99 protein-coding genes, 1 tRNA gene and 1 pseudogene are annotated in these 113,836 nt (G+C 66.6%); 77 read left to right on the plus strand and 24 right to left on the minus strand.

Features of this window, described 5'->3' with window-relative positions; translation table 11 throughout:
- Window positions 1-144: 144 nt before the first annotated feature.
- From AC1Q6V_RS29370 to AC1Q6V_RS29415, 10 genes and pseudogenes are all read left to right on the plus strand, one after another.
- Window positions 145-936: pseudogene (locus tag AC1Q6V_RS29370) on the plus strand (DNA polymerase III subunit gamma/tau); the annotation flags it as partial.
- Between the two features lie 70 nt (window positions 937-1,006).
- On the plus strand, window positions 1,007-1,339 hold the full coding sequence (locus AC1Q6V_RS29375) for a YbaB/EbfC family nucleoid-associated protein (protein ID WP_010814258.1): 333 nt from the start codon (window positions 1,007-1,009) through the stop codon (window positions 1,337-1,339).
- A gap of 8 nt (window positions 1,340-1,347) precedes the next feature.
- Window positions 1,348-1,962 (plus strand): recombination mediator RecR, encoded by a 615-nt coding sequence (gene recR / locus AC1Q6V_RS29380; RefSeq protein WP_010814257.1) that lies wholly within the window; start codon window positions 1,348-1,350, stop codon window positions 1,960-1,962.
- 76 nt (window positions 1,963-2,038) lie between these two features.
- Window positions 2,039-2,944, plus strand: coding sequence for a LysR family transcriptional regulator (locus tag AC1Q6V_RS29385; protein WP_010814256.1), 906 nt, complete (start codon window positions 2,039-2,041; stop codon window positions 2,942-2,944).
- 178 nt (window positions 2,945-3,122) lie between these two features.
- The gene (locus tag AC1Q6V_RS29390) at window positions 3,123-4,319 is read left to right on the plus strand and encodes a CaiB/BaiF CoA transferase family protein (RefSeq protein ID WP_010814255.1); all 1,197 of its coding nucleotides are present in this window, start codon (window positions 3,123-3,125) and stop codon (window positions 4,317-4,319) included.
- A complete protein-coding gene (locus AC1Q6V_RS29395; RefSeq protein WP_010814254.1) occupies window positions 4,316-5,284 on the plus strand; it encodes a hydroxymethylglutaryl-CoA lyase in 969 nt (322 codons plus the stop codon). Before AC1Q6V_RS29390 ends, AC1Q6V_RS29395 begins: the two co-directional genes overlap by 4 nt.
- A 48-nt stretch (window positions 5,285-5,332) precedes the next feature.
- Window positions 5,333-6,349 (plus strand): Bug family tripartite tricarboxylate transporter substrate binding protein, encoded by a 1,017-nt coding sequence (locus AC1Q6V_RS29400; RefSeq protein ID WP_011615631.1) that lies wholly within the window; start codon window positions 5,333-5,335, stop codon window positions 6,347-6,349.
- A 180-nt stretch (window positions 6,350-6,529) separates the two neighbouring features.
- Window positions 6,530-7,573 (plus strand): ABC transporter substrate-binding protein, encoded by a 1,044-nt coding sequence (locus AC1Q6V_RS29405; RefSeq protein WP_010814252.1) that lies wholly within the window; start codon window positions 6,530-6,532, stop codon window positions 7,571-7,573.
- 133 nt (window positions 7,574-7,706) lie between these two features.
- A complete protein-coding gene (locus tag AC1Q6V_RS29410) occupies window positions 7,707-8,519 on the plus strand; it encodes an ABC transporter ATP-binding protein (RefSeq protein WP_010814251.1) in 813 nt (270 codons plus the stop codon).
- A gap of 30 nt (window positions 8,520-8,549) precedes the next feature.
- Complete coding sequence (locus AC1Q6V_RS29415; protein WP_010814250.1) at window positions 8,550-9,341, plus strand: ABC transporter permease; 792 nt, start codon at window positions 8,550-8,552, stop codon at window positions 9,339-9,341.
- Between the two features lie 78 nt (window positions 9,342-9,419).
- Here the strand turns inward: AC1Q6V_RS29415 and AC1Q6V_RS29420 are convergent, their stop codons facing one another.
- Entirely contained in the window at window positions 9,420-10,838 is a 1,419-nt protein-coding gene (locus tag AC1Q6V_RS29420) for a sensor histidine kinase (protein WP_010814249.1), read from the minus strand.
- On the minus strand, window positions 10,835-11,509 hold the full coding sequence (locus AC1Q6V_RS29425) for a response regulator (RefSeq protein WP_010814248.1): 675 nt from the start codon (window positions 11,507-11,509) through the stop codon (window positions 10,835-10,837). Before AC1Q6V_RS29425 ends, AC1Q6V_RS29420 begins: the two co-directional genes overlap by 4 nt.
- 220 nt (window positions 11,510-11,729) lie before the next feature.
- On the opposite strand from AC1Q6V_RS29425, the gene AC1Q6V_RS29430 reads away from it, so the two are divergent.
- The gene (locus AC1Q6V_RS29430; RefSeq protein WP_037024946.1) at window positions 11,730-12,788 is read left to right on the plus strand and encodes a porin; all 1,059 of its coding nucleotides are present in this window, start codon (window positions 11,730-11,732) and stop codon (window positions 12,786-12,788) included.
- Window positions 12,789-12,993: 205 nt separating this feature from the next.
- Here the strand turns inward: AC1Q6V_RS29430 and AC1Q6V_RS29435 are convergent, their stop codons facing one another.
- Window positions 12,994-13,968: an NADPH:quinone oxidoreductase family protein gene (locus AC1Q6V_RS29435; protein WP_010814246.1), complete on the minus strand. Its 975-nt coding sequence runs from the start codon at window positions 13,966-13,968 to the stop codon at window positions 12,994-12,996.
- A gap of 207 nt (window positions 13,969-14,175) precedes the next feature.
- Here AC1Q6V_RS29435 and surE point away from each other — a divergent pair, with 207 nt between their 5' ends.
- Genes surE through AC1Q6V_RS29460 form a run of 5 tightly spaced genes read left to right on the plus strand, consistent with a single transcriptional unit; the run spans window position 14,176 to window position 18,764 of the window.
- The gene (gene surE, locus AC1Q6V_RS29440; RefSeq protein WP_010814245.1) at window positions 14,176-14,928 is read left to right on the plus strand and encodes a 5'/3'-nucleotidase SurE; all 753 of its coding nucleotides are present in this window, start codon (window positions 14,176-14,178) and stop codon (window positions 14,926-14,928) included.
- A gap of 28 nt (window positions 14,929-14,956) precedes the next feature.
- A complete protein-coding gene (locus AC1Q6V_RS29445) occupies window positions 14,957-15,877 on the plus strand; it encodes a protein-L-isoaspartate(D-aspartate) O-methyltransferase (RefSeq protein WP_058697190.1) in 921 nt (306 codons plus the stop codon).
- A gap of 8 nt (window positions 15,878-15,885) precedes the next feature.
- Window positions 15,886-16,746, plus strand: coding sequence for a peptidoglycan DD-metalloendopeptidase family protein (locus tag AC1Q6V_RS29450; RefSeq protein WP_058697189.1), 861 nt, complete (start codon window positions 15,886-15,888; stop codon window positions 16,744-16,746).
- 6 nt (window positions 16,747-16,752) lie between these two features.
- Window positions 16,753-17,931: an RNA polymerase sigma factor RpoS gene (gene rpoS / locus AC1Q6V_RS29455; protein ID WP_011615628.1), complete on the plus strand. Its 1,179-nt coding sequence runs from the start codon at window positions 16,753-16,755 to the stop codon at window positions 17,929-17,931.
- Entirely contained in the window at window positions 17,928-18,764 is an 837-nt protein-coding gene (locus AC1Q6V_RS29460) for a 3'-5' exonuclease (protein WP_058697188.1), read from the plus strand. Before rpoS ends, AC1Q6V_RS29460 begins: the two co-directional genes overlap by 4 nt.
- A 30-nt stretch (window positions 18,765-18,794) precedes the next feature.
- Here AC1Q6V_RS29460 and AC1Q6V_RS29465 read toward each other — a convergent pair whose 3' ends face one another.
- Window positions 18,795-19,649, minus strand: coding sequence for an endonuclease/exonuclease/phosphatase family protein (locus AC1Q6V_RS29465; RefSeq protein ID WP_058697187.1), 855 nt, complete (start codon window positions 19,647-19,649; stop codon window positions 18,795-18,797).
- 227 nt (window positions 19,650-19,876) lie between these two features.
- On the opposite strand from AC1Q6V_RS29465, the gene rlmD reads away from it, so the two are divergent.
- Entirely contained in the window at window positions 19,877-21,205 is a 1,329-nt protein-coding gene (rlmD, locus tag AC1Q6V_RS29470; protein ID WP_041687438.1) for a 23S rRNA (uracil(1939)-C(5))-methyltransferase RlmD, read from the plus strand.
- Between the two features lie 69 nt (window positions 21,206-21,274).
- On the opposite strand, the gene AC1Q6V_RS29475 is transcribed toward rlmD, so the two are convergent.
- Window positions 21,275-21,979, minus strand: a complete 705-nt coding sequence (locus tag AC1Q6V_RS29475; protein WP_010809421.1) for a Bax inhibitor-1/YccA family protein — start codon at window positions 21,977-21,979, stop codon at window positions 21,275-21,277.
- A 372-nt stretch (window positions 21,980-22,351) separates the two neighbouring features.
- On the opposite strand from AC1Q6V_RS29475, the gene ndk reads away from it, so the two are divergent.
- From ndk to AC1Q6V_RS29555, 16 genes are all read left to right on the plus strand, one after another.
- Window positions 22,352-22,777: a nucleoside-diphosphate kinase gene (gene ndk / locus AC1Q6V_RS29480; RefSeq protein ID WP_010809422.1), complete on the plus strand. Its 426-nt coding sequence runs from the start codon at window positions 22,352-22,354 to the stop codon at window positions 22,775-22,777.
- A 53-nt stretch (window positions 22,778-22,830) separates the two neighbouring features.
- Window positions 22,831-23,985 carry a dual-specificity RNA methyltransferase RlmN gene (rlmN, locus tag AC1Q6V_RS29485; RefSeq protein WP_010809423.1) on the plus strand — a complete coding sequence of 385 codons (1,155 nt, stop codon included), beginning with the start codon at window positions 22,831-22,833 and terminating at the stop codon, window positions 23,983-23,985.
- Window positions 23,982-24,761 carry a type IV pilus biogenesis/stability protein PilW gene (pilW, locus tag AC1Q6V_RS29490; RefSeq protein WP_010809424.1) on the plus strand — a complete coding sequence of 260 codons (780 nt, stop codon included), beginning with the start codon at window positions 23,982-23,984 and terminating at the stop codon, window positions 24,759-24,761. The genes rlmN and pilW overlap by 4 nt, the downstream gene beginning before the upstream one ends.
- Window positions 24,754-25,719, plus strand: a complete 966-nt coding sequence (locus AC1Q6V_RS29495) for a RodZ domain-containing protein (RefSeq protein ID WP_010809425.1) — start codon at window positions 24,754-24,756, stop codon at window positions 25,717-25,719. Before pilW ends, AC1Q6V_RS29495 begins: the two co-directional genes overlap by 8 nt.
- A 38-nt stretch (window positions 25,720-25,757) precedes the next feature.
- A complete protein-coding gene (gene ispG / locus AC1Q6V_RS29500) occupies window positions 25,758-27,050 on the plus strand; it encodes a flavodoxin-dependent (E)-4-hydroxy-3-methylbut-2-enyl-diphosphate synthase (protein ID WP_010809426.1) in 1,293 nt (430 codons plus the stop codon).
- Between the two features lie 39 nt (window positions 27,051-27,089).
- Window positions 27,090-28,460 carry a histidine--tRNA ligase gene (hisS, locus tag AC1Q6V_RS29505; RefSeq protein WP_010809427.1) on the plus strand — a complete coding sequence of 457 codons (1,371 nt, stop codon included), beginning with the start codon at window positions 27,090-27,092 and terminating at the stop codon, window positions 28,458-28,460.
- 68 nt (window positions 28,461-28,528) lie between these two features.
- Window positions 28,529-29,161, plus strand: coding sequence for a tetratricopeptide repeat protein (locus AC1Q6V_RS29510; protein ID WP_010809428.1), 633 nt, complete (start codon window positions 28,529-28,531; stop codon window positions 29,159-29,161).
- A gap of 68 nt (window positions 29,162-29,229) precedes the next feature.
- Window positions 29,230-30,405, plus strand: coding sequence for an outer membrane protein assembly factor BamB (bamB, locus tag AC1Q6V_RS29515; protein WP_011615625.1), 1,176 nt, complete (start codon window positions 29,230-29,232; stop codon window positions 30,403-30,405).
- A 220-nt stretch (window positions 30,406-30,625) separates the two neighbouring features.
- A complete protein-coding gene (der, locus tag AC1Q6V_RS29520) occupies window positions 30,626-31,969 on the plus strand; it encodes a ribosome biogenesis GTPase Der (RefSeq protein WP_010809430.1) in 1,344 nt (447 codons plus the stop codon).
- A 211-nt stretch (window positions 31,970-32,180) separates the two neighbouring features.
- Window positions 32,181-32,420 carry an RNA chaperone Hfq gene (hfq, locus tag AC1Q6V_RS29525; protein WP_010809431.1) on the plus strand — a complete coding sequence of 80 codons (240 nt, stop codon included), beginning with the start codon at window positions 32,181-32,183 and terminating at the stop codon, window positions 32,418-32,420.
- Between the two features lie 225 nt (window positions 32,421-32,645).
- A complete protein-coding gene (hflX, locus tag AC1Q6V_RS29530) occupies window positions 32,646-33,908 on the plus strand; it encodes a GTPase HflX (RefSeq protein WP_010809432.1) in 1,263 nt (420 codons plus the stop codon).
- Window positions 33,909-34,060: 152 nt separating this feature from the next.
- On the plus strand, window positions 34,061-35,422 hold the full coding sequence (gene hflK, locus AC1Q6V_RS29535; protein WP_010809433.1) for an FtsH protease activity modulator HflK: 1,362 nt from the start codon (window positions 34,061-34,063) through the stop codon (window positions 35,420-35,422).
- 10 nt (window positions 35,423-35,432) lie between these two features.
- Window positions 35,433-36,341 (plus strand): protease modulator HflC, encoded by a 909-nt coding sequence (gene hflC / locus AC1Q6V_RS29540; protein ID WP_010809434.1) that lies wholly within the window; start codon window positions 35,433-35,435, stop codon window positions 36,339-36,341.
- 200 nt (window positions 36,342-36,541) lie between these two features.
- On the plus strand, window positions 36,542-37,693 hold the full coding sequence (locus tag AC1Q6V_RS29545) for an ATP phosphoribosyltransferase regulatory subunit (protein WP_010809435.1): 1,152 nt from the start codon (window positions 36,542-36,544) through the stop codon (window positions 37,691-37,693).
- Between the two features lie 85 nt (window positions 37,694-37,778).
- On the plus strand, window positions 37,779-39,119 hold the full coding sequence (locus tag AC1Q6V_RS29550) for an adenylosuccinate synthase (RefSeq protein ID WP_010809436.1): 1,341 nt from the start codon (window positions 37,779-37,781) through the stop codon (window positions 39,117-39,119).
- Between the two features lie 125 nt (window positions 39,120-39,244).
- A complete protein-coding gene (locus AC1Q6V_RS29555) occupies window positions 39,245-39,811 on the plus strand; it encodes a phosphoribosyltransferase (RefSeq protein WP_010809437.1) in 567 nt (188 codons plus the stop codon).
- Between the two features lie 48 nt (window positions 39,812-39,859).
- Here the strand turns inward: AC1Q6V_RS29555 and AC1Q6V_RS29560 are convergent, their stop codons facing one another.
- From AC1Q6V_RS29560 to AC1Q6V_RS29570, 3 genes are all read right to left on the minus strand, one after another.
- Entirely contained in the window at window positions 39,860-40,471 is a 612-nt protein-coding gene (locus AC1Q6V_RS29560) for an NAD(P)-dependent oxidoreductase (protein ID WP_010809438.1), read from the minus strand.
- A gap of 65 nt (window positions 40,472-40,536) precedes the next feature.
- Entirely contained in the window at window positions 40,537-40,971 is a 435-nt protein-coding gene (locus tag AC1Q6V_RS29565) for an Rrf2 family transcriptional regulator (RefSeq protein ID WP_010809439.1), read from the minus strand.
- A gap of 388 nt (window positions 40,972-41,359) precedes the next feature.
- Window positions 41,360-41,446: transfer RNA gene (locus AC1Q6V_RS29570), tRNA-Leu, on the minus strand.
- A 70-nt stretch (window positions 41,447-41,516) separates the two neighbouring features.
- On the opposite strand from AC1Q6V_RS29570, the gene rnr reads away from it, so the two are divergent.
- The 3 genes from rnr to AC1Q6V_RS29585 all read left to right on the plus strand — a co-directional run bounded on the left by rnr (window position 41,517) and on the right by AC1Q6V_RS29585 (window position 45,717).
- The gene (rnr, locus tag AC1Q6V_RS29575) at window positions 41,517-44,120 is read left to right on the plus strand and encodes a ribonuclease R (protein ID WP_010809440.1); all 2,604 of its coding nucleotides are present in this window, start codon (window positions 41,517-41,519) and stop codon (window positions 44,118-44,120) included.
- 78 nt (window positions 44,121-44,198) lie between these two features.
- Window positions 44,199-44,942 (plus strand): 23S rRNA (guanosine(2251)-2'-O)-methyltransferase RlmB, encoded by a 744-nt coding sequence (gene rlmB / locus AC1Q6V_RS29580; protein ID WP_010809441.1) that lies wholly within the window; start codon window positions 44,199-44,201, stop codon window positions 44,940-44,942.
- Between the two features lie 4 nt (window positions 44,943-44,946).
- Window positions 44,947-45,717, plus strand: coding sequence for an SIR2 family NAD-dependent protein deacylase (locus AC1Q6V_RS29585; RefSeq protein ID WP_051398485.1), 771 nt, complete (start codon window positions 44,947-44,949; stop codon window positions 45,715-45,717).
- 33 nt (window positions 45,718-45,750) lie between these two features.
- Here the strand turns inward: AC1Q6V_RS29585 and tal are convergent, their stop codons facing one another.
- Window positions 45,751-46,707, minus strand: a complete 957-nt coding sequence (tal, locus tag AC1Q6V_RS29590) for a transaldolase (RefSeq protein ID WP_010809443.1) — start codon at window positions 46,705-46,707, stop codon at window positions 45,751-45,753.
- Window positions 46,708-46,865: 158 nt separating this feature from the next.
- Between tal and rpiA the strand changes: the two genes are divergently transcribed.
- Window positions 46,866-47,552, plus strand: a complete 687-nt coding sequence (gene rpiA, locus AC1Q6V_RS29595) for a ribose-5-phosphate isomerase RpiA (protein ID WP_011615619.1) — start codon at window positions 46,866-46,868, stop codon at window positions 47,550-47,552.
- Window positions 47,553-47,620: 68 nt separating this feature from the next.
- Here rpiA and AC1Q6V_RS29600 read toward each other — a convergent pair whose 3' ends face one another.
- Together AC1Q6V_RS29600 and argA are read right to left on the minus strand one after the other, a co-directional pair.
- A complete protein-coding gene (locus tag AC1Q6V_RS29600; RefSeq protein WP_010809445.1) occupies window positions 47,621-47,893 on the minus strand; it encodes an oxidative damage protection protein in 273 nt (90 codons plus the stop codon).
- Window positions 47,894-47,991: 98 nt separating this feature from the next.
- Entirely contained in the window at window positions 47,992-49,458 is a 1,467-nt protein-coding gene (gene argA / locus AC1Q6V_RS29605; protein ID WP_454749760.1) for an amino-acid N-acetyltransferase, read from the minus strand.
- A gap of 23 nt (window positions 49,459-49,481) precedes the next feature.
- Between argA and hrpA the strand changes: the two genes are divergently transcribed.
- The 6 genes from hrpA to AC1Q6V_RS29635 all read left to right on the plus strand — a co-directional run bounded on the left by hrpA (window position 49,482) and on the right by AC1Q6V_RS29635 (window position 58,405).
- Entirely contained in the window at window positions 49,482-53,510 is a 4,029-nt protein-coding gene (gene hrpA, locus AC1Q6V_RS29610) for an ATP-dependent RNA helicase HrpA (protein WP_454749759.1), read from the plus strand.
- A 153-nt stretch (window positions 53,511-53,663) separates the two neighbouring features.
- Window positions 53,664-54,662: a YVTN family beta-propeller repeat protein gene (locus AC1Q6V_RS29615; RefSeq protein ID WP_010809448.1), complete on the plus strand. Its 999-nt coding sequence runs from the start codon at window positions 53,664-53,666 to the stop codon at window positions 54,660-54,662.
- An 18-nt stretch (window positions 54,663-54,680) separates the two neighbouring features.
- Window positions 54,681-55,541, plus strand: coding sequence for a polysaccharide deacetylase family protein (locus tag AC1Q6V_RS29620; protein ID WP_011615616.1), 861 nt, complete (start codon window positions 54,681-54,683; stop codon window positions 55,539-55,541).
- Window positions 55,541-56,515: a sterol desaturase family protein gene (locus AC1Q6V_RS29625; RefSeq protein WP_439668036.1), complete on the plus strand. Its 975-nt coding sequence runs from the start codon at window positions 55,541-55,543 to the stop codon at window positions 56,513-56,515. The genes AC1Q6V_RS29620 and AC1Q6V_RS29625 overlap by 1 nt, the downstream gene beginning before the upstream one ends.
- Window positions 56,516-56,668: 153 nt before the next feature.
- Window positions 56,669-57,568, plus strand: a complete 900-nt coding sequence (locus AC1Q6V_RS29630; RefSeq protein ID WP_439668035.1) for an EI24 domain-containing protein — start codon at window positions 56,669-56,671, stop codon at window positions 57,566-57,568.
- A gap of 12 nt (window positions 57,569-57,580) precedes the next feature.
- Complete coding sequence (locus AC1Q6V_RS29635; RefSeq protein ID WP_011615614.1) at window positions 57,581-58,405, plus strand: competence/damage-inducible protein A; 825 nt, start codon at window positions 57,581-57,583, stop codon at window positions 58,403-58,405.
- 68 nt (window positions 58,406-58,473) lie between these two features.
- Here AC1Q6V_RS29635 and AC1Q6V_RS29640 read toward each other — a convergent pair whose 3' ends face one another.
- Window positions 58,474-58,938: a rhodanese-like domain-containing protein gene (locus tag AC1Q6V_RS29640; protein ID WP_454749758.1), complete on the minus strand. Its 465-nt coding sequence runs from the start codon at window positions 58,936-58,938 to the stop codon at window positions 58,474-58,476.
- Between the two features lie 452 nt (window positions 58,939-59,390).
- Here AC1Q6V_RS29640 and AC1Q6V_RS29645 point away from each other — a divergent pair, with 452 nt between their 5' ends.
- The 4 genes from AC1Q6V_RS29645 to ntrC all read left to right on the plus strand — a co-directional run bounded on the left by AC1Q6V_RS29645 (window position 59,391) and on the right by ntrC (window position 64,340).
- Window positions 59,391-60,806 carry a 3-hydroxylaminophenol mutase gene (locus AC1Q6V_RS29645; protein WP_010809454.1) on the plus strand — a complete coding sequence of 472 codons (1,416 nt, stop codon included), beginning with the start codon at window positions 59,391-59,393 and terminating at the stop codon, window positions 60,804-60,806.
- Between the two features lie 140 nt (window positions 60,807-60,946).
- Window positions 60,947-61,522: a hypothetical protein gene (locus AC1Q6V_RS29650; protein ID WP_037024141.1), complete on the plus strand. Its 576-nt coding sequence runs from the start codon at window positions 60,947-60,949 to the stop codon at window positions 61,520-61,522.
- Window positions 61,523-61,526: 4 nt separating this feature from the next.
- Window positions 61,527-62,705, plus strand: coding sequence for a nitrogen regulation protein NR(II) (glnL, locus tag AC1Q6V_RS29655; protein WP_010809456.1), 1,179 nt, complete (start codon window positions 61,527-61,529; stop codon window positions 62,703-62,705).
- An 87-nt stretch (window positions 62,706-62,792) separates the two neighbouring features.
- Window positions 62,793-64,340, plus strand: a complete 1,548-nt coding sequence (ntrC, locus tag AC1Q6V_RS29660) for a nitrogen regulation protein NR(I) (protein ID WP_010809457.1) — start codon at window positions 62,793-62,795, stop codon at window positions 64,338-64,340.
- A gap of 75 nt (window positions 64,341-64,415) precedes the next feature.
- On the opposite strand, the gene AC1Q6V_RS29665 is transcribed toward ntrC, so the two are convergent.
- A complete protein-coding gene (locus tag AC1Q6V_RS29665) occupies window positions 64,416-65,207 on the minus strand; it encodes an HAD-IIB family hydrolase (protein WP_011615611.1) in 792 nt (263 codons plus the stop codon).
- A 195-nt stretch (window positions 65,208-65,402) separates the two neighbouring features.
- On the opposite strand from AC1Q6V_RS29665, the gene ugpB reads away from it, so the two are divergent.
- The 18 genes from ugpB (at window position 65,403) to AC1Q6V_RS29755 (ending at window position 85,936) form a co-directional block, all read left to right on the plus strand.
- Window positions 65,403-66,719, plus strand: a complete 1,317-nt coding sequence (gene ugpB / locus AC1Q6V_RS29670; RefSeq protein WP_010809459.1) for a sn-glycerol-3-phosphate ABC transporter substrate-binding protein UgpB — start codon at window positions 65,403-65,405, stop codon at window positions 66,717-66,719.
- 153 nt (window positions 66,720-66,872) lie between these two features.
- Window positions 66,873-67,754, plus strand: a complete 882-nt coding sequence (gene ugpA / locus AC1Q6V_RS29675; protein ID WP_010809460.1) for a sn-glycerol-3-phosphate ABC transporter permease UgpA — start codon at window positions 66,873-66,875, stop codon at window positions 67,752-67,754.
- 12 nt (window positions 67,755-67,766) lie between these two features.
- Complete coding sequence (gene ugpE / locus AC1Q6V_RS29680) at window positions 67,767-68,615, plus strand: sn-glycerol-3-phosphate ABC transporter permease UgpE (RefSeq protein WP_010809461.1); 849 nt, start codon at window positions 67,767-67,769, stop codon at window positions 68,613-68,615.
- Window positions 68,616-68,652: 37 nt separating this feature from the next.
- Window positions 68,653-69,753 (plus strand): sn-glycerol-3-phosphate import ATP-binding protein UgpC, encoded by a 1,101-nt coding sequence (locus tag AC1Q6V_RS29685; RefSeq protein ID WP_010809462.1) that lies wholly within the window; start codon window positions 68,653-68,655, stop codon window positions 69,751-69,753.
- Between the two features lies 1 nt (window position 69,754).
- Entirely contained in the window at window positions 69,755-70,501 is a 747-nt protein-coding gene (gene ugpQ / locus AC1Q6V_RS29690) for a glycerophosphodiester phosphodiesterase (protein ID WP_010809463.1), read from the plus strand.
- Window positions 70,502-70,830: 329 nt separating this feature from the next.
- Window positions 70,831-73,683: a 2-oxoglutarate dehydrogenase E1 component gene (locus AC1Q6V_RS29695; protein ID WP_010809464.1), complete on the plus strand. Its 2,853-nt coding sequence runs from the start codon at window positions 70,831-70,833 to the stop codon at window positions 73,681-73,683.
- 89 nt (window positions 73,684-73,772) lie between these two features.
- The gene (gene odhB, locus AC1Q6V_RS29700; protein ID WP_010809465.1) at window positions 73,773-75,023 is read left to right on the plus strand and encodes a 2-oxoglutarate dehydrogenase complex dihydrolipoyllysine-residue succinyltransferase; all 1,251 of its coding nucleotides are present in this window, start codon (window positions 73,773-73,775) and stop codon (window positions 75,021-75,023) included.
- A 102-nt stretch (window positions 75,024-75,125) separates the two neighbouring features.
- Complete coding sequence (gene lpdA, locus AC1Q6V_RS29705; RefSeq protein WP_010809466.1) at window positions 75,126-76,550, plus strand: dihydrolipoyl dehydrogenase; 1,425 nt, start codon at window positions 75,126-75,128, stop codon at window positions 76,548-76,550.
- A gap of 89 nt (window positions 76,551-76,639) precedes the next feature.
- On the plus strand, window positions 76,640-77,737 hold the full coding sequence (gene zapE / locus AC1Q6V_RS29710) for a cell division protein ZapE (protein WP_011615610.1): 1,098 nt from the start codon (window positions 76,640-76,642) through the stop codon (window positions 77,735-77,737).
- Between the two features lie 105 nt (window positions 77,738-77,842).
- The gene (locus AC1Q6V_RS29715) at window positions 77,843-80,410 is read left to right on the plus strand and encodes a heavy metal translocating P-type ATPase (protein ID WP_037024106.1); all 2,568 of its coding nucleotides are present in this window, start codon (window positions 77,843-77,845) and stop codon (window positions 80,408-80,410) included.
- 3 nt (window positions 80,411-80,413) lie between these two features.
- On the plus strand, window positions 80,414-80,560 hold the full coding sequence (gene ccoS, locus AC1Q6V_RS29720) for a cbb3-type cytochrome oxidase assembly protein CcoS (protein ID WP_010809469.1): 147 nt from the start codon (window positions 80,414-80,416) through the stop codon (window positions 80,558-80,560).
- Between the two features lie 155 nt (window positions 80,561-80,715).
- Window positions 80,716-82,164 carry a cytochrome-c oxidase, cbb3-type subunit I gene (gene ccoN, locus AC1Q6V_RS29725; RefSeq protein WP_010809470.1) on the plus strand — a complete coding sequence of 483 codons (1,449 nt, stop codon included), beginning with the start codon at window positions 80,716-80,718 and terminating at the stop codon, window positions 82,162-82,164.
- An 18-nt stretch (window positions 82,165-82,182) separates the two neighbouring features.
- Entirely contained in the window at window positions 82,183-82,845 is a 663-nt protein-coding gene (ccoO, locus tag AC1Q6V_RS29730) for a cytochrome-c oxidase, cbb3-type subunit II (protein ID WP_010809471.1), read from the plus strand.
- Between the two features lie 3 nt (window positions 82,846-82,848).
- On the plus strand, window positions 82,849-83,013 hold the full coding sequence (locus tag AC1Q6V_RS29735; RefSeq protein WP_010809472.1) for a cbb3-type cytochrome oxidase subunit 3: 165 nt from the start codon (window positions 82,849-82,851) through the stop codon (window positions 83,011-83,013).
- A 2-nt stretch (window positions 83,014-83,015) separates the two neighbouring features.
- Window positions 83,016-83,933, plus strand: a complete 918-nt coding sequence (ccoP, locus tag AC1Q6V_RS29740; protein WP_010809473.1) for a cytochrome-c oxidase, cbb3-type subunit III — start codon at window positions 83,016-83,018, stop codon at window positions 83,931-83,933.
- A 49-nt stretch (window positions 83,934-83,982) separates the two neighbouring features.
- Entirely contained in the window at window positions 83,983-85,455 is a 1,473-nt protein-coding gene (gene ccoG, locus AC1Q6V_RS29745) for a cytochrome c oxidase accessory protein CcoG (RefSeq protein ID WP_010809474.1), read from the plus strand.
- Between the two features lie 29 nt (window positions 85,456-85,484).
- On the plus strand, window positions 85,485-85,694 hold the full coding sequence (locus tag AC1Q6V_RS29750; RefSeq protein WP_011615606.1) for a membrane protein: 210 nt from the start codon (window positions 85,485-85,487) through the stop codon (window positions 85,692-85,694).
- Window positions 85,691-85,936, plus strand: a complete 246-nt coding sequence (locus AC1Q6V_RS29755; protein ID WP_010809476.1) for a hypothetical protein — start codon at window positions 85,691-85,693, stop codon at window positions 85,934-85,936. The genes AC1Q6V_RS29750 and AC1Q6V_RS29755 overlap by 4 nt, the downstream gene beginning before the upstream one ends.
- A gap of 63 nt (window positions 85,937-85,999) precedes the next feature.
- On the opposite strand, the gene fnr is transcribed toward AC1Q6V_RS29755, so the two are convergent.
- On the minus strand, window positions 86,000-86,725 hold the full coding sequence (gene fnr, locus AC1Q6V_RS29760; RefSeq protein ID WP_010809477.1) for a fumarate/nitrate reduction transcriptional regulator Fnr: 726 nt from the start codon (window positions 86,723-86,725) through the stop codon (window positions 86,000-86,002).
- A gap of 78 nt (window positions 86,726-86,803) precedes the next feature.
- Here fnr and AC1Q6V_RS29765 point away from each other — a divergent pair, with 78 nt between their 5' ends.
- The 8 genes from AC1Q6V_RS29765 to truB all read left to right on the plus strand — a co-directional run bounded on the left by AC1Q6V_RS29765 (window position 86,804) and on the right by truB (window position 97,597).
- Window positions 86,804-87,562 carry a sulfite exporter TauE/SafE family protein gene (locus AC1Q6V_RS29765; protein ID WP_011615605.1) on the plus strand — a complete coding sequence of 253 codons (759 nt, stop codon included), beginning with the start codon at window positions 86,804-86,806 and terminating at the stop codon, window positions 87,560-87,562.
- 568 nt (window positions 87,563-88,130) lie between these two features.
- On the plus strand, window positions 88,131-88,985 hold the full coding sequence (gene scpB, locus AC1Q6V_RS29770; RefSeq protein ID WP_010809479.1) for an SMC-Scp complex subunit ScpB: 855 nt from the start codon (window positions 88,131-88,133) through the stop codon (window positions 88,983-88,985).
- Between the two features lie 5 nt (window positions 88,986-88,990).
- Window positions 88,991-90,880 carry a 23S rRNA pseudouridine(2605) synthase RluB gene (gene rluB / locus AC1Q6V_RS29775; protein ID WP_439670728.1) on the plus strand — a complete coding sequence of 630 codons (1,890 nt, stop codon included), beginning with the start codon at window positions 88,991-88,993 and terminating at the stop codon, window positions 90,878-90,880.
- 301 nt (window positions 90,881-91,181) lie between these two features.
- A complete protein-coding gene (gene rimP, locus AC1Q6V_RS29780) occupies window positions 91,182-91,670 on the plus strand; it encodes a ribosome maturation factor RimP (RefSeq protein ID WP_439670727.1) in 489 nt (162 codons plus the stop codon).
- Window positions 91,667-93,142, plus strand: coding sequence for a transcription termination factor NusA (gene nusA / locus AC1Q6V_RS29785; protein WP_010809482.1), 1,476 nt, complete (start codon window positions 91,667-91,669; stop codon window positions 93,140-93,142). The genes rimP and nusA overlap by 4 nt, the downstream gene beginning before the upstream one ends.
- A gap of 91 nt (window positions 93,143-93,233) precedes the next feature.
- Window positions 93,234-96,122 (plus strand): translation initiation factor IF-2, encoded by a 2,889-nt coding sequence (infB, locus tag AC1Q6V_RS29790; RefSeq protein ID WP_010809483.1) that lies wholly within the window; start codon window positions 93,234-93,236, stop codon window positions 96,120-96,122.
- Between the two features lie 60 nt (window positions 96,123-96,182).
- Window positions 96,183-96,551 (plus strand): 30S ribosome-binding factor RbfA, encoded by a 369-nt coding sequence (gene rbfA, locus AC1Q6V_RS29795; protein ID WP_010809484.1) that lies wholly within the window; start codon window positions 96,183-96,185, stop codon window positions 96,549-96,551.
- 98 nt (window positions 96,552-96,649) lie between these two features.
- Entirely contained in the window at window positions 96,650-97,597 is a 948-nt protein-coding gene (gene truB, locus AC1Q6V_RS29800; protein WP_439670726.1) for a tRNA pseudouridine(55) synthase TruB, read from the plus strand.
- Between the two features lie 37 nt (window positions 97,598-97,634).
- Here the strand turns inward: truB and AC1Q6V_RS29805 are convergent, their stop codons facing one another.
- The 9 genes from AC1Q6V_RS29805 to AC1Q6V_RS29845 form a co-directional block, all read right to left on the minus strand.
- Window positions 97,635-98,627, minus strand: coding sequence for a Bug family tripartite tricarboxylate transporter substrate binding protein (locus AC1Q6V_RS29805; protein ID WP_439668031.1), 993 nt, complete (start codon window positions 98,625-98,627; stop codon window positions 97,635-97,637).
- An 84-nt stretch (window positions 98,628-98,711) separates the two neighbouring features.
- Window positions 98,712-99,410, minus strand: a complete 699-nt coding sequence (locus tag AC1Q6V_RS29810) for an AroM family protein (protein WP_010809487.1) — start codon at window positions 99,408-99,410, stop codon at window positions 98,712-98,714.
- Window positions 99,407-100,330 carry a DUF1177 domain-containing protein gene (locus AC1Q6V_RS29815; RefSeq protein ID WP_058697172.1) on the minus strand — a complete coding sequence of 308 codons (924 nt, stop codon included), beginning with the start codon at window positions 100,328-100,330 and terminating at the stop codon, window positions 99,407-99,409. Before AC1Q6V_RS29815 ends, AC1Q6V_RS29810 begins: the two co-directional genes overlap by 4 nt.
- A 60-nt stretch (window positions 100,331-100,390) precedes the next feature.
- Window positions 100,391-101,095, minus strand: coding sequence for a dipeptidase PepE (pepE, locus tag AC1Q6V_RS29820; protein WP_010809489.1), 705 nt, complete (start codon window positions 101,093-101,095; stop codon window positions 100,391-100,393).
- A gap of 18 nt (window positions 101,096-101,113) precedes the next feature.
- The gene (locus tag AC1Q6V_RS29825) at window positions 101,114-101,896 is read right to left on the minus strand and encodes an IclR family transcriptional regulator (protein ID WP_011615600.1); all 783 of its coding nucleotides are present in this window, start codon (window positions 101,894-101,896) and stop codon (window positions 101,114-101,116) included.
- A gap of 196 nt (window positions 101,897-102,092) precedes the next feature.
- A complete protein-coding gene (locus AC1Q6V_RS29830) occupies window positions 102,093-103,706 on the minus strand; it encodes a DHA2 family efflux MFS transporter permease subunit (protein WP_011615599.1) in 1,614 nt (537 codons plus the stop codon).
- 2 nt (window positions 103,707-103,708) lie between these two features.
- Window positions 103,709-104,965 (minus strand): HlyD family secretion protein, encoded by a 1,257-nt coding sequence (locus AC1Q6V_RS29835; RefSeq protein ID WP_011615598.1) that lies wholly within the window; start codon window positions 104,963-104,965, stop codon window positions 103,709-103,711.
- A 44-nt stretch (window positions 104,966-105,009) separates the two neighbouring features.
- Window positions 105,010-106,554 (minus strand): AdeC/AdeK/OprM family multidrug efflux complex outer membrane factor, encoded by a 1,545-nt coding sequence (locus tag AC1Q6V_RS29840; protein ID WP_011615597.1) that lies wholly within the window; start codon window positions 106,552-106,554, stop codon window positions 105,010-105,012.
- Window positions 106,555-106,657: 103 nt separating this feature from the next.
- Window positions 106,658-107,146 carry a MarR family winged helix-turn-helix transcriptional regulator gene (locus tag AC1Q6V_RS29845; RefSeq protein WP_010809494.1) on the minus strand — a complete coding sequence of 163 codons (489 nt, stop codon included), beginning with the start codon at window positions 107,144-107,146 and terminating at the stop codon, window positions 106,658-106,660.
- A gap of 188 nt (window positions 107,147-107,334) precedes the next feature.
- Here AC1Q6V_RS29845 and typA point away from each other — a divergent pair, with 188 nt between their 5' ends.
- Window positions 107,335-109,155, plus strand: a complete 1,821-nt coding sequence (gene typA, locus AC1Q6V_RS29850; protein ID WP_010809495.1) for a translational GTPase TypA — start codon at window positions 107,335-107,337, stop codon at window positions 109,153-109,155.
- A 47-nt stretch (window positions 109,156-109,202) separates the two neighbouring features.
- Here the strand turns inward: typA and AC1Q6V_RS29855 are convergent, their stop codons facing one another.
- Window positions 109,203-110,066, minus strand: a complete 864-nt coding sequence (locus tag AC1Q6V_RS29855) for a sterol desaturase family protein (protein WP_454750829.1) — start codon at window positions 110,064-110,066, stop codon at window positions 109,203-109,205.
- Between the two features lie 237 nt (window positions 110,067-110,303).
- Between AC1Q6V_RS29855 and AC1Q6V_RS29860 the strand changes: the two genes are divergently transcribed.
- From AC1Q6V_RS29860 to AC1Q6V_RS29870, 3 genes are all read left to right on the plus strand, one after another.
- A complete protein-coding gene (locus tag AC1Q6V_RS29860; RefSeq protein ID WP_058697169.1) occupies window positions 110,304-111,869 on the plus strand; it encodes a methyl-accepting chemotaxis protein in 1,566 nt (521 codons plus the stop codon).
- A 110-nt stretch (window positions 111,870-111,979) separates the two neighbouring features.
- Window positions 111,980-113,068: an enoyl-CoA hydratase/isomerase family protein gene (locus tag AC1Q6V_RS29865; RefSeq protein ID WP_010809498.1), complete on the plus strand. Its 1,089-nt coding sequence runs from the start codon at window positions 111,980-111,982 to the stop codon at window positions 113,066-113,068.
- 129 nt (window positions 113,069-113,197) lie between these two features.
- On the plus strand, window positions 113,198-113,758 hold the full coding sequence (locus AC1Q6V_RS29870; RefSeq protein WP_010809499.1) for an NADPH-dependent FMN reductase: 561 nt from the start codon (window positions 113,198-113,200) through the stop codon (window positions 113,756-113,758).
- Window positions 113,759-113,836: the final 78 nt, after the last annotated feature.

The following is a 113,836-nucleotide window of genomic DNA, read 5'->3' on the forward strand; positions in this document are numbered from 1 at the left end:
CCCCCCCCCCCCCCCCCCCCCCCCCCCCCCCCCCCCCCCCCCCCCCCCCCCCCCCCCCCCCCCCCCCCCCCCCCCTTTTTAATGATACGGCGACCACCGAGATCTACACCGCACTAATGTCGTCGGCAGCGTCAGATGTGGATAAGAGACAGGGCCCAACCCTTGCGCGCGCCCGGCGCGGCAGCCGTGAGCCGGCCGCCGGCACCGGTTGCGAAGGCGCCCATGCAGTCGCCGGCAGCGCCGGCACGGCCCGCCGCGCGCCAGGCGGAGCCGGAATCCGTGCCGCCCTGGGAGCTGGCGGGTGGCAGCGACGTGCCGCCGTGGGAAGAGCTGCCGCCTGACCTGCCGGTCATCGGCCCCTATGACAGCGATCCTGGCTACCGCGACAACGGTTTCAACGAACCGGCAGCGCGTGCCGCCGGGCCGCGCCGGGCGCCCGCGCGCGAGGCCGAGCCGGCGCGCGAGACCGCTCCGGTGCAGCCAGCCGCGGCGCCGGCAGAGTCCGCCAAGTTCGTCGCCCCGCGCCCGCCAGCAGCGGGCGAGGATGGCACCCCGCCGGCCTTCACCGGCGAATGGCCGGTGCTGGCCGCCGGCCTGCCCTTGAAGGGCCTGGCGCAGCAGCTGGCCTACCAGAGCGAACTGACCCAGGTGGTCGGACGTACCTTCCACCTGCGCATCCCGGTCGCGGCCCTGGGCGAGAATGGCGTGTCCGAGCGGCTGCAGCAGGCGCTGTGCGACCACTTCGGCGAGCCGGTGCGCGTGGTCTGCGAAGTCGGCGGGGTTTCCATCACAGCCGCGGCCGCCGATGCCGAGGCGCGCGCCGAGCGCCAGCGCCAAGCCGAGGCCGTGATCGAGGCCGATCCCTTTGTCCAGGGCCTGCTGCGCGATTTTGGCGGCCAGATCGTGCCGGGCTCGATCCAGCCGCGCGCCGCCTGATCCGCGGCCTGCGTTTGCTTTACCGAACTTACTTCACCGAATTTCTTACCGAATCCAGGAGCATTCCATCATGATGAAAGGTCAACTCGCCGGGCTGATGAAGCAAGCCCAGCAGATGCAGGAAAACATGAAGAAGATGCAGGAGCAGCTGGCCCAGATCGAGGTCGAGGGCCAGTCCGGCGCCGGTCTCGTCAAGGTGGTCATGACCTGCAAGAACGACGTCAAGCGCGTCACCATCGACCCCAGCCTGCTGGCCGAGGGCGAAGACAAGGACCTGCTGGAAGACCTGGTCGCCGCCGCCTTCAATGACGCCGTGCGCAAGGCCGAAGCCACCTCCCAGGAAAAGATGGGCTCGATGACCTCGGGCCTGCCGCTGCCCCCGGGCTTCAAGCTGCCGTTCTGAACGCCACTGTGAAGGCATCGTCCCCGACCTCGCTGCAGGCACTGGTCGAAGCGCTGCGGGTGCTGCCCGGCGTCGGGCCCAAGTCCGCCCAGCGCATGGCCTACCACCTGCTGCAGCACGACCGCGAGGGCGCGCGCAAGCTGGGCGATGCGCTGCGCGGCGCGGCGGACCATATCCGCCATTGCCAGCGCTGCAATACCTTCACCGAGCAGGAGATCTGCGAGACCTGCCTGGACGACCGCCGCGACGCCTCGGTGCTGTGCGTGGTGGAAACCCCGGCCGACCAGGTCATGATCGAGCAGACCCTGACCTACCGCGGCAAGTACTTCGTGCTGATGGGCCGGCTCTCGCCGCTGGACGGCATCGGCCCGCGCGAGATCCATCTTGACCGGCTGCTCGCGCGCGCCACCGAGCCCGAGCTGGGCGGCCCGGTCGGCGAAGTCATCGTCGCCACCAACTTCACCAGCGAAGGCGAGGCCACCGCGCACTACATCGGCGAAATGCTCAAGGCGCGCGGCCTCAAGGTGTCGCGCCTGGCGCGCGGCGTGCCGGTGGGCGGCGAGCTGGAGTACGTCGATGCCGGCACCATCGCGCGTGCGGTGATGGACCGCCGCAACCTCTGAGCACGATCGCGCGGGGCCGATTGCCCGCGCGCCGGTCACCGCGTTCTTCCGCCTTCTTCAGTCGCCTGCCTCTCCCATGAACCTGGCCCGCTTCGATCTCGTCACGCTTGGCTTGTTCGTCGCCGTGGCCCGGCAGGGCAGCATCTCGGCCGGCGCGCGCCAGTCGCACCTGGCCGTGGCCGCCGCCAGCAAGCGCATCTCCGACCTGGAAACCGCGGTCGGCGCGCCGCTGTTCTTCCGCCATGCCGCCGGCGTGCAGCTGACCGAGGCCGGCCAGGCCTGCTTCCACCATGCGCTGACCATCCTGCAGGACGTCGAACGCATGGCCGGCGTGATGTCGGACTACGCCTCGGGCGTGCGCGGGCAGGTGCGGGTGTGCGCCAACACCTCGGCGATCACGCAGTTCCTGCCCGACGACCTGGCGTCGTTCATGCAGCGTCATCCCACCATCCGCATCGAGCTGGAAGAGCAGAACAGCCGCGATATCGTCGCCGCGCTGGTCGAGAACCGTGCCGACGTGGGCATCTTTGCCGACCGCACCCCCGCGGCCGGGCTGATGACGATCGAGTACCGGCAGGACGAGCTGGTCATCATCACGCCGCCCAACCATCCGCTGGCCGCGCGCGGCCCGGTGCACTATGCCGATACGCTGGAATTCGACTTCGTCAGCCTGCCGCAGGAAACCTCGCTGGCCGCACGCCTGCTCGAGGAGAGCAGCCGGCTCGACCGGCCGTTCCGGCTGCGCATCCAGGTGCGCAGCTTCGATGCCATGTGCCGCATGGTGATGGCCGGCCTGGGCGTGGGCGTGCTGCCGCGCATCGCTGCCGAGCCGCACGTCAAGTCGATGGGGCTGTCGCTGGTGTCGCTGCAAGACGCCTGGGCGCGCCGCTCGCTGCTGATCGGGCTGCGCGACCCGGCCGGGCTGACAGTCTCGGCCCGTCTGCTGATCACCCACCTGTGCGGGGACCGGGCGCCGTTCTGACGCGCCCGCGCTGAGGCGGCTCCGCAGCCTTTCGCGTTCCGAGAAAGCCCGCTTCTCCGATTGCCGATTCCTGGCAGGCCCCCTGCTGGGGCACACTCCGTTCGAACGCAATGTATGACAAGCCAGTCATTGGGCTTGCCGCACTGCAACAAGACACCGCATCGCACGGAGACACCCCATGGCGCAACAGATCCTCGAGGGCATTCGCGTCCTCGAACTCGGACAACTCATCGCCGGCCCCTTTGCCGCCAAGACCCTGGCCGACTTTGGCGCCCACATCATCAAGGTGGAGCCGCCGGGGCAGGGCGACCCGCTGCGCAAATGGCGCATGCTGCATGAAGGCACCTCGGTCTGGTGGGAGGCGCAGTCGCGCAACAAGGAGTCGATCTGCATCGACCTGCGCCAGCCGGAAGGCCAGGCACTGGTGCGCAAGCTGGCCGCCGAGGCCGACGTGCTGATCGAGAACTTCCGCCCCGGCACCATGGAGAAGTGGGGCCTGGGCTGGGACGTGCTGCATGCCGACAACCCGCGCCTGATCATGCTGCGCGTGTCGGGCTATGGCCAGACCGGGCCGAAGAAGGATGAGCCCGGCTTTGCCGCGGTGGCCGAAGCCATGGCCGGCCTGCGCCACCTGACCGGCGAGCCCGGCCGCGCGCCGGTGCGCGCCGGCCTGTCGCTGGGCGACACCATCGCCGGCCTGCACGGCGCCATGGGCGTGCTGCTGGCGCTGTACCAGCGCGACGCGCGCGGCGGCGAAGGCCAGGTCATCGACGTGGCGCTGTACGAGTCGCTGTTCAACCTGAGCGAAAGTCTGCTGCCGGAATACTCGGCCTTTGGCGCGGTGCGCCAGCCCGCCGGCGGCGCGCTGCCGGGGATCGCGCCGTCCAACGCGTACCCCTGTGCCAGCGGCGAATACGTGCTGGTGGCGGCCAATGGCGACGCCATCTTCAAGCGCATGATGCTGGCCATCGGCCGGCCCGACCTGGCCGACGATCCGTCGCTGGCGCAGAACGATGGCCGCGTGAAGCGCGTCGACGAGATCGATGCCGCCATCGCCGACTGGACCCGCACGCAGACGGTGGACTCGGCGCTGGCGCTGCTGCGCGACGCGCAGGTGCCGTCGGGCCGCATCTATACCGTCAAGGACATTGCCGAAGACCCGCACTACCGCGCCCGCGGCGTGATCGAGTCGGTGACCTCGGCCGGCGGGCTCACGGTGGAAGTGCCGGGCGTGGTGCCCAAGCTGTCGGCCAGCCCCGGCGAGATCCATGACCGCGCGCCGACGCTCGGCGAGCATACCGATACGGTGCTGAAGCAGGCAGGCTTCGACGACGCCGCCATCGCCGACCTGCGTGCGCGCAAGGTGATCGCATGAGCGCCGCCACCAAACTGAGCGGTCCCGCCCGCGTCGAGATCAACGAAGTCGCGCCGCGCGACGGCCTGCAGATCGAGCCGGTGGTGGTGCCGACCGATGCCAAGGTCGCCTTTCTCGACGCGCTGTCGGCCTGCGGCTTTGCCCGCATCGAAGCCACCTCGTTCACCTCGGCCCGCGCCATCCCGGCGCTGGCCGACGCCGAGGCACTGATGCACCGCATGCGGCGCCACCCGGGCGTTCGCTACACCGCGCTGGTGCCCAATCTGCGCGGGCTGGAGCGTGCGCTGTCGTGCCGGCCGGACGAGGTCAACCTGGTGATGTCGGCCAGCGAGACCCACAACCGCGCCAACCTGCGCATGACGCGCGAGCAGTCGCAAGCGCAATTGCTGGCGATGATCGAGGCGGCGCGCGGCGCCGGAGTGCCGGTCAATATTTCGCTGTCGACCGTGTTCGGCTGTCCCTTCGAGGGCGAGGTCGACAGCGCCGCGGTGATGGCACTGGCCACCCGCTTCGCCGAGGCCGGCGCGGACGGCATCACGCTGTGCGACACCACCGGCATGGCCTACCCGGACCAGGTCGCGGCGCTGTGCGAGGCCTTCCAGGCCGCGCTGCCCGATACCGGCCTGACCATCCACCTGCACAACACCCGCGGCATGGGCCTGGCCAATGCCCTGGCTGCCTGGCAGACCGGCGTGACGCGCTTCGACGCGGCCGCCGGCGGCCTGGGTGGCTGCCCTTACGCCCCCGGTGCCAGTGGCAACGTCAGCACCGAAGACCTGGTCCACATGTTCGACTGCATGGGCGTCAAGACCGGCGTCGACCTGGGCGCGCTGCTCGAGGTGGTGGCCGGCATGCCGGCGCTGGTCGGGCGCGACCTCCACAGCCAGCTGCTGAGCGCCGGCCCGCGCCTGCGCACGCACCAGCCGCCGGCCTGGATGGCGGAGCATTTCGCCGGGCAGGCATAGCCGGCACCCAGACAAGAACAACACATCCAACAGATAACGGAGACCCTCATGAAGCAAGCCCTTCAACGCAAGTCCGCCATGCCCGCACGGCGCAAGGCCGTAGCCGCCACGCTGGCGGCACTCGGTGCGGCATGGTTCGCGCCCGTCGCCCTGGCGCAGGACGGTACCTATCCCGCCCGTCCGGTGACGCTGGTGGTATCGGCCGCGGCCGGTGGCACCACCGACATCGCGGCGCGCATGATTGCGGAACCGCTGTCCAAGGCGCTCGGCCAGCCGGTGGTGGTGGACAACCGTCCCGGCGGCAACGGCAGCATCGCCGCGCAACTGGTGGCGCGGGCCAAGCCGGACGGCTACACGCTGATGCTGCAGTACTCGGGCTTCCACGTGATCACGCCGCTGCTGGTCAAGAACCTGTCGTGGGACCCGGTCAAGGACTTTGCGCCGGTGGCCAACATCCTGTCGGCGCCGCAGGTGCTGGTGGTGCGCCCGAGCCTGCCGGTCAAGTCGCTGAAGGAACTGGTGGCCTACGCCAAGGCCAATCCGGACAAGCTCAACTACGCCTCGTCGGGCAACGGCTCGCTGCAGCACGTCTCGACCGAGCTGCTGAACCAGATGGCCGGCACGAAAATCACGCACGTGCCCTACAAGGGTACCGGTCCGGCCATGACCGACCTGCTGGGCGGCTCGGTGGACCTGACCATCACCACGCCGCCGCCGCTGATGGCCCATATCGCCGCCGGCAAGCTGCGTCCGCTGGTGGTGACCAGCAAGACCCGCCTGCCCAGCCTGAAGGACGTGCCGTCGGCGCCCGAGGCCGGCTACCCCGACCTGGACGTGTCGTCGTGGTTCGCGATGTACGCACCGGCAGGCACGCCCAAGCCGGTGATCGACAAGCTGACTGGCGAAATCGACAAGATCATGCGCACCGAAGCCTTCCGCAAGAAGGCCGAGGACCTGGGCGCCGAGGCCAAGTACATGAACCCGCAGCAGCTGGGTCAGTACCAGAAGGCGGAACTCGCGCGCTGGGGCAAGGTGATCAAGTCCGCCGACATCCACGCGGAATGATGGCGCGGGCTGCGGCAAGGTGATCGAAAGGTAAGGGCGTTATGCTGGCGGGTTTGCTAGGTGTTGATACCGATGCGGTGCATCGCACCGTCCGGTAGCATCGCAATTTGCCGCACCGCGGCGCGCCCCCTTCGAGCGCATGTCGCCGCAGCGCCAGTCCACACGGGTAGGAGATCTCGCATGTATAACAAGAAATTCTGGAAGCAATTCCTGATCGCGCTGGCGCTGTTCCTGGCCGGCTGGTTCACCTTCGGCCAGGCGCAGGCACAGGGCAAGCCCGAGAAGACCAAGGTCACCATCGCGGTGGGCGGCAAGAACCTGTTCTATTACCTGCCGCTGACCATTGCCGAGCGCCTCGGCTACTTCAAGGAAGAAGGGCTGGACGTCGAGATCGTCGACTTCGCCGGCGGTGCCAAGGCGCTGCAGGCCGTGGTGGGCGGCAGCGCCGACGTGGTCTCGGGCGCCTACGAGCACACCATCAACCTGCAGGCCAAGGGCCAGCGCTACCAGGAATTCGTGCTGCAGGGCCGCGCCCCGCAGATCGTGCTGGTGGTGTCGAACAAGACCATGCCCAACTTCAAGTCGATCGCCGACCTGAAGGGCAAGAAGATCGGCGTGACCGCGCCGGGTTCGTCGACCAACATGATGGCCAACTTCGTGCTGGCCAAGTCCGGGCTGAAGCCTTCGGACGTGTCGTTCATCGGCGTGGGCGCCAGCGCCGGTGCGGTGGCAGCGATGCGCTCGGGCCAGATCGATGCGATGGCCAACCTGGACCCGGTGATCTCGATGCTGACGCAGAAGAACGAAGTGCGCATCGCCTCGGACACCCGCACGCTCAAGGACACCCAGGCCGTGTTCGGCGGCAACATGCCGTCGGGCTGCCTGTATGCGTCGCAGGCGTTTATCCAGCAGAACCCCAACACCACGCAGGCGCTGACCAATGCCATGGTGCGCGCGCTCAAGTGGCTGCAGAAGGCGGGCCCGTCGGACATCGTCAAGACTGTGCCGGAAAGCTACCTGCTGGGTGACCGCGCGCTGTACCTGGCCGCGTGGGAAAAGGTCAAGGAAGCGATCTCGCCGGACGGCACCATGCCGGCCGACGGCCCGCGCACCGCGTTCAACGCGCTGAGCCAGTTCGACGCCGAGCTCAAGGGCAAGCCGGTCAAGCTGGAAGAGACCTACACCAACGCCTTCGTGCAGAAGGCCAACGCCAAGTACAAGTAAGACCCTCGCCGTCGATGCCATCGGCCCGCTGTCCGCAGCGGGCCTTTGCTTTGAATCCTTGACGGCCAATCCATCATCACCCGCCCGCGCCGCGCCCCCCGGCGCCGCCACGGCGGGACCGAGACGGTTCACCATGAGCACTCCCGCACTTTCCCTCGACAAGGTCACCTGCACTTTTGTCTCGCGCGATGACCGCAGCCAGCGCTATACCGCGGTCCAGGACGTCACGCTGTCGATCCAGCCCGGCGAATTCGTCTCCGTGGTCGGCCCCACCGGCTGCGGCAAATCCACGCTGCTCAACGTCGGCGCCGGCCTGCTGGAACCCTCCAGCGGCGAGATTCGCGTGTTCGGCGAGCCCCTGCGCGGCATCAACCGCCGCGCCGGCTATATGTTCCAGACCGAGGCGCTGATGCCCTGGCGCAGCGCGCTGGACAACGTCGTCGCCGGCCTGGAGTTCCGCGGCGTGGCGCGCGCCGAGGCCGTGCAGCAGGGCGAGGAATGGCTGCGCCGCGTGGGCCTGGGCGGCTTTGGCGACCGCTATCCGCACCAGCTCTCGGGCGGCATGCGCAAGCGTGTTGCGCTGGCGCAGACGCTGGTGCTGGACCCGGACATCATCCTGATGGACGAACCGTTCTCGGCGCTGGATATCCAGACCCGCCAGCTGATGGAGAACGAGGTGCTGGAGCTGTGGGCCGCCAAGCGCAAGGCCGTGCTCTTCATCACCCACGACCTGGACGAGGCCATTGCCATGAGCGACCGTGTGGTGGTGCTGTCGGCCGGCCCCGGCACACACCCGATCGGCGAGTTCGAGATCGACCTGCCGCGCCCGCGCGACGTGGCCGAGATCCGCAACCATCCGCGTTTTGTCGAGCTGCACGCCGCGATCTGGGACGTGCTGCGCGAGGAAGTGCTCAAGGGCTACGCCCAGCAGCGCAAGGTGGCGTGAGCCCTCCAACCTAACAAGACCTGAATCCCGATGGCATTCCGTACTGATTCCAAGGGCATGTTGCGCGTCTGGCAGCTGCTCGTCCTGGTGGTGATCCTCGGCGTGTGGCATATGGCCACGCGCTCGCAGCAGGTTGCCTTTTTCTTCGGCGAACCGCTGATGGTGGCGCAGCGCATCTGGAGCTGGTTTATCGTCGAGCGCGATATCTACCTGCACCTGGGCGTGACGCTGATCGAAACCGTGCTGGCCTTCGGCATCGGCACGGTGGCGGGGCTGGGCGTGGGCCTGTGGCTGGCGCTGAGCCCGATGACCTCGGCCATCCTCGACCCCTACGTCAAGGCCATGAACTCGATGCCGCGCGTGATCCTGGCACCGATCTTCGCGGTCTGGTTCGGCCTGGGCATCTGGTCGAAGGTGGCGCTGGCGGTGACGCTGGTGTTCTTCATCGTCTTCTTCAACGTCTACCAGGGCGTCAAGGAAGTGAGCCCGGTGGTGCTGGCCAACGCGCGCATGCTGGGCGCCAACCAGAAGCAGCTGCTGCGCCATGTCTACCTGCCCAGCGCCACCAGCTGGGTGTTCTCGTCGCTGCATACCTCGGTGGGCCTGGCCTTCGTGGGCGCGGTGGTGGGCGAATACCTGGGCTCGGCGCGCGGCGTGGGCTACCTGATCCTGCAGGCCGAAGGCACCTTCGACATCAATACCGTGTTTGCCGGCATCGTGGTGCTGACGGCGTTTGCGCTGGTGCTGGACTGGATGGTCGGCATGGGTGAGAAGCGGCTGATGAAGTGGCAGCCGAAGAGCGGGGAGACGGAGAAGCTTTGATGCAGGACTTGCCGGTAAGCGTTGCTGGCCGGCGGTTTGCCCCCTCTCCCGCTTGCGGGAGAGGGGGCGCCCAAGCGGTCAAGAGCAAGTCTCGGGTTTGTGGCCGGCAGCGCTGAAGTTTACAGACACCGTTAGCCCGCCTCCGGGCGTATCCGCAAGCTCCACCGCTGCACCATGCAGCCGCGCGATCTCGCGCACGATCGACAGCCCCAGCCCGGTCCCTTCCACGGACTGTCCGCTCTCGCCGCGATAGAAGCGCCGGAACACCGCATCGCGCTCTGCCGGAGCAATGCCGGGGCCGTTGTCGATCACCTGCAGCCGCGGCACGCCGCCGTGCAGCGCCACGCGCACCGTGACCACCGCACCGCGCCCCGCATAGCGGATCGCGTTGTCGATCAGATTGCCCGTCAGCTCCTGCAGCAGCTCCGCCTGCCCGGCGACCTCCACCGACCCTTCCTGCTCGAAGCCCAGGTCGACCTCGCTGCCACGCGCCACCGGCGCCCAGTCCAGTGCCACGCCTTGCGCCAGCGCATCGAGCCGCAGCGGCCCGAGCGTGGGCATATAGCCCGCATCAGGCTCCAGCCGCGACAGCGACAGCAGCTGCTGTACCCCCTTGGAGGCATGGCGCACGGTGCCGTGCAGCAGCCGCATATGCTCGCGCACGCGTTCAGCGTCGCGCTCGCGCAGCGCCAGCTCGGACTGCGCCTGGATGATCGCCAGCGGCGTCTTGAGCTGGTGCGCAGCATCGGCAAAGAAGCGCTTGCGCGCCTGCACCATGCCGTGGAGCCGGTCCATGTACTGGTTCAGCGCCTGCACCAGCGGCTTCATCTCGGCGGGCAGGTCCTTCTGCTCGATCGGGTCGAGCTGCGTGCCGCGTCGCGCCACCGTGTCGGAGAGCCGGTTCAGCGGCCGCAGCCCGCGCCGCACGCCGAGCCAGACGATGCCCAGCGCCAGCGTCACCAGCATCAGCTCCTGCAGCAGCGAGCCGATCAGGATGTCGCGCGCCAGCAGCTGGCGCGGCTCGATGGTTTCGCCCACCAGCACCCACACCAGGCGCGTGCGTGCCGAGCCCACGTCGTGCACCGGCAGCGCCTGGGCCGCCATGCGCAGCGGGTGCTCGCGGAAGACAGTGTCGTAGAACTCGGTGCGGTACAGCCGCAGCGGCGCCTCGGCCGGCATCGGCAGGTCGTCGTAGCCGGTCACGGTTGCGCCGTCCTCGTCGCGGATGCGGTAGAAGATGCGCGGGCCGGCTTGGTCGTCGAAGAGTTCCAGCGCGAGGTTTGGCACGTCGACCTGGAGCCGCCCCTCGCGCAGGCGGATGCCTTCGCGCATTGCGCGCAGCGACGCCTCCAGCGTGCGGTCGAAGGCGATATGCGCGGCAGACATGGCGCGCTCATAGGTCAGCCACGCATCGAAGGCGAGCAGGGCCATCAGCGGCAGCAGCAGCCATAGCGACAGCTGCAGGCGCAGGCTGGGCGCCTGTCGTGGAAGCCTCATGCCGCCGGCCGCGCTTCGAGCAGATAGCCCAGCCCGCGCAGCGTGACGATGGCCACGCCGCTGCCGTCGAGCTTCTTGCGCAGCCGGTGCACGTAGATCTCGATTGCATCCGGGTTGACCGATTCGTCGATGCCGAAGATCTTCTCCGACAGCGCCGCCTTGTTCACCGCGCGCCCATCGCGCAGCAGCAGCACCTCGAGCACGGCGCGTTCGCGCCCGGTCAGCGGCAGCAGCTCGCCGTGCAGCAGGACGGCACGGCTGACGCTGTCGTAGTGCAGCGGGCCGCAGGCGATCTGCGTGCTCTCATGCCCGTGGGCACGGCGGATCAGCGCGCGGGCGCGCGCTTCCAGTTCGGACAGGTCGAAGGGCTTGGCCAGGTAGTCGTCGGCGCCCAGGTCCAGGCCGCGCACGCGGTCTTCGACCGAGCCGTGCGCGGTCAGGATCAGCACCGGCAGCGGGTTGCGGCGCTGGCGCAGGCGGCGCAGCACTTCCAGGCCGTCCAGTCCGGGCAGGCCCAGGTCCAGGATCAGCAGCGCGTAGTCCTGCGTGCTGAGCAGGTTGTCGGCGCTGCGGCCGTCGTGCATGCAGTCGACCGTGAAGCCGGCCTGGCCCAGGGCCTGGCTCAGGGAATTGGCCAGCATCACGTTGTCTTCGGCAAGCAGGATACGCATGGGGCAGGGCAGTCAGGCGGCAATACGGAAATCCGGCCGGAACGGCCGAGGCCAGACAGATACAGGGAAGTGCGCCGGCTTAGAAGCTAGGGAAACCCCCAATCCCGCAGCGGCGCCGTGCCCGCGAAAAGCCTGCATTCCGAAAGCGAACTGAAAGTGCGCGTCCCCTACCATCCGGCCGGCTAATGATTCACACAACAAGCACAAGCAAGGAGATAGCATGAAGCGTAGGGCAATGGCATTCGCAGCGATGGGTCTGGCTGCGGCCGGATCGGCATCCGCCCAATCGAGCGTGACCATGTATGGCCTGGTGGACGCCGGCATCGAATATGTCAGCCACGCGGGTCCGGACGGCTCGGCGGTCAAGCTGACCTCGGGCGGCAAGAACACCTCGCGCTGGGGCATCCGCGGCAGCGAAGACCTGGGCGGCGGCCTGAAGGCGATCTTCGCCCTGGAAAGCGGCATCGCCATCGACACCGGCAGGCTGGACACCGACAACACGCTGTTCGATCGCCGTGCCACGGTGGGCCTGGCAAGCCGCTACGGCCAGGTGGTGCTGGGCCGCACCTTTACCACGACCTACGACTTCATGCTGCCGTTCGACCCGATGGGCTACGCGCCGGCCTATTCGTGGGCTACTTCGTCGACCGCCACCGGCGGCCGCAAGGACGGCCTGTTCTCGCGCGCCTCGAACGCGGTCCGCTATGACGGCAGCTTCGGCGGCCTGAAGCTGGGCGCCACCGTGGCCATGGGCGAGGTGGCGGGGGACTTCAAGAGCTCGTCCAAGTACGCGCTGGGGGTGGGCTACAGCGCCGGCAAGTTTGCCGCGGCCGCCACCTGGGACCGCCAGAACGGCGCCGGCAGCAGCACCACGCCGGCCGACAGCACCGACTACATCCAGGGCATCCATGCCGGCGCCAGCTATGACTTCGGCGACCTGAAGCTGTTTGCCGGCTACCGCAACTACAAGCGCACCTTCACCACCGGCGCGGCGACGGACCGCAGCGACATGTACTGGGGCGGCGCCAGCTATGACTTCACGCCGGCCTTCACGCTGTACGGCGCGGTCTACAAGCAGAACATCAAGGGCGGCAACAACGCCGACCCGATCCTGTTCTCGCTGCGCGGCCAGTACGCGCTGTCCAAGCGCACGCTGGCCTACCTGTCGGTGGGCTATGCTGATGCGCGCAACGGGCAGAACGTCAGCGTCTCGCGCGACCTGGTCGGCTTCGCCAATAACCAGACCGGCGTCATGGCCGGCCTGCAGCACCGCTTCTGAGGAAGGGGCGGCCTGAATGGCCTGAATGGCCGGAATGGCCTCATCGGCCTGTTGGGAACTGCCGGCCGCCTGGCGCATGGGTGTGCGCCATCGAGGGCGGCTGGCAGCTTGAGGTGCGTTGCCTCAGCCGGGCGCAGGGCGTAGCCGCACGCCTTGCGCCCTTCTTTTACCGGCGGGCAGGGCGCGCCGCCGGCGTGCGTGCCGCTCAGGGCACGATCACGATCTTGCCGGTGACCTTGCGCGCTTCCATGTCCTTGAGCGCCTGCGGAGCCTGCTCCAGCGGATAGCGCGCCGAGATATGCGGGCGGATCTTGCCTTCCTTCATCCAGCCCAGCATCTGCGCCATATTGGCCTGGTTGGCCTTGGGCTCGCGCCGCACGAAGTCGCCCCAGAACACGCCCACCAGCGAGGCGCCCTTGAGCAGCGCCAGGTTCAGCGGCAGCTTGGGGATCTCGCCGTTGGCAAAACCCACTACCAGGTAGCGGCCGCGCCAGCCGATCGAACGGAAGGCCGGTTCGGCATAGATGCCGCCCACCGGGTCATAGATCACGTCCGGACCCTTGCCATCGGTCAGCGCCTTGATGCGTTCGCGCAGGTCCTCGGTGCTGTAGTTGATCAGCGCGTCGGCGCCGTGCTCCTTGCACACCGCCAGCTTCTCGTCGGTCGAGGCGGCGGCGATCACGCGCGCGCCGATGGCCTTGCCGATCTCGATCGCCGCCAGGCCCACGCCGCCGGCCGCGCCCAGCACCAGCATGGTCTGGCCGGCCTTCAGCTCGCCCCGGTCGATGACCGCGTGGTGTGAGGTGCCGTAGGTCAGCGTGAACGCCGCCGCGGTCTCGAAGTCGATGCCGGGCGGCATCGGCACCACCGACGCCGCAGGCGCCTTGGCCTGGCTGGCGAACGCGCCGTTGCCCAGGTAGGCGATCACCTTGTCGCCGGGCTTGACGTGGGTGACGCCTTCGCCGACCGCATTGACCACGCCGGCCAGCTCCGAGCCCGGGCTGAACGGCAGGGCAGGCTTGGCCTGGTATTTGTTCTGGATGATGAGCACATCCGGGAAGTTGACGGCGGCCGCCTTGACGTCGATGACCACTTCGCCCTTGGCCGGCACCAGGTCAGGCAGGGTTTCGATGGTCAGCGAATCGGGCGGGCCCCAGGCTTTGCACAGTACGGCTTTCATCTTGTCTCCGGTGATGTTGGTGGCATTTCACGCCAGTCAAGCTTATGCGGGCGGGCAGGGCAAGTGTAGCGTAGAAATAGCACGGTCGTTCTGTTCCATGTCCAAGCTATGGAGGTGGTTATTTGCGGGCTGCATACAGCGCCAGAAACGTGCTTTCAGGGCGGCGCACGGGCCGCTTGCGCGCGCGCGCTCAGGTACAATCGCGCCATGCATATCCTTCTCGCCAACGACGACGGTTATCTCGCGCCGGGACTGGCCGTTTTGCATGCCGCGCTCGCGCCGCTGGGCCGGATCACGGTCATCGCGCCGGAGCAGAACCATAGCGGTGCCTCCAACTCCCTGACCCTGCAGCGGCCGCTGTCGATCTACGAAGCGCGCGAAGGCGTGCAAAAAGGTTTTCGCTTCGTCAACGGAACACCGACCGACTGCGTGCATATCGCACTGACGGGCCTGCTGGAAGAGAAACCCGACCTGGTGGTGTCCGGCATCAACCAGGGACAGAACATGGGCGAAGACGTGCTGTACTCCGGCACCGTCGCCGCCGCCATCGAGGGCTACCTGCTGGGCATTCCGTCGGTCGCCTTCTCGCAGGTGGACAAGGGCTGGGAGCACCTGGACGCCGCGGCACGCGTGGCGCGCACCGTGGTGGAGCGCATCATCGGCACGCCGCCGGCCGAGCCGTTCCTGCTCAACGTCAATATCCCGAACCTGCCGTTCGAACATATCAAGGGCTACCGTGCCACGCGCCTGGGCAAGCGCCATCCGTCGCAGCCGGTGATCACGCAGGTCAATCCGCGCGGCGACACCAACTACTGGATCGGTCCGGCGGGCGATGCGCGCGATGCCAGCGAGGGTACCGATTTCCATGCAGCTGCGGCGGGCTATGTTTCGCTCACGCCGTTGCAGCTCGACCTGACGCACCGCGGGCAGCTCGACGCGCTCGACCAGTGGTTGAAGTAGGCCACCGATCCGCAGTGTCGCGCCCCCGATGAGCACCACGCCCCCTCGCAACAAGTTTCCGCTGCCGCTCGACGCGGTAGTCGAGCGCAAGCCCGCACCGGCCCGCACCGCCGGCTTGCCTGCCGTGGGCACGCCGCGGCCGGCCGCGCCCACACCGGCGCCAGCCAAGCAGGCCAAGCCGCGCCTGCCGCGCACCGCCGCACCGGCGCCCGCGCCGGTGCCTGCAAGCGCGGTCGAGCAACGCGCCTCGGCGGCCACCGCGGGCGGCGGCGGCATGGCCTCGGCGCGCGCGCGCGCGGCGCTGGCGGCGCGGCTGCGTGCCGCGGGCATCCGCGACGAGCGCGTGCTGTCGGCCATTGCCACCGTGCCGCGCCACCTGTTCGTCGAGCCGGGACTGGCATCGCAGGCGTATGAGGACGCCGCGCTGCCGATCGGCCACCAGCAGACCATTTCCAAGCCGTCGGTGGTGGCGCGCATGATCGAGCTGCTGCGCGAGGGCCTGGCCGCCGACGCGCCGCTGGAGCGCGTGCTCGAGATCGGCACCGGCTGCGGCTACCAGGCTGCGGTGCTGAGCCAGGTCGCGCGCGAGGTCTTCTCGATCGAGCGCATCCGCCCGCTGCACGAGCAGGCCAAGGCCAACCTGCGGCCGCTGCGCGTGCCCAACCTGCGCCTGCACTACGGCGACGGCATGCTGGGGCTGCCCCAGGCGGCGCCGTTTTCGGCCATCATCCTGGCCGCGGCCGGCATGGAGGTGCCCGAGGCGCTGCTGGAGCAGCTGGCCATCGGGGGGCGCCTGATCGCCCCGGTGGCGGTGATGCCGCCGGCGGGCGTGCCAGGCCAGACCGTCACGCAGCAGCTGTTGCTGATCGAGCGGCGCAACCGCCATCGATTTCACAGAACCGCGCTTGAAGCCGTTTTCTTTGTGCCCTTAAAATCGGGCACCATCTGAGTCGAACTATGCACAACATCGTGAAATCGCAATATTTCGCACGCGCCGGACAACTTTTTGCGGCCTCGGCGCTGACGGCCCTGCTGGCCGCCTGCGCCAATTCGCCGATGCCGGCACCTGTGGTTGACCGTACCTCCACTTCCGGTACCACGGCCGCGACGCTGGAACCGGCACCCCCCGGATACTATCGGGTCAAGCGAGGCGATACCCTTTACCGAATCGCGCTGGAGAACGGCCAGTCGTATCGCGATGTGGCAACGTGGAACAACCTGACCAATGTGAACCAGATCGAGGTCGGCCAGCTGCTGCGCATCGTGCCGCCGGGTGCCGACGTCAACACTGCGCCCGGCGTGGCCACCATGCCGGTGGCGCCGGGCACGGTGCAGGCGCAGCCGATCGACCAGGCCCGCCCGGCCGCCACGCCGGTGCCTCCGGCCGCGGCCGCTTCGGCGCCTGCGGCAACGCCCGCCGCGCCCGCCGCGGCCGCCGCGCCGGTCACCGATGGCTCGATGAAGCTGGCCTGGCCGGCAACCGGCCAGACGGTCGGGAAGTTCGACGACAAGGGTAATAAAGGCATCGATATTGCGGGTAAGAAGGGCGATGCGGTGCTGGCCGCGGACGATGGTCGGGTGATTCACGTTGGCCCCTTGCGCGGCTACGGGAATCTTGTCATCATCAAACACAACGAGACATTTCTTACTGCTTACGGGCACAACGACAAGGTGCTCGTGGCTGAGCAATCCGCGGTCCGAAAAGGCCAGAAGATTGCGGAGATGGGCAACAGCGATACCGACCGGGTAAAGCTTCACTTCGAAGTCCGCAAGAACGGAAAACCGGTTGATCCGATGCGGTACCTGCCGCCACAGTGAGGGTTCATGCCACGCCAGAAAACTGTCTCCTCCGGAACCGTAAGCAGGGCTCGCCGTCCCAAGCAGCCGGAAGTGAAGGCTGGTGTGGCACATCCCGACGCGCGCGCCGATGCTGAAGGCTTCGAGCCTGATCTCGCCGCCGAACTGATTCCTGTGACCGACGAGCCCATCGCCACGTCCACTTCGGTGGGCCTGCGCGAGGCCGACCTGCTTGCCGACGACAGTGAGCGCATCGTGCGCGACGACGATGAGGACGAGTCGGAAGACGAGGAAGAAGAGAGCGCGGAAAATGGCACCGACAGTGCCGCCCCCGAGCATGATGATTTCCGCACCGTGCTGCATACCGAGCTGGCCGCGGACACCGTCCAGCACTACCTGAACCGCATCAGCATCAAGCCGCTGCTGTCGGCCCCGGAAGAGCTGCATTTTTCCACGCTGGCCAAGGACGGCGACTTTGCCGCGCGCCAGGTCATGATCGAGCGCAACCTGCGGCTGGTGGTCAGTATCGCCAAGGGCTACCTCAATCGCGGCGTGCCGCTGCTCGACCTGATCGAGGAAGGCAATCTCGGCCTGATGCACGCGATTGAAAAATTCGATCCGTCGCGCGGTTTCCGCTTCTCGACGTACGCGACCTGGTGGATCCGCCAGAGCATCGAGCGCGCCATCATGAACCAGGCGCGCACGGTCCGCCTGCCGGTCCACGTGATCCGCGAACTCAACCAGGTGCTGCGCGCCAAGCGCCATCTGGAGAAGGGCGGCACCGACGGGCGCGACGCCAGCCTTGAAGACATCGCCCACCTGCTGGGCAAGACGCCGGACGAAGTGCAGGACGTCCTGGCACTCAACGAACATACCACCTCGCTCGATACGCCGTTCGATCTCGATCCCGGCTCGAGCCTCCTGGATTTCCTCTCCGACGAGCACAACGCCGCCCCCGACCAGGAGGTGGCGCACCGCGAGCTGGAAGGGCTGATGAAGCTCTGGCTGGCGCGCCTGTCGGAAAAGCATCGCTATGTGGTGGAGCGCCGCTTCGGCCTCAACCATATCGAGCCCGCCACGCTGGAAGAGCTGGCCGAGGAAATGGGCCTCACGCGCGAGCGCGTGCGCCAGATCCAGCAGGAGGCGCTGGTCAAGCTCAAGCGGCATTTCGCTTCGCAAGGTGTCAGGAAGGACGCTGTTCTATGACCCCTGTGCTGGTATTCGACATCGAGACCATTCCCGATGTTGCCGGCCTGCGCCGTTTGCATGACCATCCCGATGCGATGAGCGACGCCGAAGTCGCCGAGCATGCGTTTGCCGCCCGCCGCGAAAAGACCGGCAGCGATTTTCTCCCGCACTACCTGCAGCGCATCGCCGCGATTTCCTGCGTGCTGCGCCGCACGCACCGCGACGGCTCGGCGGTGTTCCACGTCGGCTCGCTCGGCACGCCGGAAGACGGCGAGGCCACGCTGATCCAGAAGTTCTATGAACTGATCGCGCGCTACAGCCCGCAACTGGTTTCATGGAACGGCGGCGGCTTTGACCTGCCGGTGCTGCATTATCGCGGCCTGGTCAACGGCGTCACCGCGCCGCGCTACTGGGAGATGGGCGAGGGCCGCGACGACGACAGCCGCGACTTCAAGTGGAACAACTACATCAGCCGCTACCACATGCGGCACCTGGACCTGATGGACCTGCTGGCCATGTACCAGCCCCGCGCCAGCGCGCCGCTGGATGACCTGGCCAAGCTGTGCGGCTTTCCGGGCAAGATGGGGATGGACGGCAGCAAGGTCTGGCAGGCGTTCCAGGCCGGCCAGCTCGACGAGATCCGCGCCTATTGCGAGACCGACGTCGTCAACACCTACCTGATGTACTGCCGCTTCCAGCTGATGCGCGGCGGCATGTCGCCGCGCGAGTTCGACATCGAGATGGAGTTCGTCCAGGAGTCATTGGCCGAGCTGCCCGGCGAGCAGTGGATGGAATACCTGCAGGCATTCCGGCTGCAGCGTCTCACGCCCGAAGCCGAAGACCTCGACTGAGCACGGCGGCGACGCGCCGCCGACACGAATTCACAAATCCAGCGACAGCAGGATCGGCTGGTGGTCCGAGTTGGCCGTATCGGCATCGACCTCGCAGCGCCGGATCCGCCCGGCGAGATTCTCGGTCACGAACATGAAATCGCAGGCGAACGGCGGCTCCGGCCATTGCTCCTTGTCGTACAGGGCGCAGGTCGGCGCATGCGGCTGGCCTGGGTGTGTGTGCAGCCAGGCATCGCGCCAGGGCGGCGTGGCATCGTCAAAGGGCTCGAGCACACGGCGGTAGGCGATATCGTCAGGCTTGCTATTGAAGTCGCCGCACAGGACGGCCTCGGCCGGGCGCGGCTCCGGCGTGAACGGGCCCGGCCATTTCTCGCTGCGGCCTGGGCGGCGCGCATGGTCGCAGGCTTCGGCGTGCCAGGTGCGCAAGGCTTCGGCCTGGGCGGCGCGCTGGTGTGATGAGTAATACTCCAGGTGCGTGCAGATCACGCGCAGCCGCCGGGTGCTGACTTCGACCGAGGCTTCCAGCGCCACGCGCGGCATCGAGGCCACCTGCGGGTCCGCCGGCCAGGGCAGGGCGTGGCGGAAGACTTCGCGCACCGGCAGGCGCGTGGCGATGAGGTTGCCGAACTGCTTGCGTCCTCCGGTGGCGGTGCGCCGGTCGACACCAGGCGCGTAGAGCAGGTGGTAGCCGGGCAGCAGGGCAGTCAGCTCCGTCACCTGGTCTTCCCCCGGGCTGCCACGCAGTTCACCGAAGCCGCGCGTGACCTCCTGCAGGCAGATGACGTCGGCATCGGCAATGCCGCGCAAGGTGTCGACCTGCCGGCCCAGGTCGACATGCCCGTCGGCGCCGCGACCCCATTGGATATTCCAGGAAATCAGTTCCATTTGCCGTCTCCGTCACGTCGCCGGGAAGCAGCCGCCGATGCCGGCCTGGTCTGGCATACAATCCCGCTTTCACAAAACAATACGTCAGGTTTCGTCTGGTGTCCCAAGCCGTGTCCTCCCCACAAGAAACGCCGGCAGCCCCGGCCGCTGTTGCCGATCAAGGTGCTGCTCCCGTCGCAAAAGAGTCCCGTGTCCGCGCCGACGCTGGCGCCCCCGCGGCCGATCCCGTGGTGTCGATCGACAGCCTCGACATGGAGGCCCGCGGCGTTGGCCGCCTGCTGAATGAGGACGGCACGCCCGGCAAGGTGATCTTCGTCGAAGGCGCGCTGCCCGGCGAGACCGTCAGCTACCGCAGCTTTCGCCGCAAGCCCAGCTACGAGCAGGCCCACCTGGTCGAGGTCCGGCAGGAATCGGTGATGCGCGTGAAGCCCGGCTGCCAGCATTTCGGGGTCTGCGGCGGGTGCTCGATGCAGCATCTCGATTCGCGTGCCCAGCTGGCGATCAAGCAGCGCGTGCTGGAAGACAACCTGTGGCACCTGTCCAAGGTGAAGCCCGACGTGGTGTTCCGTCCCATCGCCGGGCCGGACTGGGGCTATCGCTACCGCGCGCGGCTGACTGTGCGCCATGTGGCCAAGAAGGGTGGGGTGCTGGTCGGCTTCCATGAGCGCAAGAGCAGCTATGTGGCCGACATGACCCGTTGCGAGATCCTGCCGCCGCACGTGTCGGCCATGCTGGTGCCGCTGCGCGAGCTGGTCGGCGGCCTGTCGATCCGCGACCGCATGCCGCAGATCGAGCTGGCCGTGGGGCAGGAAGTCACCGCGCTGGTGCTGCGCATCCTGGAGCCGCTGACCGATGCCGACAAGGACCTGCTGCGCGCCTTCGCCGACCAGCACAAGGTGCAGTTCTGGCTGCAGCCCAAGGGCCCGGATACGGTCTACCCGTTCTACCCGGCCGATGCCGAGCTGGCCTATACGCTGCCGGAATTCGGCATCCGCATGCCGTTCAAGCCGACCGATTTCACCCAGGTGAATCACCAGATCAACCGCGTGCTGATCGGCCGCGCGCTGCGCTTGCTGGACGCGCAGCCGCAGGACCGCCTGCTCGACCTGTTCTGCGGCATCGGCAACTTCACGCTGCCGCTGGCCACGCAGGGCAAGTCGGTGATGGGCATCGAAGGCAGCGAGGCGCTGACCACGCGTGCGCTGGCCAACGCCGAATACAACGGGCTGGCGGCCAGGACCGAGTTTGCATGCCGCAACCTGTTCGAGGTCACGGCCGAGGACATTGCCGCGCTGGGCCGCTTTGACCGCTGGCTGGTCGATCCGCCGCGCGAAGGCGCGCTGGCCGTGTGCAAGGCGCTGGGCGAACTGGCGCAGCAGGGCAGCAACGTGCTGCCGCAGCGCATCGTCTACGTCTCGTGCAGCCCAGCCACGCTGGCGCGCGACGCCGGCCTGCTGGTGCACGGGGCGGGCTACCGGCTCGCCGGCGCGGGCGTGGTCAACATGTTCCCGCACACCTCGCACGTGGAGTCGATCGCGGTGTTCGAGCGCGGCTGATCGCGCAAGTCGCACCAAAGAAAAACCGGCCATCAGGCCGGTTTTTTCATGCTGCAGGGGAGGTTGCCGTCACTCGCGGCTGCCGCCGAAGATGCCCAGCAGCGCCAGCAGGTTGACGAAGACATTGTACACGTCCAGGTAGATTGCCAGCGTGGCGGTGATGTAGTTGGTCTCGCCGCCGTTTACCACGCGCTGCACATCGAACAGGATGTACGCCGAGAAGATACCGATGGCGATCACCGACACCGTGATCATCAGCGAGGGCAGCTGCAGCCAGATATTGGCGACGCTGGCCAGGATCAGCAGGATCACGCCGACGAACAGGAACTTGCCCAGGCCGGAGAAATCACGCTTGCTGACCGTGGCGATGGTCGCCATTGCGCCGAATACCGCCGCCGTGCCGCCAAAGGCATACATGATCAGCGCCGGCCCGTTGGAGAACTGCAGCGTCACGCCGATCAGCCGCGACAGCATTAGCCCCATGAAGAACGTGAAGGCCAGCAGCAGGACCACGCCCATGCTGCTGTTCTTGGTCTTCTCGATACCGTAGAAGAACCCGAACGCAATGCCCAGGAACAGGATCAGCGACAGGAACGGGTTGCCCGCCATGAAGCTGAAGCCGGTGGCCACGCCGATCCACGCGCCGAGCACGGTGGGGATCATCGAGAGGGCCAGCAGCCAGTAAGTGTTGCGCAAGACCCGGTTGCGAACGACGACGTCAGTGACGGTCGACGCACTGTTGCCGAAACCGTAGGTGTTCAGCTTGTTATCCATGGTGACTCCTGTCTCAAAACGGTGAGGCGCCGGGCTGCGAGGCTTCGGATGCGAAGATTCGTATGGAACCCGGACGGAACCATCGTCAATGTGGCACCTGGGGGGCTAAATTGCAAGGGCGAGGTAACCCATGAGTCACCTATTGCATGCTTTGCGCCGTTCGGTGCCGCTCACATTGGATGTTAGCCGGGGCGGCGTGTTCCTGGCATGACAAGGTTGTAATGTGCTCATTGATGCACTTTACGACCGGTTGTGCGGCAAGGGCGGCCCGACACACGCCAGAGCAGGGAAGACCCTCGAAAGGGTCATAGTCTTCGTGCTAGAATCGCATGTTTAATCCATTTGTAACCCCTTCATTTTTCGGAGTTTTTCATGGCGATCGAACGCACCCTGTCGATTATCAAGCCGGATGCCGTGGCCAAGAATGTCATTGGCCAGATCTACGCCCGTTTCGAGGCCGCCGGCCTGAAGATCGTTGCTGCCAAGATGGTGCACCTGTCGCGCGGCGAAGCCGAGCAGTTCTACGCTGTCCACAAGGAGCGTCCGTTCTTCAAGGACCTGGTGGATTTCATGGTTTCCGGCCCGGTCATGATCCAGGCCCTGGAAGGCGAGAACGCCATCGCCAAGAACCGTGACCTGATGGGCGCCACCGACCCGAAGAAGGCCGAGAAGGGCACCATCCGCGCCGATTTCGCCGACAGCATCGACGCCAACGCCGTGCACGGCTCGGACGCCGCTGAAACGGCTGCCGTGGAAGTGTCGTTCTTCTTCCCGGGCATGAACGTCTACAGCCGCTGATTGTCCGGCGCTGCTGCCAGGACTAGACTGACACCGAAGCTGAGTTTGCCGTCATGAACGCTCTCGTCAACCTGCTCGACCTCGACGCGGACGCGCTCACCGCTTATTGCGGCGAGCTCGGCGAGAAGCCGTTCCGTGCGCGGCAACTGCAACGCTGGATCCACCACTACGGTGCCAGCCGCTTCGACGCCATGTCGGATCTCGCCAAGTCGCTGCGCGAAAAGCTCGCGACGCGGGCCGAGATCCGCGCGCCTGCCGCCATTACCGACCACCTGTCGGCCGACGGCACGCGCAAGTGGCTGCTCGACGTGGGCCAGGGCAACGCGGTGGAAACGGTCTACATCCCCGAGGAAACGCGCGGCACGCTGTGCGTTTCCTCGCAGGCAGGGTGCGCCGTCAACTGCCGCTTCTGTTCCACCGGCAAGCAAGGCTTCTCGCGCAACCTCAGCACCGGTGAAATCATCGGCCAGCTGTGGATGGCGGAGTTCGCCATGCGCGAACAACTGGGCCGCGGCCCCAAGGACGACCGCGTCATCTCCAACGTGGTGATGATGGGCATGGGCGAGCCGCTGCTGAACTACGATGCTGTCGTGCCGGCCATGCGCCTGATGCTCGACGACAACGCCTACGGCCTGTCGCGCCGCCGCGTGACGCTGTCCACCTCCGGCGTGGTGCCGATGATGGACCGGCTGTCCAAGGATCTCCCGGTGGCTCTCGCCGTGTCGCTGCACGCGTCCAATGACGCCTTGCGCGACGTGCTGGTGCCGCTGAACAAGAAGTACCCGCTGGCCGAACTGATGGCGGCATGCCGCCGCTACCTGGAATTCGCGCCGCGCGATTTCATTACTTTCGAATACTGCATGCTGGACGGCGTCAACGACGGCGTCGAGCATGCGCGGGAACTGCTGAAGCTTGTGGCCGACGTGCCGTGCAAGTTCAACCTGATCCCGTTCAATCCCTTCCCCGAATCGGGCCTGAAACGCTCCAACAACGATCAGATCCGGCGCTTTGCGCAGGTGCTGATGGACGCAGGGATCGTGACCACCATCCGCAAGACCCGCGGCGACGATATCGACGCCGCCTGCGGCCAGCTTGCCGGTGAGGTGAAGGACCGCACGCGCCTGGCCGAGCGCGGCAAGTTCGGCAAGATCACGCCACTGGTGCCGGTCGCTGCTTCCGGCCAGCCTCGGGAGGTTCGCCCTGCATGATCCGTCTGATCGCTGCGGCCCTGCTGGGGCTGCTGATGTTGTCCGGCTGCCAGCTGCCGCATGCGCCGGCGCAGGATCCCCAGACCGCTTCCGACCAGACCGATGCAAGGCGCCGTGCCGGCATCCGGCTGCAGCTCGCCACCAACTATCTGGAGGCCGGCCAGAACGCGGTCGCCCTTGACGAGATCAAGCAGGCCATTGCCATCGATCCGGCGCTTGCCGATGCCTACCATGTGCGCGCGCTGATCTACATGAACATGAATGAGCGCACGCTGGCCGACGACAGCTTCCGCACGGCGGTGTCGATGCGTGCCAACGACGGCGACCTGCTCAACAACTACGGCTGGTTCCTGTGCCAGGAAGGGCGCTACGGCGAGGCCGTGCCGATGCTGCAGCGCGCGATGGCGGCGCCGTCAGCAGGCGGCCCCGCCAAGCCGCTGATCAGCCTGGGCGCGTGCGAACTGCGCCAGGGCCACAGCGCCGAAGCGGAAAAGAACCTGAAGGCCGCGCTCGGCTACGACCGCAACAACCCGGTGGCCAACACCAACCTCGCGCTGGTCTTCTACCGGCGCGGCGACTTCGCGCAGGCCCGGCAATATATCCAGCGCGTCAACAACAGCCAATATGTCAATGCGCAATCCCTCTGGCTGGGAGCGCGCATTGCCCACCGTCAGGGCGACAGCCGCACGCAGGATGCGCTTGGGGCGCAACTGCGCAGCCGCTTCCCCGACTCGCGTGAGTTGACCGCCTACGAACAAGGAGCATGGGATGAGTGAGCACGACCGCGCCGCAGGCCAGGCCGTACCGACGCAACAAGTCGGCGGGGGCGCGCACGAAGGAGAACGCGAAGCTGCCGCACGCGAGATCGGCGCAGCGCTGGCGCGCGAGCGCGAGGCGCAGCGCATGTCGGTGGAAGACGTCAGCGCGCGCCTGAAGGTGGCTGCAGGCAAGCTGCGCGCGATCGAGGCCGGCAACCTGCAGGCACTGCCCGATGTGACCTTCGCCAAGGGCGTGATGCGTGCCTATGCGCGCATGCTGCACGTCGACATCGACCCGCTGCTGGCACGCTTCCAGCCGCGCCCGGTGGCGCAGGTGGCGGAAATTGCCCGGCAGCGCGAAGGTGGCATCAATGCGGCCTTCGACGACCGCAACCGCTTCCGCTCGGGCGGCAACGGCGGCCGCTGGGTCTGGCTGGCGCTGGTGGCCGTGCTGGTGGCCGCGGGCGGCTGGTTCGGGCTTGACCATATCCGCGCATGGATCGATGCGCGCAGCAGCGCTGCCGAGACCGTAACGGCTGAAGCGCCTGCCGTGATCCAGAGCACGGAAGCCGGCACCGTGACGGCGGTGCTGCCGCCGGTCATGGCCGCCAGCGATTCGCCGGCGCCGTCTGCCGAAACCGCTCCGGCCAGTGCCGCCGCGGCCCCCGTGGCCGCGCTGGCGCCCGCAGCCGCTTCCGCGCCTGCAGCTGCCGCGGCACCGGCTGCGCCAGCAGGAGAGGGCGAACTGCAGATCCGCTTTGCCGCCGATACCTGGTATGAGATCCGGGACAATAGCGGCAAGATCGTCATGGGCGGTACCGCCAAGGCTGGCCAGACCGTGGCCGGTGGCGGCACGGCCCCGTACAAGGTGGTGATCGGCAACGTCAAGGGCGTCGAGTCGCTGACGCGCAATGGCACGCCGGTCGACCTGAAGGCAGCCAACCGCAACAACGTGGCGCGCCTGACGCTGCCCTGACGCGGGCGCGAGGTGCGTCTTTGCAAGGTGGTAACGCTATGAACCAACAGCTCTGTCTCCCGGTCCTGCCCGGTCCGCTGCCGCGCCGCCAGACGCGCCAGGCGCGCGTTGCGTGGGGCGACAATGTGGTGACCATTGGCGGCGGTGCGCCGGTGCGCGTGCAGTCGATGACCAACACGGATACGGTCGACGCCATCGGCACGGCCATCCAGGTCAAGGAACTGGCGCGTGCGGGCTCGGAGATCGTGCGCATCACGGTGAACACGCCCGAGGCCGCCGCCGCGGTGCCGTCGATCCGCGAGCAGCTCGACCGCATGGGCGTGGACGTGCCGCTGGTGGGCGACTTCCACTACAACGGCCACAAGCTGCTGCAGGACTATCCGGCCTGTGCCGAGGCGCTGTCCAAGTACCGGATCAACCCCGGCAATGTCGGCCAGGGCGCCAAGCGCGACACGCAGTTCGCGCAGATGATCGAGATGGCGTGCCGCTACCACAAGCCGGTGCGCATCGGCGTGAACTGGGGCAGCCTGGACCAGGACCTGCTGGCACGGATCATGGACGAGAACGCCGGGCGCGCCGAGCCGTGGCCGGCGCAGAGCGTGATGATCGAGGCGCTGATCACCTCGGCCATCGACTCGGCCAAGAAGGCCGAGGAAATCGGCCTGCCGGGCGACCAGATCATCCTGTCGTGCAAGGTGTCGCAGGTGCAGGAACTGGTCGCGGTGTACCGCGAGCTGGCACGCCGCTGCGACTACGCGCTGCACCTCGGGCTGACCGAGGCCGGCATGGGCAGCAAGGGCATCGTGGCGTCGACCGCGGCGCTGTCGGTGCTGCTGCAGGAAGGCATCGGCGACACCATCCGCATCTCGCTGACGCCTGAACCCGGCGCGCCGCGCGAGAAAGAGGTGTACGTGGGGCAGGAGATCCTGCAGACCATGGGCATGCGCAACTTCACCCCGATGGTGATTGCGTGCCCGGGCTGTGGCCGCACCACCAGCACCGTTTTCCAGGAGCTGGCGGCAAGCATCCAGGCCTACCTGCGCGAGCAGATGCCGCAATGGAAGACCGCCTACCCGGGCGTCGAGGAAATGGATGTGGCCGTGATGGGCTGCATCGTCAACGGCCCGGGCGAGAGCAAGCACGCCAACATCGGCATCTCGCTGCCGGGCTCGGGTGAATCGCCGGCGGCGCCGGTGTTCGTCGACGGCGTCAAGGTGAAGACGCTGCGCGGCGAGCGCATTGCAGAAGAATTCCAGGCGATCGTAGATGAATACGTTCGCACGCATTACGGCCCGGGCGCTGCGCGGGCCGACAAAGAAGTGGCAGCCTGAGCCGGACCGGCCGGGTGCCAGCAGCCTGACAAGAACAGAATGACGCAATCCGAGAACGTTGCCGCCGCAGGCGGTGCCAAGACCGAACCGAAGGTGCGCCCCGCCAAGGCCCTGCAGGGCGTGAAGGGCATGAACGACATGCTGCCGGCGGATGCGCCGCTGTGGGAGCATTTCGAGAATGCCGCACGCGCCATGCTGCGTGCCTACGGCTACCAGCAGATCCGCACGCCGATCGTCGAGCATACGCAGCTGTTCGTGCGCGGCATCGGCGAGGTCACTGACATCGTCGAGAAGGAGATGTACTCCTTCACCGATTCGCTCAACGGCGAGCAGCTGACGCTGCGCCCCGAAGGCACCGCCGCGGCCGTGCGCGCCACCATCGAGCACAATCTGCTGTACGACGGCCCCAAGCGCCTGTGGTACACCGGCCCGATGTTCCGCCACGAGCGTCCGCAGCGCGGCCGCTACCGCCAGTTCCACCAGCTCGGCGCCGAGGCGCTGGGCTTTGCCGGCCCGGACGTGGATGCCGAAATCATCCTGATGTGCCAGCGCCTGTGGGACGACCTGGGCCTGGTTGGCGTGCGCCTGGAGCTCAATTCGCTGGGGCAGGCCCATGAACGCGCCGCGCATCGCGAACAGCTGATCAAGTACCTGGAAGGCTTCCAGGACATCCTGGACGACGACAGCAAGCGCCGCCTGTACACCAACCCGCTGCGCGTGCTGGACACCAAGAACCCGGCGCTGCAGGAGATGGCGGCCAACGCGCCCAAGCTGATCGATTTCCTGGGCGAGGAGTCGCTGGCGCACTTCGAGGGCGTGCAGCGCCTGCTCAAGGCCAACAACATCCCGTTCAAGATCAACCCGCGCCTGGTGCGTGGCCTGGACTACTACAACCTGACGGTGTTCGAGTGGATCACCGACAAGCTGGGTGCGCAGGGCACCATCGCCGGCGGCGGGCGCTATGACCCGCTGATCGCGCAGATGGGCGGCAAGCCGGCGCCGGCCTGCGGCTGGGCCATGGGCATCGAGCGCATCATCGAGCTGATCCGCGAAGAGGGCGTGGTGCCCGACGCGGCGGGCTGCGACGTCTACCTGGTGCACCAGGGCGAAGCCGCCGCGCAGCAGGCGATGATCGCCGCGGAACGGCTGCGCGACGCAGGCCTGGACGTGGTGCTGCACGCCAGCCCCGACGGCAAGGGCGGCAGCTTCAAGTCGCAGATGAAGCGCGCCGACACAAGCGGTGCGGCCTATGCCGTTATCATTGGCGACGACGAAGTGGCTGCCGGCGTGGTCCAGGTCAAGGAACTTCGCCAGCGCGAGCAGGCCGAAGGCGGTGGACAACAGGCCACCGTGCCGGCCGAGGGACTGGTCGATTACCTGATCGACGCCATGGTCGGCGCCAGCGAATAAATCGCGCACCGGCCACCCGGAAAACCCAGTACACGAGTACCTAACCCAACGCAGGTGATTGCCTCGACATGGCTTACGATCTAGAAGAACAGGAACAGCTTGAGAATCTGAAGGCCTGGTGGCGCCAGTACGGCAATGCGCTGACCTGGGTGCTGATCGTCGCGCTGCTGGCGTTCGCCGGCTGGAACGGCTGGAAGTACTGGGAACGCAAGCAGGCCGGCGAGGCCGCGGTGCTGTACGAGCAGGTGCTCAAGGCCGCCGAGGCGCGCGACATCGAGCGCATCAAGCGCGCCGCGACCGACCTGGAAGACAAGTACGGCCGCACCGCCTATGGCCAGATGAGCGCGCTGGTCGCGGGCCGCGTGCTGTACGATGCGGGCGACCTCGCCGCGGCCAAGAGCCAGCTGCAATGGGCCATCGACCATGGCGACCAGGAGTATTCGCACCTGGCGCGCGTGCGCCTGGCCGGCGTGCTGCTCGACGAGAAGGCCTACGACAAGGGCCTGGCGCTGCTCAAGGATGAACCGCCGGCAGCGTTCGTGGCGCTGTATGCCGACCGCCGCGGCGACCTGCTCGCCGCGCAGGACAAGCGCGACGATGCGCGCACGGCCTATCGCAAGGCGCTGGACAAGCTGGGCCAGGAAGAGCCGGCGATGCGCCAGATCATCCAGTTCAAGCTTGATGCGCTGGGCACGGCCTGATCCGGCCGCTCCCGAACGCATGCAAACACCGCATATCCAGCGGATCGTATAAACAGGACCGTAACCCTATGACGTCAGTGCTTTCCCGTGCCGTACATCGCCAGCCTGCCCGCGCCATGACCCGTGCGCTGGTGGCGGTTGCCTGCCTGGCCACACTGGGCGGCTGCTCGCTGTTCAGCAAGGAAAACAAGCACCCGCCCGCCGAGCTCAAGCCGGTCTCGGGCACGCTGTCGGTGCGCCAGGCCTGGAAGGCCGACGTGGGCAAGAGCGGCCCCTATTCGATGCAGCCGGCCGCGGCGGGCAACAACGTCTACGTGTCGTCCAATAACGGCAACGTGATGGCGCTGGAAGGCGCCAGCGGGCGCGTGCTGTGGAAGTCCAAGGCCGACCTGGACCTGACCTCGGGTCCGGGCAGCGATGGCTCGGTGACGGCGGTCGCCGGCGAGAAGGGCGCCATCTATGCCTTTGACGCCAGCGGCAAGCAGATCTGGAAGAAGCAGGTCAACGGCGAGGTGCTGTCGGCGCCGCTGGTCGGCAATGGCCTGGTGGTGGTGCGCACCACCGACACGCGCGTATTCGGCCTGGACGCCGAGACCGGCGAGCGCCGCTGGATCTACCAGCGTTCGCAGACGCCGCTGAACCTGCGCGCGGCGATGGGGATGGTGTTTGCCGGCGACGGCATCGTGATGGGCTTCCCCGGCGGCAAGCTGGGCGTGCTGACGCCGGGCAACGGCGTGCTGCGCTGGGAGAGTGCGGTCTCGTACCCGAAGGGCGTGTCGGAGATCGAGCGCCTGAACGATGTCACCGGCCTGCCGATGGTGAGCGGGCGCCAGGTCTGCGCCACCACCTTCCAGGGCCGGGTGGCCTGCCTGGAACTGGCCAGCGGGCAGCCGCAGTGGGGCAAGGATTTCTCGTCGCCGAGCGGCCCGGCGCAGGATGACAATGCAATTTACGCCAGCGACGAGCAGTCGGTCGTGCATGCGTTCGACCGCCAGAACGGCAACGAGCGCTGGAAGAACAACGACCTGCGCAATCGCCGCCTGGGCGCGCCGCTGGCCCTGGGCCGCTCGGTGGTAATGGGCGACTTTGAAGGTTATGTACACTTCCTGTCGCGCGAAGACGGCCAGGTCATCGCACGCATGAAGACCGATGGCAGTGCCATCACCGCCGCGCCCGTGGTGGCGGGGCAGACCCTGGTAATCCAGACCCGCGACGGCGACGTCTACGGTTTCCAGCCTGGCTGACAGGAATCCAATGCGCGCTGCCGTACACCTGTCGGTACGGCCAGCGCCGAATCCGGTAGCATGATCCTTAGCGCGGCAATTGCAGCGGGTCCGTTGACCCGGCGCCGCGCCCGACAGGACAAGCGGCAGACCGCGCCCTAGGTGGCGCGGCGTGCCGTCGGATCCATTGACTCCGGAGTTACCGGGGGGCGGCGTGCCGGCCCCCGTTTCCGTTTATTGCATGAAACCAGTTATCGCACTTGTCGGCCGCCCCAATGTGGGCAAGTCGACGCTATTTAACCGCATGACCCGATCGCGCGACGCCCTTGTCGCCGACCTGCCGGGCCTGACGCGCGACCGCCATTACGGGGAAGGGCGCATCGGCGAACGTCCGTTCATCGCCATCGATACCGGCGGCTTCGAGCCGGTGGTCAAGGAAGGCATCGTCGCCGAGATGGCCAAGCAGACCAAGCAGGCCGTGGTCGAGGCTGACGTGGTGATCTTCATCGTCGACGGCCGCCTGGGCCTGGCGCCGCAGGACCGCGCCATCGCCGACTACCTGCGCAAGACCGGACGGCGCATCATGCTGGCGGTCAACAAGGCCGAGGGCATGAAGTACACCTCGGTGGCGGCCGACTTCTATGAGCTGGGCATGGGCGATCCGTACGCGATCTCCGCTGCCCACGGCGACGGCGTGAGCGAACTGGTCGACGAAGCCATCGAACTCGCGGTCCAGGAGCGCCCCGAGCTGGGCGAAGAGATTCCGGACGAAGGCAAGGGCGTCAAGATCGCCATCGTCGGGCGCCCCAATGTGGGGAAATCCACGCTGGTCAACACGCTGATCGGCGAAGAGCGCGTGATCGCGTTCGACATGCCCGGCACCACCCGGGATGCCATCTACGTGGAGTTCGAGCGCGGCGGCAAGCCCTACACGCTGATCGACACGGCAGGCTTGCGCCGGCGCGGCAAGGTGTTCGAGGCGATCGAGAAGTTCTCGGTGGTCAAGACGCTGCAGTCGATCGCCGATGCCAATGTGGTGATCCTGCTGCTCGATGCGCAACAGGATATTTCCGACCAGGACGCGCATATCGCCGGCTTTATCGTGGAATCGGGCCGCGCACTGGTGGTGGGCGTCAATAAATGGGATGGGCTGGACGGCCATACCCGCGACCGCATCAAGCATGACCTGGAACGCAAGCTGCAATTCCTTAGCTTCGCGAATTTCCATTTTGTCTCGGCACGCGAGCGTACCGGCATTGGCGCGCTGATGCGTTCGGTCGATGACGCGTTCGCCGCGGCCATGGTCAAGCTGCCGACGCCGCAGCTCACGCGTGTGCTGCAGGAAGCGGTGGAATTCCAGCAGCCCAAGCGGGTCGGCGCGTCGCGGCCCAAGCTGCGCTACGCGCACCAGGGCGGCTCGAATCCGCCCATTATCGTGATCCACGGCAATGCGCTCTCGGGCGTTGCGGAAACCTACCGGCGCTACCTGGAAAATCGTTTCCGTACGGCATTCAAGCTAAAGGGCACCCCTCTTCGCATCGAATTTCGTACGAACAAAAATCCGTACGCGGACTCGAAGGATTGAGTCCGGAATCGGATTCCTGGCGGGGCAAGTTTTCGTTTGCGTTCGTTTGGAACTGCGGCTAAATTTGCGGTAGCAGGGGGTTCCCTGTGCATTGACGCCGACTTGGTACCGTTTTTGATCTTTTTTCTGGCGCGTTTTTGCGCCGCCTGACTTGAACCGGGGATTTCCATCCCCATCATTCACCACTAAACCTATAAATTTGGAGTGTGCCATGAGCAACAAAGGGCAACTGCTACAAGACCCGTTCCTGAACGCGCTGCGCAAAGAGCACGTGCCGGTTTCCATCTACCTCGTCAATGGCATCAAGCTGCAAGGCAATATCGAATCGTTCGACCAGTATGTCGTCCTGCTGCGCAACACCGTGACGCAGATGGTCTACAAGCATGCGATTTCCACTGTCGTTCCTGCGCGCGCGGTCAATTTCCGCGTGGATGACGCCGCCGAGGCCTGATCTCCTTGCGGGCATCGTGCGGGCGCCCCGCGGCGCCGCACCGATGCCCGGCGCCGGTGCGCCATTGCGCCCGGTGCCGCGCGGCCTGGCGGTTGCCAATGCCGCCACCGCTGCCGCCACGTTCCGCATCATGCGGCGGCCTGTCCCGGCAGGGGCCGGGACAGTGTCCGACATCCGCCCGCCTTCCCCCTGAACCCGTTTTTCCCTGCGCTTTCGCGCCCGCCCTTGGACCCCAGAGCCACTTCAAATACCGCCCCTTCGCGCGCCATTCTGGTCGGCGTCGACTTCGGCAAGCATGATTTCCAGGAAAGCCTCAGCGAACTGGCGCTGCTGACCTCTACCGCTGGCTCTGTGCCGGTGCATACGTTGACGGGCCGCCGCTCGCGGCCGGATCCGGCGCTGTTCATCGGCTCGGGCAAGGCCGAGGAGCTGAAGGAGGCCGCCGACGCGCTGGATGCCGACGTGGTGGTGTTCAACCACGCCCTGAGCCCGGCACAGCAGCGCAACCTGGAGCGCTTCCTGAACCGCCACGTGATCGACCGCACCGGCCTGATCCTGGACATCTTCGGGCAGCGCGCGCAGAGCCACGTGGGCAAGGTGCAGGTGGAGCTGGCGCAGGTCCAGTACCGCGCGTCGCGGCTGGTCCGCGCGTGGAGCCACCTGGAGCGGCAGAAGGGCGGCATCGGCATGCGCGGCGGCCCCGGCGAGCGCCAGCTCGAGCTGGACCGGCGCATGCTGGACGAGCGCGCCAAGCGGCTCAAGTCCGATCTGTCGCGGCTGCAGCGCCAGCACAGCACGCAGCGGCGCGCGCGCGCGCGCAATGACACGCTCAGCATTTCGCTGGTGGGCTATACCAACGCGGGCAAGTCGACGCTGTTCAATGCGCTGACCAAGGCTGGCGCCTATGCGGCCGACCAGCTGTTCGCCACGCTCGACACCACCTCGCGCCGCCTGTTCCTGGACGGGCTGGGCAACGTGGTGCTGTCCGACACGGTCGGCTTTATCCGTGACCTGCCCACGCAACTGGTGGCGGCATTCCGCGCCACGCTGGACGAGACCGTGCATGCCGACCTGCTGCTGCATGTGGTGGATGCATCGAGCCCGGTGCGCCACGAGCAGATCGAGCAGGTCAACCGCGTGCTGGCGGAAATCAACGCGCTGGACATCCCGCAGATCGTGGTGATGAACAAGATCGATGCCGCGCCCGAGCTGCTGGAGCAGGGCCCGCGCCTGGAGCGCGACGAGGACGGCATCCCCACCCGCGTGTTCCTGAGCGCGCGCGAGGGCATGGGCCTGGATGCGCTGCGCGAGGCCGTGGTCGAGGTGGCGCAATGGCTGGCCAGCCGCCCGCCCGAGCCGCAACCCTATGACCCGCGCCTGGCCGACGTGCCCCAGTACGCCGATGCCGGCGATGATGGCAGTGCAGATGAGGGCGGCGTGGCTGACGGCAGCGACGACGCCGATGCGGGGGATTCGGACAGGCTGTAGCCTGTCAAGTTGCCGTCAGTTCGCCGCCAGTGCTCCGGCCGTTCTGCCCAATCCCGGTGCGATTGCTGCCGGGATTGCGCGAATTGGCCAAAAGTGGCTCGGATGACTGCTAGAATCCCCCTGTTACAAACTTCCCCGGACCCGTGCACTTCATGCCCCAGTTTCCCCGGAATGCTGATTCGAGCCTGACACCAGGCGGCCGCTTCGCGCTGCGCGCGGGCTGGCAGCGCCTGCGCGCCATCTTCTCGCTGAACGATCCGCGCTGGGGTCGCAACGGTCAGGACGACGACGACAAGAAGGACGGTCGCGACGACAACCGCCAGCAGAACCAGCGCCCGCAGCAGGACGGCGGCCCGCCCGACCTGGACGAACTGTGGCGCGACTTCAACCGCCGCCTGAACGGCCTGCTCGGCCGCAAGGACAACGGCGGCGGCAACAACCAGGGCTTTGGCGGTCCGCGCACGCCGGGCAAGGGCTCGGGGGTGGGCGCTGGCGTGATCGTCGCGGCCGTGGTCGGCATCTGGCTGGCCAGCGGCTTCTTCATGGTTCAGGAAGGCCAGACCGCGGTGATCCTGCAGTTCGGCAAGTTCAAGTACTCCACCGGCCCCGGCATCAACTGGCGCATGCCCTGGCCGGTCCAGTCGGCCGAGATCGTCAACCTGTCGGCGGTGCGTTCGGTCGAGGTGGGGCGCTCCACCTCGATCAAGGACAGCAACCTGAAGGACTCGTCGATGCTGACGCAGGACGAGAACATCATCGACGTGCGCTTTACCGTGCAGTACGTGATCCAGGACGCCGGCGAATTCCTGTTCTTCAACAAGACCGACCGCGGTGGCGATGAAGAGCTGGTGACGCAGGCCGCCGAGACCTCGGTGCGCGAGATCGTCGGCCGCAACAAGATGGACGCGGTGCTGTACGAGAGCCGCGAACAGATCGCGCAGCAACTGGCCAAGTCGATCCAGGCCATCCTGACGGCGTACAAGACCGGCATCCGCGTGCTGTCCGTGAACGTGCAGAGCGTGCAGCCGCCCGAGCAGGTGCAGGCCGCGTTCGACGACGTCAACAAGGCCAGCCAGGACCGCGAGCGCGCGATCAGCGAAGGCCAGGCCTATGCCAATGACATCCTCCCGCGCGCCAAGGGTACCGCGGCGCGCCTGAAGGAAGAGTCCGAAGCCTACCGCTCCCGCGTGGTGGCGCAGGCCGAGGGCGATGCCTCGCGCTTCCGTTCGGTGCAGACCGAATACGCCAAGGCGCCGCAGGTGACGCGCGACCGCATCTATCTGGAAACCATGCAGCAGATCTACACCAATTCGACCAAGGTGCTGGTGGACGCGCGCCAGGGCAACAATCTTCTCTACCTGCCGCTGGACAAGCTGATGGCACAGGCCGACGGCCGCGCTGCGCCGCAGCCGGGCCAACCGGGTGCGGCCAGCCCGCCGGCGTCCGCGCCGGATGCATCGACGGACGCCCGTTCGCGCGAAGCGCTGCGCAACCGCGACCGCGACTCGCGCTGAGGAGACCGTCATGAACCGACTGATTTCCTTCGCGATTGGCTTTTTCATCCTGCTGGCCGTGGTTTCGTCCATGCTGTTCGTGGTCGACCAGCGCCAGTACGCCGTGGTGTTCGCCTTCGGCCAGATCAAGCAGGTGGTGCGCGAGCCCGGCCTGCACTTCAAGCTGCCGCCGCCGTTCCAGAACGTGGTGTTCATGGACCGCCGCCTGCAGACCATCGACGTCGCCGCCAACGAGCGTTTCCTGACCGCCGAGAAGAAGAGCATGGTGGTGGACTGGTTCGTCAAATGGCGCATCACCGATCCGCGCAAGTTCTTCGTGGCCTTCGGCGGCAACCTGCGCGGCGCGCAGGACCGCATGACCCAGCGCATCGACTCGGTGGCGCGCGAGGAGTTCGGCAAGCGCACCGTGGCCGACGTGGTCGCCGGCGAGCGCGAGCAGGTGATGCAGGCCATCCGCAACGGCATGGCTGAATATGCCAAGTCGGTCGGCGTCGAGATCCTGGACGTGCGCCTCAAGCGCGTTGACCTGCTGCCCGCGATCAGCGAATCGGTGTACCGCCGCATGGAGGCCGAGCGCAAGCGCGTGGCCAACGAGCTGCGCTCAACCGGCGCCGCCGAGGGCGAGAAGATCCGCGCCGATGCCGACCGCCAGCGCGAAGTGGTGCTGGCCGAGGCCTACCGCGACGCCCAGGTGATCAAGGGCCAGGGCGATGCCAAGGCCTCGCAGATCTATGCCGACGCGTTTGGCCGCGATCCGCAGTTCGCGCAGTTCTGGCGCAGCATGGAGGCTTACCGCAACACCTTCCGCGACAAGCGCGACGTGCTGGTGCTTGAGCCCAACTCCGAGTTCTTCCGCTACATGCGTTCCAGCGGTGGTGCCGCCGCGGCCGCCTCGGGCGGATCCGGAGGCAAGCGCTAGCACCGTCGCTTGTCCGTGTGGCGAATTGACGAAACCCCGGCTTGCCGGGGTTTTGTCCGGCTGGAGCCATCCTCGCCGGGTGATGGCGCGGGCGCGTGGCGCCTGCGATGACGTTTCTGGTCAAGGACCGGTGCCTTGGGGCATTGCCTCGCGAGGTGGTCCGAATGACTGAGAAGAGATTGACTGAGAAGAGATTCACTATGTCCAACCATTGGCTGCTGCCAGAAAACATTGCCGACGTGCTGCCGTCGGAAGCGCGCAAGATCGAAGAACTGCGCCGCCGCATGCTGGACCTGTTCCGCACCTACGGCTATGAGCTGGTGATGCCGCCGATGCTGGAATACCTGGAGTCGCTGCTGACCGGCACCGGCCATGACCTGGACCTGCGCACGCTCAAGCTGGTGGACCAGCTGTCGGGCCGCACCATGGGCCTGCGTGCCGATATCACGCCGCAGGTGGCGCGCATCGACGCGCACCTGCTGAACCGCCCGGGCGTGACCCGCCTGTGCTACGCGGGCAACGTGCTGCATGCACGCCCGGCGGGCTTCCACGCCACGCGCGAGCCGATCCAGATCGGCGCCGAGATCTATGGCCATGCCGGCCTGGAAGCCGACATCGAGATCCAGGACCTGATGCTGGCCGCGCTGCAGGCGGCGGGGTTGTCCGATGTCCGCATCGACATGTGCCATGCCGGCATCCTGGAAGCGCTGCTGGCGGGCCTGCCGTCGATCCGCAAGATCGAGGACGCGCTCTTTGCCGCGCTGGAAACCAAGGATGTGCCGGCCCTGCGCGAACTGACCGTGGGCATGCCGCAGACCGAGCGCGATGCGCTGCTGGCGCTGCCGACGCTGTACGGCGGCGTGGACGTGATCGATCGCGCGCGCGCGACGCTGCCGGCCAGCCCGGCCATCGGCCGCGCGCTGGACGAACTGGCGGCACTGGCGGTGCAGGTGCGCGGAGCCAGCGTGAATATCGACCTGTCGGATTTGCGCGGTTACCACTATCACAGTGGCGTGATGTTCGCGGCCTATGTTGCTGGCCTGCCCAATTACGTGGCGCGCGGCGGCCGTTACGACAAGGTGGGCGAGGCCTTCGGCCGTGCGCGCCCGGCCACGGGTTTCTCGCTGGATCTGCGAGAAGTGGCGGCGCTGTCGCCCGTGGAAGTGCGCGCCCAGGCGATTTTTGCGCCCTGGGATGCGGATCCGGCACTCCGGGCCGCGATTTCCGCGCTGCGCGCGGCCGGCGAGATCGTGATCCAGTCGCTGCCCGGCCATACCCACGAGCTCGATGAATTCAACTGCGACCGGCAGCTGGTGCGCCAGGATGCCGGCTGGGCCGTGGTGCCGCGCTGACGCTTGGGCGCCGGGCGTGCCCAAAAATCGAGAATCGCCCGGCAACAAGAGTAGAATACGTTTTTAACCTATTGACCAAAGCAATATGTCCGCATCCGCAGTAGGCCAGGGACGCAATGTCGTCGTGATCGGCACCCAATGGGGTGACGAAGGCAAAGGAAAAATCGTCGATTGGCTTACCGACCAGGCACAGGGTGTGGTGCGGTTCCAGGGTGGCCACAACGCTGGCCACACGCTGATCATCGGTGGCAAGAAGACCATTCTCCGCCTGATTCCGTCCGGGATCATGCGCGACGGCACGGTCTGCTACATCGGCAACGGTGTGGTGCTGTCGCCCGAAGCTTTGTTCCGTGAAATCGAAGAGCTCGAAGGCGCAGGCCTGCAGGTGCAGAGCCGCCTGCGCATTTCCGAGGCTGCCACGCTGATCCTGCCGTACCACGTTGCCATCGACAAGGCGCGCGAAGCGCGCCGTGGCGCCGCCAAGATCGGCACCACCGGCCGTGGCATTGGCCCGGCCTATGAAGACAAGGTGGCCCGCCGCGCGCTGCGCGTGCAGGACCTGTTCGATCCGCAGCAGTTCGCCGAGCGCCTGCGCGAGAACCTGGACTACCACAACTTCATGCTGACCCAGTACCTGGGCGCCGAAGCCGTGGACTTCCAGCAGACCCTGGACGAAGCGCTGGCCTACGCGCCGCGCCTGGCGCCGATGGTGGCCGACGTGTCGGCCGAGCTGTACGCGGTCAATGCCGCCGGCGGCAACCTGATGTTCGAAGGCGCGCAAGGCACGCTGCTGGACGTGGACCACGGCACCTATCCGTTCGTGACCTCGAGCAACTGCGTGGCCGGTGCTGCCGCGGCGGGCGCCGGCGTCGGCCCGGGCCGCCTGAACTACATCCTGGGCATCACCAAGGCCTACTGCACGCGCGTGGGCGCGGGCCCGTTCCCGAGCGAGCTGTACGACAACGACAACCCGTCGCGCCAGGATCCGGTCGGCGTGCGCCTGGCCAACGTCGGCAAGGAATTCGGTTCGGTCACCGGCCGTCCGCGCCGCACCGGCTGGCTGGATGCCGCCGCGCTCAAGCGCTCGGTGCAGATCAACGGCGTGTCGGGCCTGTGCATGACCAAGCTGGACGTGCTCGATGGCCTGGAAACCATCAAGCTGTGCGTGGGCTACGAGCTCGACGGCAAGACCGTCGACATCCTGCCGCGCGGCTCTGATGCCGTGGCTCGCTGCGTGCCGGTCTACGAGGAATTCCCCGGCTGGAACGAGTCGACCTTCGGCGTGAAGACGTGGGACGCGCTGCCCGAGCAGGCCCGCGTCTACCTGAAGCGCGTGGAAGAAGTGGTCGGCATTCCGATCGACATGATCTCGACCGGCCCGGACCGCGACGAGACCATCCTGCTGCGTCATCCGTACAAGGCCTGACCCGGCAGCAGCCCACCACCAGGCTGCGGCGCCACGAGCGCTGCGGCCCGCCAGAAATAAATCGGCCCGCGCAAGCGGGCCGAGCCATATCGGTCAACCGACCCGACGATACAAAGAGTAAAACGATGAACCTGCCAACGAACGATGACGAGAACCTGTGGGTCTCCTGGGACGAATACCATCGCCTGATCGCACGCCTGTCGCTGAACGTGCATGAGTCGGGCTGGAAGTTCGACAAGATCCTGTGCCTGGCGCGCGGCGGGCTGCGCGTGGGCGACCAGATGTCGCGCATCTTCGACGTGCCGCTGGCCATCCTGGCCACCAGCAGCTACCGCGAGGCCGCGGGCACGCAGCAGGGCAACCTGGACATCGCTCAGTACATCACCATGACCCGCGGCGAACTGACGGGCAGGGTGCTGCTGGTCGACGACCTGGTGGATTCGGGCATCACGCTGGAACGTGTGGGCCGCCACCTGAAGGAACGCTATCCGGCCGTGACCGAGGTGCGTTCGGCCGTGCTGTGGTACAAGGCGTGCTCGAAGGTCGAGCCGGACTACCACGTGACCTTCCTGCCGTCGAACCCGTGGATCCACCAGCCGTTCGAAGAGTACGACACGCTGCGCCCGCACAACCTGGCCGCCTGGCTCAAGCGCGGCAAGCGCGCCAGCCAGGACGACGGCGCGCAGGCCTGATGCGCTTGTGCCGGGGCCTGCCGCTACGGGCGGCCCCCGGCGGCCGGCTTAATAGCCGACCGTGAAACGCTGGCGCGAATGCGCCGGCTTTTCGATCTCATCGAGCATCGCGATGGCATAGTCTTCCATCGAGATCCAGCTCTTGCCTGCTGCGTCGCTCAGCAGGTTTTCCTCGCCAACGCGGAACTTTCCGGTACGCTCGCCCGGCTCGAACAGTGCCGACGGCGACAGGAAGGTCCAGTCGATCTGTTGTTCGCCGCGCAGCGCGTTGAGGAAGTCGCGGCCTGCGAGGGCTTCGGGCTTGTAGGCATCGGGGAAGTTCGGGGTGTCGACCAATTGCACCCCCGGCGCGACATGGAGGCTGCCGGCGCCACCCACCACCAGCAGGCGCGGCACGCCGGCCTGGCGCACGGCCGAGGTCACCTGCTGCGCGTTCAGCTGCGCAAAGCGCGCGCTGCTGATGACCACGTCGTTGCCGGCCAGGGCGGCAGCCAGTGCGGCGCCGTCGGCGCCGTCCACGTCCGCGGTGGTCACGCCGTCGCGTGCGGGCAGTTTGCTGGCCTGGCGCGCAATGGCGGTCACCTGGTGGCCGCGGCGCAGGGCTTCGTCGGTCAGGCGCGTGCCAACACGGCCGGTGGCGCCGATGATTGCGATCTTCATGGTCACTCCTTCTTTCGGTCAGGTTGATATGAAACCATTGTGGTTACATATCGGGGCAAAAAAATTCAGCGCTTGCGGCGCTGGCTGTTGCCTTCGACATCGGCGAGCATGCTGGCGATGGTGGCGCCGGCAAGGGTATCGTCCATGGCCGCCTGCGCACGGTCCGCGACCTTGCGCAGCGCACCGGTGATCTCGCGCCCGACCGGGCAGGCCGGGTTGGGCGCGCTCTGGTGCAGCGTGATCAGCGCGGTGGTTTCCACCACGCGGAACACGTCGAGCAGCGTGATTGACGCAGCCGGGCGCGCCAGCGTGGCGCCGCCGGTGCTGCCCATGGTGGTCGCCACCAGCCCGGCTTCAGCCAGTTGACCGACCAGCCGCCGGATCAGCGCCGGGTTGGTGCCCACGCTGGCGGCGATCAGCGACGAGGGCACCGGCTCGGCCGAACTGGCGAGCAGGGTAAGGATGTGGACTGCCACGGCGAACCGGCTGCTTGTGCTCAACGCTTGTGCTCGGGATGTCAGGTGCAATGTGAAACCATGATAGTTACACATGGTCGGGCATGTCAAGCACGGACAGGAGCGCAAGGAGGGCGGAGTACCGGGAGGGAAGGAGGTAATACGCCGATGTGGCAGCCAATGGTCGGTGGAATGCCGGAATCGCCACTGAAGCTGTTACACTCCTCGACATTGCCGTACCGTTGTGGTTCGGCTGTCGCGCGGGGTACGGTGCGCGGTTTCACGGACGGGAAAAAACCCGTACGCTCGCAGGTATGACATCGCGGCATGGCCGCCAAGCAAGGAGTGCAAGTTGCCGGATCTGATGCGCGAAACAGGCGTCAAAAACAAAAAACCCGCAGGGCTCGAAAGCGCTGCGGGTTTTCCGGTAACTTGGTGCCCAGGAGAGGACTCGAACCTCCACAGTGTTGCCACCGCTAGGACCTGAACCTAGTGCGTCTACCAATTCCGCCACCTGGGCAGGTGTCGAAACAACCGAAGCGCTCATTATAGAGAGCGCGAGAATTTTGTCAATTAGTTTCCAGAAAAAATTGAATCAGAACAACTATCCGATCCCCAGCCGGGAAGAAATCCTGGGCGTGCTGAGAACGTCGGGATCCCCGCAGTCGGCCGGCGATATTGCCAAGGCCCTCTCCGTCACGCGCAAAGAGCATGACGGTTTCCAGAAGCGCCTGGCGGCCATGGAGCGCGACGGCCAGATCGAGCTGAACCGCAAGGGCCGCTATGAGCTGGCCCATCAGCCGAACTTCGTCACCGGCCGGGTGCAGGGTCACCGCGACGGCTTCGGCTTCCTGATCCGCGACGACGGCGAAGACGACATCTTCCTGCCCGAGCGCGAGCTGCAGAAGGCCATGCACAACGACCGCGCGCAGGTGCGCGTGGTGGGCTACGACCGGCGCGGGCGCCCTGAAGGGCAGATCGTCGAGATCATCGAGCGCGCCAACCGTTTTGTCATCGGCCGTCTGCTCAGTGAAGGCGGCGTGCTGGTGGTGGCGCCTGAAGACAAGCGCATCAGCCAGGACATCCTGATCCCGCCCAAGGCGCAGGGCAAGGCACGGGTGGGGCAGGTGGTCAGCGTCGAGCTGATCGAATTCCCCGACCGCTACGTGCAGCCGGTGGGCCGCGTGGTGGAGGTGCTGGGCGAAATCGACGATCCCGGCATGGAGATCGAGATCGCCGTGCGCAAGTACGGCGTGCCGCATGCGTTCTCGCCGGCCGCTGCCCAGGAAGCCTCCGCGCTGCCCGACGAGGTGCGCCAGGCCGACCTGGACCACCGCATCGACCTGCGCGACATCCCGCTGGTGACCATCGACGGCGAAGACGCACGCGACTTCGACGATGCGGTCTATTGCGAGCCGGTCAAGATCGGCCGCGCCAAGGGCTGGCGCCTGATCGTGGCGATCGCCGACGTGTCGCACTATGTGCGCCCCGGCACCCCGCTGGATGCGGATGCGCTGGACCGGGCCACTTCGGTCTACTTCCCGCGCCGCGTGATCCCGATGCTGCCGGAGAAGCTGTCCAACGGGCTGTGCTCGCTCAATCCGCACGTGGACCGGCTGTGCATGGTGTGCGATGCCGTGATCACCGCCAAGGGCGAGCTCAAGGGCTACCAGTTCTACCCGGCCGTGATGCATTCGACCGCGCGCCTGACCTACAACGAGGTCTGGTCGGTGCTGTCCAACACCAAGGGCCCCGAGGCGCACAAGCGCGGCGAGCTGGTGCCGCACCTGCAGAACCTGTATGAGTTGTTCCAGGTCCTGCTCAAGGCACGGCGCGCGCGCGGTGCGATCGACTTCGACACCACCGAGACCTATATCGTCTGCAACGCGCAGGGCAAGATCGAGCAGATCCTGCCGCGCACGCGCAACGATGCGCACCGGCTGATCGAGGAGTGCATGCTGACCGCCAACGTCTGCGCGGCCGACTTCCTCGAACGCTTCAAGCACCCGGCGCTGTACCGCATCCACGCGGGCCCCAGCGAAGAGAAGCTGAAGAACCTGCGCGACTTCCTGCGCACCGCCGGCCTGTCGCTGGGCGGCGGCGACAAGCCGCAGGCATCGGACTACGCCGAGGTGATGGACAAGATCAAGTCCCGTCCCGACGCGCCGATGCTGCAGACCATGCTGCTGCGCTCGATGCAGCAGGCGGTGTACAGCCCGGACAATATCGGCCACTTCGGCCTGTCGTACGAGGCCTACGCGCACTTCACCAGCCCGATCCGCCGCTACCCCGACCTGCTGGTGCACCGCGCGATCAAGGCGGTGCTGGCACATACCAAGTACCAGCCGGCGTTTGCGCACGGGACCGAGCTGAATACCGCGATCTCGCCCAAGGCGCGCCGGCTGCAGGCCAAGGACGCCGAGCAGAAGGCAGAACTGACCGCGGCGCGCGCCAGGCGCAACGAGGCCATCTGGGACGAGCTCGGCCTGCACTGCTCGGCCAATGAGCGCCGCGCGGACGAGGCTTCGCGCGATGTCGAGGCCTGGCTCAAGTGCTACTTCATGCGCGACAAGCTGGGCAGCGACTACGCCGGCACCGTCAGCGCCGTGACCTCGTTCGGCATCTTCGTGCAGCTCGACGAGCTGTACGTGGAAGGCCTGGTCCACGTGACCGAGCTGGGCAGCGACTACTTCCAGTACGACGAGGCCCGCAACGAACTGCGCGGCGAGCGCACCGGCATCCGCTACCGCCTGACCGACCGCGTGCGCGTGCAGGTATCGCGCGTGGACCTGGATGCGCGCAAGATCGACTTCCGCCTGGTGCAGGAGCCGTCGGCGAAAACCCTGCGCGCCCGCGCGGGGGGCACCGAGACCCAGCCGCGCGTGCCCGCCGCCCATGCGGTGCCAGCACGCAAGAAGGGCCGCCAGCTGGCGGCGCTGCTGGGCGGCTCGTCCAAGCCGGAAGAGTCGTTCGACGAGACGCTGGACCGCGTGATCGAGGAGCAGCCGGTGTTCGAGGCCGTGATCACGCCGCTCAGGCCGCACGTGAAGACCGGCGGCAAGCCGGCCAAGCGTGCGGCCAAGCCCAAGCCCGCGCACCTGGAGAAGCCGCACAAGCCGGCCTCCAAGTCGCACCAGGCCAAGCCGGCGGGCAAGACGCCGGCCAAGAGCCCGCGCACCCCGCGCAAGCGCTGAAGCTTGCGGCGGCTGCCATGCCGCCGCCTCTCGCCCCCGGCCTGCTGCCGGGGGCGAGAGGGCGAGTACAATCGCGCCATGGCTAAAAACAAACTCCTGATCGGCTTTCACGCCGTCACCGCACGCCTGCGCCAAGATGCCAAGGGCGTGACCGATGTCTATATCGAATCCGCGCGCCGCGACCGGCGCATGCAGGACTTCGTGCGCCTGGCCGAAAGCCTGGGCGTGCGCCTGCATCCGGTCGATGCCGAGCGCCTGCGCGGCATGGCCGGCACCGACCGCCACCAGGGCGTGGTGGCACGTGCCGAAGACGTGGCACTGGCGCTGAACCTGGATGAACTGCTCGACGGCATCGAAGGCACGCCGCTGCTGCTGGTGCTGGACGGCGTCACCGACCCCCACAACCTGGGTGCCTGCCTGCGCGTGGCCGACGGCGCCGGCGCGCATGCCGTGATCGCCCCCAAGGACCGCAGCGTCGGCCTCAATGCCACCGTGGCCAAGGTCGCCAGCGGCGCCGCCGAGACCGTGCCCTATATCACCGTCACCAACCTGGCCCGCACCCTGCGTGAGCTGCAGGAACGCGGCATCTGGGTCATCGGCACCGCCGACGGCACCGAAAAATCGCTGTATGACATCGACTTCAAGGGGCCGACCGCGATCGTGATGGGCGCCGAGGGCGAGGGCATGCGCCGCCTGACGCGCGAGACCTGCGACGAGCTGGTCGGCATCCCGATGGCGGGCGGTGTGGAAAGCCTGAACGTCTCGGTCGCCAGCGGCGTATGCCTGTACGAAGCCGTGCGCCAGCGGCGCCTGCCGCGATAAGTCCATGGCCGCTGATTACGGTCTCCTTGACATGCCGGGGCTTGAGGAAGCACGCCGGCTGATCGCGGCCGCCGGCAATATCTTCGTGCTGACCGGCGCCGGCATTTCCGCCGAATCCGGCGTGCCGACCTTCCGCGACGCGATGACCGGGCTGTGGCAGCAGTTCGACCCGGAAGAGCTGGCCAGCGAGGACGCCTACCGCCGCCAGCCGGCGCTGGTCTGGGAGTGGTACCTGCATCGGCGCGAGCTGGTCGCAGCCGTGCATCCCAACCCGGCGCACCATGCGCTGGTCGCGCTGGCTGCGCAGAGACCTTTCACGCTGGTCACGCAGAACGTGGACGGCCTGCACCAGCGCGCCGGCAGCGCGGGCGTGATCGAACTGCATGGCAACCTGTTCGCCAACAAATGGCTGGACGGGTGCGGACGCTGCAACGAGGCGACCGCGCTGCCCGGCATGCCGCCGCGCTGCAACCTGTGCGGCGCGCTGATGCGTCCGGGCGTCGTGTGGTTCGGCGAGGACCTGCCGCGCGTGGCGCGCTACCGCGCCGAGCATGCGGCGCAGCACTGCGACCTGTGCCTGGTGGTCGGCACCTCGGGGCTGGTCTATCCGGCGGCGGGGCTGCCGGGCCTGGCGCGCGAGCATGGCGCGCCGGTGATCGTGGTCAATCCGCAGCCGTCGGCGCTGGACCAGACCGCGGATATCGTGCTGTCCGCCGCGGCGGGGGCATGTCTGCCATTGCTGTGGCCGCCGCAGCCGGCGCCCTCGGCCGGCTGAGCCTGGATCCGGGCGTTGCCGCCCGGACCATCCTTACTTCGCAATCTCGCCGATCAGCTTCTCCAGCTTGACCGCATCCGCCGCAAACAGGCGGATGCCTTCGGCCAGCTTCTCGGTCGCCATCGCATCCTCATTCAACTGCCAGCGGAAGGCCGGCTCGTCGGCCGCGATGCGGGCGATATTGGCAGCCTGGGCCTGGTCCACCGACAGCTTGTGCGCCACCGGGCCCTGGCCGGCCGCGAGCTGCTCGAGCAGCTCGGGGCTGATGGTGAGCAGGTCGCAGCCGGCCAGCGACAGGATCTGCGTGGTGCTGCGGAAGCTGGCGCCCATCACCTCGGTCGGGTAGCCGAACTTCTTGTAGTAGTCGTAGATCTGGCGCACCGAGCGCACGCCGGGGTCGTTGTCGCCGCCATTGGCGGCCGCGTCCCATTGCTCGCCGGCCTGCTTCTTGTACCAGTCGAAGATGCGGCCGACGAAGGGCGAGATCAGCTGCGCGCCGGCCTCGGCGCACGCCACCGCCTGCACCAGCGAGAACAGCAGCGTCATGTTGCAGCGGATGCCGTCGCGCTGCAGGATCTCGGCTGCGCGGATGCCTTCCCAGGTGGAGGCAATCTTGATCAGCACGCGTTCGCGCGCAATGCCGCGCTGCTCGTACAGCTGGATCAGGTGGCGCGCCTTGGCCACGCTGGCCTCGGTGTCGAAGGACAGGCGCGCATCGACTTCGGTCGAGACGCGGCCCGGCACGATCGCCAGGATCTCGCAGCCGAAGGCGATCAGCACTTCGTCCATCACCGCATCGACGCCGCCGTTGCCGTGGTGGTCCTGTACCGCCTTCTCCAGCAGGTGCCGGTATTCGGGCTTTTGCACGGCCTTCAGGATCAGCGACGGATTGGTGGTCGCGTCCTGCGGGGTGTACTGCTTCATCAGCTGGAAGTCGCCGGTATCGGCCACTACCGTGGTGAACTGCCTGAGTTGTTCGAGCTGGTTCATGGTCGCTTGGTCGTCTGCTTGTGCGTCTGCAAAATCGTTCGCGGGCATCAGGGGTGCGCGTACGGCACCCGGTCCGGTCCATTGTACCGTCGCCCGCGTGACCTGCCGCCGCAATCCGCTACACTACGCGTTTCCCCCAACGCAATCTGGCTGTTGTCATGACTCAGGATGAACTCAAGGCGCTGGTCGCGCAAGCTGCCGCCGACTACGTGAAGCAGGAAGTGCCCGAAGGGGCAGTGCTCGGGGTGGGCACTGGCTCCACTGCCAATCTCTTCATTGACGCCGTGGCGGCATTCAAGGAGCGCTTCGCCGGTGCGGTGTCGAGCTCCGAGGCCTCCACGCGCCGCCTGCAGCAGCACGGCTTCAAGGTGCTGGACCTGAACGAAGTCGACGAGATCCCGGTGTATGTCGACGGCGCCGACGAGATCGACGCCAGCGGCGCCATGATCAAGGGCGGCGGCGGGGCGCTCACGCGCGAGAAGATCGTGGCTTCGGTCGCGAAGCGCTTTGTCTGCATCGCCGACGGCAGCAAGCTGGTCCAGACCATGGGCACCTTCCCGCTGCCGGTCGAGGTGATTCCGATGGCACGTGCAGCGGTGGCGCGCAAGCTGCAGGCCCTGGGTGGCCAGCCGCGCCTGCGCATGACCAAGGAAGGCGGCATCTACAAGACCGACAACGGCAATGTGATCCTGGACGTGGCCGGCCTGAAGATCGACGATCCGCGCGGCCTGGAACAGGCCGTCAACCAGGTGCCGGGCGTGGTCACGGTGGGCCTGTTCGCGCTGCGCGGCGCGGATGTGTTGCTGCTGGGCACCGGCGACGGCGTGCAGCGCACTGACTACTGAGCAAAGTCGTCCGCTGCCAAGCAAAAAGGGGTGCCTGAGGCACCCCTTTTTTCATTGGCCGGTCCGGTTCAGGACTGCGGCGGCACGTAGCCCTGCGCCTGGTCGGCGCCCTCGCCGAAGAAGTACTTCTCGGTCTGCTTGAGCAGGTACTGGCGCGCGCGCGCATCGGCCATGTTCAGGCGGTTTTCGTTGATCAGCATGGTCTGGTGCTTGAGCCAGCCAGCCCAGGCTTCCTTCGACACGCTTTGCCAGATCTTCTTGCCCAGTTCGCCGGGCAGCGGCGGGAAGTCGAGGCCTTCGGCTTCCTTGTTCAGCTTGATGCATTGGACCATGCGGGCCATGGGGACTCCTTGGTATGTTCGTTAGAGCTTCGGCGCTGGCGCTATTGTAGCCAAGCGGGGCACCGGGCCGCGGCGCTGCGGCGATTGCCCCTACGGCTTCAGAGCTTTTTCATCAGCACCATGGACTTGCGCTGCCAGTTGTAGAGCTTGCGCTTGTCCTCGGGCAGGTCGTCGACGTTGGCGTGGACGAAACCGCGCTTCAGGAACCAGTGTTCGGTCCGGGTGGTGAGCACGAACAGCTTCTCCAGGCCGAGCGCGCGGGCGCGGCGCTCGATGCGCTTGAGCAGGCGCTCGCCGTCGCCGGTGCCCTGGGCTTCCTGCGATACCGTCAGGCAGGCCATCTCGCCCATGTTCTCGCGCGGGTAGTCGTAGAGCGCCGCGCAGCCGAACAGCACGCCGTCGTGCTCGATCACCGAGAAGTTGGAGATGTCGCGCTCGATCAGGTGGCGTCCGCGCGGCACCAGCGTGCCATCCTGCTCCAGCGGGGCGATCAGCTGGACGATACCGCCGACGTCGTCGAGCGTGGCTTCGCGCAGGCTTTCCAGGTCGGTGTCGGACAGCATGGTGCCGACGCCGTCGTGCAGGAACAGTTCCAGCAGCACCGCACCGTCGAGCGAATAGGGGATCAGGTGCGCACGCGGCACACCGCCCTTGAGCGCCTTGACCAGGTGCTGCAGGTAGTTGGCCACGTCCGGCGGCAGATGGTTGTTTTGCAGGCGCTCCACGGCGGTGCGCAGCGACATTTCCTGCATCATCTTGCCGACCGGATCGGGCACGCCCGGCACCTCGGTGATGAAGATCAGCTTGTCGGCCTTGAGCGCCGTGGCGGTGGCGCTGGCCACGTCTTCCATCGACAGGTTGAAGGCCTGGCCGGTGGGCGAGAAGCCCAGCGGCGACAGCAGCACCACCTTGCCGTGCGACAGCGACATGCGCACGGACTCGGCGTCGATCTTGCGCACCAGGCCGGTGTGCTGGTAGTCGGTGCCGTTGACGATGCCGACCGGGCGGGCAGTCACGAAGTTGCCGGAGATCACCGACAGCTGGGCGCCGGCCATCGGCGTATTGGGCAGGCCCTGGCTGAAGGCGGCCTCGATGTCCAGGCGCAGTTCGCCGGCGGCTTCCTTGGCGCATTCGAGCGCGGCGTTGTCGGTGACGCGCACGCCATCGACGAACTGTGACTCGACATGGCGCAGCGCCAGCTGTTCTTCCACCTGCGGGCGCGAGCCGTGCACCAGCACGATCTGCATGCCCATGGCGTGCAGCAGCGCGACGTCGTTGACCAGCGCATTGAGCACGCCCGACTTGACCAGTTCTCCGGCGAAGGCGATCACAAAGGTCTTGCCGCGGAAGGCATGGATATACGGCGCCACCATGCGCAGCCAGTCGACGAACTGCTGGTGGTCGGGGCCGCTGCGCTCGGGCTCGGCCGCCGTGAGCGCCGGGGCGGCGGGCACGGGGGAGGTCGGGGCAGGCGCGGGGAATTCAGCCGCGGGCGGCTGCGCCGGCACGGGGGCGGCGGGTGAGGAGGCAGGCGCCGTCTGCGGCGCGTCGGTTCTGGCGTTCATCCCGCGGATTATAATCCCGGCCAATGTCAGAACAACGCCCCGTCAAGCCTAAACCACCCGCCGCGCCGCGCCAGCGCGCCGGTGCCGCTCAGCCAGCCTCCCCAACCCAGCCCCGGCCGGCCCCAGGCCCGGCCAGGAAGTCGGACGTCCGTGCGCAGCCAGCCGCTGCCCGGCCGGCCGGTGAAGCCGGGCAGCGCCCGCCACGCGGTCCCCGCGAGGCGCGTGCGCCAAGGCCGGTCAACCCGCTGCCGCCCATCACCTTCCCGGAGGCCCTGCCGGTCTCCGGCCGCCGCGACGAAATCGCCGCGGCGCTGCTGGCCAACCAGGTGGTGATCGTCTCGGGCGAGACCGGCTCGGGCAAGACCACCCAGCTGCCCAAGATCTGCCTGTCGATCGGGCGCGGCCCGGGGCGCGAGGGTGGGGGGCTGATCGGCCACACCCAGCCGCGGCGCATCGCCGCCACCTCGACCGCCAAACGCATTGCGCAGGAGATCGGCACGCCGCTGGGCGAGCACGTGGGCTACCAGGTGCGTTTCAACGACACCATGTCGTCGGGGGCGTCGGTCAAGCTGATGACCGACGGCATCCTGCTGGCCGAGACTCAGAACGATCCGCTGCTGCGCGCCTACGACACGCTGATCATCGATGAGGCGCACGAGCGCAGCCTGAACATCGACTTCCTGATCGGCTACCTGCGCCAGATCCTGCCGAAGCGCCCGGACCTGAAGGTGATCATCACCTCGGCCACCATCGATGCCCAGCGCTTTGCCCAGCATTTCGCCTCGGGCGACAAGCCGGCGCCGGTGATCGAGGTCAGCGGCCGCCTGTACCCGGTGGAAGTGCGCTACCGTCCGATCACCGAGGACGTGCCCGCGGGCGCGCCGCGCAGCCCGCAGGCGCGCGAGCGCGACCTGTACGACGGCATTGTCGAGGCGGTCGACGAGGTGTGCCGCGTCGGCCCGGGCGATGTGCTGGTGTTCCTGCCCGGCGAGCGCGAGATCCGCGAAGCCGCCGAGGCGCTGCGCAAGCACCACCCGCCGCATACCGAGATCCTGCCGCTGTTTGCGCGGCTGTCGGTGCAGGAGCAGGAGCGGGTGTTCAAGCCGTCCAACGCGCGGCGCATCGTGCTGGCGACCAACGTCGCCGAAACCTCGCTGACGGTGCCGGGCATCCGCTACGTGGTCGATACCGGGCTGGCGCGGGTCAAGCGCTACTCGTACCGCAACAAGGTCGAGCAACTGCAGGTCGAGTCGATCTCGCAGGCCGCTGCCAACCAGCGCGCCGGCCGTTGCGGCCGGGTTGCCAACGGCGTGTGCATCCGGCTGTATGAGGAGTCCGATTTCGCCGGCCGGCCGCGCTTTACCGACCCCGAGATCCTGCGCTCGTCGCTGGCCGCGGTGATCCTGCGCATGAAGGCGCTGCGGCTGACCGAGATCGAGTCGTTCCCGTTTATCGAGCCGCCGCTGGGCCGCGCCGTTGCCGACGGCTACCAGCTGCTGCAGGAACTGGGCGCGGTCGACGACGCCAACCAGCTTACCGGCACCGGGCGCCAGCTGGCCAAGCTGCCGCTGGACCCGCGCGTGGCGCGCATGATCCTGGCCGCGCGCGAGCATCACTGCCTGCGCGAGGTGCTGGTCATCGCCAGCGCGCTGTCGGTGCAGGACCCGCGCGACCGCCCGCAGGAGGCGCAGGAAGCCGCCGACCAGGCGCACCGCAAGTTCATGGACGAGAAGTCCGAGTTCCTGGGCTGGGTCAGGCTGTGGAAGTGGTTCGAGGACGCGGTCGCGCACAAGAAGTCCAACCGCCAGCTGCAGGACCAGTGCCGCGCCCACTTCCTGTCGCACCTGCGGCTGCGCGAGTGGCGCGACGTGCATTCGCAACTGCTGACCACGGTGACCGAGCAGGGCTGGCGCCTGAACGACAGCGAGCCCACCTATGAGCAGGTGCACAAGGCGCTGCTGACCGGCCTGCTGGGCAATGTCGGCTGCCGCATCGAGGATGGCGACGGCAAGGGCCGCGAATACCTGGGCGCGCGCGGCATCAAGTTCCACCTGTGGCCGGGCTCGCTGATCGCGCGCAAGGTCGGGCGCTGGGTCGTCGCGGCCGAGCTGGTCGAGACCAGCCGGCTGTTCGCGCGCACGCTGGCGCGCATCGAGCCGGAGTGGCTGGAACAGGTGGGCCGTCACCTGCTCAAGGTCAGCTGGAGCGATCCGCACTGGGAAAAGAAGGCGGGCCAGGTGCTGGCGCTGGAGCGCGCCACGCTGTACGGGCTGGTGGTCTACCAGCACCGGCGCGTGCACTACGGCCCGATGAACCCGCAGGAAGCGCGCGAGATCTTTATCCGCCGTGCGCTGGTCGAGGGCGAGTTCGACACGCGCCTGCCGTTCTACGCGCACAACCAGCGCCTGGTGCGCGAGATCGAGAACCTGGAGCACAAGTCGCGCCGCCAGGACGTGCTGGTCGACGACGAACTGATCTACGCCTTCTACGATCGCGCGATTCCCGCCGACATCTGCCAGCAGGCCAGCTTCGAGCAGTGGTACCAGGCAGAGAGCGGCAAGGACCGCAAGCTGCTGTACCTGAACCGCGACGAGCTGATGCGGCACGAGGCGGCCGGCATCACCACCGACCTGTTCCCCAAGGCCATGAACGTGGCCGGGGTGGACATGGGGCTGACCTACCACTTCGAGCCAGGCAGCCACCGCGACGGCGTGACCCTGACCGTGCCGCTGTACGCACTCAACCAGGTGCGCCAGGAGCGCGCCGACTGGCTGGTGCCGGGCATGATCAAGGAGAAGGTGCACCTGCTGCTCAAGTCGCTGCCGCAGAAGCTGCGCCGCCACTGCGTGCCGCTGCCGGAATATGCCGCGGCCTTTGTCGCGCGCCAGCCGCTTGGCGAGGGCGAGCTGCTGGACGTGCTGATTGCCGATATCCGCGAGCAGACCGGCACCATGGTCAAGCGCGCCGACTTCAAGCTGGAAACGCTGCCCGCGCACCATACGATGAACTTCAAGGTGGTCGACGAGCACGGCCGCCAGCTTGAGATGGGCCGCAACCTGGCCCAGCTGCGCGCCGAGCTGGGCGGGCAGGCGCAGCAGTCGTTCCAGCGGGTGGCCGCGCAAGCCGCGGCACAGGCGGCAACCCAGGCCCCGGAGCAGGCGGCGCCGCTGGCCGCGGCCGAGCCCGGCAAGTACGAGGGACTGACCGGCTGGACCTTCGGTGAGCTGCCCGAGCTGCTGGAGATCCGCAAGGGCAGCCAGACCCTGTTCGGCTACCCCGCGCTGGTCGATCGCGGCACGCACTGCGACGTGGAAGTCTTCGACGACCCGCAGGAAGCCGCCCGCGTCCACCACCTGGGGCTGCGCCGGCTGTTTGCGCTGCAGCTGCGCGAGCAGGTCAAGTTCATCGAGAAGAACATCCCGGGCCTGCAGCAGATGGCGATGCAGTACATGACGCTGGGCACGCAGGAGATGCTGCGCGAACAGGTCGTGATGCTGGCGCTGGAGCGTGCCTGCATGCAGGCGCCGCTGCCGCGCAACGAGGCCGAGTTCAATGCACGCAAGGATGAGGGCCGCACCCGGCTGTCGCTGCTGGCGCAGGAGATCGCGCGGCTGGTGGGGACCATCCTGGCCGAGTACGCCGGACTGTCGCGCAAGCTGCTGCAGGCCAAGCCGTTCGCCGGGCCCCATGCGGACATGGAAGCGCAGCTCGGGCGGCTGATGGGCAAGCGCTTTGTCGACGAGACCCCATACACGCAACTGGTCCATTTCCCGCGCTACCTGAAGGGCATCGCCATGCGGGTGGACAAGCTCAAGGGCGACCCGGCGCGCGACACCCAGCGCACGCAGGAGATGGCGCCGCTGGTGCAGCAGTGGCAGCGGGCCGAAAAGCAGCTGCGCACTCAGGGCCGCGGCGGCGAGGACGCGCGGCTGGAGGAATTCCGCTGGATGCTGGAGGAGCTGCGCATCGCGCTGTTCGCCCAGGAGCTGCGCACACCGGTGCCGATGTCGGTCAAGCGGCTGCAGAAAGTGTGGGAATCGATGCAGCGCTGAGCGCCGGCGCGGGGCGCAATGCCGGGGCGAACCGCAAATGGTCGCTCCGGCGCAACAATCTGCCAAAATCTTGATCGAGTTCGGCCGCGGCGTCAGCGGATTCTCGTGCTCAACCGTTAGAATCGCCGGTTCAGTCTTCTTCTGGCGGGTCTTATGTTTGCGCTGCGGTTCGCATTGCGTCGTGTTGTAGCTGGTGGTTTCACGGTGGGCGCCCTGGCGCTGGGCCTGCTGGCCGCACCGGCATCGGCGGAAGTGGTGGTGATCCTGAATTCAGGTGATGCAACCGTCACGCTAATCGACAAGGATACCCAGAAGGTGCTGGAGACCTTCCCGATCGGCAAGGAACCGCACCACCTGATCGCAACGCCGGACGACAAGTCGCTGATCGTTGCCAACGCGGTCGGCAACGACCTGGTGTTCCTGGACCCGGTCTCGGGCAAGGTCCAGCAGCGCGTGCCCAATGTCGACGACCCGTACCAGATCGGCTTCTCGCCGGACCAGAAGTGGTTTGTCGCCACCGGCAACCGGCTCGACCGTGTCGACCTCTACCGCTGGGACGGCAAGGCGCTGAAGCTGGCCAAGCAGTTCCCGCTGGCCAAGACCCCCAGCCATATCGCTTTTACCGCCGACAGCCGCATCGCCTTCATCACGCTGCAGGACTCCAATGAGGTCGCAGCCATCGACCTGGTCACGCAGAACGTGATGTGGCGCATGGAAACCGGCTCGGCGCCGGCGGGCATCTGGGTCACGCCGGACCAGAAATACCTGCTGGTCGGCATGACCGGGGCTGATTACGTGGCCGTGATCGACTGGCGCACGCGCACGGTGGTCAAGCAGATCCAGACCGGCAAGGGCGCGCACAACTTCCGCGCGGTCGGCGACAAGCGCCACCTGTTCCTCAGCAACCGGGTCACGAGCAGCATCAGCATCATCGACCAGCAGACGCTGGCCAAGGTCGGCGACATCACCGGCCTGCCGCCGGGCCCGGACGACATGGAGCTGACCGCCGACGGCAAGACGCTGTGGGTCACCTTCCGCTGGGCGCGCTCGGTCGGCCTGGTCGACGTGGCCAGCCGCAAGCTGGTCAAGACCGTGCGCGTCGGGCGCTCGCCGCACGGCATCTATTTCCGCACTCGCGCGCCGCTGTATTGACCGGGCAGGGCAGGGACCATGGACGATACCAGGGCATCGCGATCCGGACGGCTGGGCAGGCTGCTGGCTGCGCTGGCGCTTGCCTGCGTCCTGCCGTCGGCGCTGCAGGCGGCTGACGTGCCCAAGCCTGGCGCCAAGGCGTGCCCGGCCGGCACGCTTTACCTGACCTTCGACACCGGCAGCATGAGCCAGGCGCAGTTGATCGCCGATACGCTGCGCCGCCACCATATCCGCGCCACCTTCTTCCTGGCCAATGAGCCGACCGTGCGCCAGGACAGTTCGCTGGACCCATCCTGGGCGCCGTACTGGAAGTCACTGGTGGCCGACGGCCACGCCTTTGGCACGCATACCTTCGACCATGTCTACCTGCGCAGCGTGCACGCCGGGCATGTGACCATGAGGCCGCAGTTCGGCACGCAGGCGGGCAAGGACATGGTCATGGACGCGGCCGGATTCTGCCAGGAGCTGCGGCGCAGCGCCGACGCCTTCCACGGCATGACCGGCGCCGCCATGGTGCCGCTGTGGCGCGCCCCGGGCGGGCGCACCGCCCCGCAGACGGTGCAATGGGCCGAGCAGTGCGGCTTCCGCCACGTCGGCTGGGCGCCGGCCGGGTTCCTGGGCGACGAGCTGTCGTCCGACCGCTATCCCAACGCGGCGCTGCTGGAACGCGCGCTGGCCAACCTGCGCGACGGCGATATCACCATGGCGCACCTGGGCATCTGGTCGCGCAAGGATCCGTGGGCGCCCGGCGTGCTGGAGCCGCTGCTCGCCGGCCTTGAGCGCAAGGGATTCTGTTTCGCGACGCTGCGCGAGCACCCGGCCTACCGCGACTGGATCGCCAGGCCGCAGCCAGTCGGGCAAAAGGAGGGCAGGCGCTGATGTGGGAGACGCTGAACGGCTGGATCGGCCAGGTCGAGGGCACGCTGTTCCAGGACGTGGTGCTGCCCGTGGTCTACGACCTCGGGTTTGGCCGCTATGCCGAGGAAGCCTTCACCGGCACCGAGTGGCTGCTGGTGGGCCTGGTGCAGATCGTGGTGATGGCATTGATCCTGGGGCCGCTGGAGAAATGGCGCCCGGTCGAGCCGGTATCCGACCGCGCCGGCATCCGCACCGATATCTTCTACACGGTGATCCACCGGCTCGGGCTGTTCCGGCTGGCCATGTTCTTCCTGCTCGCGCCGCTGACCGACGCCCTGGAAGGCGACCTGCGGCTGATGGGCTGGCACCGCATCAATGTGGAAGACTGGTGGCCGGGCGTGACCTCGGTGCCGCTGGTCAGCTTCTTTGTCTACCTGCTGCTGTTCGACTTCCTCGACTACTGGTACCACCGGCTGTCGCATTCGTTCCGCTGGTGGTGGCATCTGCATGCGGTGCACCACAGCCAGCGCCAGATGACGCTGTGGAGCGACAACCGCAACCACCTGCTGGACGACATGCTGCGCGATCTGGTGTTCGCGCTGGTGGCGCTGGGCGTGGGCGTGGAGCCGTCGCAGTACGTGCTGCTGGTGGCGTTGTCGCAGTTGCTGCAGAGCCTGCAGCATGCCAACGTGCGACTGCAATTCGGCGCCATCGGCGAGCGGCTGCTGATCTCGCCGCGCTTTCATCGCACCCACCACGCCGTGGGCATCGGCCATGAGGCCGACGGCGCACCGGCCAAGCTGGGCGGCTGCAACTACGGCGTGATCTTCCCGTGGTGGGACATGCTGCTCGGCACCGCGGTCTTCACCGAGACCTACCACCCGACCGGCATCCGCGACCAGCTGCCGCCGCCGCTGGGCAAGGGCCACGACTACGGCGCGGGCTTCCTGGCGCACCAGTGGTACGGCATCAAGCGGCTGCTGCGGCTGCGCTGAAACGGCGGGTCTGGAGGTAGTCCTCCACCCGCGGCGCAACACGGCGCGCCGCGGCGGCAAGCGGCGTATGCTAGTGTTCCGGGTTGCCGCCGGTCCGGCCCAGTCGGACTTCTGCCGCGCCCGGCGCCTTTCCTCCTGTCTGCCTTCGACTGCATGAACGATATCTTCCGCTCGTTTGGCCGCGCGCTGGTCAGCCAGCTGCATCCCCGCATGCTGATGCTGACCGTGCTGCCTTTCGTCCTGGCCACGCTGCTGTGGGGCGGTCTGCTCTGGTGGGGCTGGGACCCCATCATGGGCGCCACGCGCAGCTTCCTGGAAACCTCCATCCTGACCAGCTGGATCTACAGCGCGCTCGACTGGTTCGGCCTGCAATCGATGCGCACCATCGTGGCGCCGCTGTTCGTGGCGGCACTGGCAATCCCGCTGGTGATTGCCTCGATGCTGATGTTTATCGGCGTGTTCTCGGTGCCGGCGGTGGTGCGCCACCTGGAGCGCAGCTACCCGGACCTGGCCAAGGCCCATGGCGGCAGCATCCTGGGCAGCGTGTTCCAGTCGCTGGGCAGCACGCTGGTGTTCCTGGTGCTGGTGCTGGTGACGCTGCCGCTGTGGCTGATCCCGCCGTTCTTTGCGCTGATCCCGCCGGTGCTGTGGGGCTGGCTGACCTACCGCGTGATGACGTATGACGCGCTCGCCGACCACGCCAGCGCCGAAGAGCGCAAGACGCTGTTGCGCCGCCACCGCACGCCGCTGCTGGTGATCGGGGTGGCGGTGGGGCTGCTGGGCTCGGCGCCGACGCTGCTGTGGGTGTCGTCGGCGGCGGTGATCTTCCTGTTTCCGTTCGTGCTGGCCGGCACGCTGTGGCTGTATGTGCTGATCTTTATCTTCTCGGCGCTGTGGTTCGGCCACTTCTGCCTGCGCGCGCTGGCGCAGCTGCGGGCCGAGCGCGCGGCGGTGCCGGCCCAGCCGCCGGCGCATCAGCCGGACCAGCCGGCGCTTGACGGCGACGTCATCGACCTGGCGCCGAGCGACGTGCGCCGCATCGAAAATTCCTGAAGCGAGGGCAATATGGGTTTTGGCCTGATCGTCATTGGCGACGAGATCCTGTCGGGGCGGCGTGAAGACAAGCATCTGCGCCGCACCATCGAACTGCTGGGCGCGCGCGGGCTGGCGCTGGACTGGGCCGAATACGTCGGCGATGACCGAGCCCGCATCACCGCCACGCTGCGGCGCACGCTGGCCGGCCCGGACGTGGTGTTCTGCACCGGCGGCATCGGCGCCACGCCGGACGATCACACCCGCCAGTGCGTGGCCGCCGCGCTGGGCGTGCCGCTGGTGCTGCATCCCGAGGCGCGCGAACTGATTGCGCTGCGCATTGCCGAGACCGCCGGCGGCGACCCGGTCAAGGCCGACCTGAATCAGCCGGAAAACCAGCACCGCTTCAAAATGGGCGAGTTCCCCAAGGGCGCGCGCATCATTCCCAACAGCTACAACCGCATCCCGGGCTTTTCGGTCGGTCACCATCACTTCATGCCGGGATTCCCGGTGATGGCATGGCCGATGATGGAATGGGTGCTGGACCACGACTATGCGCACCTGTTCCACCAGGTGCAGCAGCAGGAGCGGGCCTTCTACGTGTTCGAGGCGCCGGAGTCCACGCTGACGCCGCTGATGGAGAAGGTCGAAGCGGCGCATCCGGGCATCCGCGTGTTCAGCCTGCCCTCGGTCGGCGACGTGCAGCGCGGCGACCGCTTCGCGCGCCGCCATATCGACCTGGGGGTCAAGGGCCCGGCCGATCTGCTGGCACCGGCCTATGCGATGCTGCTCGCAGGCGTGCAGGCGATGGGGTTCGAGATCGTGGAGCAGCCGCCGCGCGAAGCGGCGCAGGCTTAAGGCGGCACGGGTCGCAAGAAGAAGGGGCAGCCTTGGCTGCCCCTTCTCTCATTCTGGCCCGACCGCGATCAGGCGCCGTGCCACGGCAGTCCGCGCACGCACCAGCCTTCAACAGTCTTGCGGTGGTGGTGGTCGTCGCGGTTGCCCTCGAAGCCTTCCAGCACGTCCATGGCGAAGTGGTAGCCGGCGTCGGTGGCCACGCGCGCGGCGTGCTTGGAGCGCGCCGCGCTGCGGCACAGGAACAGCACCGGCACGTCGGCCGGAACGCGTGCCCTCAGCTCTTCGACAAAGCGGGCATTCTGCGCACCGCCCGGATAGGACATCCATTCGACATGGGCGAACTGCGCATCCGGCACGTCAACGCCGCCGACCCAGTCCAGTTCGGCCTGGGTGCGCACGTCGACCAGCACGGCGGAAGGATCGTTCTGCAGCAGCGCAAAGGCTTCCTGCGGCGACAGCGCGCCAAAATACGGGAGCTGGTTCTGTTGCTGGCGCTGGCGGGCGGCCTGGAGGAGATCGTCTCGGGTGGTCATCTGCGTGACAAATTTGAGGAATGGAATTGGAGGCGGCAAAGCCGCAACGCACTATTCTATAGCGCCGGGCCGATTCGAAGCCTCATTGACTGCTGTTGGGGCGTCGGGTGACTCCTTTTGGTGCATCCGCACTGTTCAAGTGCGACGCCTTGCTGAATGCACCATTGTGGTGTTTTATTAGGGGGCGCTACGCCGAAATGCGTGTAACCGGTGCGCCACTCGGCAGCCGAGCCGCTGCTTCGCTTACGCCGCCGCGGTGCGCGGTTCGCCGACGTTGCACTTTTTTCGGGCTGCCGGTGGCGGTGGGGCGTTCGCATGGCACGCTTTCTGCTAACATTCTTCGTCCTTTCGTGGCTGGTCGGGACGGCGCGGCAGAGCATGCATCGGCGCCGGTGACGACAGGCCCAAGAATTGGCTTTCTCAGACTTCCGCCGAATATCCAGGAGATTGGCATGGCCCACAGCGTTGCAGACGTGATGAAGCTGGTGAAGGAAAACGACGTCAAGTTCGTCGATTTCCGTTTCACCGATACCAAAGGCAAGGAGCAACACGTGTCCGTGCCCGTGTCGCACTTCGATGAAGACAAGTTCGAAAGCGGCCACGCCTTCGACGGTTCGTCGATCGCCGGCTGGAAGGGTATCGAAGCTTCGGACATGCTGCTGATGCCGGATTCGAACACCGCCCACATCGACCCGTTCTACGAAGAGCCGACGCTGGTGCTGTCCTGCGACGTGGTCGAGCCGTCGGACGGCAAGGGCTATGACCGCGACCCGCGTTCCATCGCCAAGCGCGCCGAAGCCTACCTGAAGAGCACCGGCCTGGGCGACACCGCTTTCTTTGGTCCGGAGCCCGAGTTCTTCATCTTCGACGGCGTGACCTGGAACGTCGACATGCAAGGCTGCTTCGTGAAGATCCATTCCGAAGAAGCCCCGTGGTCGTCGGCCAAGGAATTCGAGCACGGCAACAGCGGCCACCGTCCGGGCAAGAAGGGCGGCTACTTCCCGGTCGCCCCGATCGACACCTTCCAGGACATGCGTTCGGAAATGTGCCTGATCCTGGAATCGCTGGGCATCCCCGTTGAAGTCCACCACCACGAAGTGGCTGGCCAGGGCCAGAATGAAATCGGCACCCGCTTCAGCACGCTGGTGCAGCGCGCCGACTGGACCCAGATGCAGAAGTACGTGATCCAGAACGTCGCCCACACCTACGGCAAGACCGCCACCTTCATGCCGAAGCCGATCGTTGGCGACAACGGTTCGGGCATGCACGTGCACCAGTCCGTGTGGAAGGACGGCCAGAACCTGTTCGCGGGCAACGGCTACGCCGGCCTGTCGGAATTCGCGCTGTACTACATCGGCGGCATCATCAAGCACGCCCGTGCCCTGAATGCCATCACCAACCCGGGCACGAACTCGTACAAGCGCCTGGTGCCGGGCTTCGAAGCTCCGGTGAAGCTGGCCTACTCGGCCCGCAACCGCTCGGCTTCGATCCGCATCCCGTATGTGGCCAACCCGAAGGGCCGCCGCATCGAGACCCGCTTCCCGGATCCGCTGATGAACCCGTACCTGGGCTTCTCGGCGCTGCTGATGGCCGGCCTGGATGGCGTGATGAACAAGATCCACCCGGGCGAAGCTGCCGACAAGAACCTGTACGACCTGCCGCCGGAAGAGGATGCAAAGATCCCGACCGTGTGCTCGAGCCTGGACCAGGCGCTGGAGTACCTGGACAACGACCGCGAGTTCCTGACCCGCGGCGGCGTGTTCTCGAACTCGATGATCGATGCCTACATCGAACTGAAGATGGAAGAAGTCACGCGTTTCCGCATGACCACGCACCCGGTCGAGTTCGAAATGTACTACTCGCTGTAAGCGGCCTTTGCCCGGGAATGACGCAGGTTGTGGCCGGGCAACAGTTGCACCAGAAAGGGGCGGCTTCGGCTGTCCCTTTTTGCTTTGCTCGCTAGAATGGGGAATCGTGTTCCATCCCGTTCAAACCTAACGCCATGTTCATGGACGCCTCTTCACGCACGGCCCGCCGGACCCTGACCTTGCCCCGATCTCTGCACCAATTTCGTCTCGGATTCCCTGTTCTGGTGAGTGCCGTGGCGCTGACGCTGGGCGCGTGGGCCGGGCAGTCTTCCGCGCAGTCCTCGGACGTCTATGTCTGCACCGGGCCCAATGGCGTGCCCGAGTATCGCAATGGCAACGCGGGCAAGGGCTGCAAGAAGCTGAACCTGCCGGAGGTGGTGACGGTCCCGGGCGGGCGTATCGCTGCGCCGGCCAAGGGCGCTGGCAGCACCGCCGGCGCGGCGGCTGGCGGCACCAGCTTCCCGCGCGTGGACAGTGCCACGCAGAAGAGCCGCGACGGTGAGCGCCGCGCGGTGCTCTCGCAGGAGCTGCAGGCCGAAGAGGCCAAGCTGCAGGCGCTGCGTGCCGAGTACAACAACGGCCAGCCGGAGCGCCAGGGCAATGAGCGCAACTATCAGAAATACCTCGATCGCACGGCAGCGCTGCGCGACGACATCGCCCGCAGCGAGGCCAATGCGGCGTCGCTGCGGCGCGAGCTTGGCAATTTGAAGGACTAGTCTTATGCGTCGCCTGATTCGCGGAGTGTCGCGCAAGGCCAGCGGTGCCGACGGCGCCCGTGGCGAATCGCCGGCGGCTGATGCGGCGCCGGCCGAAGGCAGCGCCCAGGTGCTGACCATGGGCGCCGTGGCGTTCCATGCCGGCCTGGACGTAGTGGCCAACCCGGTGCTGCTGGTGCAGCAGCCGGGGCTGCGCGTCGTCTTTGCGAACCCGGCCGCTGAAGCCACCTTCGGCGTGTCGCGCAAGGGCATGGTGGAGCTGACGCTGCCTGACCTGTTCGGGCGTTCCGATGAGCTGCACAGCATGATCGACACCGTGGTCACGCGGCAGTTCGACGTGCGCCGGCAGGACCTGATCCTGCACCCGCCGCTGCAGGAGCCGGCCCATGTGCACGTGGTGATCTCCGCGCTGGAAGCGGTCGGCGACACCGTGGTGGTGGAAATCCTGCCCAATGAACAGAAGGTGCGCAGCGAACGCGAAGAACGCATCCTGGACCTGACCTCGGCCAACAAGGAACTGATCCGCAACCTGGCCCACGAAATCAAGAACCCGCTGGGCGGCATTCGCGGCGCGGCGCAGCTGCTGGAGTTCGAGCTGCCGGAGCGCTCGCTGCGCGAATACACGCAGGTCATCATCAAGGAATCGGACCGGCTGCAGACGCTGGTGGACCGGCTGCTGGAGCCGCACCGGCATCCGCATATCGTGTCCAGCCTGAATATCCACGAAGTGCTGGAGCGCGTGCGCTCGGTGGTGCTGGCGGAGTTCCCCAACGGGCTGGAGATCGTGCGCGACTACGACGCCAGCCTGCCCGAGCTGCAGGGCGACATGGAGCAACTGATCCAGGCCGTGCTCAACATCGTGCACAACGCCGCGCAGGCGCTGGCCGACCGCATGGCGCGCGGCGATGCACAGATCGTGCTGCGCACGCGCGTGGCGCGCCAGGTCACGATTGCCAAGCGCTTGTTCAAGCTGGCATTGGACTTGCATGTCATCGACAACGGCCCGGGAATTTCCGAAGACATCCGCGAACGCATCTTCTATCCGCTGGTATCGGGCAGGGATGGCGGCAGCGGACTCGGTCTCACACTCGCTCAAACCTTCGTGCAGCAGCACGAGGGCTTGATCGAATGCGAGAGCAGGCCGGGCTGTACCGACTTCCGCATCCTGCTGCCGCTGCACTAGCTTTTGCTGGCGTGCGCGAGCGATGGTGCATCCGCCGTGGCCGGGCATGCGGAAGACCAAATGACACCGAGCAGACAAGCGACGCACATGAAGCCGATCTGGATAGTCGACGACGATCAATCAATCCGCTGGGTCCTGGAAAAGGCCCTGGCCCGTGAAAGCCTGCTCTCGCGCAGCTTCACCAATGTGCGGGATGCGCTGGCCGCGCTGGAAGAAGACCAGCCCCAGGTGCTGATATCGGATATCCGCATGCCCGGCGGATCGGGCCTGGACCTGCTGCAGGCCATCAAGGCGCGGCATCCGGGCCTGCCGGTCATCGTGATGACGGCCTACTCTGACCTGGACAGCGCCGTGGCCGCGTTCCAGGGCGGTGCCTTTGAATACCTGGCCAAGCCCTTCGATGTCGACAAGGCGGTCGAGCTGATCCGCCGCGCGCTGGAAGAAAGCCTGCGCGAGGAAGAACTGGACGACCGCCTCGTCGATGCGCCCGAGATCCTCGGCCAGGCGCCGGCGATGCAGGACGTGTTCCGCGCCATCGGCCGGCTCTCGCAGTCCAACGTGACGGTGATGATCACCGGCGAGTCTGGCACCGGCAAGGAGCTGGTCGCACGCGCGCTGCACAAGCACAGCCCGCGTGCCAACGGTCCCTTTATCGCGCTCAATACCGCAGCCATCCCCAAGGACCTGCTCGAATCCGAACTGTTCGGCCATGAGCGCGGCGCCTTCACCGGTGCGCAGACCATGCGGCGCGGCCGCTTCGAGCAGGCCGAGGGCGGCACGCTGTTCCTCGACGAAATCGGCGACATGCCGTTCGACCTGCAGACGCGCCTGCTGCGCGTGCTGTCCGATGGCAACTTCTATCGTGTCGGCGGCCACAACCCCTTGCGCGCCAATGTGCGCGTGATTGCCGCCACCCACCAGAACCTGGAGCTGCGCGTCAAGGAAGGGCTGTTCCGCGAAGACTTGTTCCACCGCCTGAACGTGATCCGGCTGCGCCTGCCGCCGCTACGCGAACGCCCGGAGGACATCACGCTGCTGGCGCGTCATTTCCTGCAGAAGAGCGCCAAGGAACTGGGCGTCGAGCCCAAGCGCATGTCCGACGAAGCGCTGGCCTATGTCAGCACGCTGCCATTCCCCGGCAACGTGCGCCAGCTGGAGAACCTGTGCAACTGGCTGACCGTGATGGCGCCGGCCCAGACCATCGAGGTCAAGGACCTGCCGCGCGAGATGCTGGAAGCCGGCACCAGCGAGCCGGTCAATGCGCCGCGGCCCGAGCGCGTTGGCGAAGCGCGCGCGCCCGAGTATGAAAGCGCGCCTGACCTGGCCGACTACGGCGGCTACGCGACGACGGTGGCAGAGGCCGACACGGCCACCGCAGTCCGGCCCGCGTCCGTGGCGACGGTGGTCCCGGCCCTGGCCTCGGCCGGCTGGGAAAGCCTGCTCGCCGGCGAAGCACGGGCAATGCTCGAAGCCGGCCAGCCGGAGGTCATGGATGTGCTGACGCGCCGCTTCGAGAAGGCCGTGCTGGAGGCCGCGCTGGGTGTCACGCGCGGGCGCCGCGTCGAGGCGGCGACCCGGCTCGGGATCGGGCGCAATACCATCACGCGCAAGCTGCAGGAGCTTGGGTTCGACTGAGCCAGGGCAGGGGCGGGTGACAAGAAAAACCGGCCGGAACTTTCCCGGCCGGTTTTCTTGTTTTGCGTGAGGTATTCAGCCGCGCGCTTCGACCAGCCGCTGCGCCATCTCGGCAAAGCCCTCGCCACCGGCCGCTGCGGTGATATAGGCCGGCGGCACCGGCAGCTGCGGCAGGATGTCGCGCACATTGGCCACGCCAACCGACAGCGGAAAGTGGGCGAACATGCTGGCATCGTTGGCCGAATCGCCGATAAACAGCCATTCGTCGCGGCGCGCGTCCACGTCTTCGCCCAGCAGTTCGGCCACGCACAGCCTGCTCATCGACAGCTTGTCGTGCAGGCCGAACCAGCCGTTGACATGGATCGAGCTGACCGTGGCGGTCATGCCGGCCTCGCGCATGATGGCGGCGATGCGGGCCACGGCGTCTGCAGGCAACGGCGCGACGTCCTCGGCATGGTCGATGGCCAGGTCGGCGGCATGCCAGGCCTGGTCCGAGGCCAGCGCGCAGCCCGGCACTTCGCGCACGATGCGCTGGCCCAGCGCTTCGATGCGCTCCAGGTTGCGCGCGCGCGTGGCGGCATCGTCCAGGAAGCGGGTCTGCAGGCGGCCGTTGTGCAAGTGCGAGTAGAACGCACCGTTCTCGCCGATGATGGCGTCGACCGGCCACAGCCGGGTCAGGATCTCGGCCCAGGCGATGCAGCGCCCGGTGACCGGGATCACGTGCAGGCCCGCGCGGCGCAGCCCGTCGAGCGCCAGGTAGGTCGAGGCCGGCAGCCGCCCGTCGGTGGTCAGGGTGCCGTCGATGTCGGTCAGCACGCCGCGCACGCGCTGCAGCACGGAATTAGAGAGCTTGTTCAGGGATTGCATGGCGGGCCATTGTAACCGCGGATCTGGCGGCAATTTCCCTTATTGCACTGCAAAAGGCATCGTACTGGCCATACTGGTGAATCTGCTGATTTGCTAGCTCAGGTGCGACAGGCGTAACATGCCGCTGTCACAAAAAAATCACATACTGTCGGATTTTCGACCGACCGGAACAGACAGACCAAAGGAGAGCCACCGATGTCCTTATCCCGTACCGTGCTCAAACTCGCAGCGCTGGCAGCCCTGACCGGGGCCGGCAGCGCCCACGCCGCCGTTGAAATCCAGTGGTGGCACGCCATGCAGGGCGCCCTGAACGACAAGGTGAACGAGATCGCCAACAAGTTCAACGCCAGCCAGTCCGAATACAAGGTGGTGCCGGTCAACAAGGGCAACTACGACGAAACCATGGCTGCGGGCATTGCGGCCTTCCGCGCCGGTGGCTCGCCCGCCATCCTGCAGGTGTTTGAAGTGGGCACCGCCACCATGATGAGCGCCAAGGGCGCGATCAAGCCGGTATCGGCGGTGATGAAGGACGCCGGCGAGAAGTTCGACCAGAAGGCCTATATCCCGGCGGTGGCGGGCTACTACACCTCGTCCAAGGGCGAGATGCTGTCGTTCCCGTTCAACAGCTCGACCACGGTGTTCTACTACAACAAGGACGCCTTCAAGAAGGCCGGCCTGGATCCGGAAAAGCCGCCCAAGACCTGGCCCGAGGTGATGCAGTACTCGGCCAAGCTCAAGGCCTCGGGCACCAACTGCGCCTACACCACCGACTGGCAGGGCTGGGTCCACCTGGAGAGCTTCTCGGCCTGGCACAACACGCTGTACGCGACCAAGAACAACGGCTTCGGCGGCACCGACACGCGCCTGCTCTTCAACAGCCCGCTGCACGTCAAGCACATCACCAACCTGCAGGACATGGTGAAGAAGGGCTATTTCAGCTACGGCGGGCGCAAGGCTGAGTCGCAGGCCAAGTTCTACAACGGCGAGTGCGCGATGTTCACCGGCTCGTCGGCATCGCTGGCCAATATCCGCAAGAATGCCAAGTTCGCGTTCGCGGTGGCACAGCTGCCGTATTACCCGGAGGTGCAGGGTGCCCCGCAGAACACCATCATCGGCGGCGCTTCGCTGTGGGTGATGGGCGGCAAGAAGCCCGACGAGTACAAGGGCGTGGCCAAGTTCTTCAATTTCCTGTCGCGCCCCGAGATCCAGTCTGACTGGCACCAGGCCACCGGCTACCTGCCGGTGACGATGGCCGCCTACGAGATGACGAAGAAATCGGGCTACTACGACAAGAACCCGGGTGCCGATGTGTCGGTGCAGCAGATGGTGGTCAAGACCACCGACAAGTCGCGCGGCGTGCGCCTGGGCAACATGGTGCAGATCCGCACCGTGGTGGACGAGGAACTGGAAGCCGTCTGGGCCGGCAAGAAGGAGCCCAAGGCGGCGCTGGACTCGGCCGTGGCCCGCGGCAATGATCTGCTGGAGCGCTTCCAGAAGACTGCCCGCGAGTAAGCCGGCATAGCCAGCAAGCTGATGTGACAATCGGGCGGTGGCGAAACCTCCGCCCGATTGCATTGTGGACGGCCCTGTCTCACCGATCGGGGCCCTCCGCAACTCCGTACCTAGTCCGATGCCGCGACCCGCAGCATTCGCCGGAATCCGTTCATGGAAAAACGCGTCGTTTTCCGTTCGCCGTGGCTGCCGTATCTGCTGGTGTTGCCGCAGATCGCGATCACGCTGATCTTCTTCTTCCTGCCCGCCGGGCAGGCGCTGTACCAGTCGATGCTGCAGCAGGATGCCTTCGGCATCAACCTTGAGTTCGTCGGCCTCGACAACTTCCGCATGCTGTGGAACGACCCGCTGTACGTGGAGTCGTTCCAGACCACCGCCATCTTTGCCGTGGGCGTGACCGTGGTGGGCCTGACTACCGCGCTGCTGCTGGCCTATTTTGCCGACCGCATCATCCGCGGCGCCGTCGGCTACAAGACGTTGCTGATCTGGCCGTATGCGGTGGCGCCGGCCGTGGCCGGCGTGCTGTGGATGTTCATGTTCAACCCGACGCTGGGCGTGGTGTCCTATGCGCTGCGCAAGCTCGGCGTGGAATGGAACTTCCTGCTCAATGGCGACCAGGCATTGCTGCTGGTGGTGCTGGCCGCCGCCTGGAAGCAGATCAGCTACAACTTCCTGTTCTTCCTGGCGGGTCTGCAGAGCATCCCGCGCTCGCTGATCGAGGCCGCCGCCATCGACGGCGCCGGCCCATGGCGCCGCTTCTGGTCGATCATGTTCCCGCTGCTGTCGCCGACCACCTTCTTCCTGATGGTGATCAACGTGGTCTACGCGTTCTTCGATACCTTCGCGATCATCGACGCGGTCACCCACGGCGGCCCGTTCAATTCGACCAACACACTGGTCTACAAGGTCTTCCATGACGGCTTCCGCGGCATGGACATCGGGGGCTCGGCCGCGCAGTCGGTGGTGCTGATGGTGATCGTGATCGCGCTGACCGTGGTGCAGTTCCGCTATGTTGAACGCAAGGTCCAGTACTGACGGAGACAGCACATGGTAGAACGTCGCCCCTTCCTTGATTTCCTGAGCCATGCGGTGCTGATCCTGGGCATCGTGATCGTGGTGTTCCCGGTGTACCTGACCTTCGTTGCGTCCACGCTGACCGCCGAAGAGGTGCTGGACGCGCCGATGACGCTGATCCCAGGCAGCCACCTGATCGAGAACTATCGCACCGTGCTGTTCCAGGGCGTGGGCGAGGCCGCATCGCCTGTCTCGACCATGATGAAGAACAGCCTGATCATGGCGCTGGGCATTGCGCTGGGCAAGATCGCGATCTCGATCATCTCGGCCTTTGCCATCGTCTATTTCAAGTTCCCGCTGCGCAAGACCTTCTTCTGGCTGATCTTCATCACGCTGATGCTGCCGGTGGAGGTGCGCATCCTGCCGACCTACAAGGTGGTGTCGGACCTCGGCATGCTGGACAGTTACTTTGGCCTGACCGTCCCGATCATCGCGTCGGCCACCGCCACCTTCCTGTTCCGCCAGTTCTTCCTGACCATTCCGGACGAGCTGGCCGAGGCCGCGCGCATCGACGGCGCCGGGCCGCTGCGATTCTTCTGGGACGTGGTGCTGCCGCTGTCGCGCACCAGCATCGCCGCGCTCTTCGTGATCCAGTTTATCTACGGCTGGAACCAGTACCTGTGGCCGCTGCTGATCACCACGCAGAAGTCGATGACGCCGGTGGTGGTGGGCGTGACGCAGATGATCTCGCGCTCGGGTGACGCGGCCACCGACTGGAACCTGGTGATGGCCACCGTGATGCTGGCGATGATCCCGCCGGCGGTGGTGGTGGTGCTGATGCAGAAGTGGTTCGTCAAGGGCCTGGTCGAAACGGAAAAATAAGGCGCGGTGGCCACGAGCCACGCGCAGGACAACAGCAATGGCAAAACTGTCGCTACGCAACGTTCAGAAAACCTACGCCGGCAGCGTCCAGGTGGTGCACGGCATCGACATGGAGATCGCCGACGGCGAATTCATCGTCATCGTCGGCCCCTCGGGCTGCGGCAAGTCCACGCTGCTGCGCATGGTGGCGGGGCTGGAAACCATCACCGGCGGCGAAATCCATATCGGCGACAAGGTCGTGAATAACCTGGAGCCGGCCGAGCGGGACATCGCCATGGTGTTCCAGAACTACGCGCTCTATCCGCATATGAGCGTGTACGACAACATGGCCTACGGCCTGAAGATCCGCGGCATGGCCAAGGCCGAGATCGCGCAGCGGGTGAACCATGCCGCCGGCATCCTGGAGCTGGCGCCGCTGCTGGACCGCAAGCCGCGCCAGCTATCGGGCGGACAGCGCCAGCGCGTGGCCATGGGCCGCGCCATCGTGCGCGAGCCGGCGGTGTTCCTGTTCGACGAGCCGCTGTCCAACCTGGACGCCAAGCTGCGCGTGCAGATGCGGCTGGAACTGAAGGAGCTGCACCGGCGCCTGGGCACCACCAGCCTGTACGTCACGCACGACCAGGTCGAGGCGATGACGCTGGCCGACCGCATGATGGTGCTCAACGCCGGACGCGTCGAGCAGATCGGCACGCCGCTGGAAGTCTATTCGCGTCCGGCCAGCACCTTCGTGGCCGGCTTTATCGGCTCGCCGCCGATGAACCTGATCCCGGTGGCGCGCAACGCCGGCGGCGACACTGGCGCGCAGATGCGCGTGGTGGCGAAGGAAGGCGAGGCCGCCAACGCCACGCTGGGGCACCTGCCGATGGGGCTGCACCTGCCGGAGCAGGCACTGCTGGGGCTGCGCCCGGAGCATATCGAGCCGTGCGCCGCGCATGAGGCCATCGCCGAAGTCGATGTGCGCGTGGTCGAGGCCCTCGGCGCGGATTCCTTTGCCTATGGCTCGCTTGGCGGACAGGCGGTGGTGGTGCGCCTGGACAGCCATGCGCACGTGCGCGCCGGCGACCGCCTGCCGGTGACGTCGTCGGCGGAGCACCTGCATTTCTTTGCGCCCGATACGGGCAAGCGCATCGAGGCCTGACATGACCAGCGTAACCGACACTGCCTGGCGGTACCCGAGCCATATCGCGCACCGCGGCGCCGGCAAGCTGGCGCCGGAGAACACGCTGGCAGCGTTTCGCCACGGCGCCGGCTTTGGCTACCGGATGTTCGAGTTCGACGTGAAGCTGTCGGCCGACGGCAAGCCGGTGCTGATGCACGACGCCACGCTGGACCGCACCACCAGCGGCCAGGGCCGGGTGGATGCGCTGACACTGGGCGAACTCGCGCAGCTGGACGCCGGCACGTGGCACAGTCCCGCCTTCGCCGGCGAGCCCGTGCCGACGCTGGCGGCCATCGCACGCTATACCCAGGCCAACGGCTTGATGGTCAATATCGAGATCAAGCCAGTGCCCGGCACCGAGGCGCGCACCGGTGCGGCGGTGGCGCTGGACGCGCAGTCGCTGTGGGCGGCTGCCGCGGTGCCGCCGTTGCTGTCATCGTTTTCTGAAGAGGCGCTGGCCGCCGCGGCGCGCGTCGCGCCGGACCTGCCGCGCGCGCTGCTGCTCGACCAGCTGCCCGCGGACTGGCTGGAGCGGCTGCGCCGGCTGGGCTGCGTGGCGCTGGATGCCAACCACCGCGAACTGGATGCCGGCGTGATCGCCGCCGCGCACGCGGCCGGTTTCCGGGTCCTCTGCTATACCGTGAACGATCCGGCGCGGGCGGCGCAGTTGCTGGCCTGGGGCCTGGACGGGCTGATCACAGACGCCGTCGACCAGATCGCGCCTTGATTCAAATTGTTGTGCGGGTGTTGCTAATTCGCTGATTGCGAACCGAATTGTCGTGGGTAGGTGTTTCGTATCGCGAAAAGTCCACATTGATCAAAGGCAATTCATGCTATTCTTAACGCCGTGAAGACTTTAGGTCCTTCCCCGCACAACTTGCCCTTTCGGGCCTTGTGAGGAAGCCATCACACGCGGCACCCAAGCGGTGCCGTTTGTGTAGGCGCCTCAGTTGGGCTCCCAAGAGTTGTTTGCGATCCGCTAACCGGTCAAGCCGTGTCGCGGAAGGTTGAATAACCCGCTGAACTCCGGCATTCCCGGAGAATAGTGAGCGTCCCATGATGCAGCAGTATCAGAGCAACTCGTACCTCTTCGGCGGTAACGCCCCGTATGTCGAAGAACTGTACGAGGCCTACCTCCAGAACCCCGCCTCGGTTCCCGACAATTGGCGCGCGTATTTCGACGCCATGCAGAACGTTCCTGCGGTCGACGGCTCGAACGGCCGGGATATCCCCCACGCCCCCATCGTTGCCTCGTTCGCCGAGCGCGCCAAGCAAGGCCCCATCAGGACCATCGTTGCCTCGGCCGATTCCGACATGGGCCGCAAGCGCGTCGCTGCCACCCAGCTGATCGCCGCCTACCGCAACATCGGTTCGCACTGGGCCGACCTGGATCCGCTCAAGCGCCAGGAGCGTCCGCCCCTGCCGGATCTGGACCCGGCGTTCTACGGTTTCTCCGAAGCAGACCTCGACATCGTCTTCAATGCCAGCAACACCTACTTTGGCAAGGAGTCGATGAGCCTGCGCGAGCTGCTCAACAACCTGCGCGAAACCTACTGCGGCACCATCGGTTTCGAATTCATGTACGTGAGCGACCAGGCGCAGAAGCGCTGGTGGCAGGAGCGCCTGGAAACCACGCGTTCCAAGCCCGTGTTCACGCTGGAAAAGAAGAAGCACATCCTGGACCGCCTGACCGCGGCTGAAGGCCTGGAGCGCTTCCTGCACACCAAGTACGTCGGCCAGAAGCGCTTCTCGCTGGAAGGCGGCGAAAGCTTCATCGCCGCCATGGACGAGCTGATCCAGCACGCCGGCAGCAAGGGCGTGCAGGAAATCGTGATCGGCATGGCCCACCGTGGCCGCCTGAACGTGCTGGTCAACACGCTGGGCAAGATGCCCGCCGACCTGTTCGCCGAATTCGAAGGCAAGCACGTCGACGACCTGCCGGCCGGTGACGTCAAGTACCACAAGGGCTTCTCGAGCGATGTCTCGACCGAAGGCGGCCCGGTCCACCTGTCGCTGGCGTTCAACCCGTCGCACCTGGAAATCGTCAACCCGGTGGTCGAAGGCTCGGCCAAGGCCCGCCAGGAACGCCGCGGCGAAGTCGGCCACAAGGAAGTGCTGCCGGTGCAGGTGCACGGCGACGCGGCCTTTGCCGGCCAGGGCGTGGTGATGGAGACGCTGAACCTCGCGCAGACCCGCGGCTACGGCACGGGCGGCTCGATGCACATTGTCATCAACAACCAGATCGGCTTCACTACCTCCGACCCGCGCGACGCGCGTTCGACGCTGTACTGCACGGACGTGGTCAAGATGATCGAGGCCCCGGTGCTGCACGTGAACGGCGACGATCCCGAAGCCGTGGTGTACGCCATGCAGCTGGCCGTGGACTTCCGCATGGAGTTCAAGAAGGATGTCGTGGTCGACATCATCTGCTTCCGCAAGCTGGGCCACAACGAGCAGGACACCCCGGCGGTCACGCAGCCGCTGATGTACAAGAAGATCGCCCAGCACCCCGGTACGCGCAAGCTGTACGCTGACAAGCTGGCCGCGCAGAACCTGGTCCCGGCCGAGTTCGGCGACGAGAAGGTCAAGGCATACCGCGCCGCGATGGACGCCGGCAAGCACACCGCCGACCCCGTCCTGTCGAACTTCAAGAACAAGTTCGCCGTGGACTGGATGCCGTTCCTGAACCGCAAGTGGACCGACGCCGCCGACACCGCCGTGCCGGTGACCGAGCTCAAGCGCCTGGCCGAACGCATCACCACCACGCCTGAGACCCTGAAGCTGCACCCGCTGGTGGAGAAAGTCGTCAAGGACCGCGCCAACATGGGCCGCGGCGACCAGCCGCTGGACTGGGGCATGGGTGAGCACCTGGCCTTCGCCTCGCTGGTGTCGTCGGGCTACCCGGTGCGTATCACCGGCCAGGACGCTGGCCGCGGCACCTTCACCCACCGCCACGCCGTGCTGCACGACCAGGCCCGCGAGCGCTGGGATGCCGGCAGCTACGTGCCGCTGCAGAACGTGTCGGAAAACCAGGCACCGTTCACGGTGATCGACTCGGTGCTGTCCGAAGAGGCCGTGCTCGGCTTCGAATACGGCTACTCGGCCGCCGAACCGAACGCGCTGGTGATCTGGGAAGCCCAGTTCGGCGACTTCGTCAACGGCGCCCAGGTGGTGATCGACCAGTTCATCTCGTCGGGTGAAGTGAAGTGGGGCCGTGCCTCGGGCCTGACGCTGATGCTGCCGCACGGCTACGAAGGCCAGGGCCCGGAACACAGCTCGGCCCGTATCGAGCGCTTCCTGCAGCTTTGCGCGGACCACAACATGCAGGTCTGCCAGCCGACCACGCCGGCCCAGATCTTCCACCTGCTGCGCCGACAGATGATCCGTCTGTTCCGCAAGCCGCTGGTGATCATGACGCCGAAGTCGCTGCTGCGTAACAAGGACGCTGTGTCGCCGCTGTCGGACCTGGCCAAGGGCCACTTCGAGACGGTCATCCCTGACCACGAAGAGCTCAACGCCAGCAAGGTCAAGCGCGTCATCATGTGCTCGGGCAAGGTCTACTACGATCTGGTCAACACGCGCAAGGAACGCGAGGCCAATGATACGGCGGTGATCCGCCTGGAACAGCTGTATCCGTTCCCGCACAAGGCCGTGGCAGCAGAACTCAAGAAGTATCCGAACGCCACCGAAATCGTGTGGTGCCAGGACGAGCCGCAGAACCAGGGTGCCTGGTTCTTCGTGCAGCACTACATCATGGAAAACATGACGGATGGCCAGAAGCTCGGTTATGCCGGTCGTCCCGCTTCGGCTTCGCCGGCAGTGGGCTACTACGCAAAGCACAACGAGCAACAGAAGGCGCTGCTGGAGGCTGCCTTCGCCAAGCTCAAGGGCTTTGTTCTGACCAAGTAATCAAGCGGCAGCCACGGCGGCGCGCGCAGACGGCCGCCGTGGCATAGCCAGCATAAAGACAACACGCATAACACGAGGAATTCACAACCATGGCTATCGTTGACGTCAAGGTTCCGCAGCTCTCCGAATCGGTCGCCGAAGCGACCATGCTCAACTGGAAGAAGAAGCCGGGCGAGGCTGTTGCACAGGACGAAATCCTGATCGAGATCGAAACCGACAAGGTCGTGCTGGAAGTGCCGGCCCCGTCGGCTGGTGTCCTGTCGATTATCGTCAAGAACGACGGCGACACCGTCGTGGCCGATGAGATCATCGCCAAGATCGACACCGAAGCCACCGCTGGCGCCGCCGCACCGGCTGCTGCCGCTCCGGCACCTGCCGCCGCTGCCCCGGCACCTGCCGCTGCTGTCGCCGCTCCGGCCGCCGCAGGTGGTGTGGCGATGCCGTCGGCTGCCAAGCTGATGGCAGAAGCCGGCCTGTCGGCTGGCCAGGTTGCAGGCACCGGCAAGGACGGCCGCATCACCAAGGGTGACGCGCTGGCCGCTGCTGCTGCCCCGGCCGCCAAGGCTGCTCCGGCTCCGGCTGCCGCCAAGCCGGCGCTGCAGCAGGTTTCGGCCCCGGTTGACTTTGCCGCGCTGGGCGACCGCCCGGAAGAGCGCGTGCCGATGAGCCGTCTGCGCGCCCGTATCGCCGAGCGCCTGCTGCAATCGCAATCGACCAACGCCATCCTCACCACCTTCAATGAAGTGAACATGAAGCCGGTGATGGACCTGCGCAACAAGTACAAGGACCGCTTCGAGAAGGAACACGGCGTCAAGCTGGGCTTCATGTCGTTCTTCGTCAAGGCCGCGGTGCACGCGCTGAAGAAGTTCCCGCTGATCAATGCTTCGATCGACGGCAACGACATTGTCTACCACGGCTACTTCGACATCGGCATCGCCGTGGGTTCGCCGCGTGGCCTGGTGGTGCCCATCCTGCGCAATGCCGACCAGATGAGCCTGGCCGACATCGAGAAGAAGATTGCCGAGTTCGGCGTCAAGGCCCGTGACGGCAAGCTGTCGCTGGAAGAACTGACCGGCGGCACCTTCTCGATCTCCAACGGCGGCGTGTTCGGTTCGATGCTGTCGACCCCGATCATCAACCCGCCGCAATCGGCCATCCTGGGCGTGCACGCCACCAAGGACCGCCCGGTGGTGGAAGACGGCCAGATCGTGATCCGCCCGATGAACTACCTGGCGATGTCTTATGACCACCGCATCATCGACGGCCGTGAAGCCGTGCTGGGCCTGGTGGCCATGAAGGACGCGCTGGAAGATCCGGCCCGCCTGCTGCTGGACCTGTAATTAACGGTCCCCCCGCGCACGCCTGCCGTGCGCGGGGCGCGCTTCCCCCGTGATGAAGGCGCGCCGGCACAAGCTGTCGCCGGCGCCCACAAAGGAATTTCCATGAGCAAACAATTCGACGTGCTGGTGATCGGCGCCGGCCCCGGCGGCTACATCGCCGCCATCCGCGCCGGCCAGCTGGGCCTGAACGTGGCCTGCTGCGAAGGCAATCCGTATGACGATCCCAAGGGCGAAGCCCGCCTGGGCGGCACCTGTCTGAACGTGGGCTGCATCCCCTCCAAGGCGCTGCTGGCTTCCTCGGAGGAGTTCGAGAACGTCCAGCACCACCTGGGCGACCACGGCATCACCGTGGGCGACGTCAAGGTCGACGTGGCCAAGATGCTCAAGCGCAAGGACGACATCGTTGGCAAGATGACCAAGGGCATCGAGTTCCTGTTCCGCAAGAACAAGGTGACGCTGCTCAAGGGCTACGGCAAGTTCGTCGGCAAGAGCGCCGAGGGCTTCCAGGTCGACGTTGCCGGTGAAGTCGTGACCGCCAAGCAGGTCATCATCGCCACCGGTTCGAAGGCTCGCCACCTGCCGGGCATCAAGGTCGACAATGACCTGGTCAGTGATAACGAGGGCGCGCTCAAGTTCCCCGCAGTGCCGAAGAAGCTGGGCGTGATCGGTGCCGGCGTGATCGGCCTGGAACTGGGCTCGGTGTGGCGCCGCCTGGGCTCCGATGTGACCGTGCTGGAAGCGCTGCCCGCGTTCCTGGGCGCCGCCGACGAAGGCGTGGCCAAGGAAGCGCAGAAGCAGCTGACCAAGCAGGGCCTGAAGTTCAGCCTCGGCGTGAACGTCAACGAAGTGACGACCGGCAAGAACGGCGTGACCGTCAAGTACACTGACAAGGACGGCAAGGCGCAGACCCTGGAGGTCGATCGCCTGATCGTGTCGGTTGGCCGCGTGCCCAATACCGACAACCTGGGCCTGGACGCCGTCGGCCTGGCCGCGGACCAGCGCGGCTTCATCGAGGTGGACGACCACTGCGCCACCAAGGTGCCGGGCCTGTGGGCCATCGGCGACGTGGTGCGCGGCCCGATGCTGGCGCACAAGGCCGAGGACGAAGGCGTGGCCGTGGCCGAGCGCATCGCCGGCCAGAAGCCGCATATCGACTACAACTGCGTTCCGTGGGTGATCTACACCTTCCCGGAAATCGCATGGGTAGGCAAGACCGAAGCCCAGCTCAAGGCCGAAGGCCGCGAGTACAAGGCCGGCCAGTTCCCGTTCATGGCCAACGGCCGTGCACTGGGCATGGGCCACGCCGACGGCTTCGTCAAGATGCTGGCCGACGCCAAGACCGACGAGATCCTGGGCGTGCACATCGTTGCCGCCAACGCCTCGGACCTGATCGCCGAAGCCGTGGTGGCGATGGAGTTCAAGGCCGCCAGCGAGGATATCGGCCGCGTCTGCCACCCGCACCCGTCGATGTCGGAAGTCATGCGCGAAGCCGCGCTGGCCGTCGACAAGCGTCAGCTTAATATGTAAGGCGCATGCTTCGCATTGCCTGAGTACCGGCGCGCCGCATCCGCGGCGCGCCGTTTTCACTTGCGGCCCGTGCGCAGGAACCCGTCAGCATGAACGTCACCGAGTACTACGAGAAGGAACTGAAGGAGCGCGGCTACCAGTCCGACGAAGCGCAATTGCGTGCCGTGGCCCGGCTGCAGCAGTGCTACGACGAATGGGTGGCCTACAAGAGCCGCCGCAACAATGCGCTGAAGAAGCTGCTGGTCCGTCCCGACGTGCCCAAGGGCGTCTACCTGTGGGGTGGGGTGGGGCGCGGCAAGTCCTTCCTGATGGACAGCTTCTATACCTGCGTGCCGGTGGTGCGCAAGACGCGGCTGCATTTCCATGAGTTCATGCGCGAGGTCCATCGCCAGCTCGAAGAGCTGCGCGGCCGTCCCGATCCGCTGGATGAGCTGGCCAGACGCATCGCGCGCCGCTTCCGGCTGATCTGCTTCGATGAATTCCACGTCAGCGACGTCGCCGACGCGATGATCCTGCATCGGCTGCTGCAGCAGATGTTCGAGAACGGCGTGCAGTTCGTGATGACCTCCAACTACCGCCCGGACCTGCTGTATCCGGATGGCCTGCACCGCGACCGCGTGCTGCCGGCCATCGCGCTGCTGCAGCGGAAGCTCGACGTGCTCAACGTCGACGCGGGCATCGACTATCGCAAGCGCGCGCTGGAGCAGGTGCAGGCGTACCACACGCCGCTCGGCGCCAAGGCCAGTTCCGCGCTGCGCGACGCCTTCACCTCGATCGCCGGCGTGGCCGACGAGTCGCCGCTGCTGCATATCGAGCATCGCGAGTTGCGTGCGCTGCGCAAGGCCAACGGCGTGGTGTGGTTCGACTTTGCCACGCTGTGCGGCGGCCCGCGCTCACAGAACGACTACCTGGAGCTGGCGTCCCAGTTCCACACCGTGATCCTGTCCGACGTGCCGCGCATGACGCCGCGCATGTCGTCCGAGGCACGCCGCTTCACCTGGCTGATCGATGTCTTCTACGACCACAAGGTCAAGCTGCTGATGTCGGCGGAAGTGCCCGCGGACGAACTCTACACCGAAGGCCAGATGGCCAATGAGTTCCATCGGACCGTATCGCGCATCATCGAGATGCAGTCGCGCGAATACCTGGAATCCGAGCGCCGCACCATGGATACCACGCTCACCTGAGCGTTGTTTTCCGGCCCGGCGCGACGATTGCCGGGCCGCATTGACCTATATCAAGGTCGATTCGGGGGCCCGCATATACCCTCCATCGGGTAGAAAAAGGTTCCCATGTCGTCGCCCCCAGTCACCAGTCCTTCAGCCAGCTTACTGGCACCGTACCCGCCGTCCGCGCTCCGTGATGCCTTGGGCCCGGCTGCCGACGCCGGTGCGCGGCTGGCCTGCTTCCATTGCGGCCTGCCCGTCACGGACACCGAGCCGCTTGCCGCCGAGCTGGACGGCAGCCGCCGGGTGTTCTGCTGCGGCGGTTGCCAGGCATTGGCGCAGACCCTCCATGCGGCCGGCTTTGCGCACCTGTACGGGGATGAAGCCCGCTTCGCCCGCCCCATCGACGACGACGCCCGTCGCGAGGCCGAACCGATCTGGGCCGCCTACGACACCCCTGAGTTGCGCGCCCAGTTTGTCCGCCCGCTGGACAGCGGCCGCGCCGAGATCACGCTGGCGCCAGAGAACATCCGCTGTGCCGCTTGCGCGTGGCTGATCGAACAGCACCTGAGCCGCCAGCCGGGCGTTGAGTCCGCGGTCGCCAATGTCGCCACGCGGCGCGTGGTGGTGCGCTGGCGCGATGGCGCCCAGACGGTGGCGGGGCTGCTGGCCGCGCTGGCCGGCATCGGCTACATGGCCTGGCCGTTCGAAGTCTCGCGCACCGACCAGCAGGACCGCCGCGCGCGCCGCGGGCTGCTGATGCGCATGGCGGTGGCCATGCTCGGCATGATGCAGGTCATGATGTATGCGTGGCCGATCTACACGCACGAGGCCACCATCGACCCTGGCCAGCTCCAGCTGATGCGCTGGGCCAGCTTCGCCCTGACGCTGCCGGTGGTGTTCTATGCCGCCTCGCCGATCTTTGCCGGTGCCTGGCGCAGCCTGCGCCAGCGCCACATGGGTATGGACGTGCCGGTGGCGATCGGCATCGGCGCCGGCTTTGCCGCCAGCGCGCTGGCCACGGTGCGCGGAGTGGGTGAGGTGTATTTCGATTCGGTGACGATGTTCGTCGCCTTCCTGCTGCTGGCCCGCTACCTGGAACTGCGCGTGCGCCAGGCCTCGCGCAGCGGCGCCGAGATGCTGGCGCGCCAGCTGCCGGCCACCTGCGAACGGCTGGTCGCGACGGGTGAGGCCGGCGAGCGTGTGCCGGTCGCGCGCCTGCGTGCGGGCGATCTGATCCGCGTCAAGGCCGGCGAGATCGTTCCCGCCGATGGCGCCGTGGTGGCGGGCGCGAGCGAACTCGACGAATCCATGCTGACCGGCGAGAGCCGCCCGGTGCGCCGCGCCGCCGGCGAGACCGTGCTGGCCGGCAGCTTCAATACGGCAAGCCCGCTCGAACTGCGGATCACGCGCGTCGGCGCCGGCACCCGCCTGGCCGAGATCGTCGCGGTGCTGGACCGCGCGCTGGCTGAAAAGCCGCGCCTTGCCACGCTGGCCGACCGCGTCGCGGGCTGGTTCGTGGCGACGCTGCTGGGGCTGGCGGCGCTGACCGGGCTGGTATGGGGTCTCTGGATCGATCCGTCGCGCGCCTTGCTGGTGACGATTGCGGTGCTGGTGGTCAGTTGCCCGTGCGCCTTGTCGCTGGCCACGCCGGCCGCGCTGGCCGCGGCCGGTGCGGCGCTGTCGCGCCGCGGCGTGCTGCTGACACGCGGCCACGCGCTGGAGACGCTGGCGCGCGTCACCGACGTGGTGCTCGACAAGACCGGCACGCTGACCGAAGGGCGCTTTGCCGTGGCCGCGGTCGAGCCGCTGGCTGACGCCGATCGGACCCGATGCCAGGCGCTGGCCACCGCGATGGAGCGCGGTGGCGAACATCCGATCGCGCGCGCGCTGGTGGCCGCGGCGCAGGGTAACTCCGGCATGTCGCTCCAGGTGTCCGACATGCGCAACGTCCCGGGTCAGGGCCTGGAGGCGATCGTCGATGGCCAACGCCTGCGGCTCGGCCGCGCCGACTTTGTCGCGGCGCTGGCGCCCGACAGCGGCCAGGCACCGGACACCTGGCGCAGCGACGCGGACCATCCTGGCGCCACCGTGGTGTGGCTGGGCGCGCCAGCGGGTCCGCTGGCGCGCTTCGTCCTGGCCGATGTGGAGCGGACGCAGACGCCGCAGTTGCTCGTGCGGCTGCGTGAACTTGGCGTGCGCTGCCACCTGGTATCGGGCGATCACGCCGAAGCGGTCCACTGGTGGGCGTCGCACTTCGGCATAGCCTGCGTAGCCGGCGCGGTCACCCCGGAAGGCAAGCGCGACTACGTCGCGCGGCTGCAGCAGGGCGGGGCGGTGGTGCTGGCCGTGGGCGATGGCATCAACGATGCGCCGGTGCTGGCGCAGGCCCAGGTGTCGATCGCCATCGGCAGCGGCGCGCCGCTGGCCCAGGCCGGTGCGGACGCGGTGCTGACGCACGGCGGCGTGGCCGAGATCGCCACCGCACTGGCGGTGTCGCGCCGGACGCGCCGGGTGGTGCGCCAGAACCTGGGCTGGGCCTTCTTCTACAACGTCGTGGCCATCCCGCTCGCAGCGACGGGGCTGGTCACGGCCTGGATGGCCGGCATCGGCATGTCGCTGTCGTCGTTGCTGGTAGTGGCCAATGCCTGGCGCCTGCTGCGCGCCGGCAAGCCGCGCCACAAGGGAGTCTGACAGATGGAAACGCTTTACCTGCTGGTGCCGATGAGCCTGGTGCTTGTCGTGGTCATCGCGGGCGCGCTGTGGTGGGCCCTCCATGCCGGGCAGTACGACGACCTGGACCGGCCCGCCGAATCGATCCTGCTGGACAACGACAAGCCATGAACCCGCCGCGCGGCGCGCCCTCCGACCGGGGCCCAGCACGCAGGTTCCATGCATGCCCTGAGCGACTTGATAAAGATCAACGCACACGCAGCATGGTTTTTCTAAAGTCACACTGTCAGTAGGTTTTTTCTTTTCTCTAAGCTTTGGGGGTCTGAATGGATGTCACTGCCGCGTCTTCACGCGTCGACACCTTCAATTACGGCGTCGTAAGACAGTTCGCTGTCATGACGGTAGTCTGGGGGATCGTCGGCATGGCCGTCGGCGTGCTGCTGGCAGCACAGCTGATCTGGCCCGAACTCAACTTCAACACACCCTGGCTGTCGTTTGGCCGGCTGCGGCCGTTGCATACCAATGCGGTGATCTTCGCCTTCGGCGGCAGCGCGCTGTTCGCGACCTCGTACTACGTGGTCCAGCGCACCTGCCAGGCCCGCCTGTTCTGCGGCCCGCTGGCCGCGTTCACGTTCTGGGGCTGGCAACTGGTCATCGTCGCCGCCGCCATCACGCTGCCGCTGGGGATCACCAGCTCCAAGGAATACGCGGAACTGGAATGGCCGATCGACCTGCTGATCACCGCGGTCTGGGTGGCCTACGCGATCGTGTTCTTCGGCACCATCGTCAAGCGCAAGACCCGGCATATCTACGTCGCCAACTGGTTCTTTGGCGCCTACATCCTGACCATCGCGCTGCTGCACATCGTCAACAACATCGAGATGCCGGTGTCGCTGTGGAAGTCCTACTCGGCCTATGCCGGCGTGCAGGACGCGATGATCCAGTGGTGGTACGGCCATAACGCCGTGGGCTTCTTCCTGACCACCAGCTTCCTGGGGATGATGTACTACTTCATTCCCAAGCAGGCCGAGCGCCCGATCTACTCCTACCGCCTGTCCATCGTCCACTTCTGGGCGCTGAACTTCACCTACATGTGGGCCGGCCCGCACCACCTGCAGTACACCGCGCTGCCGGACTGGGCACAGTCGCTGGGCATGGTGTTCTCGCTGATCCTGCTGGCGCCGTCGTGGGGCGGCATGATCAACGGCATCATGACCCTGTCGGGGGCCTGGCACAAGCTGCGCACCGACCCCATCCTGAAGTTCCTGGTGGTGGCGCTGTCGTTCTACGGCATGGCCACGTTCGAAGGCTCGATGATGTCGATCAAGACCGTCAACGCGCTCTCGCACTACACGGACTGGACCATCGGTCACGTGCACTCGGGCGCGCTGGGCTGGGTCGCGATGATCTCGATCGGCTCGCTCTACTACCTGATTCCGCGTCTGTTCGGTGAGAAGCAGATGTACAGCGTCCGGCTGATCGAGTGGCACTTCTGGATCGCGACCATTGGCGTGGTGCTGTATATCGCCTCGATGTGGATCGCCGGGGTGATGGAAGGCCTGATGTGGCGCGCCACGCAGCCTGACGGCACGCTGACCTATGCCTTCGTCGAAGCGGTCAAGGCCAAGTACCCGTTCTACCTGATTCGCTTGCTGGGTGGCCTGTGCTTCCTGTCCGGCATGCTGCTGATGGCCTACAACGTGCTCAAGACCATTGTCGGCAAGCCCGCCGTGGATGCGCCGATTCCGGCCAGCATCACTGCCTCTGCCCACTGATCAATCCAGGATAGAAAGATGTCCGACAAACAACGCTTCTTTTCCCACGAAACGCTGGAGAAGAACATCGGCTGGCTGATCATCTGCACGATCCTCGTGGTCAGCATTGCGGGTCTGGTCCAGATCGTGCCGCTGTTCTTCCAGCACTCCACCACCGAGCCGGATCCGGGCATCACCCCGTATTCGCCGCTGCGGCTGATGGGCCGCGATATCTATATCCGTGAAGGCTGCGTCGGCTGCCACTCGCAGCAGGTCCGCACGCTGCAGGCCGAGACCGAGCGCTACGGCCACTTCTCCACGGCGGGCGAGTCGGTCTACGACCACCCGTTCCTGTGGGGCTCCAAGCGCACCGGTCCCGACCTGGCGCGCGTGGGCGGGCGCTACTCGGATGACTGGCAGCGCATCCACCTGCGCAATCCGCGCGACGTGGTGCCGGAATCCGTGATGCCATCGTACCCATGGCTGGAAAAGGCCGAGCTGCCCACCAACGACATCCAGGCCCGCATGCGCGCGCTGGTGCGCCTGGGCGTGCCGTACACGGATGCCGAGATCGCCAAGGCACCAGACGAGCTCAAGGGCAAGACCGAAGAAGATGCGCTGGTTGCCTACCTGCAAGGCCTGGGCACCAACCGCCGCAACGTCCGCGTGGATTCCGCCGCGGCTGCGGCACCCAAGGAGTAAGCCATGGCCATGATCACTGCCATTGCGACCGTCGTGTCGATGGTCGTCTTCCTGGGGATCTGCTGGTGGGCCTGGTCCGCCGGCCGGCAGGCCGCTAACCGGGAATCCGCCATGCTGCCGTTCGCGCTGCCTGACGAAACCACGACAACATCGAGCCGGAACACCTAGCCATGAGCGATTTCATTTCCGAATTCTGGAGTTATTACATTGCCGCTATCGCGCTCATCGGCATCGTCTGGTGCGTGTGGCTGCTGTTCTCGCAACGCAAGGTCGCCAAGACCGCCGGCGGCACTGAAGACACCGGCCATGTCTGGGACGGTGACCTGCGCGAGCTGAACAACCCGTTGCCGCGCTGGTGGATGTGGATGTTCCTGCTGGCCTGCATCTTCAGCCTGGCCTACCTGGTGCTGTACCCGGGACTGGGTTCGTATGCCGGTGTGCTGAAGTTCTCCACGCAGGGCGAACTTGCCGCGCACCGCGCGGCGCAGGAGAAAATGCAGAACGAGATCTACTCCAAGTACCTGAAGATGGACGTCAAGCAGGTGGCGGCGGATCCGCAGGCGCGCGAGATCGGCCAGCGGCTGTTCCTGAACTACTGCGCACAATGCCACGGCTCGGACGCGCGCGGCAGCCGCGGCTTTCCGAACCTGACAGACAGCGACTGGCTCTATGGTGGCGAACCCGACATCATCCAGCAGACCATCACCAAGGGCCGCAATGGCGTGATGCCGCCGTTTGCCGCGGCCATCGACGCCAAGCAGGCGGGCGACGTGGCGCAATACGTGCGCTCGCTGTCGGGCCTGTCGTCGGACCCGATCCGTGCGTCGCGTGGCGAGGGCGCCTTCAAGACGACCTGCGTGGCATGCCACGGCGCCGGCGGCAAGGGCAACCAGGCGCTCGGCGCGCCCAACCTGGCGGACAACGTCTGGCTGTATGGCAGCTCGGAAGGCAGTATCGTCGACGCAATCCTGAAGGGCCATAACAACCACATGCCTGCGCATGAGGAGATCCTGACGCCTGAACGCATCCGGATGCTGACGGCCTATGTCTGGGGTTTGTCCAATACTGGGGGCGGAGCCGGGCAATGACCGACGACTCATGTGAGCGGGCGCTGGCAGCTCGCGGGAGAGCATGCCCATGAACGCACCCGGGACCGAAGAAATGGCCCGGGCGGCCGACCTGCAACGGTCGGCCGCTGCGCCGGGCGAGACCTCTGACGAAACGCTCTACGAAGTCCGCCGCAAGATCTACCCGCGCTCGGTGACGGGCGCATTCTCCAGCTGGCGGGTCTGGCTGGTGATCCTGACCCAGCTGATCTACTACGGCACGCCCTGGCTCCAATGGAATGGCCGCCAGGCCGTGCTGTTTGACCTTGGCGAGCGCAAGTTCTACATCTTCGGGCTGGTGCTGTGGCCGCAGGACGTCATCTACCTGGCGGTGCTGCTGGTCATCTCGGCGCTGGCGCTGTTCCTGTTCACGGCGATCGCGGGGCGGCTGTTCTGCGGCTATGCCTGTCCGCAGACGGTCTACACCGAGATCTTCATGTGGATCGAACGGCGGGTCGAAGGCGACCGCATCGCACGCATCCGGCTCGATGGCGATCCGTGGAGCCTGCGCAAGTTCCGTCTCAAGGCGACCAAGCACTTCCTGTGGGTGCTGATTGCGCTCTGGACCGGCTTTACCTTCATCGGCTATTTCGCACCGATCCGCGAACTGGGCGGCGAGGTGCTCAGCCTGTCGCTGGGGCCGTGGCAGTCGTTCTGGATGCTGTTCTACGCGTTCGCCACCTGGGGCAATGCGGGCTTCATGCGCGAGCAGGTGTGCAAGTACATGTGCCCGTATGCGCGTTTCCAGAGCGTGATGGTGGATCGCGATACCTATGTCGTGACCTACGACGTCGGCCGCGGCGAGCCGCGCGGAAGCCGGTCGCGCAAGACCGACCACCACAAGGCGGGGCTTGGCGACTGCGTCAACTGCAGCATCTGCGTGCAGGTGTGCCCGACGGGCATCGATATCCGCGATGGCCTGCAGTACGAGTGCATCGGCTGCGGCGCCTGCATCGACGCCTGCGACCAGGTCATGGACAAGATGGAATATCCGCGCGGCCTGATCCGGTACACCTCGGAAAACGCGATGCGCAAGGGCTTGTCCGCGGCGGCATCACGCAAGCGCCTGCTGCGCCCGCGCGTGGTCATTTATTCCGTGATCTGGGTGGCGTTGCTGGCCGGGTTCATGGCTTCGATCGCGCTGCGCACGCCGCTGAAGGTCGACATCATCCGCGACCGTGGTGCGCTCGGCCGTGAAGTGGAAGGCCGCTGGATCGAGAATGTCTATCGCCTGCAGCTGATCAACACCACCGAAGCGCCGATGCAGATCAGCGTGCGCGCCGACAGCGACGAACTGAAGAACCTGACCGTGGAATACGACAAGCAGGCCGAATCGCTGGCGCCGACGTCCAACCGGTTGCTGCCGATCCGGATCCGCGTGCCGATCGAGGCCGCGGCGCAGGGCACGCACAAGATCAACGTGACGGTGACGAGCGAAGGCACGGAGCGGGGGCATGCCGAAATCCGGCAATCCACCAGTTTCATCGTGCCGCGCGATTTGTGAAGCTAGGTCGTCAAGATGAAGGGGGCAAGATGAGTCAGCAAGGCAATCCGTGGTGGAAGGAGCCGTGGCCGTGGCTGTTGATGAGCGGCCCGCTGGTGGCGATGGTGGCGTGTGGCGTGACGATCTGGCTGGCATCCACGCATCCGGACATGCCGGTGCAGGGTGCAACGCGCCATGGCCTGGTGGTCGAGAAGGCCGACGCCGCGCCGCCCAAGGCTGCCGCTGTGAGGCAGCCATGAGGTTGCGCTGGCTGATGTGGGTACTCTGGCCGGCGTTCCTGATGGCCGGGTTCGCGACCGCGACGGTGTTTTCGGTGGTGGATCCCGGTGACCTGAACTTCTTCGGCCAGCCGATCGAAGCGTCCCGCGAATCGGTCTACACCGTTGGTTTCCTGATGGCCTGGGTGTTCTGCGCGTTGTCCAGCGGACTGACGCTCTACACCATGCCGACGCGGCTCAGCGATACCGACGAACTGGAATAAGCGGATCGGTGTGAGGTCTGCGCTGCCATGTCCGCATGCGGTACCTGGCAGCGCCTTGGCCGCTTAGCAGGAGCGGCTGTAGAGCTGCTTGATGCCGTCGATGTCCACGAGCTTGACGTGGCGCTGGCGAATCTGGATCAGGCCGGCTTCGGCAAAGCGGGAGAACAGGCGGCTGACGGTTTCGAGCTTCAGGCCCAGGTAGCTGCCGATCTCTTCGCGGCTCATGCGCATCACGAACTCGGACGCCGAATAGCCGCGTGCCGACAGGCGCTCAGAGAGGTTGATCAGGAAGGCGGCAAGCCGTTCCTCGGCGCGCATCGAGCCCAGCGTGACCAGCATCAGTTGGTCATGCGTGATTTCCTTGCCCATCAGGCGCAGGAACTGCTGCTGCAGCGACGGCAGGTCTGCCGACAGGGACTGCAACTCGCTCATGCGGACCACGCAGACTTCGGTGTCCTCCAGCGCGGCGGCATCGGAGGCATGCTGCATCTCGCCCAGCCCGTCGAGACCGACAATTTCGCCGGGCAGGTGGAAGCCGGTAATCTGCGAGCGGCCGTCTTCAGTGGTGACGTGGGTCTTGAGCGTGCCAAAGCGCACGGCATAGACCGCGGTGAGCGGATCGCCCATGCGATACAGGGTTTCACCCTTGTGCACACGGATGCGTTCCTGAACCAGCGTGTCCATCTTGGCGAGGTCTTGCTGCGACATGCCGACCGGAAGGCACAGCTGCCCCATCGCACAGGTGGAGCAGCGTGGTGACATCTCGGTAATGGGAATGGAGGTGAGCAATTGGAACCTGCTAGAAATGGCAGCGAGGGCGCGATAACGGCATTTTACCGTGCGATGTGATGTGGTAGGGAGTGAGAATTGACACTTGGCGTACTGATCAGCGTTTTTCTGCTGGCTTTGCTGGGCGGGGTCCACTGCGCCGCCATGTGCGGCGGCGTGGCGCTGGCCGTGGAGCAGCGTCACGGCGCGGCGGCGACGATCAGTCTGGTGCCCAGCCGTGCCGCCTGGCTCGGCGAGTTGCTGATAATGCACCTGGGCCGGATCTCGACCTATATGCTGCTTGGGGCCGCGCTAGGCGCGGTCGGTGCTTCGGCGTGGAAACAGGACTATCTGCCGGTGCAGCGCTGGCTGTTCGGCGCGGGCAGCGTCATGCTGCTGTGGTCGGGCTGGCGGTTGCTGCGCGGCAACACGTTTACCGTCGACTGGCTGGAGCGGCTGGCGTCGCGTGCCAGCGCAGCGGTGGCGCGCCGGCTGGGTGGCGTGGCACGCGGCATGCCGTCCTTTGTGCGCGCACGCGGCGGCCTGGCGCGGAGATACGGCGTGGGCCTGGCGTGGGGGCTGGTGCCGTGCGGCATGGTCTATGGGGCGCTCACGCTCGCGCTGCTGGCGGGCAATGCGGCGTCCGGCGCACTCGTGATGGGCGTGTTCGGGCTCGGCACACTGCCTAACCTGCTGGTGCTCTCCGGCCTGTCAGGCTATTTGCGTACGCTGTCGCGACGTCCCGGCGTGCGCCTGGGGGCCGGCCTGGCGGTAATGGCGTTCGGCGGCCTTGGCATTGCGCGAGCGGTGCTGTTGCCACATTCGCTGGCCGAGCATGGATTCTGCCTGGTGTTCTGAGGCGCCGGCGCTGCGCCGGCAACGGATGATGGTTGCAGGCGGGGGCGGGAATGCCATACAATCGCCAACATTGCGGTATCGCGCGGTGTCTTGTGAGCCGCGGTAAGCAGCGGGCGAGCAGCGCCAGGCGGCCTTCATACCAGAAGGTGAGTTCAGGGCAGGGGAAGCGGAAGGTTTTCGATGCCCGTCCCGTCCCCACAGTCCATCCGGTTCAAAAGATCTGGTTCAAAAGTCCGGCTGGCACTGCGGTGTTGGCGATGCCGGCCTTGCTCCCGATACCCGTTTTTCTTGCGTCCGAGGCCTTCAGTTCGCTGACAGCGACGTCCGGTATGTGCGGACGCGCTACGCAAGAGGTTCGCTGGCTGGCCCATAACGGCATGCGAACGATCTCCTGCCGGAACGCCCGGCAACTCGATGCAAAGATAGGGAAGTGCACGGCTTGGATGCAGCAGGTATCCGGCTAGCTGCGCAATGAGATGGCGGTGGCTTTCGCACCGCTGTATCCAAAATCTCCGGTGCCCCGGATCCGTCCGGGAGCAGGTGCAAAGACAGGCTGCACACCATCAACATGAATACCCAAGAGGCGAAGATCGTCCTCGAGACGGCGCTGATCTGCGCGCAGGAACCGTTGCGCGTCAATGATCTGCGGCGGCTGTTTGACGACGACGTCGGCGCAGACACCATCCGCGTGCTGCTTGATGAACTGCGCCAGGACTGGCGGCCGCGCGGCGTGGAACTGGTGGCCCTGGCCAGCGGCTGGCGCTTCCAGAGCCGGCCGGAAATGCGTGAATACCTGGATCGGCTGAATCCAGAAAAGCCGCCAAAATATTCGCGCGCGGTGATGGAAACACTGGCGATCATTGCCTACCGGCAGCCGGTGACCCGCGGCGATATCGAGGAAATCCGCGGCGTGACGGTCAGCACGGAAGTCATCAAGAAGCTTGAGGACCGCAGCTGGATCGAGGTGATCGGACACCGCGACGTGCCGGGCAGGCCGGCGCTGTATGCGACCACCAAGGCGTTCCTGGACGATCTTGGCCTGCGTACGCTGGATGAGCTGCCGCCGCTGGAAGATGCCCAGGCGCAGGCGCAGGCAACCCTGCTGGAACAGCAGGCCATCAATTTTGAAGACCTGGCTGCAAACAAGGCGGCCAGCGCCGACGAAGAGGCTTTTGCCAACCCCGCCGCGCATGCGGCGGATGTGGCTGAAGCATCCGTCGCAAACGAAGCCGAGACGACCGGCCCGGTCGACCAAGGCGCCAATGGCTTTGACGCGCAACCGCTGCAAGCTGCAGCCGACGATGCCGCCGAGGCCGCTTCCACCGAACCAGCCGCACCCAATCCGGACGGGGCGCGGGGCGATTTGCCGGACAACGGCACCCCGCCGCACCCGAGCGAGCACGACGAGCGCGTGCCGAACTGAACAACATGCAACATCCGATAGTGAATATCTTGTCTGATTCCGTTGAGCAAGACACCCGCAATGCGGGCGCACCCGCCGACACCGGCGCCGCAGAACCCGGATCGGGCAGCGAAGCCGCGCCCCGCCGCAAGGGGCTGCGCCGCGGGCTGAGGAACCTGGTCGCATCGCGCCGCCAGGCACAGGACCGCGGCGAGGGCGCCGAAGGCGCCGGCGGCCAGGCCGATACCGGTGAAGCGGGCGCCGCACAGGCGGCAGGCGGTGCACGCGGTGGCCAGCGTGGCCGCGGCAAGCGCAAGACGGGGCAGGGCGAGGGTGGCCAGGGTAGCCAGGGCGGCCAGGGCACCAGCAAGGCAGAAAAGGTCGACCGTGCGGCCAGGGCCGAAGGCACCGACAAGCCTGAGCAGCCCGGCCGCAAGCGCAAGCCGGTCCAGCGCTCAGGCAAGGCGGCAGCGCCGGGCGAGGCGCAGGGTACCGGTGCGCGGCAGCAGGGCCGCCGCAAGGATGGCGGCAAGCCGCAGGCGCCCCGCAAGGGCCAGGGCGGCGGGGACAAGACCGCGGCGAGCAGCGAAGACCTGTTCCGCTTCGTGATCTCTGAGCAGTACGACAACGAAGACACCGTCATTCCGCGCACCAAGGCCAAGCCGGTGCGCGAGCTGTCGGCCGACGACGACGCGCCCAAGCTGCACAAGGTGCTGGCCGAGGGCGGGCTGGGCTCGCGCCGCGAGATGGAAGAACTGATCCTGCAGGGCCGCGTTTCGGTCAACGGCCTGCCGGCCCATATCGGCCAGCGCATCCTGCCGGCGGACCAGGTCCGCGTGAACGGCAAGCTGATCCACCGCAAGGTGTCGACCAAGCCGCCGCGCGTGCTGCTGTACCACAAGCCCGCCGGCGAGATCGTCAGCCAGTCCGATCCGGAAGGCCGTCCGACTGTGTTCGACAGCCTGCCGCGCATCAAGACCGGCAAGTGGGTCGCGGTGGGCCGCCTGGACTTCAATACTGAAGGCCTGCTGATCTTCACCACCTCTGGTGATATTGCCAACCGTTTCATGCATCCGCGCTATGGCGTGGAGCGCGAGTACGCGGTGCGCACGCTGGGCGAGCTGGCCGAGGCCGACCGCCAGCGCCTGCTGCATGGCATCAAGCTCGATGACGGCGAGGCCAACTTCCTGCGCATTGCCGACGGCGGCGGTGAAGGCGTCAACCAGTGGTACCACGTGGCCCTGACCGAAGGCCGCAACCGTGAAGTGCGCCGCATGTTCGAGGCGGTCGGGCTGACCGTGTCGCGCCTGATCCGCACCCGCTACGGCCAGTTCCTGCTGCCGCGTGGCCTCAAGCGCGGCCGCTGGCAGGAAGTCGAGCCCAATGACGTCAAGGCGCTGATGGCCGGTGTCGGCCTGAAGGTGCCCGGCAAGGGCGAGCAGGCTCCCAAGGGCGCCACCAAGGTAGGCGGGCGCAAGCAGCGCACCGAAGCCGCGATTGCCGGCATGCCGATGCCCACGGGCATGGACGGCCTGCCGCGCTTCGACCAGGGCGGCGCCCGGGGCGGTAGCGGCGGCCGCAGCAGCCAGCCGGATCCGATGAAGACCTCGATGGGCTATATCACCCACGGGCCCACCTTGCTGACCTCGCACGCGGCCAGCCTGGGCGGCGGGCGCGGCACTGGCGCACGCCAGGGACGTGGTGGCGCCGGCATGGGCGGCATGGGTGGCATGCGCGGTCAGGGTGGTCAGGGCGGCCTGGGTGGCCAGGGTCAGGGCAAGCCGCGTCGCGGCGGCGGCGAAGCCAACGGCAATGTGATGCCGAAGGCGTCGAAGCCGGGCGGTAACCGTTCCCCGCGCGGCGGTAGTGGCGGTGGCGGCGGCAACCGTGGTGGCAACCGCGGCGGCAACCGATAAGCGCTGAATCCGGCGCATGGCGGGTTGAACGCCCGCCGGCGCCGGATTCAGTGCACGGAAATGTCTGGCTTTTGCCTTTTCGACATAATCCGCGTATAATTCAAGTCTATTCAAAAAGCCATCCTCGTCGAGGATGGGCGAATGATGGGCATTGCGCCCATTTTTTTTTGGTTCGCCCGTTTTTCGGTTCTCTCCGCTGGAGCGGGGGGATGGCGGACAGGCAGGGCTGCAGCAGGGTCGTCCCGGACGGCACCGGCGGGTTTGCCTGCCACGGTGTTGATGGCCATTACTCGGGATAACAGTGCATCTGGCAGATTTGATCGAAACCACCCTAAGCGGCATGGGATATGAGCTGGTCGAGCTCGAGCGTGCCCCGGCCGGATTGCTGCGTGTCTATATCGATCAGCCTGAAACCGGCATTGCCATCGAGGATTGTGAAAAGGTGAGCCGCCAGCTCACCCACGTGTTCACGGTCGAGAACGTCGGCTATGAACGCCTCGAGGTCTCGTCGCCCGGACTGGACCGGCCGCTGAAGAAGCTGGCCGACTACGTCCGCTTTGCCGGCGAGGAGGCGCGCGTGACGCTGCGCCTGCCCGTCAACGGACAGAAGAACTTCACAGGCATCCTGCGCGAGCCCACCGGCGCGGCGGGCGAGGAGAAGATTGGCCTGGAGTTCGAAGGCAAAGATGGCCCGGCGCTGCTGGAATTTGCCGTATCCGATGTCGACAAGGCACGCCTGGTGCCGGTGATCGACTTCAAAGGAAATCAAAGAAAAGGGAACAAGCAATGAGCCGCGAAGTTCTGTTGCTCGTCGATGCGCTTGCGCGTGAGAAGAACGTCGACAAGGATGTGGTATTCGGTGCCCTGGAGGCGGCGCTCGCCTCGGCCACCAAGAAGCGTTTCGAGGAAGACGTGGATATCCGTGTCGCGATCGATCGCGAGTCGGGCGAGCATGAAACCTTCCGCCGCTGGCTGGTCGTTCCCGACGAGCTGGGCCTGCAAGAGCCGGACAAGCAGATCCTGCTGTTCGAAGCCCGCGATGAAAACCCCAGCATCGAGCTGGGTGACTTTATCGAGCAGCAGATCGAGTCGGTCGAGTTCGGCCGCATCGGTGCGCAGGCTGCCAAGCAGGTGATCCTGCAGCGCATCCGCGACGCCGAGCGCGAGCAGATCCTGAACGACTACCTGGATCGCGGCGAGAAGATCATGACCGGCACGGTCAAGCGCGCCGACAAGAAGGGCCTGATCGTCGAGTCCGGCCGCGTGGAAGCGCTGCTGGCCCGCGACCAGATCATCCCCAAGGAAAACCTGCGCACCGGTGACCGCGTGCGTGCGTATATCCTGAATGTGGACCGCGCCGCGCGCGGCCCGCAGATTGAACTGTCGCGCACCGCGCCCGAGTTCCTGATCAAGCTCTTCGAGAACGAAGTGCCGGAAATGGAACAAGGCCTGCTGGAGATCAAGGCGGCTGCCCGTGATCCGGGCGTGCGCGCCAAGATCGCCGTGGTCGCGCATGACAAGCGCATCGACCCGATCGGCACCTGCGTCGGCGTGCGCGGTACCCGCGTCACCGCGGTGCGCAACGAGATCGGCGGCGAGGCCGTGGACATCGTGCTGTGGTCGGAAGACCCGGCGCAGTTCGTGATCGGCGCGCTGGCACCGGCACAGGTGCAGTCGATCGTGGTCGATGAAGAAAAGCACAGCATGGACGTCGTGGTCGACGAGGAAAACCTCGCCGTCTCGATCGGCCGCAGCGGTCAGAACGTGCGCCTGGCGACCGAGCTGACCGGCTGGCAGATCAACATCATGACGCAGGAAGAGTCGGCGCAGAAGCAGGCCGAAGAGAGCGATGTCGTGCGCAAGTTGTTCATGTCCAAGCTGGACGTGGATGAGGAAGTTGCCGACATCCTGATCGAGGAAGGCTTCTCCACGCTTGAAGAAGTGGCTTATGTCCCCATCAGTGAAATGATGGAGATCGAGGCCTTTGACGAAGACACCGTCAACGAGCTGCGCAATCGCGCGCGTGATGCGCTCCTGACGATGGAACTGGCCCGGGAAGAAAAGGTGGAAGAGGTGTCGCAGGACCTGCGCTCGCTCGACGGCCTCAACCCGGAACTGATCGGCAAGCTGGCCGAAGGCGATATCCATACGCGTGACGACCTGGCCGAACTGGCCGTGGACGAGCTGGTCGAGATGACCGGTGTCAGCGAGGAAGAAGCCAAGTCGCTGATCATGAAAGCACGGGAACATTGGTTCAACTGAGGGACACGGCCGGGCCGGCCTACACCTGGCCCGGGCGCGCTTTCCGCAACGATTTGTCCCGACGTAGAAACCAAGCATTGAAAGGGTTTGAATGGCAAGCACAACAGTTGCCCAACTGGCCGCAGAACTGAGTCGCAGCGCAGCTGCCCTGCTGGAACAATTGCAGGCGGCTGGGGTGGGCAAAGCGACGCCAGAAGACATCATCACGGAATCGGATAAGACCAGGCTGCTGGACTATCTGAAGCGTTCGCACGGCCAGGCCGACGACAGCTCCCGCAAGAAGATCACACTGACCAAGCGCGAAACCTCCGAGATCCGCCAGTCGGATGGCACTGGCAAGACCCGCACGGTCCAGGTGGAAGTGCGCAAGAAGCGCGTGCTGATCAAGCGCGACGAGGCTGCGCCCGATGCCCAGGCCGACGCGGTCGAAGCCCAGGCGCCTGTCGTCGATGCTGTCGAGGAAGCTCGCCGCGACGAGGAAGAACGCCAGCAGGCCGAACTGCTGGCGCGCCAGGAAGCTGAAGCCAAGGCCGCCCGCGAGGCAGCCGAGCGCGAGGAAGCCGAGCGCCGCGCCCGCCAGGAAGCGCTGGAGGCTGAACAGCGCCGCCAGGCCGAACTCGCCGCCCGCAAGGCGGAGGAAGAGGCTGCCGCGTCGCGCGCCGTGACCGAGGCCAACGAGGATTCCTCGCGCAAGAAGGCAGAGGACGAGAAGGCACGCGTCACCGCCGAACGCGCCGAGGCGCAGAAGGCTGCCGACGAAGCCAAGGCTGCCGCCGACAAGGCCCGCGCAGAGCAGGAAGTCGCTGCGCGCAAGCGCCGCGAGGCTGCCGAAGCCGAGGCCCGTGCGATCCAGCAGATGCTGAACGCGCCGCCGCGCGTGCTGAAGGCGCCGTCCGAGCGCAAGGCCGAAGAGAAGAAGGCCGAGCAGACCGGTACGCTGCACAAGCCGGTGAAGCCGGCCGGTGCGACCACGGAAGCGAAGAAGGACGAAAAGAAGCCGGCCACCACGACCACGACCACGGCAACCGCCGACAAGAAGGGCAAGGTCGTGAAGGCGGGCTGGCAGGACGACAGCAGCCGCAAGAAGGGCAGCGGCCTGAAGACCCGCGGCGATACTTCGGGTGGCGTGGGCGGCTGGCGCGGTGGCCCGCGTGGCCGCGGCGGCAGGCAGCAGCAGCACGACGACAGCCGCAGCAGCTTCCAGGCGCCGACCGAGCCGGTGGTGCGTGAAGTGCATGTGCCGGAAACCGTCTCGGTGGCCGACCTGGCGCACAAGATGGCCGTCAAGGCATCCGAGGTCATCAAGCAGATGATGAAGCTCGGTCAGATGGTGACCATCAACCAGGTGCTGGACCAGGAAACCGCCATGATCGTGGTGGAAGAAATGGGCCACAAGGCGTATGCCGCCAAGCTGGACGATCCGGAAGCGCTGCTGGTGGTGGGCGGTGAGGAACACACCGACGCCGAGCTGCTGCCGCGTCCGCCGGTGGTGACCGTGATGGGTCACGTCGACCACGGCAAGACCTCGCTGCTGGACTACATCCGCCGCACCAAGGTGGCCGCGGGCGAAGCCGGCGGGATTACGCAGCACATCGGTGCCTACCATGTGGAAACCGACCGCGGCGTGATCACGTTCCTGGATACCCCGGGTCACGAGGCCTTCACGGCCATGCGTGCCCGCGGTGCCAAGGCGACCGATATCGTGATCCTGGTGGTGGCCGCCGACGACGGCGTGATGCCGCAGACCAAGGAAGCCATTGCGCATGCCAAGGCTGCCGGTGTGCCGATCGTGGTGGCGATCAACAAGATCGACAAGCCCGATGCCAACCCGGACCGCGTCAAGCAGGAACTGGTGGCGGAGCAGGTGGTGCCGGAAGAATACGGCGGCGATTCGCCGTTCGTGCCGGTTTCCGCCAAGATGGGTACCGGTGTCGAAGACCTGCTCGAGCAAGTACTCCTGCAAGCCGAAGTGCTGGAACTGACCGCTCCGGTGGATGCCCCGGCCAAGGGCCTGGTGGTGGAAGCCCAGCTGGACAAGGGCAAGGGCCCGATCGCGACCATCCTGGTCAGCAGCGGCACGCTCAAGCGTGGCGACGTGGTCCTGGCTGGCAGCGCCTACGGCCGCGTGCGTGCCATGCTGGACGAGAACGGCAAGCCGACCAAGGAAGCCGGCCCGTCGATCCCGGTGGAAATCCAGGGTCTGTCGGAAGTGCCTGCCGCCGGTGAAGAAGTGCTGGTGCTGCCGGACGAGCGCAAGGCACGTGAAATCGCGCTGTTCCGCCAGGGCAAGTTCCGCGACGTGAAGCTGGCCAAGCAACAGGCCGCCAAGCTGGAGAACATGCTCGAGCAGATGGCCGAAGGCGAAGTGCAGACGCTGCCGTTGATCGTCAAGGCCGACGTGCAGGGTTCGCAGGAAGCGCTGGTGCAGTCGCTGCAGAAGCTGTCGACCGCCGAAGTGCGCGTGCAGATCGTGCATGGCGGCGTGGGTGGCATCTCCGAATCCGACGTCAACCTGGCGACGGCTTCGAAGGCGGTCATCATCGGCTTCAACGTGCGTGCCGACGCCGGTGCGCGCAAGCTGGCCGAGCACAACGGCATCGATATCCGCTACTACAACATCATTTACGATGCGGTAGACGAGATCAAGGCGGCGATGTCGGGCATGCTGGCGCCGGAGAAGCGCGAGACCACCATCGGCCAGGTCGAGGTACGTCAGGTGTTCCGCGTGCCGAAGATCGGTGCGGTGGCCGGCTGTATGGTCACCGACGGCCTGGTCAAGCGCAACTCGCTGGTGCGCGTGCTGCGCAACAACGTGGTCATCCACGACGGCGAGCTGGATTCGCTCAAGCGTTTCAAGGACGATGTGAAGGAAGTGAAGCAAGGCTTCGAGTGCGGTCTGTCGATCAAGAACTTCAACGATGTTCAGGAAGGCGACCAGCTCGAGGTGTACGAAATCACAGAGGTGGCGCGTACGCTGTAAGGCGTCGCAAGCAACGGCAGGCTTCGGCCTGCCGTTGTCATCTCGACCAGACTGTATTGAATGGCCAAGAAAGGCAGTATCTCCTCCCGCAATCTCCGCATCTCCGACCAGATCCAGAAGGACCTGGCCGAGATGATCCAGCGCGAACTGCGCGACCCGCGCCTCGGCCTGGTCACGCTGCAGTCGGTCGCGCTGACGCCGGACTACGCGCACGCCAAGGTGTACTTCACCGTGCTGGGCGCCGAAGCTGCCGAGGCGGAAGCCATCCTGAACGAAAAGGCCGGCTACCTGCACTCGCTGCTGTACAAGCGCCTGCACATCCATACCGTGCCGACGCTGCGCTTCTTCCACGATACCTCGGTCGAACATGCGATCGAGATGTCCAAGCTGATCAACGAAGCGAACGCCACGCGTTCGAAAGACGACTGAAGCCGGCGCCCATGCCCCCTGGCATGGGTTTCGCGGCCACTACGTTTACGTTGCCGCCATCCGCGCCGCATCGCCGTCCCGCCTCCCGCTTTCTCCCGATGACCGATTCCAACGCCAACCGTCCGCCGCGCCTGCCGCGCCGCGAGGTCCATGGTGTGTTGCTGCTCGACAAGCCGCTGGGCCTGTCGTCCAACGACGCGCTGGTGCGCGCCAAGCGCCTCTTGCGCGCGGCCAAGGCCGGCCATACCGGCACGCTGGATCCGCTTGCCACGGGGCTGCTGCCGCTGTGCTTCGGCGAAGCCACCAAGTTTTCGCAGGACCTGCTGGAAGCGGACAAGACGTATGACGCTGTAGTGCGGCTGGGCGCGCGCTCGAGCACGGGCGACGCCGAAGGCGAACTGCTCGACGTGCGCGAGGTCACCTGCGATTGCGCCGCAGTGGAGCAGGCGCTGGCAAGCTTCCTCGGCGAGATCGAACAGGTGCCGCCGATGCATTCGGCGCTGAAGAAGGACGGCCGCCCGCTGTATGAATACGCGCGCGCAGGCCAGACCGTGGAGCGCGCGGCGCGCCGCGTCACCATCCGTTCGATTGCGCTGCTGGAGTGCGCCTTGCCCGAAGCCCCGTCGTTCACGATGCGGGTGACGTGCAGCAAGGGCACCTATATCCGCACGCTGGCCGAGGACATCGGCGAAGCGCTGGGCTGCGGCGCGCACCTGACCGGACTGCGCCGGATCGCCGTGGGCGACCTGACGCTGGACGGCGCGGTGACCCTGGAGCAGATCGAGCAGCGCGACGACTCGCAGCGCCCGGCCATGCTGGCACCTGTGGACGCCTTGCTGCAGAAGTGTGCGCCGGTGCATCTGGACGAGGTCTCCGCAGCGCGCTTCCTGCAGGGCCAGCGCATCGCTCAGCGCGACCTGCCGGCCGACACGGGGCTGGCCGAGGATGCGCTGGCGCGCGTCTATGCCGGCGAACCAGCCCGGCTGCTGGGCGTGGCACGCATGCGCGAAGGCGCGTTGCGGCCGGAGCGGCTGGTCAAGCTGTAAATTGCGTGAGGGGCGTAAATGGCCGCCCCGTCAGCAATTACTCGAGCGTGATCTTGGCCGTCTTGATGACATCGGCCCACATCTTGCGGTCCTGGGCGAGGAACCCGGCGAAATGCTCCGGCGTATCGCCCACGGGCTCGGAGCCGAATTCAGCCATCTTCTTCCTGACTTCCGGGTTCGCCAAGGCCTTGACCAGCGCCTGGTTGTAGCGGACCACGATTGCCTTCGGCAGGTCCTTCGGCCCGAAGATGCCTTGCCAGGTCGGCATGTTGAAGTCCTTCAGTCCGCTCTCGGCAAGCGTCGGCACCTCCGGCAACAGGGGCGAGCGCTTGCTGCCGGTGACTGCCAGCGCCTTGACCTTGCCGGTCTTGGCCAGCGTCGCCGCGGTGGTGATGTTGTCGACCGTCATGGCGATATGCCCGCCCATCAGGTCGGTGATCACCGGGGTGGCACCCTTGTACGGCGCATGGACCATGTCGATGCCAAGACGGTGCAGCATGGTTTCGGCAATCAGGTGATTTGACGTGCCGACGCCGGCGGTGCCGTAGGTGACCTGCGGCGTCTTTTTGACGTAGGCGACGAAGTCGGCCATGGTCTTGACCGGCAGGGCCGGATTGACGATCACGACATTCGGCTGGGTGGCCAGCATGGCGATGGGCGTGAAATCATCCGCCTTGTATGGCGTGCCCTTGGGGTTGAGCACGTGGGTCACCGCCATCGCGCCGGCGGCGCCCATGCCGATGGTGTAGCCGTCGGCCGGGGCCTTGGCCAGCTTGTCGGCGGCGATATTGCCACCCGCACCCGGCACGTTCTCCACCACCACCGGAACCCCCAGGCTTTCCGACAGCGGCGCCTGCACCAGGCGCGCCAGCAGATCGGCCGAGCCGCCGGGCGCAAAGCCCACCAGCAGGCGCACCGGCTTGGCCGGCTTCCACTCCTGCGCCTGCGCGCCCGGGATCACCGCCGCGCCCAGGCTCATCCACATCATGCCGCGTGCCAGCGGCCCCATCCACTTCGCCACCTGTTTCATTGTTACTTCCACTCCAGCAGTGTCATGGGCAATCTGTCAGCGGGCCTGCCCTTACCCGAAAATGGATTCGCTTCGTGCCTGGATTCAGGCCGCGGCACCAGCCAGTACCTGTCCCAGCAGCCTTGCCACCATGCGGTTGGAGAGCAGCACCGGCGCGCCGGCATGGCGCGCCACCTCGGCCCGCATGGCTTCGGTGTAGCCCATGCAGTGCATCACCACCAGGTCGCAGCCGCGCAGCGTCTCGCCCGCCTGCGCGAAGCGATCGGTGCTGGCGTCGGTATAAGGCGAGGCATGGGTGACGCGCAGTTCGCAGGGCACCGGCTGGATCAGGTGGAAGCTGCTTACCTGGGCCTCCAGCGGCAATACGATGCCGAGCCGCTTGCAGCCCTGCGCCAGCGCCACGGTCAGATGGTCCACTACCTGCTGCGGTTCGATGACCAGGGTCCGCATCGGCGGCAGGGCGGTGCCGGTGCACAGCGGCACCAGGGCGTCGAAGCGGCCGTCGTCCAGCGAGGTCATCAGCCGGGCCAGCATGGCCTCGGCCACCGGCTTGCCCATCACCGCCTGCGTGCCGTCACGCAGCCGGCTGGCAAAGCGGTACTCGCCGGGCGCGGGCGCCAGCGCGGCAATATCTTGCGGGCCCAGCGCGTCCAGGATGCCGAACTCTTCCACAGTGGCCGGCAGGCCCAGGTCGGCAATCATCTGCGGGACCACGTCTGTCCTGGGCGCCTGCCCGATGGTGACGAAGGCCACGCGTGGCTGGCGTGCGGCAGGCGTGTTCATGCCTCGGTTCCCACGGTCTGCAGATGGGCCAGCGAGCCATAGCGGCGCTGCAGCTCGGCCCACTCGGCCGCGTCGTAGAAGTCGCACTGGCCCTGGCCGAACTGCTTCGCCACCTCGATGCAGAAGCGCGTCGCCACGTCGATGTCGAAGGCGTTGGTGACGCCGGTTGCGCAGCCTGGCACAGTGGTCTGCGCGGTCAGCGCCACGCCCACCACCGGGGCAGGGGTCACGATGGCCGGCTGCATGATCGAGTTGACGTGCCACAGGCCGTTCTCATACGGCGTGATGTCCTGGGTGGTCAATGGCAACACCATCGGCAGTTCGCCGCTGACCCATCCCATCAGGTCCAGCATCCGCTCCGGCAGGCGCAGCAGCCAGCCTTCTTTGGCCACCGGCGTCAGCGCCACGCCGCGGCGGTTGACAAGGCGGTTGCCGCGCGTGGTGTCGACCGACAGGATCGCCGCCATGCGCGGGTGCACCTCATGCGACATCATCGTGCGCATCGCAAAGGGCGATTTCATCATCGGCACCGGATGATGCGGCCGTGTGGCGGCATGCGGGCAGATATGGGTGTGGATGCGCACCGGGCCGGCCAGCACGTCGCCGGTGGCGGCCATGTCGGCCAGCTTCAGCGCGCTGGCGACGGCCACGATGGCGCCGTCGGCATCGGACACCAGTCCCGTCACGGCCGGGCGTGCACCGACGCCGCCCAGCCGGCCCACCACGCCAAGTGCGGGCGCGTCCGGGTTCTGTCCGGGCACCGTGCAGGCGAGGAAATCGGTGTAGAGGCCGTTCTCTTCCACGCGCGTGACGGTGACATCGTCCAGGCCGCGCGAGCGCAGCAGTGAGGCGACGGCTGCGCCGTCGACATTCGCTGCCGACAGCAGCTCGATCGATTCAATAACCTGCTTGATAGACATCTTGCTTGACTTCCTGGGGCTGGGGTGGGGTTCTGTACGCAGGGACTCAGGCCGGCAAATTCAGCGCGGCAGCGACAGCGCGCCGGGCTGCACGTCGGCAATGTCCGCGCCCCTGAACCAGCGCGCGGGATGGGCGCCGCCCATTTCGAGGCGATCGTCCGAGACCCGCACCCAGTTGCCTTCGGGCAGCCCCAGCACTGGCATGTCGGGCTGCAGCACGGTGAATTCGGCCAGGCGCTGGTCGCGCGTTTCGCCGCGGAAGCCGGGCACGACCAGGTTGAAGTAGTGCGGGTTGATCTGGAAGGGGACCAGCGCCAGCGCGTCCAGGCCGCCCGGGTCGGCCACCGGCATGTCGTTGGTGGTGCTGATGGTCGGGCAGGCCAGGTTGGCGCCGGCGCTCCAGCCGATATAGCGCGCCGCACCGGATCGCACCCGCGCCGAGATCGCCGCCAGCAGGCCGCGCTCGCGCAGGCATTGCAGCAAGCGGAACGTGTTGCCGCCGCCAACGACGATCAGTTCAGCCGCCTCGATGGCGCGCACGGCTGCCGCCGGCTCGGCCTGCCGGTGCAGCGATTGCACCGCGATGCCGACCGGCGCGAAGGCGTCGCGGACCAACGTCTCGTAGGTGTCCCAGTCGCGCGTGACCCCGGCGAACGGGATGAAGCAGGCAGTCTTGCGGCCGGCGGCCAGGTCCCGGATTGCCGCCTGGGCGTGGACCAGGTAGCCGGCGTCGCTGCTGGAGTTGCTGAGTAACAGGAGTTCCATAAGTCGTTGCGGCGAAGTCTAGATAAGTGGGGTGGCGTCGAGCCACAGTGGGTCGCCGATGCGCTGTCCCACGGGTGCCACGGCCTGCACCAGCGTCGCGCGCAGCGCCTGGGCCTGGGCCTGGCTGACCTGCATCGCGGTGAAAGACAGGCACAGCCCACGCACGTCGCCTGAGAGCGGATCTGCCAGCGTGGCGGCCACGGCGCCGATGCCGGGCATGCCTTCATTCACGGCGATGGCGCTGCGCTCGGCGCGGGCCGTCGCCACACGCTCGCGCAGCTCGGCGACCGTGGCGGGACAGCCTGCGGGTGCATCCGGCAGCTTGCGGGTGCCGGCGGCGCCATAGCGCGAGTTGAATTCAGGCTCGGGCAGGCGCGACAGCAGTACCCGGCCCATCGCCGTGGTGAATGCCGGCCGGCGTGCGCCGGGCGGTGACAGCACCTGCACCGGGTTGCTTCCGTTCAGGCGTTGCAGCACGACAGTGTCGGTGCCGTCCAGCATCGACAGGTAGGCGGTGAAGCCGGTGGCATCGGACAACGTGGCCAGGATCTCGCGGCATTGCTCGTCGAAGGGATGCGCCTGCGCAGCTGCCTGCGCTGCGCGGATCAGCAGCGCGCCAGGGCGGTAGCGTCGTGTGGACGGCTGCAGTTCCAGCAGGCGGTAGCGCACCATCTGGGCGAGCAGGCGCGAGGCCGAGCTCTTGGCAAGGCCAAGTTCGTCCAGGACATCGTTAAAAGTGATCTCGTGCCGGTGATGCCCGAACATGTCCAGGACGCTTTCCACGCCTTCAAGAATGCTCACTCCGCCGCTCCATGCTCCACGTCTTCTTACTATGGTTCCATTTTTTGGAACCAAGGTTCCGTAAATTGGTTTGCAAATAATAGAGGCACGAAGACAGGAACACAAGGGGGACATTCCCGGCGCGGCAACGCCGCGGCGAAGCAAAAAAAAACGGCCCCGATCAGGGGCCAAGTTCTTGAAAACCGGAGAGGTGGGGTCAGTGCGCCGCCAACGCATCCGCCGACCCGCCGCCGCCCTTGGCCGGCCGCGTCAGCCAGACAAAGCCGATCAGCACGAAGAACAGCATCCCCGAGATCCAGAAGATATCGTTGGCGCCGAGCATGGCCGCCTGCTGGGTGATATTGCGCTCGATCACGCCGATCGCCTGGGCCTGGCTCATGCCCATCTGCATCAGGTGGTTGAGCTGGTCGTGGTAGGCCGGGTTGTACGGGGTGACCTGTTCCACCAGTTGCGCATGGTGCAGCGCCGTCCGGTTTTCCCAGAGCGTGGTCGAAATCGAAGCGCCGATGGCCCCGAACGTGATCCGGACGAAGTTGGACAGTCCTGACGCCGCCGGAATCCTTTCCGGCGGCTGGCCCGACAGGATGATCGAGGTCAACGGGATGAAGAACATCGCCATGGCTGCGCCCTGGATCAGGGTCGGGATCATCAGCGTGCGGGTGTCCACCTGGGTCGTGAAGCCGGCGCGCATCAGGCTGACGATGCCGAAGGTGATGAACGCGGCCGTGGCCACCCAGCGGGCATCCATTTTCGGCAGGTTCTTGCCAATCAGCGGCGACAGCAGGATCGCAAAGATCCCTACCGGCGCCATCACGATGCCCGCGTCCGTGGCCGTATAGCCGACAATCGTCTGCAGCCACAGCGGCAGGATCACCAGGTTGCCGAAGAACAGCCCGTATGCCACGGAGATGGCGACCACGCCGGCGCTGAAGTTGCGGCCCTTGAACAGGCTGATATCGACGACCGGGTGCTTCTCATGGCTTTCCCAGATCAGGAAGAACAGGAAACCGACAATCGCCACCAGCGTCAGCACCACGATCTCGGTCGAGTGGAACCAGTCCAGTTCCTTGCCCTTGTCGAGCATCAGCTGCATCGAGCCCACCCAGATCACCAGCAGCGCCAGGCCGATGCGGTCGATCGGCAGCACCCTGGTCGGGGTTTCGCGGTCCTTGTAGATGGCCCAGGTGACATAGGCCGTGACGATGCCCACCGGCACGTTGATGTAGAAGATCCACGGCCAGGTCATGTTGTCCGAGATCCAGCCGCCCAGCAGCGGGCCCATGATCGGCGCCACCAGCGTGGTCATGCCCCACAGTGCCAGTGCCATGGTGCTCTTCTGCGGCGGATAGCTCGACAGCAGCAGCGACTGCGACAGCGGGATCATCGGCCCGGCCACCGCGCCCTGCAGGACCCGTGCGGCCAGCAGCGTCTCGAGGTTGGGAGCGACGCCGCACAGCCACGATGCCAGCACGAACAGCAGGATCGAGGTGATGAACAGCCGCACCGCGCCGAAGCGCGTGGTCAGCCAGCCGGTCAGCGGCACCGAGATCGCATTGGCCACCGCAAACGAGGTGATGACCCATGTGCCCTGGTTGGGCGCCACGCCCAGGTCGCCTGAAATCGCCGGGATCGATACGTTGGCGATCGACGAGTCCAGCACGTTCATGAACGTGGCCAGTGACAGCGCGATGGTGCCGACCACCAGCTTGCCGCCGGTCAGCGGCTGCGGCTGCTGCGGTGCCAGCGGCCGGACGGGCCGCGCCGGCGCCTGGCTGCCGCCGGACTGCGCGGCGGAGGGGGAGATGGCCATGGTCAGGTGTTGGCGGGCTTGGCGTTGGCGGCGCTGGCCGAGGGCAGGCCGGTGCTGCGGCCGCCGTTGTTGGCGGCGATGATGCGCGCGATCAGCTGGTCGGCGTCCTGCGCAACCTTGTCGTAGACATCGGTCTGCATCGGCTTGGCCGGCGCGGCAGGGGCCATGGCGGCGCCTTCCTCGCGGCGCACGTCGACCTTGACGGTCATCGACAGGCCCACGCGCAGCGGGTGGTCCTTGAGCTGCTGCGGGTCAAGCGCGATGCGCACCGGCAGGCGCTGCACCACCTTGATCCAGTTGCCGGTGGCGTTCTGCGCCGGCAGCAGCGAGAAGGCCGAGCCGGTACCTGCCGAGAAGCCTGCGACCTTGCCCTGGTATTCCACCTTGGAGCCGTACACGTCGGCTTCCAGCGTCACCGGCTGGCCGATGCGCATATGCGTGATCTGCACTTCCTTGAAGTTGGCGTCGACCCAGACCTGGTCCAGCGGCACCACGGCCATCAGCGGCGCGCCGGCGGCCACGCGCTGGCCGACCTGCACCGAGCGCTTGGCAACGTAGCCGGTGACCGGCGCCGGCATGGCCGAGCGCGCGAACGACAGGTAGGCCGAGCGCAGGCTGGCGGCGGCGCGCTGCACGTTGGGGTGCTTCTCCACCGTGGTCTGGTCGGTCAGCACCTTGTTCGACGCCAGCTGCTCGCGCGCGGCCAGCAGCGCCGACTCCGCACCCTTGAGCGCGGACTGCGCATGCGAGATCTCTTCATTCGAGACCGCGCCCGAGCCGGCGATGGCCTGGCGGCGGCGCAGGTCGTCGCGGGCCTTGGCCACGTCGGCTTCGCGCAGCGCCACGTTGGCGGCGAGCGAGCCGTTGTTGACGTACAGCGTGCGCACTTCGCGCACGGCCTGTGCCAGCTGGGCCTCGGCCTGTTCCAGTGCCACTTGCGAATCGGCGCGGTCAAGCTGGATCAGCGGCTGGCCGGCGGTGACCAGTTGCGTGTCGTCGGCGGAGATCGACACCACGGTGCCGCCCACCAGCGGCGTGACCTGGACCACGTTGCCGGCGACATAGGCGTCGTCGGTGTTTTCAAAGTGGCGGGCGTACATGCCCCAGTAAACGCCATAGCCGATGCCGGCGACCACGATTGCCGCGGTCAGCGACAGCAGCATGCGCTTGCGCTTGCCGTTGTTGTTGGTGGTGGCCGGCGCTTGCTGGGCAGGGTGCTGGGGGGCGTTGGTGCCGGCCGCTTGCTGGTTGTTGCTCATGATGTCTTCTGAATAATCTTGTCTTCGATCACTGGGTGCGCGGATCAGCCGCGGGCGCCCGCCTGGGTGTTGTGCTGTTGCTGCGCCGGTCCGTGGCCCGCGCTCTCGTGGCCTTCCGCTGGCTCCTCGTAGCCGCCGCCGAGCGCCTTCATCAGGCCCATCTGCAGGTCCAGCCGGCGCGCCTGCAGGTCGGTCGCCAGGCGGCGCTGCTGCAGCACATTGCTCTCGGCGTTCAGCACGGTCAGCTGCGTGCCCAGGCCGGCCTTGTAGCGGGTGGTGGCCAGCGCATAGGCGTGCTCGGCCAGGTCCAGCGCTTCGCGCTGGGTCTGGATCTGCTTGTCGACGCTGCGGATGCTGGTCATGGTGTCGGCGGTCTCGCGCAGCGCATCGACCAGGGCCTGGTTGTAGTTGGCCACGGCGATGTCGTAGCCGGCGTACTTGCCCTTCAGGTTGGCGCGCAGCTTGCCGCCTTCGAAGATCGGCAGGCGGATGGTCGGGCCGATGCCGAAGGTGCGGCTGACGCCCATCAGCAGGTTGGACGGATCCAGCGCGGCCAGGCCGGCAAAGGCGGTCAGGCTGACGTCAGGCAGGAACTCTTTCTTGGCGACACTGATGTCCTTGGACGCCGCCTCCACGCGCCAGCGTGCCGCCACCAGGTCCGGCCGGCGGCCCAGCAGGCCGATGGTCAGGTTGTCGGGCAGCGTCGGCGTGGCCTGCGCCAGCAGCACCGGGCGCTGGATCTGCAGGCCGCGGTCCGGGCCCTTGCCCAGCAGCGCTGCAAGCTGGTTGCGCGCCAGGGCGATTTCCTCGTCGACGCGCTGCAGGTCGGTGCGCGAAGCAGCCACCGTGCCGCGCGCCTGCGTGGTCTCGACCTGGGTGTCGAGGCCGGCGGCCAGGCGCTGGCGCGACAGCTCGGTCAGGTCGCTGCGCTGGGCGATGGCGCGCTCTGCCACGTCGTGCTGGGCATACAGCGCAGCCAGGCGGGCGTAGTTGCGGGCGATCGAGGTGGCCAGGATCAGGCGCGAGGCCTGGCTTTCCGCCTCGGCGGCGCGGTCGTCGGAGAGCGCGGCTTCGAGCGCGTCGCGGTTCTTGCCCCAGAAATCGAAGTCATAGGACAGGCCCACCTGCAGGCGCGACTGGTTCTGCCACGATCCCGCCAGCGGGGTGCCTTCGAACAGGTCTTTCTCGGAGAAGCGCTGGCGGATCAGGCTGCCTTCGAACTCAAGGTGCGGATAGAGCGCGCTGCGGGTGGCATCGGCCATGGCGCGCGAGGCTTCCACGCGGGCGAACGCGGCCTGCAGGCTCGGGTTGTCCTTGACCGCCTCATCGACCAGGGCGCTCAGCTGGGGGTCCTTGAACTGCGCGACCCAATCCTGCGAGGGCCACTGGCCATGCTCGTCGGGCAAGGTCTGCGAGGTGGCCATCGTGGCCGGGTCGGCCACGGTCTGCGTGCTGTGCGAATTGCCAAGGGCCGCGCAGCCGGCCAGCACCGCCACGGCCACGGCGGTCAGCGCCAGTGTGCCGGCGCGGCGCACGAGCGCGCTTGTGCGGGCTGGCTGGGAGGCTTGGGGAGTGAGAGCTGGTTTCATGATGACGCTCCGTTGCCGGAGCCATGCTGTTTTTTTCTACGGGCTGTTGCGGGGTCCGGTTGACCGGACGTTCTGGCTTGCCGGAAGCTGGCAGGCACGCCCGCTACCCGCTGTTGTTTTCGATGATCCGGCGCAGCATGCTGCGCAGCAGTTGGATCTCATCCTCGGAAAAACCGCGGAAGTGGTGGGCAAGTACCTTGCAGAAGATGGCGGGCAGCCGTTCCACCAGTTCCTGGCCCTGTGGCGTGACCGACAGGTCGACCACGCGGCGGTCGGCGTCGCGGCGCCGGCGTTCGATCAGCCCGCGCTTTTCCATGCGGCTGAGCAGGCGCGTGACCGAGCCCATGTCGGTATTCAGTTCGCGGCCCAGGTCGGTGACGGTCGAGGCGCGGCCGGTCGCCAGCATCATCAGGCAGCTGGCTTGTGCCTGCGTGATGTCCAGGCTGCTGACTTCCTGCTCGACCCCGTGCGCCAGCATGTTCCTGGCGCGCTGCATCAGGTAGCCGACGCTGTCGCACATCTGGTACTGGGCGGGATCGAACAGGCCGGCCGTGGATTCGGCTGGTTGATCGGAGGAAGGGAGCCGTGACATCTTTGCCTTTGCAATCTTTGCTGAGGCAAATATATGTTCACGTTTAACGATAAGCAAGAACGGAAATTGGTTATTCCACTTTTCGCAATGATATTCATTCGGTAAGTGGCGGTTCCGATCAACGCGTCTTGCGCTGCAACATGCTAGAATGTTGGGTTACCTCAGATTCTCCAAAGCGAGACGCAGCAATGACCCGCGCCATCCGAAATATCGCCATCATCGCCCACGTCGATCATGGCAAGACCACCCTGGTCGACCAGCTCCTGCGCCAGGCAGGCACCTTCCGCGACAACCAGCAAGTCGCCGAGCGGGTGATGGACTCGAACGACCTGGAAAAGGAACGCGGGATCACGATTCTCGCGAAGAACTGTGCTGTCGAGTACAACGGCACCCATATCAATATCGTCGACACCCCGGGCCACGCCGACTTCGGCGGTGAAGTGGAGCGCGTGCTGTCGATGGTCGACGGCGTGCTGCTGCTGGTCGACGCGGTCGAGGGCCCGATGCCCCAGACCCGCTTCGTCACGCGCAAGGCGCTGGCGCTGGGCCTGAAGCCGATCGTGGTGGTCAACAAGATCGACCGCCCGGGCGCGCGCCCGGACTGGGTCATCAACCAGACCTTCGACCTGTTCGACAAGCTGGGCGCCACCGACGAGCAGCTCGACTTCCCGGTGATCTACGCCTCGGGCCTGAACGGCTTTGCCGGCCTGACCGAAGACGTGCGCGACGGCGACATGAAGCCGCTGTTCGAGACCGTGCTGGACAAGGTGCCGGTGCGTGACGACGATCGGGACGGCCCCCTGCAGCTGCAGATCATCTCGCTGGACTACTCCAGCTACGTCGGCAAGATCGGCGTGGGCCGCATTTCGCGTGGCCGCGCCCGTCCGCTGCAGGACGTGGTGGTCAAGTTCGGCCCGGAAGGCAACCCGATCAAGGGCCGCATCAACCAGGTGCTGAAGTTCCAGGGCCTGGAGCGCGAGATCGTGTCCGAGGCCGAAGCCGGCGACATCGTGCTGATCAACGGCATCGAAGAACTGGGTATCGGCTGCACCGTGTGCGCGCCGGAGGCCCAGGACGCGCTGCCGATGCTGAAGGTGGACGAGCCGACGCTGACCATGAACTTCTGCGTCAACACCTCGCCGCTGGCCGGCCGTGAAGGCAAATTCGTGACCAGCCGCCAGCTGCGCGAGCGCCTGGACCGCGAACTGAAGTCCAACGTGGCGCTGCGCGTGGCCGATACCGGCGACGACACCATCTTTGAAGTGTCTGGCCGCGGTGAACTGCACCTGACCATCCTGCTGGAAAACATGCGCCGCGAAGGCTACGAGCTGGCCGTGTCGCGTCCGCGCGTGGTGTTCAAGGAAATCGACGGCGTCAAGTGCGAGCCGTACGAACTGCTGACCGTGGACGTCGAAGACAGCCACCAGGGCGGCGTGATGGAAGAGCTGGGCCGCCGCAAGGGCGAACTGCTCGACATGGCGTCGGACGGCAAGGGCCGTACCCGCCTGGAATACCGCATCCCGGCCCGTGGCCTGATCGGTTTCCAGGGCGAGTTCATGACGCTGACGCGCGGCACCGGCCTGATCAGCCATATCTTCGACGACTACGCGCCGGTGCGCGAGGGCGGCCTGGGCGAGCGCCACAACGGCGTGCTGATCTCGCAGGACGACGGCGACGCCGTGGCTTACGCGCTGTGGAAGCTGCAGGACCGCGGCCGCATGTTCGTCAAGCCGGGCGATGCGCTGTACGAAGGCATGATCATCGGCATCCACAGCCGCGACAACGACCTGGTGGTCAACCCGATCAAGGGCAAGCAGCTGACCAACGTTCGTGCTTCGGGTACAGACGAAGCCGTGCGCCTGGTGCCGCCGATCCAGATGTCGCTCGAATATGCGGTGGAATTCATCGCCGACGACGAACTGGTCGAGCTCACGCCCAAGAGCATCCGCCTGCGCAAGCGCCACCTGAAGGAGCACGAGCGCAAGCGTGCTTCCCGCGAAGGCGCATAAGCGCTGACGCCGGCAATAAAAGAACCGCGCCCCGAAGGCGCGGTTTTTTATTGCGTGCCGGGCAGCGGCTCCAGTGCCGGTGCGCGCGGGCTGCGCCACTCGGGCGGCTTCCACAGGTAGCGCAGGTCGCGGTCGCGCCAGGCATCGGCGAACATGTCACGCCATTCGTGGAAGGTCAGCGTCAGCGGGTTATGGGTGCGCACCTGGCGGGTGATGCCGTACACCGGGGCCTCATGCTCGGGGGCGAAGGTGCCGAACAGGCGGTCCCAGATCGTCAGCACACCGGCGTAGTTGCGGTCGATGTACTGCGGGTTCTTCGCATGGTGGACGCGATGGACCGATGGCGTATTCAGTAGCGACTCGATCAGCTGCCAGCGTTGCCCCAGCCGCGTATGCACGAAGAACTGGAAGGCCAGGTTCACGCCGACCGCCAGGATCACCCAGTCCGGCGTGAAGCCGATCCATGCCAGCGGAATCCAGAACAGCCACATGCCTGAGAGCGGATACGTCAGGCTCTGCCGGAACGCCGTCGAGAAATTCATGCCTTCCGACGAATGGTGCGTCACGTGCGAAGCCCACAGCCAGCGCACGCGGTGGCTGGCGCGGTGGAACCAGTAATAGAGAAAGTCCTGCAGCAGCAATAGCAGCGCGAATGACCACAGGGTCTCGGGCATGGCGCGCAGGCCGTGCTGGTAGCACCAGGTATAGACCGTGCGGATCATCAGCCAGAGGAAGAACGAATCCGAGGCCTGGTGCATCAGCGCCAGCGCTGCGTTGGATACGGTGTCGCGCAGGCTGTAGACGGTCGGGTCGCGGCGGGCCCAGTACCAGGCCTCGGCGCCGATGGTCAGCAGGAACACTGGCGCAAAGGCCAGCAGCACCAGTCCGGGATCGAGCGATTCAGTGTTCATGCCGCCAGTTTGCATATTCCGCATGGAATTGCCACGAGGGGTTCCTCCAAACGGCGCTGCGCGGGGTCTCGCGGCGCATCCGCCACATGGTGGATTGCTGTACTGCCACGCAATTCTGTCACGCGTGTGAAGGTGGTGAATACCGGTAAAGGACGCAGCCAGCGTGCCGTAGTTGAACAGGGCGGCGGCGCGGCTCGCGCTCCCGATTTCCCCGATTCCTCTTCCCCCGGAGCCTTCATGTTCAAGAACACTACCATCGGAGCCAGATTGTGGTTCCTCACCATCGTCACAAACTTGTTGTTGTTGATTGTCGGCGCAGTGGGTTGGCTCGGCATGTCGCGCAGCAACGAGGCGACGCACCAGATCTATGGGCAGCAGCTGTCGGCCGCGGTCAACCTGGCCGAAGCGCGTTCGAACCAGCTGCTGGTGCGCGTACTGCTGGACCAGGCGACCTTCGCCACGGACCCCGCCGATGCCAAGGCGCGCGCCGCGACCGCGGAAGGCTTTGCGCGCGATTCAGAGAAGGCCTGGCAGGCCTATCTCGCCTTGCCGCGCTCGGCTGACGAAGCCAGGGCGGTGGAGGATGTCACCGCCAGGCGCGATGCGCTCTTCAAGCAGGGTGTCGCGCCGATGATCACTGCGCTGCATGCCGGCGACCGCGATGGCGTGATGAAGGCCGTGCTCGAAACCATCCCGCAGCTCGACATCGCCTTCACCGCCGTCAATGCCGAACTGAACAAGCTGCAGGTGGCCAGCGCCAAGCAGGTCTACGAGGCATCGCAGCAACGCTATCGCAACCTGTTCGCGCTGTCGGCATGCGTGCTGGCAGTGGGCCTGGCATTCAGCACCGTGGTGGCATGGCGCCTGCGCCGTTCGATCGTGCAGCCGCTGGATACTGCGATCGGGCGTTTCGAGAAGATCGCGGGTGGCGACCTGAGCGTCGCCGCTTCCGGCGGCGAGGTGCTGGCCGATGAGTCGGCGCGCAACGAGACCGCGCGCATGCTCGGCATGCTGGGACGGATGCAGGCCAGCCTGGTGGCCATGGTGGGCGACGTGCGTGGCGGCGCGGACTCGATTGCCTCGGCCAGCAAGCAGATCGCCAGCGGCAACGCCGACCTGTCGCAGCGTACCGAGCAGCAGGCGGCCTCGCTGGAAGAGACCGCCTCCAGCATGGAGGAACTGACCAGTACCGTGCGCCAGAATGCCGACAGCGCGCGCGAGGCCCGCGGGCTGGCAACGGATGCAGCGAGCCTGGCCGAGCGCGGCAGCGAGGCCGTGCTGCGCGTGGTCAACGTCATGCAATCGATCGATGCCAGCTCGGGCAAGATCGTCGACATCATCGACGTGATCGAGAAGGTTGCGTTCCAGACCAATATCCTGGCGCTGAACGCGGCCGTGGAAGCCGCGCGTGCCGGCGAGCACGGCCGGGGGTTTGCCGTGGTGGCTGGCGATGTGCGCGACCTGGCGCAGCGCTGCGCCGGCGCATCGAAGGAGATCCGCGCGCTGATCGGCGCCTCGGTGGCCAATGTGCGTGAGGGCTCGGGGCTGGTCGATGACGCCGGCCGGGCGATGCAGGACATCGTCGACGCGGTGCAGCGTGTCAGCGCCATCATCGGCGATATCAGCGCGGCCTCGGACGAGCAGTCCAACGGCATCGAGCAGGTCAACGTGGCGGTGTCGCAGATGGACAGCATGACGCAGCAGAATGCGGCGCTGGTGGAGCAGGCGGCCGCCGCGGCGGCATCGCTCGAAGACCAGGCGCAGCGCCTGACCTCGCTGGTGGCGACGTTCCGGCTGGCCTGACGGTGCCGGGCGCATGCGCAGTGACTGCACATGCGCAGCAAGCTGCCCACAGGGGTGCGCTTGCCGATGCGACTGGCGTAAAATCGCGAGTTGCATTGGAGGAGTACGACATGACTGAATTCGTCACGACCGAGGTCCGCGGTGGCATCGGATACCTGACGCTGAACCGCCCGCAGGCGCTCAACGCCCTGTCGCTCGACATGATCCGCGCCATCACCCAGGCGCTGCAGACCTGGGCCGCCGCACCCGAGGTGGCGGCCGTGGTGGTTGCCGGTGCCGGCGGCAAGGCCTTCTGCGCCGGGGGCGATATCCGCTATTTCCACAAGGCTGCGCACGAAGGCGATCCGCTGCTCGACCAGTTCTTTGTCGAAGAATACGCGCTGAACTTCCTGATCCACCGCTATGCCAAGCCCTATATCGCACTGATGGACGGCGTGGTGATGGGCGGCGGCATGGGCATCTCGCAAGGGGCGCGGCTGCGCCTGGTCACCGATCGCACCAAGATGGCGATGCCGGAAACCAATATCGGCCTGTTCCCGGATGTGGGCGGCGGCTGGTTCCTGGCGCGCACGCCGGGCCGCATCGGCGAGTACCTGGGGCTGACCGGCACCGTGATCCATGCCGCCGACGCACTCTACGCCGGGCTGGCCGACGCCTATCTGCCGGGCAACCGGCTGGCCGAGCTGGTCGATTCGCTGCGCACGCAGCAGTTTGCCAGCGGCGACGCCGTGCTGGCGCACATCGAAGGCTTTACCGCTGCGCACCGCGATGACTGCGTGCCGGCGCAAAGCACGCTGGCCGGGTTGTCGGCGCAGATCGACAGCCTGTTCGCGGGCAACACCATGCCGGACATCCTCGCCGCCGTCAGCGACGCCCCGGGCGACTGGGCCGCGCAGACCGCCGCCATGCTGCGCAGCCGCTCGCCACTGATGCTGTGCGTGACGCTGGAGCAGATCCGCCGTGCGCGCAGCATGTCGCTCGAAGACGAGCTGCGCATGGAACTGGACATGATGCATTACGTGTTCCGCAACGGCGACGGTGTCGAGGGCATCCGCGCACTGGCTGTCGACAAGGACCACAAGCCGCGCTGGCAGCATGCGCGGCTTGATGATGTCAGCCGCGAGAAGGTGCTGTCGTTCTTCGACAGCCCGTGGCGCGCCGAGGAACATCCGCTGGCGTCGCTCGGCAAGACTGCCTGACATCCGCTGCGCAGGGCGTAACGGCGCCGACTCGGGTAGAGTGACGGCTGGACCGGCGCACGCGGCCAGGCCAACCCTGGCCGCGTGCGCCGTCCGCGTCATTCCGTCCACACAGTCAAAGGAGCCGCAATGAGTAATCCTCGTGATGTCGTTGTACTGGTGGGAAGCCTGCGCAAGGAGTCATACAACCGCAAACTGGCCAAGGCGCTGATCGCGCTGGCGCCGCAGCAACTCAAGCTGGAGATTGTCGAGATCGGCGAGCTGCAGCTGTACAACCAGGACCTGGACGACAAACCTACCCAGGCCTGGACCACGTTCCGCGACCGCGTCCGCCGCGCCGACGCCGTGTTGTTCGTGACCCCGGAATACAACCGCTCCGTGCCCGCGCCGCTAAAGAACGCCATCGACGTGGGCTCGCGGCCCTACGGCAGCAGCGTCTGGGACGGCAAGCCTGGCGCCGTCATCAGCGCTTCGCCCGGCGCCATCGGTGGCTTCGGTGCCAACCAGCACCTGCGCCAGTCGATGGTGTTCCTCAATGTCCCGATGCTGCAGCAGCCTGAGGCGTATATCAGCGGCGTCGACAAGCTGTTTGATGAGCAGGGCGGGATCGCCAATGAATCGACCAAGGGCTTTCTCGGCAAATTTCTGACGACGTTTGCAGGCTGGATCGAGCGGACTGCGCCGCGGTGATACTGCGGGGGCCGGGCGCTGTGAACCTCGACGCGGTAGCCTGTAACCGCGGTTTGGGGGGACGTGTCAGGTTACGAA

The sequence above is a fragment of the Cupriavidus sp. GW823-FHT07B10 genome (genome assembly GCF_058794355.1).

Excerpts from the sequence above, each read along its gene's own strand:
- AC1Q6V_RS29430 (WP_037024946.1), top strand. The coding sequence starts at position 11,730 with ATGAAGCGTAGGGCAATGGCATTCGCAGCGATGGGTCTGGCTGCGGCC.
- AC1Q6V_RS29450 (WP_058697189.1), top strand. The coding sequence starts at position 15,886 with ATGCACAACATCGTGAAATCGCAATATTTCGCACGCGCCGGACAACTT.
- AC1Q6V_RS29815 (WP_058697172.1), bottom strand. The coding sequence starts at position 100,330 with ATGTCTATCAAGCAGGTTATTGAATCGATCGAGCTGCTGTCGGCAGCG.
- AC1Q6V_RS29405 (WP_010814252.1), top strand. The coding sequence starts at position 6,530 with ATGTATAACAAGAAATTCTGGAAGCAATTCCTGATCGCGCTGGCGCTG.
- AC1Q6V_RS29435 (WP_010814246.1), bottom strand. The coding sequence starts at position 13,968 with ATGAAAGCCGTACTGTGCAAAGCCTGGGGCCCGCCCGATTCGCTGACC.
- AC1Q6V_RS29855 (WP_454750829.1), bottom strand. The coding sequence starts at position 110,066 with ATGAACACTGAATCGCTCGATCCCGGACTGGTGCTGCTGGCCTTTGCG.
- AC1Q6V_RS29615 (WP_010809448.1), top strand. The coding sequence starts at position 53,664 with ATGTTTGCGCTGCGGTTCGCATTGCGTCGTGTTGTAGCTGGTGGTTTC.
- ugpA (WP_010809460.1), top strand. The coding sequence starts at position 66,873 with ATGGAAAAACGCGTCGTTTTCCGTTCGCCGTGGCTGCCGTATCTGCTG.
- AC1Q6V_RS29390 (WP_010814255.1), top strand. The coding sequence starts at position 3,123 with ATGGCGCAACAGATCCTCGAGGGCATTCGCGTCCTCGAACTCGGACAA.
- AC1Q6V_RS29395 (WP_010814254.1), top strand. The coding sequence starts at position 4,316 with ATGAGCGCCGCCACCAAACTGAGCGGTCCCGCCCGCGTCGAGATCAAC.
- AC1Q6V_RS29805 (WP_439668031.1), bottom strand. The coding sequence starts at position 98,627 with ATGAAACAGGTGGCGAAGTGGATGGGGCCGCTGGCACGCGGCATGATG.
- rpoS (WP_011615628.1), top strand. The coding sequence starts at position 16,753 with ATGCCACGCCAGAAAACTGTCTCCTCCGGAACCGTAAGCAGGGCTCGC.
- AC1Q6V_RS29685 (WP_010809462.1), top strand. The coding sequence starts at position 68,653 with ATGGCAAAACTGTCGCTACGCAACGTTCAGAAAACCTACGCCGGCAGC.
- hisS (WP_010809427.1), top strand. The coding sequence starts at position 27,090 with ATGACGCAATCCGAGAACGTTGCCGCCGCAGGCGGTGCCAAGACCGAA.
- ccoP (WP_010809473.1), top strand. The coding sequence starts at position 83,016 with ATGAGCGATTTCATTTCCGAATTCTGGAGTTATTACATTGCCGCTATC.
- AC1Q6V_RS29425 (WP_010814248.1), bottom strand. The coding sequence starts at position 11,509 with ATGCGTATCCTGCTTGCCGAAGACAACGTGATGCTGGCCAATTCCCTG.
- AC1Q6V_RS29410 (WP_010814251.1), top strand. The coding sequence starts at position 7,707 with ATGAGCACTCCCGCACTTTCCCTCGACAAGGTCACCTGCACTTTTGTC.
- AC1Q6V_RS29840 (WP_011615597.1), bottom strand. The coding sequence starts at position 106,554 with ATGAAACCAGCTCTCACTCCCCAAGCCTCCCAGCCAGCCCGCACAAGC.
- AC1Q6V_RS29640 (WP_454749758.1), bottom strand. The coding sequence starts at position 58,938 with ATGACCACCCGAGACGATCTCCTCCAGGCCGCCCGCCAGCGCCAGCAA.
- ntrC (WP_010809457.1), top strand. The coding sequence starts at position 62,793 with ATGAAGCCGATCTGGATAGTCGACGACGATCAATCAATCCGCTGGGTC.
- AC1Q6V_RS29865 (WP_010809498.1), top strand. The coding sequence starts at position 111,980 with ATGACTGAATTCGTCACGACCGAGGTCCGCGGTGGCATCGGATACCTG.
- AC1Q6V_RS29445 (WP_058697190.1), top strand. The coding sequence starts at position 14,957 with ATGAGCACCACGCCCCCTCGCAACAAGTTTCCGCTGCCGCTCGACGCG.
- scpB (WP_010809479.1), top strand. The coding sequence starts at position 88,131 with ATGAATACCCAAGAGGCGAAGATCGTCCTCGAGACGGCGCTGATCTGC.
- AC1Q6V_RS29415 (WP_010814250.1), top strand. The coding sequence starts at position 8,550 with ATGGCATTCCGTACTGATTCCAAGGGCATGTTGCGCGTCTGGCAGCTG.
- AC1Q6V_RS29845 (WP_010809494.1), bottom strand. The coding sequence starts at position 107,146 with ATGTCACGGCTCCCTTCCTCCGATCAACCAGCCGAATCCACGGCCGGC.
- AC1Q6V_RS29385 (WP_010814256.1), top strand. The coding sequence starts at position 2,039 with ATGAACCTGGCCCGCTTCGATCTCGTCACGCTTGGCTTGTTCGTCGCC.
- AC1Q6V_RS29830 (WP_011615599.1), bottom strand. The coding sequence starts at position 103,706 with ATGGCCATCTCCCCCTCCGCCGCGCAGTCCGGCGGCAGCCAGGCGCCG.
- ccoS (WP_010809469.1), top strand. The coding sequence starts at position 80,414 with ATGGAAACGCTTTACCTGCTGGTGCCGATGAGCCTGGTGCTTGTCGTG.
- AC1Q6V_RS29545 (WP_010809435.1), top strand. The coding sequence starts at position 36,542 with ATGTCCAACCATTGGCTGCTGCCAGAAAACATTGCCGACGTGCTGCCG.
- AC1Q6V_RS29630 (WP_439668035.1), top strand. The coding sequence starts at position 56,669 with ATGAACGATATCTTCCGCTCGTTTGGCCGCGCGCTGGTCAGCCAGCTG.
- AC1Q6V_RS29550 (WP_010809436.1), top strand. The coding sequence starts at position 37,779 with ATGTCCGCATCCGCAGTAGGCCAGGGACGCAATGTCGTCGTGATCGGC.
- nusA (WP_010809482.1), top strand. The coding sequence starts at position 91,667 with ATGAGCCGCGAAGTTCTGTTGCTCGTCGATGCGCTTGCGCGTGAGAAG.
- ccoO (WP_010809471.1), top strand. The coding sequence starts at position 82,183 with ATGTCCGACAAACAACGCTTCTTTTCCCACGAAACGCTGGAGAAGAAC.
- AC1Q6V_RS29620 (WP_011615616.1), top strand. The coding sequence starts at position 54,681 with ATGGACGATACCAGGGCATCGCGATCCGGACGGCTGGGCAGGCTGCTG.
- rpiA (WP_011615619.1), top strand. The coding sequence starts at position 46,866 with ATGACTCAGGATGAACTCAAGGCGCTGGTCGCGCAAGCTGCCGCCGAC.
- AC1Q6V_RS29645 (WP_010809454.1), top strand. The coding sequence starts at position 59,391 with ATGGCCCACAGCGTTGCAGACGTGATGAAGCTGGTGAAGGAAAACGAC.
- rluB (WP_439670728.1), top strand. The coding sequence starts at position 88,991 with ATGCAACATCCGATAGTGAATATCTTGTCTGATTCCGTTGAGCAAGAC.
- truB (WP_439670726.1), top strand. The coding sequence starts at position 96,650 with ATGACCGATTCCAACGCCAACCGTCCGCCGCGCCTGCCGCGCCGCGAG.
- hflK (WP_010809433.1), top strand. The coding sequence starts at position 34,061 with ATGCCCCAGTTTCCCCGGAATGCTGATTCGAGCCTGACACCAGGCGGC.
- AC1Q6V_RS29635 (WP_011615614.1), top strand. The coding sequence starts at position 57,581 with ATGGGTTTTGGCCTGATCGTCATTGGCGACGAGATCCTGTCGGGGCGG.
- AC1Q6V_RS29375 (WP_010814258.1), top strand. The coding sequence starts at position 1,007 with ATGATGAAAGGTCAACTCGCCGGGCTGATGAAGCAAGCCCAGCAGATG.
- AC1Q6V_RS29625 (WP_439668036.1), top strand. The coding sequence starts at position 55,541 with ATGTGGGAGACGCTGAACGGCTGGATCGGCCAGGTCGAGGGCACGCTG.
- hrpA (WP_454749759.1), top strand. The coding sequence starts at position 49,482 with ATGTCAGAACAACGCCCCGTCAAGCCTAAACCACCCGCCGCGCCGCGC.
- AC1Q6V_RS29600 (WP_010809445.1), bottom strand. The coding sequence starts at position 47,893 with ATGGCCCGCATGGTCCAATGCATCAAGCTGAACAAGGAAGCCGAAGGC.
- AC1Q6V_RS29420 (WP_010814249.1), bottom strand. The coding sequence starts at position 10,838 with ATGAGGCTTCCACGACAGGCGCCCAGCCTGCGCCTGCAGCTGTCGCTA.
- pilW (WP_010809424.1), top strand. The coding sequence starts at position 23,982 with ATGATCCGTCTGATCGCTGCGGCCCTGCTGGGGCTGCTGATGTTGTCC.
- AC1Q6V_RS29665 (WP_011615611.1), bottom strand. The coding sequence starts at position 65,207 with ATGCAATCCCTGAACAAGCTCTCTAATTCCGTGCTGCAGCGCGTGCGC.
- AC1Q6V_RS29835 (WP_011615598.1), bottom strand. The coding sequence starts at position 104,965 with ATGAGCAACAACCAGCAAGCGGCCGGCACCAACGCCCCCCAGCACCCT.
- odhB (WP_010809465.1), top strand. The coding sequence starts at position 73,773 with ATGGCTATCGTTGACGTCAAGGTTCCGCAGCTCTCCGAATCGGTCGCC.
- AC1Q6V_RS29510 (WP_010809428.1), top strand. The coding sequence starts at position 28,529 with ATGGCTTACGATCTAGAAGAACAGGAACAGCTTGAGAATCTGAAGGCC.
- ugpE (WP_010809461.1), top strand. The coding sequence starts at position 67,767 with ATGGTAGAACGTCGCCCCTTCCTTGATTTCCTGAGCCATGCGGTGCTG.
- der (WP_010809430.1), top strand. The coding sequence starts at position 30,626 with ATGAAACCAGTTATCGCACTTGTCGGCCGCCCCAATGTGGGCAAGTCG.
- ccoG (WP_010809474.1), top strand. The coding sequence starts at position 83,983 with ATGAACGCACCCGGGACCGAAGAAATGGCCCGGGCGGCCGACCTGCAA.
- AC1Q6V_RS29715 (WP_037024106.1), top strand. The coding sequence starts at position 77,843 with ATGTCGTCGCCCCCAGTCACCAGTCCTTCAGCCAGCTTACTGGCACCG.
- ccoN (WP_010809470.1), top strand. The coding sequence starts at position 80,716 with ATGGATGTCACTGCCGCGTCTTCACGCGTCGACACCTTCAATTACGGC.
- AC1Q6V_RS29650 (WP_037024141.1), top strand. The coding sequence starts at position 60,947 with ATGGACGCCTCTTCACGCACGGCCCGCCGGACCCTGACCTTGCCCCGA.
- pepE (WP_010809489.1), bottom strand. The coding sequence starts at position 101,095 with ATGGAACTCCTGTTACTCAGCAACTCCAGCAGCGACGCCGGCTACCTG.
- AC1Q6V_RS29695 (WP_010809464.1), top strand. The coding sequence starts at position 70,831 with ATGATGCAGCAGTATCAGAGCAACTCGTACCTCTTCGGCGGTAACGCC.
- rbfA (WP_010809484.1), top strand. The coding sequence starts at position 96,183 with ATGGCCAAGAAAGGCAGTATCTCCTCCCGCAATCTCCGCATCTCCGAC.
- AC1Q6V_RS29735 (WP_010809472.1), top strand. The coding sequence starts at position 82,849 with ATGGCCATGATCACTGCCATTGCGACCGTCGTGTCGATGGTCGTCTTC.
- AC1Q6V_RS29870 (WP_010809499.1), top strand. The coding sequence starts at position 113,198 with ATGAGTAATCCTCGTGATGTCGTTGTACTGGTGGGAAGCCTGCGCAAG.
- argA (WP_454749760.1), bottom strand. The coding sequence starts at position 49,458 with ATGAACGCCAGAACCGACGCGCCGCAGACGGCGCCTGCCTCCTCACCC.
- rlmN (WP_010809423.1), top strand. The coding sequence starts at position 22,831 with ATGAACGCTCTCGTCAACCTGCTCGACCTCGACGCGGACGCGCTCACC.
- infB (WP_010809483.1), top strand. The coding sequence starts at position 93,234 with ATGGCAAGCACAACAGTTGCCCAACTGGCCGCAGAACTGAGTCGCAGC.
- ugpQ (WP_010809463.1), top strand. The coding sequence starts at position 69,755 with ATGACCAGCGTAACCGACACTGCCTGGCGGTACCCGAGCCATATCGCG.
- surE (WP_010814245.1), top strand. The coding sequence starts at position 14,176 with ATGCATATCCTTCTCGCCAACGACGACGGTTATCTCGCGCCGGGACTG.
- typA (WP_010809495.1), top strand. The coding sequence starts at position 107,335 with ATGACCCGCGCCATCCGAAATATCGCCATCATCGCCCACGTCGATCAT.
- AC1Q6V_RS29475 (WP_010809421.1), bottom strand. The coding sequence starts at position 21,979 with ATGGATAACAAGCTGAACACCTACGGTTTCGGCAACAGTGCGTCGACC.
- ispG (WP_010809426.1), top strand. The coding sequence starts at position 25,758 with ATGAACCAACAGCTCTGTCTCCCGGTCCTGCCCGGTCCGCTGCCGCGC.
- zapE (WP_011615610.1), top strand. The coding sequence starts at position 76,640 with ATGAACGTCACCGAGTACTACGAGAAGGAACTGAAGGAGCGCGGCTAC.
- AC1Q6V_RS29755 (WP_010809476.1), top strand. The coding sequence starts at position 85,691 with ATGAGGTTGCGCTGGCTGATGTGGGTACTCTGGCCGGCGTTCCTGATG.
- AC1Q6V_RS29460 (WP_058697188.1), top strand. The coding sequence starts at position 17,928 with ATGACCCCTGTGCTGGTATTCGACATCGAGACCATTCCCGATGTTGCC.
- AC1Q6V_RS29860 (WP_058697169.1), top strand. The coding sequence starts at position 110,304 with ATGTTCAAGAACACTACCATCGGAGCCAGATTGTGGTTCCTCACCATC.
- AC1Q6V_RS29585 (WP_051398485.1), top strand. The coding sequence starts at position 44,947 with ATGGCCGCTGATTACGGTCTCCTTGACATGCCGGGGCTTGAGGAAGCA.
- hflC (WP_010809434.1), top strand. The coding sequence starts at position 35,433 with ATGAACCGACTGATTTCCTTCGCGATTGGCTTTTTCATCCTGCTGGCC.
- lpdA (WP_010809466.1), top strand. The coding sequence starts at position 75,126 with ATGAGCAAACAATTCGACGTGCTGGTGATCGGCGCCGGCCCCGGCGGC.
- AC1Q6V_RS29555 (WP_010809437.1), top strand. The coding sequence starts at position 39,245 with ATGAACCTGCCAACGAACGATGACGAGAACCTGTGGGTCTCCTGGGAC.
- AC1Q6V_RS29495 (WP_010809425.1), top strand. The coding sequence starts at position 24,754 with ATGAGTGAGCACGACCGCGCCGCAGGCCAGGCCGTACCGACGCAACAA.
- AC1Q6V_RS29400 (WP_011615631.1), top strand. The coding sequence starts at position 5,333 with ATGAAGCAAGCCCTTCAACGCAAGTCCGCCATGCCCGCACGGCGCAAG.
- hfq (WP_010809431.1), top strand. The coding sequence starts at position 32,181 with ATGAGCAACAAAGGGCAACTGCTACAAGACCCGTTCCTGAACGCGCTG.
- ndk (WP_010809422.1), top strand. The coding sequence starts at position 22,352 with ATGGCGATCGAACGCACCCTGTCGATTATCAAGCCGGATGCCGTGGCC.
- rlmB (WP_010809441.1), top strand. The coding sequence starts at position 44,199 with ATGGCTAAAAACAAACTCCTGATCGGCTTTCACGCCGTCACCGCACGC.
- AC1Q6V_RS29560 (WP_010809438.1), bottom strand. The coding sequence starts at position 40,471 with ATGAAGATCGCAATCATCGGCGCCACCGGCCGTGTTGGCACGCGCCTG.
- tal (WP_010809443.1), bottom strand. The coding sequence starts at position 46,707 with ATGAACCAGCTCGAACAACTCAGGCAGTTCACCACGGTAGTGGCCGAT.
- glnL (WP_010809456.1), top strand. The coding sequence starts at position 61,527 with ATGCGTCGCCTGATTCGCGGAGTGTCGCGCAAGGCCAGCGGTGCCGAC.
- AC1Q6V_RS29465 (WP_058697187.1), bottom strand. The coding sequence starts at position 19,649 with ATGGAACTGATTTCCTGGAATATCCAATGGGGTCGCGGCGCCGACGGG.
- ugpB (WP_010809459.1), top strand. The coding sequence starts at position 65,403 with ATGTCCTTATCCCGTACCGTGCTCAAACTCGCAGCGCTGGCAGCCCTG.
- AC1Q6V_RS29810 (WP_010809487.1), bottom strand. The coding sequence starts at position 99,410 with ATGAACACGCCTGCCGCACGCCAGCCACGCGTGGCCTTCGTCACCATC.
- AC1Q6V_RS29750 (WP_011615606.1), top strand. The coding sequence starts at position 85,485 with ATGAGTCAGCAAGGCAATCCGTGGTGGAAGGAGCCGTGGCCGTGGCTG.
- bamB (WP_011615625.1), top strand. The coding sequence starts at position 29,230 with ATGACGTCAGTGCTTTCCCGTGCCGTACATCGCCAGCCTGCCCGCGCC.